Origin of the sequence: Pseudovibrio sp. FO-BEG1 (genome assembly GCF_000236645.1) — a bacterium.
In the GTDB taxonomy this organism is placed as follows: domain Bacteria; phylum Pseudomonadota; class Alphaproteobacteria; order Rhizobiales; family Stappiaceae; genus Pseudovibrio.
Genome location: NC_016642.1, coordinates 3,914,835 through 4,029,928, shown reverse-complemented (window position 1 = coordinate 4,029,928; position 115,094 = coordinate 3,914,835). Strand labels below are relative to the sequence as shown.

Below are 115,094 nucleotides of genomic sequence, written 5' to 3'. Positions count from 1 at the left end.
CTTCAGAACACGGTTAAAACTATAATTAAGACAGCTAATAGGCGAGTCAAGTCTGACTGTCATCATCTAACTTATATTTTAATGGATATTGTTCGTATCCCTCGGGATTGTGATTTTAAGTGCGAAAAAGTCACGATTTCCCTCCGTAATGTGAACAAGTGTGAGTCATTATATGATTGAAGCTGGTGTATACCTGCACGCAGTAGTCGTAGTATTTAAAGTGAACTCAATTCACCTATTAGATAGTCGACCGTTTGTTCTAGTTTTGCAGGGCTAAGTTGTCCTGCTTCGTAAAGGACTGCTAGGTGTAACGTTCCATCTTTTGATTTTCCCGCATGCAGGTTGGTTCCGATTTCAGGCCTGAAGCCAGCTTTGGTCAAAAGCGCTTCATTTGCTGAATTTTGATCACCTGTCATAGCGCGGCCGAGGCTCACAACGATGCTGTTGCCGTTCTCGACAGGAGTAAACGTCAGCTCTCCAGATTGTGATAGGAGGTAACTCAGGCTCCCATCCGCTTGAGGAGAAAAAGGGATTTTCATATTGTTTGCGAACGCTTCCAGACTTGACTGGATAGCACTTGAAAACTGCATTCAAATCTCTCCTTTGCTTTTTCTGAACGTCGTTTGTGTTGCTGTTATTTTGCTGGCAATGAAGGCTCAATGAACACTGGTGGATCCAGTAGTGATCAGGTTGGCGTTCTTGAACGTTACGGTGTCGGATGCTGTCTGATACTGCTCTTCTTCCAGTATCGTCAGCTGCTCAGACAGAACCAGTAGCGTTTCGAGTTGTTGATTGCGGATGTTCTCATTGGTGAGAATTGTGTCCGGAACCTCGCGGTGTAGTGCTAGCAGATTGTTGGTGTAGTTCAGGGATGCGCTCACACCTGCCGGAGCCAGTGGAGCAACGAGGCCTTGCGCATCCGCTGGTGAGGTTACTGCCTTACCCAGATAGTGGAAAAGGGAGCTGGCGAGTGAGTCTGTGCCCAGCTCATCGACCACGCGGTTGAACTCAGCGAAGTTGCGGCCTGTCAGCTTAGTCGCGACATGGACACCTTCATAAACGGTCCGCAGGCTTTTTAGTTTGCCGAGTTCGGTCAGCACAGCTTCCAGGTGAGCTGGCTCGTCCTGAGTATCTGCAATCTCTAGTCCCTGGCTCGCTGCTGTAGTGAACAGCTCTACGACATCGTCAAATGAGGTGAGGGGTGAGCCTTTGTTTCCGTTGACGTCCTGGTGCAAGGCGTGATGTCGGGCGATCAGATCATTGAACTTGTCGAAGATGATGCCGAAGTTTGCCTCACTGCGCAGCATGTCACGGTAATGTTCGCGGATGACGGCTGGGTCTGTTCCAAGATCCTCGGCCTTGTCATGGGCCAGTTCGGCCACCGCGAAGCCAGCGCGTACATCTCTGCCGGTCTCTCCGCTTTCCATGTACTCGCGTGCATTGAGCAGAGCACCCAGTAACGCATCATTTGCGCCGGTGTTCTCGAAATGCTCAATGGCAATTTGCAGGGCAGCGTATTGGTGTGTGACATCGCCATCAAACTGCTGCAGGAATGCGAAGACATCCTGAGGTGTCAATTGACTGGAGCCGCCACCAGAACTGTAGTTGTTCTGATAGTCTTGCAGCAACTGAACCAAACCTTGCAGTTTTTCCTGCGAAGGCATGTCTGGCAGTTTGTCGTAGTAGTCGGCGATCCGTGTGATCGCTTCGATGTTTGCACCCTGACCCTGACGGATTGAGCGGCTCTCCAGTGATCTCTTATCCAAGCGGGAGGAGACGGCCTGTCCCAGCTCTTCTGCGGCATCCGTCAGCTTGGATGGATTGTTAAGCTGCATAACGCGTTCAGCGCGGCGTTGACCGGTTGCTTCTGCTACCAGCGGCGCGCCGACAGGCGACTCAGCATTGTGAGTAGCAATGGTTGATCTTAAGACCTCTAAGCTCATGGCAAGTCCCCCGCTGATAATATGAATAGGTATATGTCTTTCTCATACTTCTTTTAGTGGAATTGCTTTGTGTCGGGCGGCACAAGCGGTGTCACCCATTTTGCTAATTCTGCCTTTCCTGTGGTTTCGATTTTTGGGTGTGTCGATCGGAACAGCAGGGTCTTCAGCCTCACAGCTATAGAGGGAAGATCGTGTTTTGATGGGAATGTTGTATGGCGAAGACCAGATCCAGCAAAGATGAGTTGCTTCCCCAGTTCACTGTCACTGGTGATGCGGGTGATTTGTGCTCCTATCTGGATGAGGCCTTAAGTGCTTGTAATGCTAGTAGGAACTGGCCTTCAGAAGGTGAATGGCAGGATGTCTCTTTTCAGATGGCCGCAAGCCTTCAGGAGCTGGTGGACCTGCCTGCAGTTCAAAAAGATCCAGCTGCGCAGCGTTTGATCGGTGGCTTGCTTTCCTCAAGAAGTTTTGAAGATTTTTTGCAAGGTTACGACGCGATTGCTGAGCATTTTACGAAACGCCTGAAAGATCATGAAAATGAGACTGGAGGTGTTCGCTCTCAAGCCATCAAGCCCCAACGAAATGCGGGGCGTACTCGTCTGATTTTGTGAAGTGAGGAGATGAAAATGATAAATAATGTAGGTTCAGGTTCCTCTACACCTGTCGATCCGAATACTCTTGTCACTCCTAAAGATGATGATGCATCCAAGGCTGCTTCTGGTGGTGCAGGTGATGGTGCGCAGGAAAAAGCTGCTGCTCAGTCCGGCACATTGCAGGCTGCGGAGACGCAGACGAGTGTTTGGGATAGTTTTCTTTCCAATTTGCCTGAGAATGATCCGGATTATGAGAATCCGTTATTGTCGATTCCGGGGACGACTGCCCATGCGACCGATCCAAGTAAATACAACGCATATGTCGATAGTGTTCTGGTAGATCCTGCTGATACCGTTGCAGATGAAGATCTGCCTGCGAACTATAACAATCCGACCCCGCAGCAGTTCTTGTCCTGGCACCCGGCTGTTCAGTTGCGTTATCTGCGCGACAACTTTTCTGAAGCTGATATTCAGGCCGGTCGTACTGTTATTGGTACTGGTGACAATCAGGTGGGTGTCATTCGTTCTGACGACAAGCGCAGCATCACTGTTGTGAATGAACTGACCAAATCCCGGATTTTCCAGCACACCAAGACTGAGCAGGAGAGATTGGCAAATAATCCAATCTTTCTGACAAAGATCGCTCCATTGCTGGATTTGCTGCCAAAATCGGGTACGGATCTGGCTGCAAGTCGTACTGTCATTACGCAACAGATTGACAGGCAAATTAATGAGGTCAAGAACAAGTCTCTGACCAATAAAACTTCAAGTTCAGATCAGAATAAGTTTAATACTGACAAGCAGGCTTACATCAAGCAGTTGGAAATGCTGCGAGAAAATGTACCCAATAGCGGTATTTACGCGCCTTCTGATCTGGCTGCTGAGATGCAAGAGATCGTTAAGCGGTTTGAGCGGGCGCACGCTTACTTCGATGTGAAGACACCGCATCTGGCTAATCCGGCGCGCGATTCACGTAACGTTCTGACGCCAGACAGCAATGCATCAATCAACCGAGGGTATGCTGTCTTCATCGAGCAGGAGCAGCGCATTCTGGCTATCAAGCAAGCTGAGCAGCAGATGTTGTCGGCTGGTGGTATTACCAATGCAGATGGTACGGTTTCGCGGCTGGATTTGCCTACACTGGTGGCGCTCATTCAGAATCAGGCCAGCTTGAAGCAGCAGGCGGTTATCACAATGAGGACGGAGCAGCTGACACAGTTGAACCAGTTGTCGCAAGCCTATGCAGAAATGCAGCGTATTGTGAATGAGACGCTAAAGAAGTTTGTTGATACCGGAAAGGATGCGGACAAAGAAAAGCACACCATTTCTGTATCTTTCGATAATCCTAGTCAGTTCAGCACTGCTGTTGCTTACATGTTTGAAGACTATGCTTCGGCCCAGCCGCATCCAGTCGAAAAAGAGTTCAATATTACGCGCCCAACGCATGACATGATCAGCAATAGTAGCGGAAGTAAGAACTCCTTTAAGCGCACGCAGTGGGAACGGTTCTCGACGCAGTTGAGTGATGCGGTGACTTTGTTGAACCCGCAGCTGCTGACCAACGATATCAACCAGGATAATCGTGAACAGAACCGTTCTTATGAGCAGGCGACAGGTACAGTGCGTCGTAGCTTTGATCTGAACATTCAGATCGCACGCGGCTTCTCCTAGGATACATTTATAGAGTTGGCGGTTCTGGCTTTTGTAGTCAGGGCTGCCTTTTGCTTTAACTGAGTACGGAATTCGGAATGCGGGTTGCATCAATTACAATTGGGGTGAATGAGGTCTCCAACTGGAAGGTTGAAGATCAGGTTCAGTTGCCTGAAGGCAAGAAGCTTGCTCCCGTATTCTTACCTGAAGTCCGGCCTCTGCATGAAGTGCTTCATCGGCCAACTTTGGATGAGCGGTTGCCGGCCCTGTTGTTGCCGGATCTGTCAGAGACAGACATTCTTCTTCCGACTGAGCTGAGTGAAATGCGCAAGGAGCTTCAACGCTTGTTTGCAGCAGCTGCTCTGCGGGAGCAGGGGGAAAGAAAGCGCATCCTTAAAAGTGTCGCTGATCTGCTGATGGGTGATGTCCTGCTTGATGAAGACCTGCAAGCTGCGCTTGCCATGTTGTTGCAGGGGTAAAGGTTATGGCAGCTCTTAACAGTCGGCAGCGGGATTTTCTGCTCTTGAGCGTCTACATCATGACGCAGAACTGCAAGTATGCAGAGGCTTTGACCATGGTGCAGGGCATGATGGTGATGGAGGACGACTCCAAAGAGGTTTTACTCGCTCGCACCATCCTTCTCTTCTTGCTCAATCGGTTTGATCTGGCGCTTGAGAGTTTGCGTGAGCTGGACCTGTTAGATCCGCTTGAGCAGTTTGGAAAGTACACCCGCTCGGATGAGCAGTCTATGCGCCACTATATTCGGGCGCGCTGTCTTTATACGCTCCACGATGCTGACAAAGCCAAGGATGCAATTGACATCTATCTGGGCAATCGACGGCAAAAACTCTCTCAATAAAATTGGATTGAGATCAGAGAGAGGGCAGGGTTCCTCTCTTTTTGATTGAAATGCGCTGTTGCGAACTGTGGTTCGGCAGTGTGTTGTCTTCGCTCACATATTCGTGACGCATAAAAAATCACTGCACAATGTGTATTGCCTATTCTTGTGTTCTGTTTGGCACAGAACACCTTCTGATTGCGCTCTATTGTTTTCTTAAATGCTGAATTAGTCAGAGATAAAGAAAGAGCGCCATGTCACTTCTGGATATGCCTAAACAATCACCGGAACTCTTTGTCGAAACGATTAAAGAGATCGCTGAGCCGCTCATCGAGCATGTTGATTCACTGGGCTTCAAAGATGAGCAATTTTACCAGTTGCTGAAGCAGGGTGTTTCCATCTCTGAGATGCTTGATCTCTCCAAGGAGGAGCTGGGTGCTGTTTATGAAATGGCGCGCCGCAATATCTCTGTTGGTCAGGTTGAGAAGGCGAAGTCACTGTTCATCATGCTGGTGCAGATCGCGCCGATGGAAGAGCAGTACACCTATGGCCTTGCAATGACCTATCAGATTCAGGGCGATGTGCGCATGGCTGTGAAGCTCTATCTGCACTTCATCAGCATGGATGCGACGAACCCTCAGGGTTACCTGCGCCTCGGTGAGTGCCTGATGGCTGCGAAAGAGTATCAGGAAGCTGGTGATGCTTTTGAGGCTGCGCTGCGTATGTTTGATGATCTTGTCAAAAATTACGATGACAAGAAGTATGCGCAAACCATGATGAAGAGCGCGCGCCAGAAGCTGGTCTGACATTAGCTTTTATCCCAATAATTTAAGTATGGAGAATAGATATGGAGCTTCCTAAAGGTCTGGGCCTGGGTCTGAACAGCAACAGTCTGGGCGATATTTTTGATACGACCTCTGAGATGACCGGCAAGGCTGGTGATGTGAAAGGTGCGGGTAAAGTTGGTCCAGGTGCACTGGCGTCTGTTGGTGGTACGCCGATGATCGCGACCATTGCGTTTGCGCAGCACATTACGCGTCTTTCTAACAGCCTCACTCAGGTTGGTTCTGATACACCTCTGACGACTTCCAGCTTCCAGGATATTGAAGTGCTTGTTGCGTCCGTTCTGGACAAGATGCAGGGCACTCAGGAAGCGGTTGAGAAGAACAAGGTGAACCTCACTCAGGCGAAGCAGAAAGGTGCTTTGCAGGATAAGGCGATCAAGCTCGAAGAATCCATTCGTAAGCAGGAAGAAGCTGAGAAAAAGCAGAAGGGTCTCAGTATCTGGCAGAAGATCTCTCTGGCGTTCCAGTGGATTGCTGCGGCGATCTCCATTGTGGCTGGTAGTATTCTGGCGGTTATTCCAGGGCTTCAGGTTGTCGGGGCGTTTATGATTGCTGCCGGGGTGGTGCAGCTTGCCATGGCCATTGATGCCACGGTGCAAGCGGCCACGGGACGAAGTATCGCCGGGCACATAGCTGCCGCCGCCGGAGCTGATGAAGATACCATCATGAAGGTGGACATTGCGATGAAGGTGGTTGGTGCCGTTGTTGGTATCGTTATGGCCGCTGCGTCCTTCTTCATTCCTGGTGCTCAGGCAGGCAGTGTTGGTGCGATGATCCAGGCGATCTCGTCCATCACGTCCGCGATCATTCAGATCGGTAGTAGTGCAGGTTCCATCGCAGCTGGTGCGGTTTCTTACACCGCAAGTCAGGATGCTGCGCAGGCGAAAGAACTGCAGGCAGATGCCGCGGATCTTGATGCATTCATCCAGTTGCTCAGTCAGATCATTGACCAGTTGCTGGCAATTCTGACGAAGGCTGGTGAGCAGTTTGCAGATGCGCTGGATGGAACAGTGAGCTCCATGAATGAGCGTGCTGACACGTTGAGCAGAACAAAGTTTGCAGGTTAAGAGGAGGTATTTATGAACGCAACTGTAGGTACTAATTACAATCGTGACTATCTGCCGCCTAGTTTCTTTCAGGACGGCAAACTTGCTGTTTCTGAAGAGCGTGCAACAAAGTTTCAGCAGAGCGTAGAAGCGCGTCTGGCAACTTTGCCACCAGAGCATCACGGTACTTTCCTGTCTCTGGTCTCCTTGCCGCAGTTCGCGGCAAGTGCAGATTTTGATCAGGCGACCACTGATGAAGTTCTGGGGCGTCTGGAAGCTGCAACTGTTGCGATCGGCTCTTTGGATAAGATTGATAGCACTGGTAACCTGTCCCGTCTGATTGCTCAGGCGCTGTTCAAGTCAGCCATCAACCAACGTAACAATGAGCTGGAATCACGTCTGATTGCGCGTGAAACCGTGAAGACGCAGATGCACGCACAGGCTGGCAAGAGCCGTGACGCAGCTGAAGAGACCCGTACGGGTGCGATCATCAGTCTTGTTGTGACTGTTGTTTCTTCCGCTGTTTCCATCGTGATGTCTGCTGTTGCGATTGGTAGTGCTGCTAAAGGTCTGGGTGCTGCAAAGAACTCAGCCAATGCGAACTCGCAGGCAGCGAAGATGGATGCCAAAGCTGCGGATGTTGCGCCTGGTAAAGGCGGCAAGCTGGGTGACTTCTACTCTCAGCGTGCAGGTGACTTCCGCTCTCAGGCAAAAGGCTTTGATGCTGTTGCAAGTGCATCTGGTTCCCGTGCTCAGTCCATCGCCACAATCGGTGGTGTAGCGAACACTCTGGGTAACACGACTTCGCAGGCTGCGAGTGCGTTTACTCAGGCGAATGCAAAAGAAGATGAAGCGATTTCTCAAGAACTGGCTGCTGCGGCAGAAGAGGTTCGTAAGGAGAATGATCAGGCTGAATCCATCCAGAAGGCTCTGGATGACATCATCCGCGCGATCATTCAGTTCCTGAAAGAATCCCGGGAAATCGAAAACGAACGGGCGGCTGCGATTACTCGCGGTTAAGCCGAAAAAGCAGGTGTGCGTTTATTACCCTCAACGCACACCTGTTTTTCTGCGTTTGCTGGTTGGCTGCTGATCTTGCGCATCTCAGAGAGGATTGCTCGTGTTCGCCATAAACTACTCAGGGTGCTTGGATAAGCTCTGGCGAAAGCTGGGGTTGGGTGCTCCGATATTCTCCGAGCAGAACACCGCTTCAATGAATGTTGACGGGGTTCAACTTGTGTTTTCAGACGCGCTTGATGGTGGGGGCATAGATGTCACCACTGTGATTGGTGTGCTGAGTGAAACGGTTGGAACGCGAAACCGGCAGATTGTAGAGATCCTGCATCTTAATCTGGCTTGTCTCTCTCAATTCCGATGTCTGGCAAACCTTCGTAAGACGAGCGAAGGCGCAGAGGAACTGGTGCTTTCTGTGAGCTGCCGTGGTTACACGGATTTAGACAAGCTGACGGTGCTGGTGGAAGAGCTGCTGTCGGTTGTGAGTCTTTATCAGCCGTTGGTTTCAGCAGATGCAGGTGGGTATGCCAGCAATCCATTGTTGGGCGCGGGGCAGACGACGCTCTCTGATGAGCTGGATGGCGCTATGGTGTTTCACCTTTAAGCTCGCCGATATCCTTCAAAACAAACTAATTTTAGAGCCGCAAAGAGGCACGTTATGACTGAGCTTGTTCCAGAACTGGGCAAATCTCCAGAAGAAGACATTAAGGCAATCGCAAAGGGCGCGATTGGCCGGAGTTTGGGGCTGACAAAAGATGATATCAATCCGGGGCTGGTGATGGCCAAGGGGTTGATGGATACTGGCCGCACAGAGAAGGCTCTTGAGATCTACACTGGTCTGGTGTTGCTTGAGCCGATCAATGTTGATGTTCAGCTTGGACTGGCAAACTGCGCAGTGCAGCTGCAGCAGTATACGCTTGCAGTTCAGGCAGCCTCTGCTGCAATGGTGCTCGATCCTACCAATCCGCGTCCTTACTACTTCTCTGGCGTTGCTTGTCTTGCTCTCGGCCATATCACTGAGGCGAAAGAAGATCTGGAAGATACGCTGAAGTACGCTTTGGAACGTAAGGATGCTGAGATCCATCAGGCGGCCCAAAAGCTGCTGTCTGGTTTGAACAACGCCTAGCGTTTTTGCGCTGATACTTTCAAAAAAATCTGAGGCCGGGGACAAACGATGTCACAAGCACCTGCTACACAAAATGCTCCGGCTTCTGACGAGCTGCCATCCGATGTTGAGGTTGATCTTGATGCTGTCTTTCAGGGGCTTGGCGGCGGCGATGTGAGCGCACGTGCTGTGCTCGATGCGCTACGTTCAGGGCAGGGGCTTTCGGCAGCTCTCAATGCTGATGGTAAGCTGGAGAAAGTGCTTTATCAGTTTGCGTATCAAGCCTTGCATTTGCAGCAGAAGGCTTCTGCTGAAGAGCAGTTCAAAGTACTTTGTTTGCTCAATCCTAAAAATGCTGAGTATTGGCTGGGATTGGCTTTGAGTCATTCGAATTGGCCGCTGGGTGGTGATGAGGTTGAGACCTCGCTTCGTCAGGCAAAGCTGGTTGATGAGGCTAATCCCGCTGTTGCGCTTCGGTTGGCCGAGCATTGGTTGTGGTCCCGCAAGCTGGATGAGGCGACCTCCGAGCTGGTGCGCTTCTACAAGTTGATGAAGACGCGACCAGTGCCTAGCCTGATCGACTATTCCAAGCGTCTTACCTATGCGCTGGAGGCGCAGAAGAAAGCTGCGGTGCGCGACAGCGATGCGTCATGATCGCAACCTCCGGATATCTGCATCTGCCCTATGAGTTGGGTGAGGATGAGAACGGGATTGTTGAACTGACAGCTCCTACGCAGGCAGAGAAGTATTCCAAGATTTCCGGCGATATCGGGATCCTGTATCGGGATCTGTCACTTACTGCAGGCTTGCTGAAATCTGCGCGCAGGATTGAGGCTGTGAAGCCGCGCGGTTCGGGCAGTATGTCGGTCGAGCGGCAGTTGGCGCTGCAATATGGCACTGAGCTGGCGCGCACCAGAGTGCTGCCCAAAGATCATAGTTTTGAGTATTCACAGCGCGCCGTCCAGACGGTCAATCGATTGCGGGATGCTGAACAACTTTATCTGAAATACAGCGCGCAGTTTGATTTATCCCGTTGGTTTGCCTACGAAAAACCGAGCCTGACATTTTCAGATGAGACGCGAGTTGGCTTGGAGATGTTTTCGGTCGAGTCTTCCTCTCCGACTGATCTTCATGAACTGATTGCCAAGATTGAAAACCGGTATCATCTGCTGCAAAGGCTATACACGCAGTTGCCAAGGTTGAGTGAGCACAAGCGGCGACCTGGGTATGCCTATGCTTTCATGCTGCTCACGGATGGTGTTTTGTCAGCTCTAAGAGCAGCGCTTGCGAAGCAGGATGCGACCACTGGAGATGATGGGCCGGCTTGACCTGATGTTCAAAGGTGAATCTGCTGTTCTGATTTCTGGCCGATCTTATTCTTTGTTTTGCATCAGTCGGATGCTGCAGGTGTTGTACGTTCGGCACACACATGACAGTAACGATTATTTCACTCCGTAATTACCCCAATAATGTCCATTAGAGGGCGGGCTCTGTGTTTTAAGGCACAACATGACCGCTGGGTTATCTGCGACATATAGGTGGAGATAATTCAAGGAGTCTGACATGACTGCAGTATCATCGATTGGTTCTACACCTGCATCCAACGCAATAGATGGCAATATCCAGCTTGATCGTCCGGTGGCGGCCAAGAGTGTTGAAGCTATTCCGTCTGCCAGTCAGCTCCTTTCAGTTGGCGTTTCAGCAGCGTTTGGTTTGCAGCCACCGCCAGACACAGCAAACCTTGAGGTGCTTGTAGGGCAGGTCGTTGCGCGCTTTGAAGAAATTCAGACTTCTTTGAAAGAGCAAAACCTGATTGGGCAATCTGAAAAGGTTCGCTCTGCACGCACTGAACTGCTGCAATCGCTGGCGCTGCAGGAAGATATTGCTGCTGACATTGAGGCGCTGGATCTGCAACAGCAGGAACAGGAAGGCCAGTTGTCTGATCTGCAAACCAGCCTTGCCTCCAAGCAGGACGAATTGGCGAACCTGCCAGCGACTGTGCCGAGCGACCCTGATGATCCGGATAGCGAGCTTATTAAGGATCCGAAAGAGGTTGCGCGTCTGAATGGTGAGATTGCGCAGATCAACACATCCATCGGTGAAGTGGAAACAGCGATTGCTGACACCGTTGCGCAGCTTGACGTGAAGCTGGAAGATCTCAGCGAGAGTGATGCCATGCAGTCCTTGCTGCGCACTGCGCTTGAAGAGATGGCCGGTGCACCAAAGACTGGCGAGATGGATGAGAGCGGTCAATCTACTCTGGAAGGCGTTTTGACGGATGCGGCGACCAAGCTCAATGCAGCCAAGCCTGAGTTTGATCAGCGCCACACCATCATTGAAGAGCTGCGCAAAGAAGTGCGTGAGCTGGCTGATGAGCGCGTGAAAGACGAGAAGGCGCTCATGACGCTTCTTGAAGCTGAGTACGCGCTGCGTCTGGTCGGCTTTGTATCCAACTCCATCTCCAAGTCACTTTCTGTGGCAGAGCAGTCGGTAGGTGGGCAGGACACAACAGATACCACCGGAAGAGTTCAGCTGCTGTTGGATAACGGCCGCGTCTAACTTAATCGAAAAAAGTTCGGGCAGCACATGTGCGATTGCCCCGGGTTCGTTTAGCCCCGGGGTTCGTGTTGGGCGCTTGTGCTGAACGCATAGGTTTGAAATGATTGGTGCTAAACTAAGTTCAATGCTGCGCAAGACAGCAGGCGTATTTTCAATTTCCGTGATCCTGTTGGGCTGTACAACAACTCAGCCAGCTGATCAGGAATGGGAAGACACAGCTCCGCCAGCGGGGCTTACAGAACAGCTGCAATATTTCTTCTCAGAAGAGAACCAGCGTGATGTTCATCTTGCCCTTTCAGGCCAACCGCGGCTGGCATCCCACTCACGCGGCACTCTGGGTCGTTCGATCAACACCCGATGGGTGAACAGTGAAAATGCGGCGCAGGGCAGACCGGGAACGGCGTTCTTCTTCAACGATGAAGAAGCCAAGGTTCTACTGGCTGATGCTCGTCTTAACAGTACCAACCGTCAAGAGATCCGTGTTGCTCAGGCCAGTGATGCCAAGGCAACCTCTGATGTGGTGCGCCTGAACTTCCGTGGTGAAACGCTGGAGTATTTCATTCAGCAGACACTGGGTGGCATTCTTCAGGTCAACTATGTGATTGATGAGCCTCTGGAAGGCACGGTTACTTTCCAAACAGAAAATCCTATCGCCAAAGACCAGATGCTGTCTTTGGTGCGTGTTCTGCTTGGGCGTAATGGTTACATCCTGAAGCTGATTGATCAGATCTTCCACATTGGTCGTCCTGAGACCATTCAGGCGATTGAGCAGTTTTCCGGTGTTGGTTCTGCTGGTGATCTGAAGCTGCGCATTCTGCCAGTCCGTTCTGCATCCTCTGATGATGCGGCGAAGGTTCTGCAGGCTATTCTGCCGGCAGGTGCCTCTGCTGTTGCAGTGGAAGGTTCCAACAAGATTGCTATTCGCGCTCGTCCGGAAGATATCGGAGCGGCTGAGGAGCTGGTGAACAGCCTTTATAACCGCGATAATGATAAGACGATTGTTTCTGTGTTGCGTCTGCAGCAGAGCTCTGCGAGCCAAGTCGCGAAACAGATTACCACTCTGTTCCAGCAGCTTTATCCTAATCAGCTGACCTCACCGCTGACGATCATTCCGCTGGAAACGCAGCAGTCATTGTTAGTCGCGGTGCAGAGCCGTGAGATGTTGCAGCGTGTGCGCCGGATTACGAAGGAAGTTGACTACAACCTGCTGGATACTCCGAAGGTTCGTATCATCACCCTGAAGTACTTGCCTGCAAATGAGATTGCGACACAGCTGACGCAGATCCTTGAAGGTGAGAGCGGTAGTGGTGTTGCTGCGCAGCCAGTTGAGCAGCGTCAGCAGGCTTCTCGTGGGAATGGTTCTTCTGCCCGCAAGTTCCCGGTTTCTGCAAATGGCGAGTCTGTCGGGCCAGCAGAGGATTCCATCAGCAACCGTTTCAGCAATGCAAATAAGCTGTTTGATGGTTTGACTGATGCTCCTAGCAATCGCGTTGCAGTGGGTGGCAAGGTTAGCATCGTGGCGGACAGCCGTAATAATGCTTTGCTGGTGAACTCTACCTACAAAGAATTCAAGCATATCCGGGATGTGGTGCAGGCGCTTGATCTGCCGCTGTCTCAGGTGGTGATTGAAGCGACCATCGCGGAAGTAAACATCAATGATAACCTGTCCTACGGTGTGCAGTGGTATCTGGCCAAAGGCAACTTTGCAGGTGGCATTGGTGCCGTGGCCGATGGTGCGTCTCGTCCGACAAAGGCGGCTGGTGGGGCACTTTCTTTGAATACTGTTGGTGTTGATGTGGTGTTGAAGGCACTGCAGAACATTACGAAAGTTAAGGTGATCTCTTCTCCTTACCTGACCGTTCTGGATGGTCGTAAGGCGCGCCTTGTGATTGGTGATCAGGTGCCGTTTGCGTCCCGCAGTCAGTCTTCCAGCAATGATGGCAATGTGACTGTGACCAACGAAGTGGACGTGAAAGACACTGGTATTGTTTTGCAGGTTGAGCCGAATATTCGTTCTAACAACTCCGTTCTGCTGCAGATCCAGCAGGAGGTGAGTAACGTGGTTCAGAACAAGACTGAAGAAGGTTCGCTGACGCCAACGATTGCAACACGTACCATCAACTCGGACATCGTGGTTGAATCTGGCCGTACCATTTTGCTGGGTGGCCTCATTCAGGAACGTAAAGAGAATGGTGAGTCTGGTGTGCCGATCCTGCGCAAGATCCCTGTGTTTGGTGAGTTGTTCAAAGAGAACACCACAAACGACACACGGCGGACGGAGCTGCTGGTGATGATCACACCGCGTGTTGTTCGCAAGCAGTCTGAGCTGCAGAACATTACGCAGAAACTGCGCCGCGAGCTTTCAGCTTTCTAAGGTTAGCGACAGCTGCAACACCTATCCCCCGGAGTGCTTCTGCGTTCTGGGGGATTTCTTTTTTAAGTTGCAGACAGGTGAGGGAAATTCATTTTCGCGCGCCTTGTAAGTGCCTCCATAAGCGGCGGAAAAATAAATGCTAATTGCGATTGTATCTTATTCAAACTGTATCGTTTGACACTTTAGGTTGCTTCGCTTTCTGGCAATGTCATGGCTAAGAAAGTAAGGAAGCGGAGTCCCATCATGCTCGAGAAGCTGCTCAGTGATGCATGTCAGATATTAGGTGTTGAGCCAAAAGAAGATGAACAGGATCAATCTATTCGTATTGTTGATCTGGATGCTTTTTCTCTGAAATTCAAACTCGTACCGGACAGTGATCGCATCTGCGTTTCCGCCTGTCTGTGCGAGCTGACACCGGTTCAACGAGACCGTATTCTTGAGCTTGTTCTCGTCTACAATACTCAAAGCTTCCAGTCCGGCGGAATGCGTCTGGTTCTCATCGAAAATGATGCACTTGTGATGCACAATGATCTGCGTGCTGTGGCCTGGGATGCTGAAAAGCTGGCCAAGTTTGTGCTGGCGTTTGCTGATGTTTCCGCTGGTTGGCTGAAGATCGTGCGTGAAATGGGTGCTCAGGCTGAAGCCTCATCCGATGATCTGTCTCAGGACACATTTGAACCAGCAACGCTGATCAGCCTTTAAACGTGTCGGCCCATCCCCATCGGGCCGCAATTTCCTTTTCAAAACATAAGGCAACGCCATTCATCTGATACCGAGGAGGGTCAGAGGCGATTGCCTGTACCGGGCGGGCCACCATGACAGAAATTCTCTTTTCTCAAAATGATCGTTACACCAACGTTATTGCGCGTCTTGAAGCTGCGATTTCCGGCAAATCAGTTCAGGATGCACGGGTGAGCCTGACCAAGAGCGCCAGCAAGAATGGTGAGGTGCTTTACAAGGCGACTGTGTCTCAGGACAATAAAGATGGCTTGAGCGAAAAGGTGCTTGGCCTTTGCCGTGCCGTGACGCGGCACACTCGCTTTTTGCAGAACAAAGCTGAAAGGCCTGAGCAAAAGGTCTCCAACTGGAATGTGTTCTATCAGCTGCTCCGGAATGAAGCGGCGCAGAGCCTTTACGAGCATGCGCGCGAGCAGCGGCAGGATCGTTTTGAAGAGGCAATCAGCTATATTTCTCAGTTTGTCTACGAGGAAGAAAAGAGCGATCCAAGAGGTCTGAAGTTTTCTTCTTTGAGGAACCTGAGTTCTTATCTCAAAGGCCAGAGCTCTGTGGTTTCTATGCCGCCTTCAATCAAGGAGGAGCCGAAGGCAACCGTTGGTGTTTCCAGCGCGTTGCTGATGTCATCTCTGGGTTTTCAGCTCGCCGGGGACCAGATGCGGTATGTCAGCGATGACAATTTCCGCTTTGCGTATGCCGGCGTGGGCAAGCGGGATCTGGATGATTATCTGGATACACGTCCTTCGCTGGACGACACTGTGCAACCAACTGGCGATCAGGGCCATGGTGAAGAGGTTCATCCGATGGATGGAACTCAACCTGAAATACCGCATGAAGAGCAGCCGGCTTATGAGGCTGTCTTTAACAGCATGAATGAAGCTGCTGCATCTGAACTCTCCCTTCAGCAATCCCGTGACCTTCTTGATGAGAAGGGTGAGGTCGAGACGGGTGGTTCTGATGAGGATGAGGCGGTGCGGGACAAAGCCTACAGCCGCGACAAGTTGAAAACCAAAGCTGTCAAGATCACTCCGCTTGGAGAGGAGAGTGATCCTGCAAGCGAAGGCGGCATGGAAGTGCAGGTTGAGGATCCATTTGCTGGTGCTGAAGAGGATGCTCTGGAGCGTCAGAGCGAGGAAGAAAAACGTGCTGAGCGCCGGGTGAAAGTGCATGCTTTTGACCGGGCATATCAAAGCAAAAATGCGCTTGCGGTTCGCACTGTGAGCAGCTCACAAACCGCACCTACTCAATAACAAAAAACAACTGGAATGATGCTTTATGATTGACCTTGTTCTTCCATCAAGGCCAACACTGGACGACCTGCTGAGTGGACTTCTCAGCAGTGAGTTGAATCTGAAAATCAAGAAGTCCGATCTGCTTATCCCACCGCTGAAGAAGGCACGTGCCCGTAGTGAGGATGAGCTGGTCTTTCAAACCAAGCTGGTGAAGCCACGTGCTTTCAGCTGGTTTACTCCGCTTTGGAAGCTTGGGCTTAAAGGCTCATTTGTGACCCGCAAAATTGAAGCGCTTGAACAGCAAAAGCTTGATCTTGAAGATGCAGGCAGCTGGTTCGATTTTGTGGTGTTGATTGAAAACCAGATCAAGGCGCATGACTGTGATGTTGTGGAGTACAGGGAGCTGATCCTCAAAGAGCTGTTTGGTGAAGGAGATCCATCAGATGTGCCTTTGAGTTTTGGTGAACTGACGCGCATCAATGACATCGTCAAAGATGTGCTGCCACCGGCACCGGTCTTTTCCATTGCCACGAAGATGTTTGATGTTGCGGAAGAGACGATCGAGCTGGGGCTCATTTATCTGGCCCGGACCAGTGGCTGTGTTCAGGACGAGACAGCAGAAGAGGTTTTGGCAGAGATCATGCTCAAAGCGTTCGGGTCGGCAGATCGGGGGAGTATCTCGGCATCCAATGATCAGATGCGAAGCTTCAAAGAACAGATGAAGGCCTGGGATGAGCTGGAGATGAGGGCGATTGCTCGTCAGATGGCGGTTGCTTAGATCTTGAGCGGAAATCATGCTGTGTCACAAGGCCGGTTCTGAAAAGACCGGCCTTTGTGCTGCTTGGCACCTGACCTTAAGTCATTGAGATCACGAAGAATAACCAATTCGTGTTTTGTCGCTTTTTTTGAAAGAATTTCCTCTGCCTGTAACCAACGGCACTCACCTCATCGCCTTAAGCGTGCATTCTAAACTCAAGAGATATCAAATCACTAGCCGTTTGAGGCTAAAAGGAATGCGAGGCAATCATGACCGGAGTTAGCTTTTCCAGCACAGATCACTTGTCAGCTGTTCTGGATCGTATCGATCATCCAGCCAACAAAGACTTTGTCAAAGATAATGCGCAGGTTCGTATCGGAGGTCAAAGAACCGACGGTGCCGAAACGATTTATCAGGCAGATACGAAAGATGGAAACAGCAAGGTTTCCAAAGCGTCTGTTGCAAAGCTGACAGGCGGTAAGCTGTTTGGCAATGCGTTGCAAACTCACGATAAGAAGCTGAACAACTGGCCTGTGTTTACCCAGCTGGCGAAGAATGAAATTTCGGCGGGCTTACAACAGGGTGGCGTTCAAAACCATCAGGCAAAGACTGATGAGGTTCTTAGTGCTGCGTTTGAGCGTATTCAGAAAAATCCGACATTTCATGACAATGACGTGCGTTTTGGTGCGCTGAAGGAGCTTGGCACCACAATCAATGAGCTGGTGAATGAAGCTTTGTCTGACGCTGCCTACGAAGAGGTGTCTATCAACCCAACAGGTGGCCGCTTCATTGATAGGGACGGTGCAGTGGTTCTGCCGAACTCTATTTACGGCTCGGCATACTCAGAACTGCCGGCTGGCAAAGAAGGAGCGACTGTTCGTTCTGAAGGTGAACAGAGCACGCCAGAACTTGGTGAGCAACTGTACGCAGAAGTTAACAAGGGCGGTGGTGATACAGAAGGTGCTCCGATCCTTCGGCATTACACGCCAAATCAGCAACGTGCTGCAGAAGCAAATGAGCGTAAGGAAGCTGCACGGGTGCTGGCTGATATTGATCGCCAGGTTGCTGAGAATGAGAACCCTTACAGCAGATTGAACCATGACAATGGGCAGTTGTCTGAGCCGGGGAGCTTCCTGCTTGATCCAACCTACGCGAGGTTGGAGACCGGTGGCACTGTGAACAATGAACCTCTCTACGCAAATTCAGAGGCAGAGAGTGCTGTAGAGAACAGCGGCGATTATCCTGATGTGCTTCTTGGTGATGATCAGGCGATTTACGGAAACCTAACGGAAAAAGGTAAGCCGGCTTTAATGCCAAAGCCAGCACTTGGTGACATTCCACCAGTTCCGCCGAAGCGAGATGCCTCTCTTCGGTAATCGTTAGGTTCGAGTGGGGAGACCTGCTTGATCGACTGAGAACAAGAATTCGTATGCGGCTTGCTTAATGATTGGAGCAAGTCGCATGCAGGCTTTGGAATGAGGGTGGAATGAACGCAGAAGATTTTGATAGTGAAACCGTCAAGATGCTGGCAGAGCTGGGCTTTATCGCTGTCTCCTATGGTCTTGCCGAGCACGCTGACTCCATCTTCAAGGCGTTTCAGGTGATGCGCCCTGATCAGGAGGCTGGTCCCTTGGGGCGTAGTCTTGCTGCGATGACGCGTGGCAATGTTGATGAGGCGCTTGCCTGCCTTGAAAATGCGCCGCCAACTGACACGATCCAGACCTATCGCGGTCTTGCGCTGTTGCGGAAGGGCGAGATTGATACGGCCTGCGAAATCCTGAGTGAAGTTTGCGAGATGGCTGCAGGCACGCCGTGTGCGGAGATCGCGGCTCAGGCGCTTTCCTCCAGGGATGAGCTTGCCAATCCTGTCAGCGCGATGATGGTCCGCTAGTCAGCGTTGACCTCAGGCGAAACGAATTTCAGCAAACAGTGAGGAGCATTCATGACAACATTTTTGGACAGTTCACTCACCTCTCAGCTGCAGCAGGCGCTGCAGGGTGGAGCAGGATCGACTGGTGCCGCAGCGACGGGCGACGTGACGGGTCTTGAAGATCAGTTTCAGACAGCGCTGAGTGCTGCTGGTGGTGTGCAAGCGCCGGTTTCCGGCCAGATCGTCAATGGCAACGTGGTGATTGGTGGTGTGGATCAGGTGAGTGCTGCGCAAAACGTGGCTGCGGTTCAGGCGCCTACTCAGGTTGCTTCCGTCAATCCAACGGACAGCAACTTCCTCATTGATGGCCTTGCCAAGGTGAGGGGTGTTTTTGCTGAGACCAGTGACAGCATCAATGCGATTTCTGAAGGTGGGCAGCTCAGCCAGTTCGATAAGCTGATCAACATGCAGATTGAAGTGGCGAACTATTCTTTGCTGGTTGATGTGAGCTCGAAGATTGCGGGCAAAACCACGCAAGGTATGGACGCTTTGATGCGTTGATTAAGACTGCGCATTCAATAGGTATAGTGAAAGTCTAAATGAATATTCGGCGTTTTATTACAATTGTAGGCATGGTGATTGGTTTGGCCGCCTGCAACACGGATCTATACACCAACCTGTCCGAACAGGAAGCAAACACCATGCTGAGCCTGCTTTTGGAAAATGGTGTGTCTGCTCAGAAAGTTGGTCTGGGTGACGGGCTCGTGACCCTGCAGGTGGATGACGACGATATTCAGCGTGCGGTCACAATTCTGAATGCAAACGGGCTGCCGAAGCGTGCGCGTGATACGCTGGGTCAGGTCTTCCAGAAGTCTGGCATTATTTCCTCCCCATTTGAGGAGCGCATTCGCTTTATCTATGCGCTGAGTGAGGAAGTTTCCGAGACTATCACCGAGATCGACGGTATCGTTTCTGCGCGCGTTCACATCGTTTTGCCGGAAAAGGCAGATCTGGGTGAAGAGGTGAAGCCATCTTCTGCTGCGATATTCATCAAGCATCGTCCTGAATTTGATATCGAATTTCTGATCCCGCAGATCAAGCGTCTGGTCAGCAACGCGATTGAGGGCGTTGAGTACGCCAGTGTCTCGGTTGCGCTTGTACCAGCTCGTGAGTTGAAGCCTGTTTCTCAGCGTACTGCACAAGAATACGAAGCTGTGCTTCCTGGATTGCGCATCGCCCGTGATGATGCCGGTGTCTTCTGGCAGATCCTTGGCGGCGTTGGTGTTGTGTTGCTGCTGTTGATTGGTGGCGTTGGCTTCCTGCTGTTCAAACAGTTCAGCTCTGGCAGTAAAAAAGCCAAGGGTGGAGAAGACGACGAGCTTCTGCCTGAAGAACTTGCTTAGTGCAGGGTAGGGCATGATGACGGGCACTCCACATCACTCTGCAGTCTGGCCTTTACAGGCCAGACTTGCTGCATCTTTGCTGAACCCTCTCGCCTTTGCGCATGATGACCATCTGGCTGCAACCGGATTGGAGCTTGGCGTGTTGCGTGGCCTCTCTGGGCATGATGATTTCCGCCGCCCCTTAAACACACATGTATCACGCTTGCTTGAGCTCAATAGTCTTTCCGTAGACATCGCTGCAACTGACAAACTTACTGGTTCTGATCAGGCGAGACTGGCGTTGATGCTGTGCAGCCTAGGTGCTGAGGACTTTGGTGGTGTTTTGCGCATCATCGCGATTGCACGCGTTCATGACATGATTGGGCGCCTTGTGCTCAAGAGCCATTGCCAACGGATGGAAGTACTGTTCGGCGAGGATGTGTTTGATATCGCCATCCGTGATGTAGCGTTTTTCTTCGGCACTCTTGGATATTCGGCTGAAGAAGATGATGCATTTGATCAGCTGTGCAGCGGTCGTGATGAAGAGGCTTTGCAGGCTCTCACTTTGATTGGTGCTGAAGGTATTCTGGCTTTTGTCAGTGCGGTTGATGAGAAGCTTGAACCGTTGGTGCGCCTACGTTTTTCCAATGAACTAAACGAGAAACTCAGCGCTCGCTTGCAGGTGATGCGAGCAGAACAGCAAGAGCATTTTGTCCAGTATTTGCGTCGGAGATTGCCACAATGGCGAGCATTTATAGACTGAAAGAGCTGGGCGCTCAGCTGACGCCAGGCACTCACATTATCAAGGAAGCTGAGTTCGCTTCTGTTGAAACGGCTGACCAGATCATCGCAACAGCGCAGCGCAGGGCAGAGGAAATTCTGCAGGATGCGACGCGTGTTTATGAAGAGCAGAAAAAGCAGGGATATGAAGACGGCGTTCGCAAAGCGCAGTCGGAGGCGTGTGAACGTATTATAGCGGAGCAAGCTTTGCTGGATACGCGCCTGCGTGAGGTGGAGCATGATGTTGTCACCGTCACCATTACTCTGCTGCGTCGGTTGCTGGATGAGTTTGATGATGCGGAGCGCGTACGCTTGATGGCGCGCAGCATGCTGAAGTCCTTGCGTGCTGAAAAGCGTGTTCGCTTGCATGTGGCACCGGAGATGTACGCCAAGGCAACGGCGATGACCCGTGCGATCACCGATGGTTTCAAGCAGATTGAGTTTCTTGAGATCGTTGAGGATGGCGAGCTGCAAGGTGCGCATATTGTGCTGGATGCACCTGTTGGCCGTGTAGATGGCAACCTGCAGGTTCGACTGGAAGAGATTGAAGAGATCCTGCGCAGAACGTCGTCTGGTCAAGCCTCTTCCAATAAGCTTGCGGAGGGATAATGGCCTCCATCATTGAACCTGCAGAGCATGTTGAAGAGCGCAGCAAGCAGATCGGAACCCGGTTGCCGGGGCTCGGTCGTGCATTGGTCAAAGCCTCAACAGATGTGGAGCCCTATCCGCTAACAGGCCGGGTGCGCAAAGTGGTGGGTACGCTCATCCATGCAGTCGTGCCCAAGGTGGAAATTGGCGAGATTGCAGAGCTTTACACCCGCTCTACCGGTCGCAGGCTTATGGCCGAAGTGGTTGGGTTTCATGATGATGAAGCACTGCTGTCTCCAATTGGTGAGCTTTATGGTGTCGGGCCTGATACCGAGGTACGTCCAACCGGGCACGTGCAAACCGTTGCTGTAGGTGAGGGTCTGCTGGGCCGCGTGCTGGACGGCATGGGCAACTTCATTGATGGGGTTGATCAGGAGTTCGTGCCTGAAACCCACTATCCGGTTAATCAGGATCCGCCTGATCCAATGCAGCGTCAGATCATCGACAAACCTTTGCCAATGGGTGTGCGTGCCATCGACGGTATGCTCACCACTGGTGAAGGTCAGCGTATGGGCATCTTTGCGTCGGCTGGTGGCGGTAAGTCCACGCTGATGGCGATGCTGGTGAAAGGCGCAGCAGTCGATGTGACCGTGCTGGCGTTGATTGGTGAGCGTGGCCGTGAGGTGCGCGAGTTCATTGAGCATGATCTTGGACCTGAGGGCATGAAGAAGTCTGTTGTTGTGGTTGCGACGTCAGACAAGAGTTCTTTGGAGCGGTCTAAAGCTGCGTTTGTTGCGACTTCGATTGCGGAGTACTTCCGTGATCAGGGCAAGCGTGTGCTGCTGCTTATGGATTCTGTGACCCGTTTTGCCCGTGCTCAACGTGAGATCGGTCTTGCTGTTGGCGAGCCGCCAACCCGTCGCGGTTTCCCGCCCTCTGTGTTTGCCACGCTGCCGCGCCTGATGGAGCGGGCTGGCATGAATGATAAGGGTTCAATCACCGCGTTCTATACGGTGCTCATGGAAGGTGATGATATGAATGAGCCGGTTTCTGATGAAACGCGGTCCATTCTGGATGGGCACATCGTGCTGTCGCGCAAGCTGGCTGCTGCCAACCATTATCCGGCCATTGATATTCTGAACTCCAAAAGCCGTGTGATGACGGCAGTAACTTCCCCTGAACATCGTGAGATGTCCGGCAAAGTGAACTCCTTGCTGGCAAAGTATGAGGAAGTTGAGCTGCTGGTGCAGATTGGTGAGTATCAGAAGGGGGCAGATTCAGAGGCTGATCTGGCGATTGCCAAGAACAAACCGATCAAGGAGTTCTTGCAGCAGCGCACGGATGAGTTTGACGGGTTTGATGTTGCCCTTGGCAAGCTGAAGAGCACAGTTGCGTGATCAACCAGATAAAAAAGCTGCATCTGGTCAAGACACTTAAGGAGCAAAAGGCTCAGCGTGAACTGAATGCTGAGCTGGAGAAGGTCCGGCGCGCCAAAGAGCAGCTGGAACAGAAGCGCAAGACGGCTGCGGATGAACGCGCCACTCTGCCTGCCAAGCAAGACGCGCTTTATGAGGAAATCATCAAGAAGGTCATCTCAACCGATGATCTCGATAAAGTGAAAGAGCAGGCGCAGATTCTTGAAAACGCGGTGAAAAAGCTGGAGGACGCAGCGGAACGCGCGGCCTATGTTTATGATCGCGCACTTAAAAATGCGGATGCCGCCCGCCTTGAGTATCAAAAAGCACTTCGCATCAAAGATAAGTATGGAAAGGTTGCGGATGATCTTCGGAGTGAAGCCAATGCCTTAATGGAGGCTGCGGAGGAGCAGGAGATCGAGGAGCAGTTTTCCGGGCGAAGGCAAGTGGAAGTATGAAGGTTTCTCAGGGTTCGCAGCCTCTTGAGCAGCAGCAAAATCTTGAAAGTATCCGTGGCAAGCAGCAGCGAGAACACGGCAAAATGGCCGGTAAGCAGCAGGGTAACAGGTTCTCTGACGGGCTTAACCGCCATGATGTCAGCCTGTTTCAGGAACAGCTGCGCACTGCTGAGGGTAAGTCCGTTCCGGTTCTTGCCAAAGACACTATGCAGGACGAAGGTGAAGGATCGCAGCAAGGGCAGACTGATCCGCTGGACCTGAGCCATGCGCGATTGTTGGCTGCTTCTGATCCGGCTGAAGCCCGCACAATTTCCGTCTCCAATCCTTCCGAGCTGTTCAGCTCCGTGCGTCAGACCTCGACGGAAGCGCGCGTTGATAAGGCGATGACGGCGATTGCCAATCAGATTGAGCAGGCTATGCGGGCGGAAGCCATCGCGGATAAGAGCGATGGCCGCGTTTTGAGCCTTTCTCTTGATGCTAATCGCTTTGGTCTTGCTGGTTTGAAGGTGGTGTCTACGCAAGGTGGACTTGCTGTTGTGTTGGAACGTGTCACCGGTGACCGGATTGCTGGTGAGGTTCAGGCCGCCGCGCAAGGGCTTATGAGCACGTTGCAGCAGCGTTTTCCTGATCGGAAAATCCGTATTCTTGATCGATTGGAACAGCAGGAGATTGAGAGCGTTGATGCCGGTTCTTCTTCCATGATGGGGCTTTCCTCAATCTTTGCAGGGAATCGCACCACGTCATGAATGCATTGAATTATCAAACTAAAACAGATCCGCTTGACTATTGGAACGCTGCGCTCAGCTATGCGGAGCAGGACATCACGATTGAGAGCACGCACACGCTGAACTTTCAGGTGAGCGAGGCGCCTTCGTCCTTCGCGCAAGGCTGCATGCTGCGTGGGGATACCGGCGCGACTGCAGTGTTGGTGCTGGACGATTTTCCGTTTGAAGCTCAGCTGAGTGTGCCGCTGGCTTATACGGATGTTCTGGAGCTGGATGCCGGGCTGCGTGATGCGCTGATTGAGGGCATTGTTTCCAACCTGCGCAATGAGCTGCCTGCGGACTTCACCAAGGTTCAGACTGAGCTGCCGTTCCAGTCCGTTTCTGCACTGCTTTCCGTTGGAGAGTTGGAGCAGCTGAGTTGGTTCTCAGTTCGGTATGGCGAGATTGGCGGGCCTGCGGTTCTGGCGAAAGTTGGTGTGAGGCCGGATGCGCTTTCCAGTTTGCTGGGTGGTTTGCCGCTGACAGCTCAGCCTGCGTGGCGTGCTGTTCGTGAGCAACTGAACACCTCCATCAGCCTGACCCTTTGCGAGGCGGCTTTGCCGAGTGCGGATGTTGCCAATCTGCGCCGCGGAGATCTTGTCGTTCTGGATGCGCCCGCGCTGGGGCAACGCATCACTGTGGACGGGCCGCTCAGCCGCCATCACTTGGTGCTGGTGGAGCAGGGATGGGGCTGCGAACGAATTGAAAGTGTAAATGGTATGAGTGAGTTAGCCGAACAGGTGAATGCCGAGCAAACTGCTGAAGCAGGCGCGGAAGAGATTGGGTCCATTGATCTTTCCCAGATGAGTGTGCCGGTGCGTTTTGAGGTGGATGAGCGTGAGATCTCCATTGCTGAGCTTGAAAGCTGGGCGGCTGGAACGCTGGTGAACATTGATGTGCCTGCACTCAATGAGGAGACACCTGTTTACGTGCGTGCTGCGGGCAAGCGGATTGCCAAGGGGCATCTGGTGCAGATTGATGAGCGCGTTGCGCTGCGTATTTCCAAAACTGATCGGGGCGCAGGCCTTTAAGCTGCTTTAGGTCACGCCAAAGCCAACGAAAACCAGAGGCGCCTTGAAGGTGCCCAACCAGAGATTTGCTGATGACGTCTGATCCATTCACGCTCATATTGGCACTTGTGGTCGTGGCCCTTGTCCCGTTTCTGGCCATTGTTGCCACGTCCTTTATCAAGCTTTCAGTGGTGTTGCTGCTGGTGCGTAACGCGCTGGGTGTGCAGCAGATTCCGCCGAACATGGCGTTGAATGCTCTGGCGATCATTCTGTCCGGCTACATCATGTTGCCAGTCTTCCTCCAGACCTTCGAGATTTTGGAGAAGGGGAATTACTCCATCGCCACGGTGGAGGATATGAAGACAACCTTCGTTGCCGCCAAAGGGCCGCTGGAAGAGTTTTTGGCCAAGCATGCAGACAGCAAGGAAAAGGCGTTCTTTCTGGAAGCTTCCCGTCAGCTGTGGCCTGCGGAAGTTGCTGACAGCATGAGTGCTGACAGCATTGCGATCCTGCTGCCGGCTTACACGGTCTCTCAGCTTCGGGAGGCCTTTGAGATTGGCTTCCTGCTTTATCTGCCGTTCCTGGCGATTGACCTTGTGGTCTCCAACATCCTGCTCGCCATGGGCATGATGATGGTATCGCCGCTGACCATTTCGCTGCCGTTCAAGCTGTTCCTGTTTGTGGCGGTTGATGGGTGGTCGCGTCTGATCCTTGGTCTCATCAAGACCTACGTTTAACCGGAAATGTGAGAGGAGTAGCTTATGTCACCAGAAGACGCCGTCTACCGCATTTCCGAGGCCATGATCCTTGTGATGATGCTTTCTTTACCGCCGATCATCGTGGCTTCGCTGGTTGGTCTTGCGGTGTCCTTGCTGCAGGCTCTGACGCAGATGCAGGAGCAGACGATCCAGTTTGGTGTGAAGCTGATTGCCGTGGCGCTGACGCTGTTCATGATGTCCAGCTTCCTTGGATCGGAGACCATCGGTTTCACGCAGGCGTTGTTTGACGATTTCCCGACACTGGTCAGGTAACGCCGATGAACCTGATTGCGGAGATCACCTCACTCCATCGTGACGCCTTTCTGGTGTTGTTGCTGACGTTTCCGCGCATTTTTGCGGTGTTTGCGACATCCCAGCTGTTTAATGCCACGCTCATGTCGCGCATGGCGCGCAACGTGGTTGTCATGGTGATTGCGATCCCGCTCTATCCTTATAATCTGCAGTATGTGGACGGTTTTTCGCCAACAGGATCGATGTTTATCGTCTACTTCTTCAAGGAGTATGCCATCGGATTTCTGATTGGCTACACGATCTCCTGTCTGCTGTGGGCGGTGCAGTCTGCCGGTACATTGATCGACAACCAGCGCGGTGCGGCCGTTGCGTCCAGTATTGATCCGATGCTGGGCAATGAAAGCTCGCCGATCGGGGATTTGTTCTCCCGTGCGTTTATTCTCTACCTCTTCCTGACACCGGGCTTCTTCTTCATTCTGACGCTGGTCTACAACTCCTACATGATCTTTCCGGTCACCGAGTTTGTGCCTGTGCTGCCGGAAGAATTTCCTGAGTTGATCCTGTCCATCTTCGATAATGCCATGCGTCTGATGTTCATCATGGCGGCGCCGCTGGTTATTCTGATGTTCCTCTCAGAGTTTGCGCTGGCGATTATCAGTCGGTTTGATCCGCAAATTCAGGTGTTCATTTTGGCGATGCCGATCAAGAGTGGCGTGGCTGTCATTCTGCTTACCTTCTATCTCTCCTTCCTGCTGCCGGAAGCGGCGGAGCATCAGATTGAGCTGAAGTTGTTTACGGATGAGATGTTCGGGATCTTTGAGAAGGGGCAGGAGATCTATCAGGATCAGAAGCTGGAGGTCGGTCCATGAGTGGGCAGAGTTCTGGCGAAAAGACCGAACTCCCCACCCCCAAACGAGAACGTGAATCTCGTGAAAAAGGGCAGGTGGCGAAGAGTACCGAAGTAACGACGACGATCTCGTTGTTTTCGGTGATTGCTTATCTCTGGTTCTCCTGGGATCTGAACTTTTCCAAGCTTGTCGGGTTGATGGATGACCTTGCTGATCTGGCAACACGGCGTGACTTTTCCTCTTCAGCCGGAGAGGGCGTATTTGGTGTCTTCTCCACTTTTATGGATATCGTCCTGCCGTTGATCGGTGTTGCGATTGCTGCTGGTATCTTCGGCAACTTTGTGCAGTTTGGCTTCCTGTGGGCGGTCGACAGCATCATGCCCAAGCTGAGTAAGATCAGTCCGGCAGAGGGCTTCAAGCGTATCTTCTCGCTTAAACAAGTTGTGCAGGTTCTTAAATCGATCCTGAAAATCGTTCTGCTCAGCACCATGCTGTACTTCACCGTGAAGTATGCCATTGGCGCTTACATCAACTCTCTCTCCTGCGGCATACCCTGCATCACGAACATCAGTGGTGCGATCATGAAACTGATCCTCGGGATTTCGTTTCTGGCATTTGTGGGCGTGGCGATCCTGGACTTCATGTTCCAGAAGCATACGCACATCAAGAGCCTGAAGATGACCAAGGAAGAGGTGAAACGGGAGCATAAAGAGTCTGAGGGTAGTCCTGAGATTAAAGGTCAGCGGAAGCGGATTTCTCAGGAAATCCTGATGAGTGATAATCTTGAGAATACGCGCAAAGCCAGTGCAGTGGTTGTGAATCCGACCCACTATGCGGTTGCGATCTCCTATCGCCCGGATGAAGTTGCTGTGCCGCTGGTTGTTGCCAAGGGACTTGATCTGACCGCGCTTAAAATGCGTGCGGAAGCAGAGGCCGCTGGTGTGCCTATCTTTGCCAATGTGAAACTTGCCCGCATGCTGCATGCAGAAGTGCAGATTGAAGAGCTTATTCCGCAGGATATGTTTGCTGCGGTTGCAGAGATCCTTGTCTGGATCGATCAGAACAAAGATATCCTTTACAACGGACCGCTTGAACGCGGTGTGATCGATCTTGAACATGAGAAAAAGACTGGCGAAGACAAGCCGAACTAAGCTCCTGTTATCTTTCCGAAAAGGCTGAAGCCTTTGCATGCGAGCTGTGCTCCACATTTTGTCTCCTTCATAATCTGAGTTTTGAAACTTGCAGATGTGTGAGAATCGTGCTTCATTTGAATTCGTATTGTAATGCAAATGTGATTCAAATGAGGGCAAAATGTTTTATGAGCTCTGTAAACGTGATTCCTTCTTGGGCTCCGTTACCAGTTTCGTTGTTTTGTTGTTCCTGTTTTCTGCGCAAGTTTCTCTTGCGCAATCATTTTATCCAACTGTGGGGCGCATCAGTGAGCCGCTTGGTGAACTGAACATGCATGTCTGGCGTGTGCCAGTTGAGTTGGAAGACGGCAGTGGGACAATCACTCTTGAGGCAACCGTTTTCAAGCCGGATGGGGAAGGGCCATTTCCTCTGACTGTCATTACTCATGGTGCAGCTCGGAACGCACCTCATGACGGTCCCTATGATTTCCGTCCAGATGCTGCGATCAGGTGGTTTTTAGCACGTGGATATGCTGTCGCGGTGGTCATTCGCCGTGGATATGGACGCTCGGAGGGCAAGCGTTCTGTGGTGCCGGATGGGGATGCTGCTGGCTTGATAAAGGTCCTTGAAGAACGCGTTCATGATATCAATAGTTCAGTGCGTTACTTTCAGGATCAACCGTTTGTGGTTGCTGATCATGTTGTCCTCCTCGGATTTTCTGCGGGTGGAAACAGCGTACTAGCTGCGTCTCGGAGGGCTCCAAAAGGTGTTCGCGGTGTCATTGCTTTCGCACCGGGGGCAGTGGCGATCGATGATTATAGCGCGCGTGATTTGGAACAGGGTGAGCGCTGGTTCAGAATGTTCGGAGCTGGGACAACACTGCCAACACTCTGGGTTTATGCGGAGAACGAGGAGTTTTATAGCCCAATGTTGGCCAGGTCATTTTTCAAGGCCTACACCTCGGAAAGTGATGCAGAGCAAGAGCTTGCCATATTACCGCTTGAGGGTGAGAACGGTCATGATCTCTTCCTGAGGGATGAGGGCCCTAAAATCTGGGGGCCCGTTGTGGCGTCGTTTCTTGAGCGGGTGGCGCCTTAGGCTACCTTGATCGACACAAAACTTATTCCCCTCAGGTCCGCCAGCCCCATACTTAACTCATGTTCACGTAAACGGGCAGCTGGCGGACCGACCGTCAGTGCGGCGTGGGCTGGGCGGGGCTACCGGGTGAAGTAACGCATCATCTGGCGGGTCCGTTGAAACACCCCTTGAAAGTCTTTAGTGCAGGGACCAAGCGGAAGCTGGTCACCCGATGGGCGTCTACACTGGCAGCTGCAGCTGTCATGGACAGGGCAAACTGTTCCAGATAGCAACTGCTCAGAGGGGGAGGTTCTGATCAAAGCCTTGTGCTTTGTGAGGGCTGATCCTGATGGGTAGGCACCTGCTCCCAATGCCTTTCGGTGGAGATCTTGTTTCATACAAAAACGCCCGGGCGAGGCGAGCAGCCAATGCCGAAGAAACTAACCTACTTACAATGCGCAGGCACTGCCTGCTCGCCTTGCTCACCCCGTTCTTCGGGATCTTAGCTTCCCCACTGCATGACAGGTCATGCGGTGCTTTTGGTGCTTGTTGCTGGGCTGTTGAAGAGAAAGTTACTTGAGGAAGGTGGCGTCAGAACAGGACGACATTTTCCCGACATGTGAAGATTTCTGAGGAATAGGTGGAACCCGATTACCCGAAGTTGGGGCTTCTGATTTTGGTTATTCGGGTTCCACCTTCACTGCCCGGGCAAAGGGCAGGTTTTACGCGGTATTCGGGGATCAGGCTGGTAGGGTGCCAACCTTGCCGCGTAAACTGATTTTCTCTAGTGGTTGGATGTTCGCGTTTGGTGCCAGCTCCTGGAAGGAGAGCACAGCCAGATCCGCGTAATCTCGCTCAATCACTTTGCGGAAGAAACGGCGGATATCCATTGGTACCAAGATCACTGGAGCAATGCCGTTGTGTGCCAGATTATCGCCAATGGCACTGCGCATGACGGTGATGAGCTGGCGGTGGGTGTCCGGTGACAAAGCAAGATAGGATGCGCCGCTGGTCTGTCTGATCGCACCGCGCACTTCGTCCTCGATGTCTTTGTCGATGAGGTACGCCGGGATGATGTGCTGGCCTGCAGAGTACTTATGCGTGATGTAGCGGCTCAATGCCATGCGGATGTGTTCCGTCAGCATAAGCGGGTCTTTTTCCTTCTGGCCCCATTCCACGATGGCCTGAAGGATGGTGCGCATGTCACGGATGGAGATGTCTTCACGGACCAATCGTTTGAGAACATCAGCGAGTGAGATGAGCGGGACGGCGCGGTTTACTTCGCGTACCAGCTCGTCAAAATCGCTTTCCATGTGCTTGAGCAGGAACATGCATTCCTGAATGCCGAGGAATTCTGCTGCGTGCTGCTTGAGGACATGAGCCAGATGCAGGCTGAGCATGCCGGTCAGAGTCAGGGTTTGAATGCCTGCGCGGGTTGCCTGCTCAAAGTGCCTGTTGCTCACCCAGAAGGATGGAGTGTTCGGCAAGAAGCTGTCACCTTCCTCGTAAGGGATGTTGAACATGGCAAGGTTTGGCGGTGTTTCGCGGGCAATGAAGTAACCAGAACGGGCTGCACCACGGGCAACCGGCACCTCGTTGACGAGGATGCGATACTCGCCTTCAGGCAGGCTCTCGTTCAGGCGCAGCTTGATGCCTGGGAAGGGGACGCCGAGATCGAAGTAAAGTGCCTTGCGGACCTTTGCGACTTCTCTGTCCAGCTTCTTCGGGTTGAGGGTGGAGCGTACGGATGATGAGATATCGACGATCAAAGGAACCGTGATGGTAATCGCCAGATCCTGTGCAGCTTCTACCTCGGTTGCCATGTCCTCATCTGGCATCATCTGCGCTTCACCTTCCGGCGCTATGGCCGGGGCAAAGGCTGAGAGTTGCTGAGAGTCTTTCTTCGCAGACTGGGTCTTGGTCCGGCGCATTGCAAAGTAAGCGATGGAGCCAAAGATAGCTGCCAGCAGCAGGAAGATAACAGAAGGGAAGCCCGGGATCAGCGCGAAGCCAACCATGATCGCGGCTGCGATCATCAGGGCTTTTGGTTCACCGTTCAACTGTTTGGCGATGTCAGAGCCAAGATCGCTGGAGTCATCGGTGCTTACGCGGGTAACCATGAAGCCAGCGGTGATGGAGATGAACAGAGCCGGGATCTGAGCAACCAGACCATCACCAATGGTAAGAATGGTGTAGCGATCCAGCGCATCAACAGCGCTCATGCCGTGCTGAGAGGTGCCAATGATGACGCCGCCGATGATGTTAACGGCGGTGATGATCAGGCCCGCGATGGCATCGCCCTTCACGAACTTCATAGCGCCGTCCATGGAGCCATAAAGCTGGCTTTCTTTTTCCAGCTTGGACCGGCGGCGCTTTGCTTCGTCCAGCTCGATCTGGCCGGCCCGCATGTCAGAGTCGATAGACATCTGCTTGCCCGGCATCGCATCAAGGGAGAAGCGAGCGGAAACCTCTGCCACGCGTTCGGAGCCCTTGGTGATCACAAGGAAGTTCACGATGGTGAGGATCAGGAAGATAACAATACCGACGACCAGATTGCCTTGCACCACGAAGTTGCCGAAGGTGTCGATGATTTCACCGGCATCGGCTTTCAGCAGGATCAGACGGGTCGTTGTGATGGACAGCGACAAGCGGAAGAGGGTTGTCAGAAGCAAGATGGACGGGAACGCCGAGAGGGCGACAACATCCTTCAGGTAGAGCGCGGCCATGAGCAGGATTGCTGCAAGGCTGAGGTTGATGGCAATCAGCGTATCCACGAGAACCGTCGGCAACGGAAGGATCATCATGAATACGATTGCGATCAACAGAAATGCCAAGAGAACGTCATTTCTCTGCGACATCGTTTGAAAGATTTTTTGCACGTCCTGCTCCTGATTTCAGCCTGCTCTTGCTTTCAGGCCAACTCACCTTTCGCTTCTAACAATTGGAAAAAGCCACAGGTGTGCCGCAGCAAACACTTGAGTAAAAATTTAAGAGATGACTTCGGGTTTTCCCTGCACGGAAATGCCAATTACGCAGGTAAGATGATCTCGCCGGTGTTTTCAGTCAGTGCGATTTGGGGTGTGGCGCTTGTTTCGATCATGTCGTTGAGCTTTGATGCTTCGCTGACGAAGTTTCTGAGCGTGGTGTAGAGTTTGTTTTTGTCGAGGTTGTTGGTGTACTCGGTCTTGATCAGCGCAAGATCACCATCTTTCTCAACAAGACCAACGCGATAGTTGTCTTCTGCCTGTTGCTTGTCGGAGTAGTAGAGGACTTTTCGATAGGTCTCCTGCCGCGCTTCCGGTGTTGGGGCTGCGAGGATCGTGGAGATGTGCAGGATACCGTTGTCCTCATCACTCTCCAGAATGAGCAGGAAATCTTCCAGAAGAATGGTCCAGGTTTTTGCTTCGGCGTACTCTGATATTTCCAAGGCTTCCAGAAGCGGCCCGACTTCAACCATCAAGTCGTGAATGATTTTGAAGTTGTCCATTCGACAGTCCCTAACTCTACTGATTTATCTGGGTTATTCTGTAGGGGGCGTCTCAATCAAGTGTTGTGCCGTTTGATACAAAACACTGGCGTTTGAAGAAGAAATTTGCAGGCCGCATACAATACTGCTGCAGCGTTACTTGTGGTGAAGACTTTCTACAGCTGAATCACATGTGAAATGGATATGGAGCTGGCTTAAGTCACTATGCAGAATTGAGTTTTACTTATTGCTTGACAATAGAACGTGTTGCCGATCTCATTACCTTAATAAAATTATAAAGAAAAATCATTTTAGGGGAGGGGTTGTTTTGTCTAAAGGTGTTTTCTGGAAAACTAGTCTAACTGCACTTCTGCTTTCGTGGGGAGTTCTCTCTGCGGAAGCTGAGACAATCAAGATTGGCTATATTGATCCGCTGTCTGGTCCGTTTGGGAGTACGGGTGATGCGGGGTTAAAGCACTTCCGGTATGCGGCGGATGAGATTAATGCTGCCGGTGGCATGGGCGGCATGCAGGTAGAAGTGGTTGCTTTTGATAATAAAATCAATCCAAAGGAGAGCCTTGTACAGCTGCAGAAGGCGATTGATCAGGGTGTTCGCTTTATCGCGCAGGGGAATGGGTCGAGTGTTGCCAATGCTTTGACGGATGCGATTGCCAAGCACAACAAGCGTAATCCGGGAGAAGAAGTACTTTTCCTAAACTATGCAGCTGTTGACCCGGCACTCACCAACAAGAAATGCAATTACTGGCACTTCCGGTTTGATGCGCATGTGGACATGAAAATGGCGGGTCTGACGGACTGGCTGCGGGATCAGAAAGACATTAAGTCCGCTTACATTCTGGCGCAGGATTATTCTTATGGCCGGGCATTCACGGCTGCTGCGAAGTCCATGATTGAGGAGAAGCGTCCTGACATCAAGATTGTTGGTGCAGAGCTTCATCCTATTGGCAAGGTTAAGGATTTCACGCCGTACGTTCAAAAGATGATGAGCGCGAAGGCTGATGTTGTGTTCACCGGCAACTGGGGGACAGATATGACCTTGCTGGTGAAGGCGGCCAATGCGTCTGGTCATACTGTGCCGTATCTGACGTTCTATGGCGGCGGCCTTGGGGCTCCAACGGCAATGGGGCAAAGTGCTGTTGGATTGGTGAAACAGATCACCGAGTTCCATGAAAATATTGAAGCTTCTGAGAAGCAGATGGCGCGGGTGGATGATTTTGAGAAAACCAACAGTCTTGATTACTATTATGAGCGTGTTTTTACGCTGATGAATATGCTGGACAAAGCGGTTGATGGTGTGGGTTCGGTGGACGTTCCCAAGATTGCGGCGGCGCTGGAAGGCATGACTTATGAGACGCCTTATGGTGAGGTGACTATGCGGGCGGATGACCATCAGCTGATGCAACCGCTTTATATCTCTACGTTTTCTGAGGGTGTTGCCCGTGATGTCGAGAACACCGGTTACGGGTTTAAGACTGATATCACCATCCCAGCAGCGGCGACAGAAACACCGACTACGTGCAAGATGCGGCGTCCTTCCTAACATTCTCGTCTGATCAATGGCGTGCTCGGGCAATCGGGTCTGAGCACGCCCAGTTTTCTAGGGGATGTTATGGAGACGGTTGTTTTTGCTCTGCTCAACGGGCTGATCTATGGCCTGTTGCTCTTCATGCTGTCCAGCGGATTGACGTTGATTTTCAGTATGATGGGCGTTCTTAATATGGCCCATGCCAGCTTTTACATGCTGGGTGCTTACTTTGCTTTTACCCTTGGTCAGCACACCGGATTTTGGTTTGCGTTATTTCTTGCGCCGATTTGCGTTGGAGCCGCTGGAGCATGCGTTGAAAAGTGGGGCTTACGCAAAGTGCATGCCAGCGGGCATGTGGCCGAGCTGCTTTTCACTTTCGGGCTGGCTTATGTGATTGAAGAGCTGGTGAAGATCATCTGGGGCAAGTTTGCTGTTGCCTATGAGATTCCGTCGGAGCTGAATTTTTCTCTCTTTGAACTTTTCGGCTCCCAATATCCGGTCTACCGGATTTTCATGCTGGCTGTGTCCATCGGGATGCTGGCGGGACTGTGGTACCTGCTGAAGCGTACTCGGATCGGGCTGATCATTCAGGCTTCGCTGACCCATCCGCATATGGTGTCTCATCTGGGACATAACGTGCCACGGATCTTCATGCTGGTGTTTGCGGCAGGATGTGCACTGGCGGGGCTCGCTGGCGTAATCGGCGGCAACTACCTGGTGACTGAGCCGTCCATGGCGTTTTCCATTGGACCGATTGTCTTCGTGGTGGTCGTGGTTGGTGGCATGGGTAGTCTGGAAGGGGCGTTCATTGCCAGCTTGCTGATTGGCTTCTTGCAGACCTTCGCCATTTCCATTGATGCCAGCTTTGCCGAGATCTTCTCTTTTGCAGGATTGAGTGCGGATGGAGACATCGGGCGCATCACGATTGCGTCTCTGGCGCCCATGTTGCCGTTCATTCTTCTGGTTCTAATGTTGATGCTGCGTCCGCGCGGCCTGATGGGGGAGCGTGAGTTTTGACCGACTACAGTCTTGACCGGTTGCCTGATCTGGCTCCGAGTGCACGCTACAAGTTTGCAACACGGGTACTGCCGTTGCTACTGCTTGCGTTGATCCTTTTGAGTATTCCGCTGTTTGAGCCTTCCAGAACATGGCTGTCGCTGTTCAACGCCATTGGCATCAACATGGTTTTTGCGCTCTCCTACAATATGTTGCTGGGGCAGGCGGGCATGCTTTCGTTTGGCCATGCGGTTTACTTTGGCCTTGGTGGCTATGCGGCCATGCACGGGATGAATGCCATTGAGAACGCTAGCTATGATGGCGGCGTCTGGGCGGCGTTCCCTATGTTTGCCTTGCCATTGGTGGGCTTTGCTGGCGGAGCACTGGCGGGAGCTGTCATCGGCTGGCCGTCTTGCCGGCGCGCTGGTGTGCCGTTTGCCATGATCTCGCTTGGCATTGCCGAGCTTGTGGCTGCTGCCGGGTTCATGTTCATCAGCGTGTTTGGCGGAGAAGAGGGGATCACAGGCGACCGGATGAATGGCATTGAGCTGTTTGGCTTGTCGCTTGGCCCTTTGGGTGAGGTCTACTGGTTCATCGCATTCTGGACGTTTCTTGGCACAGCGCTGATGTATGCCTTTACGCGAACGCCGCTTGGCAAGTTGGCGCAAGCGGTGCGGGACAATCCGGAACGGGTGCAGTTTGTTGGCTATAACCCCAACCGGGTTCGCTATCTGGTGTTCATTGCCGCTGGCGGATTTGCTGGTTTGGCAGGCGGTATGTCTGCGGTGAACTATGAGATCTTTACGCCGGAGAGCCTGAGTGTAGTGCCATCCGGTCTTGTGCTGTTGATGGCTTACATTGGCGGGGCGCGCTATTTCGTAGGTCCGATCCTTGGGGCTGTTGTGCTGACTTATATGCAGTCCAACCTCTCTGATTACTCAGAGGCCTGGCTGCTTTACCTGGGCCTGTTGTTTATCGGGATGATCCTGTTTGCACCGGGCGGTCTTGCTGGTTTGCTGCTGAGTGGGGCGAATGCTTTCAAGAGCTCCTTTGGTGTGAAGGAGTTCCTCCGGCTTGGGGCTTATCTCGTCTCTGCGCTGCTTGCCTCAGCTGGTGTTGTTGTACTGGTGGAACTGGCTGTTCGCCATTCTAATGGTTTTGGCGAAGCGTTTGAGCCGTTTGGCTGGCATCTGGCGCCGGATCAGGTGATGCCATGGGGTGTTGGCCTTGTGCTGGCGTGTGTTGGCATGGGTTTGCTCAGAGTGCTTTCCAGACAGGGAGGGACTGGCTCATGACAGCTCCTGCTTTACAGCTGACAGATGTACGCAAAAGCTTTGGTCCTGCAAAGATTATTGAAGGGGTCTCTCTAGAGATCGTTCAAGGGGAACGCCACGCGATCATTGGACCTAATGGGGCTGGCAAGTCTACGTTGTTCAACCTGATCTCTGGATCGTTTCCGCCAAGTTCCGGCACAATCAGTCTGGGGGGACGGCAGATCTCCGGCCTGAAGCCCTATGAGATCAACCGGCTTGGGCTGTCGCGGAGTTTTCAGGTCTCAAACATCTTCGCCAACATGTCCGTGCGGGAGAATGTGCGCTGCGGGGTGCTGTGGTCACTTGGCTATGGGCACAGCTTCTGGCGCAACATCGGCAACTTGAGAGAAGTGCAACGCAAGACAGCAGAAGTGCTGGAGAAGGTAGGACTGACAGAGAAGGCTGATGTGCCTGCCGTGCTTTTGACCTACGCGGATCAGCGTACTTTGGAGATTGCTATCACCATTGCTGGTGGGGCTGATGTGATCTTGCTGGATGAACCGACAGCGGGCATGAGTCACTCTGAAACCGACCGGGCTATTGAGCTGATTGAGATGGCAACGGAAGGCAAAACCCTGCTGATTGTGGAACATGATATGGGCGTTGTCTTTGGGCTATCCGATCGGATTTCTGTGCTTGTTTATGGCGAGATCATCGCAACAGGAACACCAGAGGAAATCCGTGGAAATGAGCGGGTTCGGGAGGCGTATCTGGGAGATGAGGCAGATTTCGCGGAGGTGACGGCATGAGCACTCATGTTTCAAATGAAATGCTGAAAGTCCGCGACCTGCATGCGTTTTATGGCAAGAGCCATGTGCTGCGCGGGGTGAGCATGGATGTACCCAAAGGCAGTGTGACAGCATTGTTGGGGCGCAATGGTGTTGGGCGTTCTACCACCGCCAAAGCGATTATGGGTGAGGTGGCGCCAAAGGGAGACATCTGGTTCAAGGGCGAGAATATCTCCGGCCAGCCAAGTCATAGCATTGCGCGCAAAGGCCTTGGCTACGTGCCAGAAAACCGCGATATCTTTCCCATGATGAGTGTGCGGGACAATCTGCTGCTGGGCATCAAAGATATGCGCAGACCGGGTAACTGGAGCATTGAACAGATGCTCGATATGTTTCCCAACCTCAAATCACGGGCAGATACGGCAGCGGGGGTGCTCTCTGGTGGTGAAAAGCAGATGCTGACCATTTGCCGGACGCTGATGGGGGATCCTGATCTGATTATCATTGATGAGCCGACAGAGGGGCTTGCGCCGAAGATCGTAACGCAGGTGGGAGAGCTTATCGCCGAGATTGCGCGGGCGGGTGTTTCTATCCTGCTGGTGGAACAGAAGCTTTCCATTGCGTTGAAGATTGCGCAGCAGGTCTATGTGATGGGGCATGGGGAGATTGTTTATCACGGCACGCCTGATGAGTTCCGGGCTAGGGATGATATCCGGCGAGAATGGCTGGAGGTGTGATCCTCCTTTTTCTTGGAGAAGTGCGGCTGCACGCTTTGCGGGTGTTCTTTGAGGACTGTGATCTATGCTAGGCAAATGGCTGTGACTGATAGGGACGGGGTTTGAGTGTTGACGGGACATGAAGAAAAAGACCGGCGGTTTGCAACAACGCTGGCGCGGGGATTGCAGGTTTTGCGTGCGTTCCGGGCTTCTGACGATGGCCTTGGAAACCAGGAGATTTCTCAACGCACCGGAATCCCTAAGTCTACAGTTTCCCGTTTGACCTTCACTCTGCAACAGCTTGGCTACCTGAGCCATGCACGCCGTCATGATCGCTACCGCTTTGGTCCGGCCGCTCTTGCGCTGGGCAACATTGCCAGTGCCTCTGTGTCCTTCATTGAAGCGGCTAACCCGATAATGCAGCAACTGGCGGATGAAACGGGTACGCTTGCGCTGCTTGCGGTGCTTGATGAAAATAAGATGCTGCTGACCAAGACATGGCGACCGAAGGGTGTGCCCGCAATCTGGCTGGAAGTGGGGCACCGTATTCCGATCACTGGCTCATCTTCAGGTCACGCTTATCTGGCCAGTGTTTCCGATCATGAGTTCAAGCAGGTTTGCGAGCGTGTGCACGGGCGGGAAGAGAGCATTTCCATTGAAGCCCTTGAGGCTGCACGGGCTGCAGGGTTCTCTCAGCTTTTGGCGCAAGGCTTTGTGATTGTTGATGAAGACAAGCGTTATGCTGAGAACATCAATGCGGTTTCAACCGGATTCCGATCCTACGACTTTGGCGAGCCGGTTGCGATCAGCTGCGGCGCGACGCCGGATATGCTGAGCTATGAGCGGATGCAGGACGAGGTTGGGCCGAAGCTGCGTGACAGGGTGAAAGAGCTGGAGCGCGCTCTTGGCTTGCCTTCGGTTCTGGTGAACCGCGGCTGAGTACTCTTCCCGTTTCTTCTGTCTGTTATTGGCGTGCAGACCGCTATGGGTATTCTTTAAATTCTGCATAATGGAATTATAAATTACATATTGAAATAATCTGGGTGCGCGATACTCTGACTTCATGATGGGGTGAGGTGGTGTGTTTGTACCGGTCTTTCCCGAAAGTTATGTCCAGTGAAGCGGGGAGGGCGGCATATGGACTTGAACTATTCAGCTGATGAGCTGGCGTTTCGTGATGAGGTTCGTGTTTTTTTGAAGGAGAACCTGTCGCCGACACTTTCGGAAAAAGTCCGGCTGGGCAAGCGTCTTTCCAAGACAGATCATGAAGAGTGGCATGCGACGCTGAACAAGCGGGGCTGGCTGGCGATCAACTGGCCTGTTGAGCATGGCGGTACAGGCTGGAATGCAGTCTATCGGCATATCTTTGAGGAGGAGCTTTGTCTTGCTCATGCGCCGCGGACGATCCCTTTTGGGCTCTCCATGCTGGCGCCCGTGCTGATGAAGTTTGGCAGCAAGGCTCAGCAGGATCATTTTCTTCCCCGCATTCTGGATGGCACGGATTGGTGGTGTCAGGGCTACTCGGAACCACAGGCTGGTTCTGATCTGGCCTCTCTGAAGACCCGTGCTGTTCGGGATGGTGACCACTATGTTGTCAACGGTCAGAAAACCTGGACTACACTGGGACAGCATGCAGATTGGATCTTCTGCCTTGTGCGCACGGATACTGAGGTAAAAGCGCAGGAAGGCATCTCGTTTCTGCTGATTGATATGAAGACGCCAGGTGTCACTGTTCGGCCCATCACTCTGATAGATGGCGGGCAGGAAGTGAATGAAGTGTTTTTTGAGGACGTGCGGGTGCCGGCGGTCAACCTTGTTGGAGAGGAGAACAAGGGCTGGACCTACGCTAAATATCTGCTCACCCACGAGCGTACCAATATTGCCGGTGTTGGCTTTTCGACTGCAGGACTGGCTCATCTGAAGGAGATCTGCACCAAGCAGATGTCAGGCGGAAAACCTTTGTTGGAGAACCCGTATTTTGCAGGGCGGATTGCGCAGATTGAGATTGATCTGATGGCAATGGCGACCACCAACCTGCGCATGATTGCCAAAGCGGCAGCTGGGCAAGCGCCGGGGGCGGAGAGTTCTATGCTGAAGATTAAGGGCACGGAAATCCGGCAGGCGATTAACGATCTGACACGGCGGGCGGTTGGGCGTTATGCCATGCCGTTTGTCTCTGAAGCGCTGGATAGCGGTGCGAATGCGCGAGGGGTTGGGCCGGATTATGCTTCCTCTGCAAGCCCGGGCTACTTCAACAACCGCAAGCTCTCCATCTTCGGTGGATCCAATGAGATCCAGCGCAACATCATCAGCAAAGCCATTCTCGGTCTCTAGGAGTGTTCCATGGATTTCAATCATAGCGAAGAACGGCGGATGCTTCAGGAGACGTTGCATCGCTATCTCTCTGATAATTATGGCAGTGAGCAGCGCTCTGCTTCCATTTCTCATGGTCAAGGTTGCTCGGGGAAGGTTTGGAGTGATTTTGCTGAGCTTGGGGTGATCGGTGTGTTGTTTGCCGAGGAATATGGAGGCTTTGGCGGTGGCGGCTTTGACATTGCCGTTGTGTTTGAGGAGCTGGGCCGTGCTGCCAGTGTGGAGCCGTTGATGACTTCTGGCGTTATGGCCGGTCACTTGCTCAGCGCGCTTGGTTCTGATGCGCAGAAGGCGATGATTAGGGAGGTGATCGCTGGTGATCTGAAGATTGTGTCCGCACTGGAAGAACCTCAGTCGCGCTATGATCTTGATGTGGTGGAGACGAAGGCTGAGCGGATTGATGATGGGTATCGATTGAATGGCACCAAGAGCGTGGTGATTGGCGGGCCGAGTGCGGATAAGCTGATTGTGAGTGCGCGCGGTGATGAAGGCTTGCTGCTGTTTGTGGTGGATGCTGATGCTGCGGGTGTGGAGCGGCACTCTTATCCCAATCTGGATGGTTATCACGCTAGTGACATTGCGCTGGTGAATGTGGAGGTTCCGGTTTCCGCGTGTCTGGGGGCTTCGCAAGCTGTTCTTCCTGCTCTGGAAGCTGCGCGTGCAGCTGGTGTTGTTGCCCTGTGCGCTGAGGCGGTTGGTGCTATGGAAGCGGCAAAGGATCTGACGGTTGAGTACTTGCGGGTGCGAACGCAGTTTGGCCGTGCGCTGGGCAAGTTTCAGGCGCTTCAGCACCGGATGTCGACTGTTCTTATCGAGATTGAGCAGGCCCGCTCTGCACTGATCAATGTGGCCGGACACCTGTCTGCCGAGCTATCCTTACGGGACAAACATGTGAGTGCAGCGAAGAACCTGATTGGCCGGGTTGCTCAGTTGGTTTGCGAAGAAACCATCCAGCTGCATGGCGGGATCGGGATGACTGAGGAGTACGCTCTGGGCCACTATGCGAAACGCCTGATGATGATCGACCATCAGCTGGGTGATGTGGATTATCATCTGGAGCGCTTTGTTGGTGTTATGCAGGCGGAAGCTGTGCGGGAGATCTCATGATGAAACGGGCTTCTCTTGTCAGCGTTGAGCGGAAATCTGATCGACTCATCGTCATGAACTGCAACTCCTCCCGCCGCAATGCGCTTTCGCCAGAGTATTATGAAGGGCTTTCGCAGGCGCTGGATTTGGCCAATGAGGAGCCCGAGATCCGCTCCGTTATCCTGATGGGGGAAGGCGGTTACTTCTGTGCGGGTGGAGATCTGAACACGCTGGTCAAGCGCCGCGAGATGACGATTTCTGAGCGAAAAAATAATATTGAAAAGCTCCATAATCTGCTGAGGAAAGTGAGAAGCTGCGCGAAGCCGGTGATTGCGGCGGTCGATGGTGGAGCAGCAGGGGCTGGTGTGTCTCTGGCTTTGGCTTGTGACTTCGTGGTGGCGGATCGGCAGGCGGAGTTTACGCTGGCCTATGTGAAGGTGGGACTGGTGCCGGATGGTGGGGCGACGGCCTCGCTTTCTCGCCTGATCCCCCGGCAGCTGCTCACTGAAATGTGTCTGTTAGGGCAGCCTGTTTCAGCAGAGCGGCTTCATCAGCTGGGTGTTGTCAATGTACTCAGTGACAAGCCTGCACTGGTTGAGGCGAATTTGCTGGCAGATCGCATTGCGCAAGGTCCGGCTGGGGCTCAGGCTTCAATCAAACGGTTGGTTGATGCATCTGACAGCAACAGTTTTGACGCTCAGATGGATCTGGAGCGGGACACCATGGCGGAGGCACTTGGTGGTGATGAAGCTCAGGAAGGGATCAATGCCTTTCTGGAGCGGCGCTTGCCTGAGTTTGATTAGGTGAGACCTAAAGAAAAGAAAAAGCCCTGAAGCAGGTGATCCGCTTCAAGGCCAGTTGAGCCCGTTTTATCGCGTGATTTGAGGTAACCACGTTGCCAGCTCAGGGAAAATGGCAAGCACGACAATCAGGGCGAGTGTACAGAGAATGTAAGGCAAAGCGGCCCATGCCACGTTGCCGATGGTGGTTCCTTTTGGGCTGACACCCACCATCACAAACAACAGCAAGCCGAATGGCGGTGTTGCGAGGCTCAGCTCCAGCGCCAGCAGCATGACAACGCCGAACCAGACTTGATCAAACCCGTAGAGGCTGACCAGCGGCATGAAGACCGGCAGGGTCAGCATCATGATGGAAAGTTGATCCATGAACATGCCGAGGAACACGAGTGTCAGGAACAGGATAGCCAACATAGTGTAGGCGTTGAGATCAAAGCCGGATGACCACATGATCAGGCCCGAAGAGGCACCGGAAAATGCCAGGATCTGCGAGAAGGTGGTGGAACCGATGATGATCGTCAGCATGAGCGTTGACACGATCAGTGCACCGCGCAGCGACTTGGTGATCGCTTCAATCGTCAGCTTTTTGTAAAGTGCGGCGAGAAAAGCCACCGCTAGCACACCGAATGCAGCAGATTCTGACGGCGTTGCCCAGCCCAGCAAGATTAGACCCACCACCGCGAAGATCACCAATCCCATGGGCAGCACGTCGAAGGTGACGGCTTTGATCATTTCCGGCACAGAGGCTTTTACATCCGGGTGGCCGGGAGCTGAAGCCGGATCTAGTGAGATCTGGGTGCGGATGACGAGGATGAACATGAGCGCCAGTAAGAGGCCGGGGATCATGCCTGCGATCAGCAGTGCGCCCACATCGATGCGCCCGATGGAGCCCAGCAGAACGGCCAGAGATGAGGGCGGGATGATCATGGCAAGGCCGCCGGTGGCAACGATTGGGCCCATGATCATGTGTGGCTTGTATCCGCGCTTGACCATATCCGGCATCAAGGTTGACCCAAGCATGGCGGTGTTGGCCATGGAGGAGCCGGACAGCGTTGCGAAGACTGTTCCGCCAACCACAGTCATATAGGAGAGGCGTCCTTTGATACCGCCGAAACATTTGTCGAGCGCATCAAACACACGCATGGCAAGACCGGTGTGAAACAGCAGCTCTCCCATCACCAAAAACAAAGGTACAGGTACCAACGAGAAGTTGGTGATGGAGGTGGTGGAGTTTGCGATGAGCTGATCAATGCCGCTCAGGCCACCCATAAAATAGAGCGTGCCCAACAGATTGATCGTCAGAAAGGCGACAGCAACGGGCATGCCGATGGCCATCAAAGCCAGAATGGTGGTGAACATTGCGACCAGAGAAAGGTGCCAGTCCATAGGTGTGGTCCTTTTCTGTGGTGTTAGTGCTGTGCGCTTTCGCCGGAGTAGATATCTCCGCGAAGCAGCAGCCTGAAGAACTCAAGTGCCATTAATCCGAAGCCCGCTGCGAGAAAGGCGTAAAGGATCCACGAGGGAATGGCGATTGATCTGATGTCATAGGTACCGCGTTCCCACATCTGCGCTGTCAGCAAGGTCGCCCGCCAGCTGAGCACGGCAAGAATGCTTGCGGATGCAAGCAATACGGCTCGGCCGAGAGCTGTTTTCATGGCCGGAGGCAGGAAGCTGGTGAACGAGGTGATTGCGATGTGCCCGCCCTGACGGACCAGCCAAGGCGCACCGGCCATGGTAGCGAACAGCAAGGAGTATTCGATCAGAGCTGTGGTCGCCTGTATGGGCTGTTGCCCGGTGTTGCGCAGGATCACGTTGACCACGATGGCAAAGGTCATGAACACGAAGGAAAGGGCGCCAATCACCGCAAGGCCGGTGATGAGACCGGAGTAGATTTTGGGAAGAGACATGGGTTCTCTCTGCAAGGAGAAAGGGGCTGGTGCCCCTTCCATGTTTAACGCTGGTAGTAGGCTTTCTTCAGCTCATCATAGAGCGGAGAGTTGCTGGCTTTCATGCGGTTCCAGACAGCGTCATAGGCTTTGTCCAGATAGTCGTCCGCCGCTTTGCCTTCCAGGCGAACAATGGTCATGCCATCTTCGTGCACCTTGGTGTCTGTGGCAGCGATGATGGTCTGGAACTGATCGTAGGACTTCTGCTCGTACTCAATGGCTGCATCCTGCAGGATCTTCTGAGCTTCCGGGCTCAGGCTGTCCCATTTGGCCGGGCTCATTACGATGGAAAGGTCTGTTTGCAGGAAGCCCGGATCAACGCGGTATTTCAGGAACTTGTCCCATGAAAGGTCTTGAATGGCGACGATTGGCCAGCCTGCGCCGTCAAACACGTTGCGTTCCAGTCCGGTGTAAATGTCCGGCACAGGGGCTGAGACGGGAATGGCGTCCAGTGCTTCAAAGAAGCTTTTGTAAACAGGTGAGGTGCGCAGGCGTTTGCCTGTCAGGTCCACACTGCCATCTGCGCGTTTTTGCGGTTCACCGATGGTGTAGATGTGAAACTTGATGCCAGAATCGATGTGGGCCATCAGCTTGACGCCGAGACGATCTTTGAAGGCTTTTTCCATCAGCGCAAAGCCGCCGTTTTTGCGTCCTTCAGCGGCTGTGATGGTGGAGCCGAGCCACGCGTCGGCTTCCGGCATAGAGCCGAGGTGATATCCGGCAGGGCCGTAGTGAATGTCTACGATACCACGCTCAACTGCTGCCACCTGCTGGTTGGAAGGGAAGACTTCCGGGCCGCCGATATGCTGGATTTGCACGACGCCTTTGCCGCGTTCGTTGACTAGATCTACATAGCCCAGAAAAGACTGGGTGAAAGCAAGCGGTTTTGGAAATGCTGAAACTGCTTTGAGAATTTCTTCTGCCTGCGCGGAGCCGGCAAACAACATGGATGGAAGTGCTGCACCCATTACAACAGATGCAAATGCACGTTTTAAAGAATTGAATTTCATAGATCCCTCCCAGATTGCGCCGGTGTTCCGTCCGTTTGGCGCAATTGTCTGCGGGCTCTCGTCAATGCTGGATCCAAATGCTCTGGTGAGCTCAGTCTAACGCTGATTTTTCCTGATGAATCTGAGTTGGTTTGTCAGTTTGCAAAATCGCTCTTAACACGTCTTTTTATATGAAATGCGCTCTGTAACCTATTGCTTAAGCCCTAAGAATAGATGGAGGGTACATACAAATACATATATGTTCAAGCTTAAAATAATTAAACTATAGCGTTTTATCTATGCATTTGCAGATATATTGCGTGCCTGCTGTGACAGTGCGCTATGGATGCCAGCCGTGGCGAAGTCCACCAGCAAGGTCTTCAGCTCAGCAATGCCTGAAGTGTGATCTTTCCCGGCCATCGCGTCCACACGCCAGGCAGAGGTGCACAGGGCGATTTGGGAGGAGATGGAAAAGACAAAGGTTGCGGAGACTTTTCTCAGGTCTGTTTCTGGGTAGAGCTTTGCGATCTCTGTGAGAAACACTTTCGCGGTGGGATCGAAGCAAGCTCTGGAGATTGTGCTCCAGCGTTCTTCCGCTGAGACCATGGCCACCAGCCGGGCATAGGCGAGCCAGCCGGGACCACTGTTTTCGGCTTTTTCCAGATAAGGGTAGAAAAAGGCCTCCAGAATACCTCTGAGGGTGATCGCTTCTCCGGATGCTTTCAGCAGCTCCAGTGCATCCAGACGAAGGCGGGCCAACTCCTCAGCGCGGCGCTCGACTGTTTTGAAAAACAGGTCTTCTTTGGTGCCGAAGTGGTGGTTCACGAGACCTAGCTTCACGTCCGCTCTTTGAGCGATATCTCTGATGGATGCCGCGTCATAACTGCGAAAGGCAAACAGGTGTTCAGCCGCGTCGAGAATCTTCTGGCGCGTCTCCAAAGAGCTTTTTGAGGGCGCTCTTTGTCTTTGTTTTTCCTGCGAAATCTTCTTAATCATAAAAAGAGCTTGCCTTACTTTGTACGACTGTTCAATCTAATTGTAGTTCTGAGGGGGGACGAACAGTGAATATTTCAAAGGAGAGCTATGCCTTAATCGGGGCAGGGCCGATGGGGCTTGCCACGGCGAAGACACTTATTGAGCAGGGAATAGATTTTCAGGGTTTTGAGCTGCACAGCGATGTGGGTGGGCTTTGGGATATTGATGGTCCCAAATCGACCATGTACGAGTCCGCGCATCTGATTTCATCTAAGAAGATGACCGAGTTTACGGATTTTCCGATGGGTGATCATATCGCCGAGTATCCCGGTCATCGTGAGCTGAAAACTTACTTTCAGGATTTTGCCGAACAGTTTGATTTGAAGCGGCGCTATCACTTTGGGGCGGAAGTGACCCGTATTATGCCGCTGGGTGGTGATGGTGAGGGGTGGACCGTCAGCTGGAGAGATCAGGGCGGAGATCATTCAGCTGAGTTTGCCGGTGTGCTGATTGCGAATGGGACGCTGTCAGAACCGAACATGCCAGCGTTTGAGGGCGAGTTTGCCGGAGATCTGATCCATTCCTGCAAATACAAGAGTGCGCAGCAGTTTGCGGGCAAGCGGGTGCTGATTGTCGGGGCGGGCAACTCAGGCTGCGATATTGCCGTTGACGCGATCCATCATGGCGTTCACTGCGATATCTCCATGCGGCGTGGCTATTACTTTGTTCCCAAATATGTTTTCGGTAAACCAGCGGACACCATGGGCGGTGCGGTGAAACTACCGTTGTGGCTGAAGCGGCGTGTGGATCAGACGCTGCTGAAATGGTTCGTGGGCGATCCGCAGGCCTATGGTTTCCCAAAGCCGGATTACGCGCTTTATGAGAGCCATCCGGTGGTGAACTCGCTCATTCTCTACCATGCCGGCCACGGTGATATTGGCATTCGCGCTGATATCAAAGAGCTGGATGGAAACACGGTGCGGTTCCGTGATGGTGAAGAAGCGGAATATGATCTGATTGTTGCGGCCACCGGCTACAAGCTGCATTACCCCTTCATCGATAAAGAGCTGTTGAACTGGCAGGGGGATGCGCCGCATCTGTTCCTGAACTGCATGCATCCGGAACGGAATGATCTGTTTGTAATGGGCATGATTGAAGCGACCGGTCTGGGCTGGCAGGGGCGGCATGATCAGGCGGAGCTGGTTGCGCGGTATCTGCGCGGGCTTAAGGATGGCAGCGCTGCGGCAGAAGCGATCAAAGCAGAGAAGGCCAAGGGGTTTGCGCGTGAAACCGGAGGGATGAACTACCTGAAACTGGCACGCATGGCCTACTACGTGGATAAGCAAAGCTATCGCTCCGCGCTCAACAAACGAACGCAGGCGTTGAAGAGGGAGATGGCATGAGTGACATTGACCTCGTTGTTCTTAACTTCAACTCCGGCTCTCTAACGCTGCTCAATGGCATTTTGGCGATTGTGATGTTCTCCATCGCGATTGATCTTTGCCCCTCTGACTTCAAGCGTTTGACGCTGGCACCCAAGCCAGTGGTGATTGGCCTGTGCTCGCAGTTTCTGGTGTTGCCGAGCCTGACGTTTTTACTAGTGCTGCTGGTGCAGCCGAGGCCCTCCATCGCGCTGGGGCTTATTCTGGTGGCGGCGTGTCCGGGTGGAAATATCTCCAACTTCATCACGCATCGGGCGGGCGGCAATGCGGCGCTTTCTGTTTCCATGACGGCCTTTGCAACAGTAGGGGCGATCGTCGCGACGCCGTTTAACATTGCGTTCTGGGGTAGTCTCTATGGGCCGACGCGGGCGATCCTGCAGGAGACGCATATCGACAAGCTCTCAGTCGCGATTACGGTTTGCTTTATGCTGGTGCTGCCGCTGTTTCTTGGCATTCTGCTAAACCGGGTGAAGCCACGCCTTGCTGCGAAAATTCGGCAACCTTTGCGGCTGGCATCCATGGGGATCTTTATCGGCTTCATTTTCATCGCGCTGGTGGCCAACTGGAACTTCTTTCTGGCTTATGTTGGGGCTGTAGCGGCTTTGGTGATCTTCCATAACGGACTGGCATTGGCTGCTGGCTATACGCTGGCGACGGTTGCGGGTGTGTCGGCTTATGACCGGCGGGCAATCACCATTGAGACAGGCATTCAGAATTCTGGTCTTGGGCTGGTGCTGATCTTCAGCTTCTTTGGCGGGTTGGGCGGTATGTCTGTTGTGGCGGCAGCCTGGGGGATCTGGCATGCGATCAGCGGTCTGGCGCTGGCCAGCTTCATGGCGCGTAAGGCAGTGAAGGTTCCAGCGGAGGCAACGCTATGACCAAACTGCTGATAACAGGCGCTGCAGGTGGTGTTGGACAGGCGTTTCTAAAAGAGCTGGGGCAGACGGATCTGGAGGTCGTTGCAACCGATATCCGCGAGCCAGCAGATCTGCCTGAGACTGCCCGATATCGGATGTTGGACGTAACCACGGATAGGGTTGGTGCGGTGATCGAGCAGGAGCGGCCGGATGTGATTGTACATCTGGCCTCCATCGTGACGCCATCGGCCACCTCCACGCGGGAGATTGAGTATCTGGTTGATGTGGAAGGTACGCAGGCCGTGATTGACGGGGCGATCCAATCTGGCGTGAAGCGGTTGGTGGTGACCTCTTCCGGTGCTGCTTATGGCTACCATGCTGACAACCCGGTTCCATTGCGCGAAGAGGATGGCATTCGTGGGAACGAAGAGTTTGCGTATTCCTATCACAAGCGTCTGGTGGAAACAGCGCTTGCCAAAGCACGAGACGAGGCGCCTGAGCTGGAGCAGGTAGTGCTGCGGGTTGGGACGGTGCTTGGAACTGGTATGGACAACCAGATCACCTCACTCTTCCATAAACCTCGGCTGCTTGGCATTGCCGGATCAGACAGTGCGTTCGTCTTTATCTGGACGCAGGATCTTGCCCGCATCCTGCTGCGTGCGGCGACTGAGGCACCAGCTGGGATTTACAACGTTGCCGGGGATGGCGCGTTGTCTTTGCAGCAGCTTGGCGAAGTGCTGAAAAAACCGGTTCTGAAGTTGCCGTCATGGTTGATCAAGCTTGTTCTAGGTGTTGCAAAGCCGTTGCGGTTGTCACGTTACGGGCCGGAGCAGGTTCGGTTTTTGCAATACCGCCCGGTGCTGGCCAATGAGCGGCTGAAGTCCGAGTTCGGTTATACGCCGGAGAAGACAAGTGCAGAGGTGTTTGAACACTGGCGCGTATCTGTGGGGCTTTGATGAAGACAGCAATTATTACAGGTGGTGCCGGTGGACTGGGGCAGGCGCTTGCGGCCCGGTTGCAGCGGGAGAACTGGCATACGGTTCTGCTGGATTTGCCGGGGCCGGGTCTGGAGGCTCTTGGCAGCCATGAGAAGCAGAGCATCTACGCGTGTGATTTAACCGATGGTGGTGCGGTTGAGCAGGTGGCAGAACAGGTTCTTGCGGAGCGTCCAAGCATCGATCTGGTGGTTTACAATGCAGGCATTACGCATATCGGACTGTTTGCGGATATGGATTTAAGTGCACATCGCAAGGTGTTGGATGTGAACTACTTTGGGGCAGTGCATACGGCGCGGGCGTTTTTGAAAGCAGTGCGGGCTTCCAAAGGGTGTCATCTGGCGATCTCGTCTGTTGCGGGTTTTTCGCCCCTTGTCAAGCGGACCGCTTATGCGGCCAGCAAGCATGCGTTGGAAGGGTTCTTCAGTTCGTTGCGATCAGAGGAAAAATCTTACGGAGTACACACGCTGATTGCTGCGCCGTCGTTTGTGGCGACCAATGTGGGGCGCGCTGAGAAGCAAGAGAACGGGCTGGTACGTCCGGGGTCTTCAACAGATGGTGTTGATTACATGAGTGCGGAGCGGGCGGCGGAGATCATCTACAAAGCCTATGAACGCAAGACCCGTATGAAACCGGTTGGACGTGTCGCCAGTCTGGCGTGGTGGTTGAACCGGGTGTCTCCACGCGCCTATCAAAAGCTGATGGAACGGAACATCAAGGAGCCGAGTTAAGCTCTGCGATTTGAGGCTGGTCCCCGGCTATACTTTAGCTTCCAACACAGAGACCATGCCTTTGATGATGTGTCAGACCTTCCTGGCGTAGGTCTGACACTCAAACCCTGTGATTGTTGTTGCAAACACCTCGTATTCCGCCGTTCTGCTGGTGCCGTACATGCGGTGGAACTCTTCCGTGCTCATCTGTTCCGCAGCCTTGCTTTGCAACCATGTCTGGATGGCGACCTCCCAGTTTCCTGTGAGGTGGTCATACTGGGTCAGGTCTGCTTCCAGAGTGATGGGCATGCCGGGGTCGCTTTGGTTCTCAAGGCCGAGATGAATGCCTTCCAAAATGGCGGCAACAACCAGATAGGGGTTTGCATCTGCGCCAGCCACGCGGTGTTCCAGTCGTGCGCCTTTGCCGTGGGTTGCGGGCACGCGAATGGCAGCGGCGCGGTGATCATAGCCCCAGCAGCACGTGATTGGAGCATAAGAACCAGGCTGAAGACGGCGGTAGGAGTTGGCGTGTGGGGCAAACAGGATTTGCATGTCCAGCATGGTTTCCAGCAGGCCGCCAATGGCATTGCGGAGCGCGGGATTGGCTTCTTCCGCTGTGCCGCTAAAGATGTTGGTGCCATGTGCATCCAGCAGACTGGTGTGAACGTGGAAGCCGCTGCCGGTTTCTTCGCGGTATGGCTTGGACATGAACGTGACATCCATGCCGTGTTTGCGGGCGATGTGACGAACAACGCGTTTGAACATCAGGCAATGATCAGCTGCTTCCACTGCGCTTGGCACGTGCAAGAGGTTGATCTCGAACTGGCCGTGGCCGAACTCAGAAATAGTGGTGTCTGCCGGGATATCCTGAATCTTGCAGGCCTGATTGATCTCCATGAGGAGAGGTTCAAACTGGGCCATGATGTCCAGATCATAAATCTGCGAAGCTTCTAGGCGTTGATTGGTGCCGGGAATGCAAGGTGACAGTGGCAGGCCGGTTGGGCCGGGCTCAATATCGATGAAGTAAAACTCCAGCTCCGTGGCGACAACGGGTGTCAGACCTTTGTTCTGGAACTTCTTCTCCACCGTTTCCAGCACGTAGCGCGGGTCCAGCGGAGTTGGTTTTTGATCATCAATCTCAAAGAGTGTCACCAGCACCTGTGCGGTTGGCACTTTGGCCCATGGTACGAGCTTCAAAGTTCCGGGAACGGGAATGCATACACCGTCCGGATCACCACGCTCAATGGCAAGGCCCGTTGCTGGAACATCGACGCCCCATATGTCCAATGCCACTGTTGAGAGAGGCAGGCGCACGCCGCCTTCTGTCAGCTTTTGCAGCATTTCAGCGGGCAGCCATTTGCCTCTGAGCGGGCCACAGAAACCTGCATAGAGGATCTCGATCTTTTCCAGATCCGGGTATTGTTTCAGGAAGGCATCGGCTTCTAGGCGAAACTGATCCAATTGCGGCTTTACAGCAGTCAGGGTAGGCATGCGAACTCTTCTGGTCGTGATCTGGTCTGTTGTTTTATCTGGTGGTCTGGCTGGCGTAGATGCATAGCAAGTCCAGCGCTAATGTGGCTCCGGCAAGGGCCGTGATTTCAGCATGGTCGTAGGCAGGGGCCACTTCCACAAGGTCCATGCCTTTCAGGTTTATTCCAGCAAGGCCGCGCAGGATCTCGCGAGTTTCCCCGGTGTTCATGCCGCCAACGACTGGTGTGCCTGTGCCCGGGGCGAAGGCTGGGTCGAGGCAGTCTATGTCGAAACTGATGTAGCAGGCGCTTTGTCCTATGACTGTAAGAATGCGATCAATGGTGGCCTGCGCCCCGTTATTACGCACCCAGTCCGCCGTAATTGTGGTGAGGCCCTGCGTGTCTTCATTGTTGGTTCTGATACCAACCTGTATCGATGTTTCCGGATTGATCAGGCCGTCTTTCACAGCCCTGTAGAACATGGTGCCGTGATCGATGCGGGTGGAGTTGTCCGTCCATGTATCGCTGTGGGCATCAAACTGGATGAGAGACAAAGGCCCGTGCTTTTGGGCATGTGTCTTGAGCATGGGGTACGTGCTGAAATGGTCTCCGCCTAGCATGAGCGTGGCGACATTTGCTTGCAGAACTTTGGCGGCCTGACGTTCCAGATCCTCCGGTACGCTCATTGGATAGCCGGGGTCGAAGATGAAATCGCCGTAATCGACAACGGCAAGGCGGTCGAACGGGTCGAATGACCAGCCCCATGCATGATCCCATGCCAGAATGGAGGAGGCTTGCCTGATGGCGCGTGGACCAAACCGGCAGCCCGGTCTGTTGCTGACAGAGGTGTCGAACGGAATGCCCAGAACGGCGACATCAACGCCAGTCAGGTCTTTCGTGAACTTGCGGCGCATGAAGCTGAGCGCACCGGCATAGCTGGATTCAGCTATTGTGCCGTAGGGCGTGGAGCGGGTGTAGGCCAGATCTCCATGCGAGTATTCATCTAGCGAGGATGGGTGTTTTACATCAGACACGTTTCGTTCCTCGATCAGGTTGAGCTTATGGCCAGCTGTTCTTCCTTCATGCGCTTGACCTGTGCCTGTTTTGTGACCAGCGAGGCGGTGATCACGCCGACAGCAACGACAGCGATGAGAATGGAAGACAAGGCATTGATTTCAGGTGAAACGCCTATGCGCACCTGAGAATAGATTTTCATGGGCAGTGTTGTGGCGCCGGGGCCGGAGGCGAAGGAGGCGATGACTAGATCATCCAGCGACAGCGTGAAAGCCAGCAGCCATGCGGCCAAAATTGCCGGAAAGATGATGGGTAGTGTCACCTGCATAAAGGCTGAAAAGCGGGTGCAGCCCAGATCCAGCGCGGCTTCCTCAAGGCTGCGTTCAAAGGTCACCAGACGGGCGGAGACGACAACGGCAGCATAGCACATGGAGAAGGTGATGTGGGCCAGTGTGACTGTCCAGAAGCCGCGGGTGAAGTCCAGCGAGACGAAGAGTAGGAGTAGTGACAGGCCGGTGATGACCTCTGGCATGACCATGGGCGCGTAGATCATACCTGTGAACAGGGTTTTGCCATGAAACGGTCCAGCGCGGTTGAGCACGAGTGCAGCCATGGTGCCGAGTACGGTGGCGATGCTCGCGGAGATGAAACCGACGCGCAATGTAACCCAGGCGGCGTTGATGAAATTCTTGTTGAAGAAGACGGACTGATACCATTTGGTGGAGAAACCTGCCCAAACGGTGACCAGTCTGGATTCATTGAAGGAGTAGATCATCAGCAGAATGATCGGCAGATAAAGGAAGGCAAAGCCGAGTGTGAGCGTTGTGGTGTTGAACCAGTTGAAGCGGGTCATTGGCTGGCCTCCGCTTGTTTCTCCTGCTGTTTCTGGAACAGGATGATGGGCAGGATCAACATGAGTAGCAACAGAATTGCCACCGCTGAGGCTACTGGCCAGTCTCTATTGGAGAAGAATTCCACCCAGAGCGTTTTGCCGATCATGATGGTGCTGGAGCCGCCCAGAATGTCCGGAATGACAAACTCACCGACCGCAGGAATGAAGACGAGGAAGCAGCCAGCCCATACTCCGGGCAGGGAGAGTGGAAGCGTGATCACCCAGAAGGCTTTCATGGGAGAGCAGCCGAGATCAGTTGCCGCTTCCAGCAATGATCCATCCAGTTTTTCCAGCACGGCATAGAGCGGCAGCACCATGAAAGGCAGATAGGAATAGACGATGCCGATGTAGATGGCGGTGTCTGTGTTCAGGATCGTCAACGGCTCATCAATGATGCCTGTCCAGAGTAAGAAGTAATTGAGGAAGCCTTCTTTTTTCAGAATGCCGATCCATGCGTAAACGCGGATGAGGAAGCTGGTCCAGAAAGGCAGGATCACCAACATCAACAGAGTTGCCCGCCACTCCTTGGGGGCTTTGGCCATGGAGTAGGCGATCGGGTAGCCGATTAGAAGTGTGAGGAAGGTTGAGATAGCAGCGATCTTGAGGCTGCTGAGATAGGAGTTCAGATAAAGCGAGTCTTCGGTCAGCCAGACATAGTTCTCCAGATCAAACGCCTGCAACATGGCCCAGAAGCCTTGCCAGCCTTCAGCAAAGTCGAAGGTTGGGAAGTAGGGTGGGCGTGCAAGGATGACATCTGACAGGGAGATTTTGAGAACGATCACGAATGGTGCGAGGAAGAAGATCAGGAGCCAGATGTATGGGACAGCAATAAGCATTTTGCGGCCCCAGCCTGTGTCCAGATTGGTGGTGTCCTGCGTTTCTTCCGTGGGTGAGGTGATGTCTGCAACGGTCATGGCTTACCTCACGTTTCCAGAAAGACGCCAGCGCCTTTTTCCCAGTAGACGTAGACTGTGTCTTCCCACGTGATCGGGCGGTCGGCGAGGTGTTCGCGGTTGGACACCTGCGCTTTTAGGATCGTGCCGTTGGAAGCTTTGACGTGGTAGGTGGAGATGTTGCCGGTGTATCCGATATCCCAGACTTCACCTTTCACGCAGTTGTCTGTGTTCTCTGGTTTATCCTTGGAGATACGTAGCTTTTCCGGACGTACAGCAAGCCATGCTGTGGTGCCTGTTCGTGGGCGGAGTTTGGTTGAGACGGCTAGTGGCGTCTCGCCTTCCGCCCAGTAGAGGCTGGCTGTTTCGCCTGTGGTGATGTCGACGCGGCCTTCGATGATGTTGACGTCGCCAAGGAAGTCTGCGGAGTAGCGGGAGTTCGGGTACTCGTAGATTTCAGCGGGTGTGGCGACCTGCACGATCTTGCCGTGGTCCATCACGGCGATGCGGCTGGCCACCGTCATGGCTTCTTCCTGATCATGCGTGACGATGACAAAGGTGAGGCCGAGCTGCTCCTGAATGTTCATCAGCTCAAACTGGGTCTGCTCGCGCAGCTTGCGATCCAGCGCGCCAAGAGGTTCATCCAGCAAAAGGAGTTTGGGTTTCTTGGCAAGAGAGCGGGCAAGTGCGACGCGCTGCTTCTGGCCGCCTGAGAGTTGGTGTGGCTTGCGTTTGGCGAAGGGTTCCAGCTGCACCAGCGACAGCATTTCTTCTACCCGTCGCCTGATTTCGGGTTTGGGCGTTTTTTCCTGCTTCAGCCCGAAGCCGATGTTCTGTTCCACCGTCATGTGCGGGAAGAGGGCGTAGGACTGGAACATCATATTGACGGGTCGCTTGTGCGGTGGGGCTTTTTGCAGATTGCTCTGGCCGAGCATGATGTTGCCTGCGGTTGGATATTCAAAGCCAGCCAACATGCGCATCATGGTGGTTTTGCCGCAGCCGGATGGGCCGAGAAGGGCAAAGAACTCGCGCTCGTAGATGTTGAGCGTCAGGTCCTCGATGGCAGTGAAGTCGCCGAATTTCTTCGTGACATTTTCAAAACGCACCAAGGGTTCCTGGGTGGGATCTTCCCAAGGTGCGAACTTGCAGACTGGTTGCGTATTGACCAGAGTTTCCATAGTGGCCCGCTCCACTCTCTGTTTTCATTGCGCTTCCGAGGAAACATGGGAGGCGCGCGGGCAATGAAGATTGCCCGCAGCAGCCAGGAGTTACTGACCGGACTTCACAGCGGTCCAGGCACGGGTCACAACGCGCTGAATTTTTGGCGGGTAAGGGGTTGTGACGTATAGGTTTTCCATGGTTGCTTCATCTGGATACACCGCTGTATCTTCCAGCACTTCCTGATCCAGATACTCATGGGAGGCTTTGTTGCCGTTGGCGTAGACCACGTAGTTGGAAGCCTTGGCGATTACATCTGGGCGCATGATGTAATCCAGGAACATATGCGCTTCCTTGGAATTGGCTGCATCTGTCGGGATTGCCATCTGGTCAAACCACATCAAGGCGCCTTCCTTCGGGATGATGTAGTTCACGGTTACACCATTGTCCGCTTCAGCAGCACGGTCACGCGCCTGAAACACGTCGCCGGACCAGCCGATTGCGAGGCAGATGTCGCCGTTGGCAAGGGCGTTGATGTACTCGGAGCTGTGGAACTTCTGTACGTACGGACGGATGGTTTTGAGCAGCTCAGCAGCTTTCTCGATTTCCGCTTTGTCATGGCTGTCCGGGTTCAGGCCGAGGTGATTGAGGGCTGCTGGAATGAGCTCTGTGGGAGCATCCAGCATATGAATGCCGCAGTCCTGAAACTTGGCGAGGATTTCTGGATTGAAGATGATTTCCCAGCTGTCGACCGGCTTGCCATCCAGACGCTTGGCGGCTGCTTCAACATTGTAGCCGATGCCGGTGGTGCCCCACATGTAGTTGATGGAATAAGCATTGTCTGGATCGTAGATGGAAGTTCTGTCAGAGACGACGGACCACATGTTCTTCAGATTGGGAAGGGTATCTTTGTCCAGCTTCTGGAAGACGCCTGCCTGAATCTGACGGGACAAGAAGCTGCCGGTTGGAACTACGATGTCGTAGCCAGTGGTGCCTGCGAGCAGTTTGGTTTCCAGAACCTCGTTTGAATCGAAGACGTCGTAATTGACTTTGATGCCGGTTTCAGCCTCGAAGTCCTTCAGCACGCTCTCGTCGATATAGTCTGACCAGTTGTAGACATTGACGATGCCCTCTGCCTGTGCTGCGCTGGCTGCGAGTGCAACCATCATCGCGGTTGCTACAGTTCCCGTCAGTCTGGACTTGAAGTTTGAGCTCATTTCATCTTCCCCCTCAAATTGCTGCGCAGCATTGGTGCTGGCCTGTCTGGATCCGGCAGTCTCCGTTGTTCTTTTTTGTGTGCCTGTTTTGAAAGATGACCACAGAATTCTCAGCTAGGCAATAGTTTGTGATCAAATTATCTTTGCAGCTGGTTCGTGGGCTTCTATAGTTCTTTCATGAGTAATATGACTTTTCAAAGTGCTGTTGCAGCTGATGCGGGTATACCGGTGCACGAGCAGGTTTATCGGCAGTTGCGAGAGCGGATTTTGTTTGGTGGGTTTCTTCCTGGCAAGGCCGTGACCCTGCGTGGTCTGGCGGACGAGCTGGGAGTGAGCGCCATGCCGGTGCGCGAGGCCGTGCGGCGCCTGATTGCAGAAAATGCGCTGGAGTTACACGGCAATAGACGCGTTTCCATTCCCGATGTTTCCCAAGAGATTGTTGATGAAATCTGGTCCGCTCGCCGCCTGCTGGAAGTGGAGCTGGCATCCAAGGCTCTGCTCCATTTGGGCGATGATGATATAAAGGCGCTGCAAGACATTGATGATCAGATAGATCTTGCCTTGGAGACAGGCGATGTCGAAGGTTATATGCGCGGAAACTACGAGTTTCATTTTTATCTGTACTCTAAAAGTCAGTCTGAAGTTCTTATCAAGCTCGTCAAAAACCTATGGGTTCAGTTCGGTCCATTCATGCGTCTTGTTTATGGACGGTCTGGTACTGCGAATCTGGAAGACCAGCACAAACAGGCTTTGGAGGCGCTGAAAGCACGAGATCAGAAGGCATTGCAAACTGCTTTGGAAGAGGACATCGCGCAAGGGATGGGGTTCATCCGCGAGTCCCTCAGCCTTCCTGAAAAAGCTTGATGGTCTGTTGCTTCTCGCAGTGTTTCTATGGTGCGAGAGCCAACTGGTATGACGGCGATGGTGGTCAGGTTTGAGACATAGAGATTGACTCTCTCTCGTTTGTGATCACAAAATAATGGGGAGTTTGCTTCTCTAGCCCGGATTGCACGGCAAGTACGTTTCGGAAGGAAAGACCCCTATGGACTACATCGCTAATCTTCCGCCAACCCATGTTCTTCAGGAAAAGGATGCGGCCCACCATCTGCATCCGTTTACAGATACCAAGTCTCTCAATGCCAAGGGTACACGTGTGATCACGCGGGCTGAGGGTGTTTATCTCTGGGATTCTGAGGGACACAAGATCCTTGATGGTATGGCCGGTCTATGGTGCGTGAATGTGGGGTATGGCCGTACGGAGATCATTGAGGCGGTTCATCGGCAGATGCAGCAGCTGCCGTACTACAATACGTTTTTCCAGACTTCACATCCGCCAGCCATCGCGCTTGCAGAGAAGATCGCCCAACTGGCACCGGACCATCTGGATCATGTTTTCTTTGCAGGTTCCGGTTCTGAGGCTAATGACACCGTAGTGCGTATGGTGCGGCATTATTGGGCGAGCGAAGGCAAGCCGACCAAGAAGACCATCATCTCCCGCCATAACGCTTATCATGGGTCCACCATGGCTGGGGCCAGTCTGGGCGGTATGAGTGCGATGCATGCGCAGGGTGGGCTGCCTATTCCCGATATCACCCACATCAACCAGCCTTACTGGTATGGCGAAGGTGGAGACATGGATCCTGCCGAGTTTGGTTTGATGCGGGCGCGTGAGCTGGAAGCGGAGATAGATCGCCTTGGCGAGGACAACGTGGCCGCGTTTATTGGTGAACCTATTCAGGGCGCGGGCGGTGTTGTTATTCCGCCGAAGACATATTGGCCCGAAATCCAGCGTATCTGCCGGGAACGGAACATCCTGCTGATTGCAGATGAGGTGATTTGTGGGTTTGGGCGGACTGGTAACTGGTTCGGCTCGCAGACATTCAACTTCAAACCAGACCTGATGCCGATCGCCAAGGGGCTATCCTCCGGCTATCTGCCGATTGGGGCTGTTGTAGTGAGTGAGAAGGTTGCCAAGGGCTTTATTGAGCATGGCGGCGAGTTCTATCACGGCTTTACATACTCAGCGCATCCGGCGGCATGTGCGGCAGCATTGGCGAATCTTGAGATCATTGAGAATGAGCGTCTGCCTGAACGAGTGGCGAATGATACAGGGCCGTATCTGGCAGAGAAGTGGAAGGTGCTAGGAGAGCATCCTCTAGTTGGAGAGGCGCGGATTTGCGGACTGGTTGGGGCTCTGGAGCTTTCGCCGGACAAAGCGCACCGTACTTCGTTTGAAGCTGAAAGAGGCACTGTGGGCACCATCTGCCGTGATCATTGCTTTGAGAGCGGGCTGGTGATGCGCCATGTTGGTGACAGTATGATCATCTCGCCGCCGCTAGTCATCACACGCAGTGAGGTGGATGAGCTGATTGAAAAGGCGCATCGTGCGTTGGATATGACGGCTGCTGATGTTACTGCTCAAGGCATCAAGTAGCTTTTGAGGAGGCACAGGCTCGGTTGAGTTTGCAGCGCATATTTCAGGCTGATGCTTATGGTCAGCAACCGGTGGCACAGAACTTCTGGCATCGTGCATTTGAACCGGAAGTTCTGGGTGAGCCCTTGCAGGAGGAGCGCTCTTGTGAGGTTGCGATTGTTGGTGGCGGCTACACAGGCCTGTCTGCTGCGCTGAAGCTTGCTCAGCAAGGCGTTGATGTTGCTGTGCTGGATGCCCGGCATATTGGCTGGGGCGCTTCAGGTCGCAATGGCGGGTTTTGTTGTCTGGGTGGCGCCATTGCGGAGGATGATGAACTGATCCGTCGCTATGGCGAGGTTGAGGCGCGGCGGTATTTTTATGCCGAACGAGCTGCTATTGATCTTGTTGCGGAGCTGCTGGATCAGTATGAGATCGACGCAGATGTGGCCTCAAAAGGGGAAACGGTCTTAGCGCATAAACCGCGGCGTGTTGATCAGCTGAAAGATACGGCTGCTGACATTCAAAAACGCTACGGGATCAGCTGTCATTTCCATGACAAGGATGAGCTGACAGAACTCGGCATGAATGCGTCCGGGCTCTCCGCTGGTCTGACCATTCCTGTTGGATTTGCCTTGCATCCTTACAAGTACGTGCGCGGTCTTGCTGCTGCTGTGAAAGCTCAAGGTGCACGGTTTTACGAGCAAACAGAGGTGCTTGGCATTGTGCCTGCTGATGATGGGCAGTATGTTCTTAAAGCGCGCAAGGGGCATTTGCGTGCGCAAAAGGTGTTGCTGGCTACCAACGGATATTCTTCTGAAAATATGCCAGAGTGGCTGGCAGGGAAGTATCTTCCGGTGCAGTCCAATATCCTGATGACACGCCCGCTTTCTGAGGAAGAGCTCAAGCGTCAGGGCTGGTTCTCCAATCAGATGGCATATGACACGCGGACATTGCTGCATTACTTCCGCCTGCTGCCGGACAATCGGATGATGTTTGGCATGCGCGGCAGTGTGAGCGCGGCGCCTCAGGCGCGGGAGCGAATGAAGCAAGCGGCGCGGCGAGACTTTGAGCGAATGTTCCCGGAATGGGCGCAGGTGGAGACACCGGACTTCTGGTCAGGTCTGGCGTGTCTTACAAACAACCTGGTGCCATTTGTTGGAGCTGTGCCCAATACGTTCGGTCTTTATGCAGCCTTTGGGTATCACGGAAATGGGGTGGCCATGGCGACTTATGCCGGGCGTTTGATCGCTCATGAGATGTTGGGTGAGGCGACCAATTTAGCATATCCTGCTTTCCTGAAAGCGGCGCCGACGCAGTTTCCGTTTGGATCTATGCGGCGCCATCTTCTTGCTCTCAGTTACACGTGGTTTTCGTTGAAAGACCGGATGTTCTAGGCCTTAGCTTTTCTGCAGTGTGCCTTGCAGCTGATTTGCGACCATGGCGTAGAGCTTGCCACTCTGTTTGATGGTGCGCTTTTGTGTTTCGAAGTCCACGTGGATCAGACCAAAGCGTGGCAGGTAGCCTTCTGCCCATTCGAAATTGTCCATGAGGGTCCAGCAGAAGTAGCCCTTGAGCGGGATACCATCCTCAATAGCTCTGGCGGCTTGTTCCAGATGGGTGAGCACATAGGTGCTGCGGTCCCAATCCTGAATGCTGCCATCTGCCTCCACCGTATCTGGAAATGCTGCGCCGTTCTCCGTGATGTAGAGTTGTTTCGGTGCGTAGGTGGTGTTGACGTACTGGAGGATGTCATAGAGGCACTGCGGATACACTTCCCAACCCATCTGGGTGTACTGACCTTCTGGTAAGTGTCGCTTGAAGTTGACTGGTGTGAACTCTGTTCCATCCTCAATGATGGACCTGCGGTAGATGTTGATGCCGAGGTAATCGAGTGGCTGCGTGATCTCGTTGAGATCTCCGGGTTCTATGGCTGGTAGGACGTCTTTGTAGGTCTCCAGCATGTCAGCGGGATATTGCCCTTTGAAGATAGCATCCAGATACCAGCGGTTCTGACAGCCTTCAAAGCGCCGTGCAGCGTCAATATCTGCAGTGGCATTGCTGGCTGGTGTGACCGAGTTCAGGTCCAGGACGATGCCGATCTGTGCGTCTGGCACGTTCTTGCGGATGATAGATACCGCTTTGCCATGGGCGAGGAGGGCGTGGTGACTTGCTGCCAGTGCTGCCTTTGCGCCTCCGCCGAGGCCGGGTGCATCTTCCTTCAGACCGTAGCCCCACCAAGTGAAGGTGAAGAGCTCGTTGAATGTAGTCCAATGTTTAATCTTTGCGCCCAGTCGCTTTGTTGTGATGTCGACGTAGTGAACGTAATCGTCCACGAGGCTTCTACGCAGCCAGCCGTTACCTTCTTCCTGTAAGGGGAGTGGCAAATCCCAGTGATACAGCGTTGCGTAGGGGGTGATGCCTGCCTCCAGCAGCAGGTCTGTCAGGCGTTCGTAGAAGGCAAGGCCTTCTTCGTTGATTGGACCTCTGCCATTCGGCAGGATGCGTGACCAGCAAATGGAGAAGCGGTAGGCAGTGAGGCCAAGCTCTTTCATCAGGGCGACGTCTTCTTCCAACCGGTGGTAATGATCGCAGGCGATGTCGCCGTTGGTGCTATCTGCGATGTTGCCGGGGATGTGGGTGAAGTGATCCCAGACGGTTGGGCCGCGGCCACCTTCGTTGACGGCGCCCTCGATCTGATAAGAGGCGGTTGTCGCGCCGAGCACCATGTCTTTCGGGAAGCTGATGGAGTTTGCCAGCTGTTGGAGGCGTTCCAGTTTATTAGTGTGATTTGCGCTCATAACGTCTCTCGATTGATTTGATTATGCTGGCTGCGCCCAGTGTGAGGACCACATAAAGAATTGCAGCGGAGTTGAACGGGGCGAAGGGTAAGAAGCTGCTCGCCTGAAACTCTCTCATACGCTGTGTGACGTCGCGAACAGAGAGAATGGACAGCAAGGATGTGTCCTTGAGCATGGCGATGAACTCGTTGCCCAGTGGCGGTATGACGATGGACAGGGCCTGAGGTAGCACTACAAAACGTGCGACTTGCCAACGGCTTAGACCAAGGCTTCTGGCCGCTTCGATCTGTCCTTTGGGGACGGCCAGAATGCCAGCGCGGAAGATCTCTGCCATGTAGGCGGAATAGCCGATGGAGATAGCGACGATGCCGCGGGTCATGTTGGAAAGGTTGATTGCTCCGTCAGACGCGCTCTTGATGGCGCCGCTGAGGGGTAAGCCAACGTAAAGGATGATCACCAGCATGGGGATGCCGCGGACGGTGTCGATGAAGAACTCAGCAGCAATGGCGAGTGGGTGTTCGGCTCGGTAGATCGAACAGATCACTAGTAGCATCGTGAAGAAGCCGAGTACACCAAATGTGATGGCTGGGTACTTGCTCTCATCAGGTAGAAACGATGTTTGCCAGATCAGGTTTGCATCGGCTGGAACGGCCTTAGTCGGAATGAAGGCTGCTGATACACGTTTGTTCTTTTCAACGGTGAGCAGTGCGTGGCTCGGATCCTTCACGCTTCGGATGTCGATGCTGGTGTGGTCAGCGCCGTCATACTCTCCGAAACGGATCTGGTCGGTGACTGGTTGTGGTGTGCCCTTGATGATGGCGACGCGGCCTTCCAGAGAGCCGATCAGGCTGTAGGACTGCTGCGGCTGCATGGCGAAGAAGGCGCAGAGGCCGAAGAAGATGAGTGCTGCGATGGAATAGAAGAGGTTGGTGTGTTTCTTCTTCTCCAGGCTTTGCAGGCCAGCCCAGATCAGTCCGAGGATCATGGAGGCAAAGTAAGCGAAGAATGCTGCGCGCAATGTTACCATCAGGCCTGCTGCGAACTCAGCATGGGCCACGAACAGGATGTAGAACGCTCCCAGTGCATTGGTTAGGAGCAGCAGGATCAGTCCGTATCTACTTAAAGAAACAAGGGCTTGTCTTGACTTGCTGAGAAAATGAATCAGTAGCAGGCCAAGTGAGGCAATCAGGTAGGCGAAGGTTGCTTTGGAGAAAATGCTGAGCACCAGTACCTGGGCTTCAGGTGTAAGTTGGCGTGGTCTGACGGCCTTTTGAATGAGATTGGATGTGTAAGGATCAACGCTGTTGGCGACGATGGAGTCTATGAAGATGGACAGGTCTACGGCATTGGTGGCAATCAGTGCCAGAAGCGCAACGTAGATTATGAGAGCTGCATTCTTGCCGAGTTGGCTGGCTTTGCTCTTTTCTGGATTTTTCAGTAAGGAGTAGGCCAGCCAGCAGCCTGCGCAAAAGACTGCGAGTGCGCAGAGGAAGCTTGCGAACAGCGTGCTGGCGTTCTCTCCGATGCCGACAATGGCGTAGATCGAGCGCTTGTAATTATTGGTCGAGACAAACAAGTAGATGATGAAGGGCATTGCAGCAATGAGGATGACATTGCTGGGCCGCAGTGTTCTTAAGACATTCACGGGAATCCTCCACTCACATCAATGGGTTGATGCGTTTCGTGGATCGCTTCGATACATTGGGAGAGCGGGCTGCTCGCAGGGAACAGACCCGCTCCGGAGGTTTGGGCGAGGTGCCTAAAGAGATTAGTTCTCAACGCCCCAGTACTTGGCGACGAGGGCATCCCATGTGCCGTCTGCTTTGATCTGTTCGAGGCCTTCGTTGAAGGCGTCAACCATTGGCGAGCCTTTCTGGAACACGATGCCTAGTGGGTCGGATTCCAGGCCTTTGATTGCAGCTGTCAGCTCGCCAGCAAATTCCTGCTCGTAGGCGTGGGCGGAGGTTCCGTCGATGATGACGCCGTCTACATCAGCGTTTTGCAGGGCCAGGATGGCGGCTGCGAAGGTGTCGTAGAGGCGGGTGTTGTCGCGTGTAACGAGTTTTTCAGCCAGTTGGGCGTTGGTGGTGCCGGTTTGGGCTGCGAGTGTTTTGCTGCCGCTCTGGAAGGCGTCCAGTGAGGTGCCTTCATCTTCGACGCGCAGCAGGATTGCCTGACTGACAACGAGGTATGGATCAGAGAAGTCCATGGTTTTCTTGCGCTCGTCCGTGATAGATACACCAGACATGACCACGTCGAACTCGCCCTGAACCAGTGCCGCAAAAATGCCGTCCCATGCGGTGGTTACAAACTCTGCCTTACAATTAATTTTTGCGCAAATGGCGCCCATGATATCTACGTCAAAGCCAACGATTTCGCCGGTTTTCTCATCAACGGTTTCCATTGGCGGGTAGGTGGTGTCGGAGCCGACTTTGAGGACTTGTCCTCCCAGATCTGCAGCCTGTGCGCCTGCGATCATCATGGTTCCAAATACTGTCGCGGCAATAAATTCACGTAACATATTATGCTCTCCTCATAATTTTGTTTGGCCTAGCCAGAGCGCTGGGCCGCGTGTGCCTGAAGCCTAAGGTTTCAGGCGGTCGTCCTGCCGTTCGATCAGTTGTGGCATGACCATTCTTTGGAGGTCTTGTGCCGGCTCTCCCTCTATGCGGCGAATGATGAACTCGCCGAGAGCCTTGCTAGTTTCTTCAATGGGCAGGTAATATGTCGTGATCGGTGGGGTGAAATATGCACTGACGTTGATGTCGTCGGTGGCGTTGACGATCGCATCCTTGCCGAACTCTATGCCCAGTTCGTGAAAGGCGGACAGCACGCCGAGTGCGCTCGCTTCGTTGGCGCAAATATAGGCTGTTGGCTTATTATTGTGATTATACAATGCTTTAACAGTCGCCTTGCCGAACTCCGGTGTGAGTGGTCCGGTGGCGATGAAATCTGCTGTTGTTTTTATCCCCGCGTCCTCGAGCGCTCGCAGGTATCCGCGTTGGCGCTGTTTTGAGTACATAAGTTCGTCTGGCGGGTTGATAGTGACGATGTTGGTGTGGCCGAGGCGGAGGAGGCGGGCGGTGGCCTCGTAGGACATTTGCTGGGAGTTTGCGTCCACATAGGAGTAGGGCGTGAAGTGCTCGCTCATACCGTAGGTGACGAATGGAAAGTCTTTTTCCAGCATATAGCTGATGCGAGCGTCATCAGGGCGGGTGCCTGAGATGATGATGCCATCGGCCAGACGCTGCTCGACGATATTGCGAATTTCCTGAAAGCTGCTGTCAAAATCATCGACCGGATAGATCGCAGCGCGGTACATGGTGCCGCGTAGGGCGCCCATTATACCATTGAGAATATTGGTATATTCAACGCCTTCCCACTCATGGCTGCCGGTGGTTGGGGTGGTCATGACTACGGCGACGGAGTAGGTGCGGCCTGTACGCAAACGCAGGCCGTCGAGGTTGCGGACGTAGCCAATTTCCTCAGCGATTTGGCGCACGCGTTCCTTGGTCTTGTCCTTGACTGAGGAGCAATCCTTCAAAGCTCTGGAGACGGTGCCGACGGAAAGGTCAGCTTTTTGAGCGATGGTTTTGATTGTTGCGCGAGCCACTTTATGAAATCCGACAGTATGCGCTCTTCCGGAACCGAAAAAGCAATAATTGAAACGTTTGTATTTTAGGAATCAAAATTTTGATCTGTCAAGAATGGCTGAAAATATAGGATTTTTGGTCTTGTTGACGATTCCCTAAGAAATCAGAAAATACGTTTTAATTTTTGCGTTGCAATGTGCGTTGTTTTGTAAAAATTGCGTTGAAGAGGCAAAAGGGTGCGTTCATCGGTACTGCAGTGATGCGCGCACATGTGCTGCGGCTGCAAGCGATGCTGAGGATTGGGAGATGCGGGGATAGAAGGGGGATAAGGGCCACGGTGATCGTGACCCTTCTTGTTTGATTAAGGTGCGCCGCCGACGCGCATGACAGCTGCTGCGCCGCACTTATTCCCGTCGTGCAGGCAGGTCTCAATATCTGCACCGCGTAGCCATGAGCTTAAGAACCCGGCATTGAAGGCATCGCCTGCGCCAGTGGTGTCGATCACGGGTACCGGATCTGCTGCAACGGTGATCTCGCCATCCGGCGTTATGGCAGTTGCGCCTGCCTTGCCTTTCTTGACCACTGTGAGGGTCGGGCAGTTGGCCGGATCTTTCAGATAGCCCAGATGCTCGGCTTCCATTTCGTTGGGCAGGAACAGGTCCACCTGTGCGATGAGGTCCTGAACGTCTCCGTTGAGAAGGCAGTTCTGATCCCAGGAGCAATCCAGCGAGACGGTCATGCCAGCGGCTTTAGCAATCTCCAGAAGTTCTGGAAGCTCCTGTAGGGTTGCCAGTTCGCCGATGTGCAGGTGTCTGGCCTTAGAGGCGCTGAAGGCGTCCAGCATGTCTCTTGGAACGGCGGTGCCATTGCGCTTGGTCAGGAAGGCGCGGTCTTCCAGGCAGCCGATCACGGCTGTGACCTGCGCGCCATTGGCCTGATCGTACGGCGACAGGCTCAGGTCGACACCGCTGCGCTGCATCTTTTCAAGGATCGCAGAGCCGAACGGGCCGCCGGGCATGGACGCCAGCAACGTGGTTTTGTGGCCCAACGCGGAAAGGTTAGCAGCGGTGATGAAACCGCCGCCTCCGGGTTCAACTGCCAGATCCTTGGCGTAGGTTTCTTCGCCTAGCCGTGGCAGTTCGGTGAGCCCTGTAAAGATGAGGTCGCAATAAACCCGTCCCGCACAGACGATTGCCCCATCGGTTTCTTTTGAGGTCACCGGATAGCCTCCCCGGTGTCTGCATCAAACAAGTGAATGGCTTCAGGTGCTGCATGCAGGTTGACTGTGTCGCCTACGGCTGGTGGTGTTCTGCCGGAGGCTTTTGCAATGACTTCCTCATCGCCCACCTTCACATAGGCGAGGGTATCGGTGCCCAGAGGCTCAATCACGGAGACTTCGCCGGAGAACAGGCCTTCACCTTCCTGAACGAGCAGGGCATCCGGGCGAAGGCCAACGGCGACCTTCTGGTCTTCGTTGAGCTTGGTGGTTGGCAGCTGAATGGCTGTGCCGTTCTCCAGCGCGATGGCGTCGCCCTTCACGATGCCTTTGAGCATGTTCATGGAGGGAGCGCCGATGAATTGAGCCACGAAGATGTTGGCTGGCTCGTAGAAGACCTCAAACGGCGTGCCGACCTGCTGGATATGACCGTCTTTCATGATCACGATGCGGTCTGCCATGGTCATGGCTTCCACCTGATCGTGGGTTACGAAAATGATCGTGTTGCCAACGCGTTGGTGGAGCTTCTTGATCTCCAGCCGCATCTGAGTGCGCAACTGCGCGTCCAGGTTAGACAGTGGCTCGTCGAACAGGAAGGCGGCTGGGTCACGCACCATGGCGCGGCCAATGGCAACGCGCTGACGCTGACCACCGGAAAGCTGGTTTGGCTTTCTATCGAGCAGATCAGTGAGTTCCAGAATGCCTGCCACTTCATCGATGCGGGCATCCTTCTCTTCCTTGAAGAGTTTGGAGGTGCGCAGTCCGAAGCCAATGTTTTTGCGCACGGACATGTGCGGGTAGATCGCATAGTTCTGGAACACCATGGCGATGTTGCGCTCTTTGGGCTCCATGTCGTTGACCACATCACCGCCAATGCGGATGTCGCCAGCGGAGACTTCCTCCAGGCCTGCGATCATGCGCAGGGTGGTGGACTTGCCGCAGCCGGACGGGCCAACCAGAACAACGAACTCGCCGGACTGGATGTCCAGATTGATGCCATGCAGGACCTGCGTGTTCCCGTAGGACTTAACGAGATTGTTTAGAGATACGGTGGTCAATCGATCACTCCTGCACTAGTTTTGCAAAAGCAGCGCTGCGCACCTTGGTGGCCTGCGCGCTTTGATCTACAAATGATTTGTTATTGGCTCTCAACGCCTTGGCGGACTGCTTGTAGGCTTCTAAAGCAGCGTCTAATGCACTTGGAGCTGGCCCGCCGGGACGGGTGCGAATGGCAACGAAATTTTCTGCACTGACAGCATGCATGAACTGATCTTCGCTCATGCGGGAGACCCTTTGTGCATGGGCCTCAAAGGCCTTGCCAAACGGGTCGAACCCATCACGCAGCGGCTTTTGCTCTGCAATCACAGCCTTGGCTGTTTCCGCTGCAATCTCATGGGCCTGACGGAAGGAGAGACCTTCCTCACGCACCAGTGTGTCTGCCAGCTCTGTGATGGTGATGCAGGAGGCGTCCGTGTTTTTCGCAACACGCTCTTCATTGATGGAGCTTGCCGCAATGAGCGCTGCAAACAGGTCCAGCACTCGGCTGCCGCTTTCAAAGGCGGCGTAGCCCGCTTGCTGCACTTCACCCTCACTATCGTTCATGTCTGTGAACGGGGTGTTGTGCATAGTGCCGACGATTGCATCGCAGCGACCAACGGTGACGGAGGCCAGATGGCGCAGGTGCTCAATCGGCACCGGATTGCGCTTTTGCGGCATGATGGACGAGATCTGCACCAGACTGTTTGGCACGTAGAGCTGGCCGACCTCGAACGCGCTCCAGAACTGCATATCCTGAATGACGCGGCCCAGATGCAGGAACATGAGCTTCATGGCCGAGTAGAGGCCTGTGACATAGTCAACAGAGGCAATGCAGCCATAGGAGTTGAGCAGAGGCTCACTGAAGCCCAGAAGCTCTGCCATGCGTTCCCGATTGATCGGGAAGCCGGAGGTAGTGATGGCTGCCGCGCCCATTGGGCAATGGTCAATGCCAGCTCTTGCCAGTTTCAGGCGCTCCAGATCGCGCAGCAGCACTTCCAGAGCGGCGGACAGGTAGTGGCCGAAGGTGGAGGGCTGTGCCGGTTGCCCGTGGGTGTAGGCAACAATCAGCGTTTCCTTCTCGATCTCGGCTTTTCTGATCAGCACATCACACAGATGCAGCGCCTGCTGGGTGAGGGCGTCACAGCGTTTGGCCAGTGCCAGCTTGAAGACCGTGTGGTCCATGTCATTGCGTGAGCGGGCTGTGTGCAGCATGCCGGCAATGTCTGGTCCCAGACGTTTCTTCAGCTCAGCTTCCACGAGGAAGAAGTAGTCTTCGTACTCGCCGGTGTATTCCGGATCGGCATCGGCCAGATCTTTCTCGATCTCGACCAGCGCCTTGGCGATCTGCTTGCCGGTTTCCAGTGGCACGATGCCAGTCTCGCACAGCATCACCAGATGGGCCTGATTGATCTGTGTGATCGAGGTGGTGTGGTGTGCTTTGACCCCTTCAAAGAGCGGTGCGAGCACGGTGTCCTTGTAGACCGGATGCGGGAACTTGGAACTGTCGATCATCCTTTAAGCCCTGCCATTACTACGCCGCGAATGATGTAGCGCTGGAACACCAGGAATACGATCAGGGTCGGGATGGTTGAGATTGCTGCACCGGTCATGATCAGCTCCCACTCCACCTGCGCTTCTACGGAGAAGGTGGTGAGGCCAACGGGCAGGGTGTACATTTCCTGACTGTTGGTGACGATGAGTGGCCAGATGAAGGCGGTCCAGTTGCCGAGGAACACGAAGATTGCCAGAGCTGCCAGAGCAGGGCGCACCAGTGGCATGGCCACGGTCCACCAGATCTGCAGCTCATTGAGGCCATCGATGCGCGCGGCTTCAAGGAAGTCGTCCGGCACAGTTTCAAAGAACTGCTTCATGAGGAAGGTGCCGAAGGCTGTCATGAGGCCCGGGAACATGATGCCCCAGTAGGTGTCGAGCCAACCGAATGTGGAGCTCATCAGGTACCACGGAATAACCAGCATTTCAGTTGGGATCATCAAGGTCGACAGGATGGCGATGAAGATGATGTAACGGCCCGGGAAGGTGTACTTACACAGGACGTAACCGACGAGGCTGTCGAACAGCACATTACAGATGGTTGTAATGGTGGCGATGAGTAGCGAGTTGGTGAACCAGCCGAAGAAGCGGCCATCTTCCAGAACGTAGGTGTAGTTCTCGATGGTTGGTTCTTCCGGGATGAGATTCAGGTTGTAGACCTCAAACGGGTATTTGAAGGACGTGGACAGCATGAACACGATTGGCATGATCATGGCGATGCCGCCTGCAAAAAGCAGGAGCCAGCGGATGAACTGTGCCTGACTGCGTTTTCTGCGGGCTGAGCTGCGCAGGGATGCAGCGCTCTTGCCTGTGTCCAGTGTTTCTGAAAAAGCCATATTACTTATCCCTCATGACGCGCAGTTGCAGCAGGCTGACGACGAGCAGAACGGTGAACAGGACAACCGTTTGTGCTGCCGCATACCCCATGTCAAAAGAGTTGAAGGCCGTGTCGTAGATCATCAGAACCAACGGCTTGGTGGAGTTCAGCGGGCCGCCGGGATCGTTCGTGGTCATGTTGAAGACCTGATCGAAGATGCGCAGGAAGCCGATTGAGGAGAAGACAACCAAAAAGACGATGGTTGGCTTGAGCAGCGGGATGGTGATCTCTGTCAGGGTTTCCCATGCGGAGATGCCATCAATGCGGGCTGCCTCATAATAGGTTTGCGGAATGGCGCGCAGGCCTGCCATGAAGATGATGACCTGGAAGCCGAGACCTGCCCAGATGGCTGGTGCCAGAATGGATGGCAGTGCGTAGGTGGTGGAGTTCAGGAATGGGATCTGCGGAATGCCGAAGGTTGCCAGAGCGTTGTTGAAGACGCCGATTGGAACCGGCTGGTAGAACCAGCGCCAGACCCATGCCATAGCCACAGCGCTGGTCATGAATGGCAGGAAGTACAGTGCGCGGATGGTGCCGTGCATGAAGCGCAGCTTATCCAGATGGAACGCGATCACGAATGCCAGAAGCAGGGAAGTTGGTGTTCCCAGTATCAGATAGAGGAAGGTGTTGGCGAACACTTTCCAGAAGGTTGGATCGCTGAATAGCTTTACGTAGTTGTCGAACCCGGCCCAGCTGCGGGAGCCAAGCAGGTTCCATTCCTGAAAAGAGAGCAGAATGGCGTTCGCTGTTGGATAGAAGCGCACAACCACATAAAAAACGATCGGGATGGCGAGTAGCCCCCATGCCCAGACGATCTGCTTTTGCGAGATCGAGAGCCTTTTATAAATCCCCAAAACCGCCCCCTGATTATAGCCGGAATTGCAGCAGTTGGCTCATAATATGATTCATGAGACTGCTCTAACTCTTTGTTTTAAGGTGTTTTGTGGCTCTGCTGAAAGAGCCTTTGCCCTATATGCTGACCTTGAGATGTGAGGGCAAAGGGATCGCCCTCACATGCTTTTGTTTTGCGTCGCGCCTCTTCCGAAGAACGGGTTCCAATCAGCGGAGATGCAGCGGTTTTAGACGCTTAGTTGTAGTAGTCGTCGAGGATCTTCTGCTCTTCGCCTGCTGCCTGAGCAAGGGAATCTTCTGCAGACTGACTTTCAAGACGCATACGGCCAACCATGTCCATCAGAGCCTGACGCTGACCACTTTCGTTGGCAAAGATGGTTGTCTTTGCGTAGCCGAGGCCTTTGATGAACGGGCCGTAGACTTCGTGGTTTGCGTTTGCATCGGTCATCGCAGCAGATGGCTTTGCTGGAAGTTCGCCAACGGTGTCGAGCCAGACCTGCATGGCCTCATCGGAGGTCACGTATTTCATGAACTTGACGGCTGCGTCGTATTTCTCGCCGGTTGCCTTGGAAGTGATGCCGTTGACCCAGTATGAGGAGTAGTTGGACTGGGTTCCGTCAGCAGCTGCTGGCAGTTCTGCCACGCCCCACTTGAGGCCGCGTACCTTGTTGAGTGCGCCGATGCGGAAGGAGCCATCGATGTGCATGCCTGCGCGGCCTGCCTTAAAGGCTGCCTGCGGCTCATCCATGAAGCCAGCTGCGGTCACTTTGTGGGTGAACTCAAGATCGGAGTAGTACTTCAGAGCGGCTTTACCGGCCTCTGTGTTGTAGTTCACCTTCTTGTAGTTATCCATGTACGGATCGCCGCCGAACTGGCGTACGAGCACTTCGCGGAACCAATGGTGGTCCTGCGCGTTCATGCCGGTGGTGATGCCAACGGTGGACAGGTTGCCTGCGCCGTCTGTCTGGGTGAGTTTCTTGGCGGTTTCAACCAGCTCGTCCAGTGTTTTTGGCGGGCCGTCGATGCCTGCCTTGTCGAAGAGACGTTTGTTGTAGAACAGAGCCAGCGAGCGCACTGCGGTTGGCAGAGCCATGTACTGATCGCCGCGCTTCATGGCCTGAACCATTGGGAAGAACTCAGCTTCGATTTCAGCTGGTGGGAATACGTCGTTTGGTAGCGGCTGGATGAGCTGCGCGTTTACGTAGTCGTTCAGCCAGCCATAGAACAGCTGCACCACATCCGGGCCCTGACCTGCAGGGATCGCTGCTGCCACTTTCGTGCGGTAATCCGCATACGGGAAGTGGGTCATCTTGACGGTGATGTCCGGATTTGCCTTCTCGAAGTTCTCGATCAGGGTTTCCATTGCTTTGACGCGTGGCTCAAAGAAATACTGCCAGTACTCAATTTCTACTGCCTGTGCGCTGCCTGCCGCATACATTGCGCAAGCTGCGGTGGTTGCCCCCAGCATCCACTTTTTCAATTGCTTCATTGACCCTCTCCTAAGTCCTAAAGTCGGAGCTGCCCTCTATTCCTCGCCCCAGCTTCTTTTGATAAATTGCGAAAAGAAATGTTCTTCTCTTAATATTTCACAATGCTGAACAGATTTAATTCAATTAAGTTGAATATTCAAGTGTTTTGAATTAATGGATAGATATGCATCGAAAAGCACCACTTAAAATCATTGGCTCAAACGCTGAAAGAACTCGACTTCACAATAGGAAAGTCGTTCTCGGACACTTACGTTCCCATGGTAAACTGGGGCGTGCAGAACTTGCCCGCCTTACCGGTTTGTCCACACAAGCGATGAGTAACATCATAGCGGAGTTGGAAGGTGAGGCGCTGATTCTTGCTGGTGAACGCCAGACAAAAGGACGCGGACTGCCTGCGGTGCAATATACGCTGAACCCGGCAGGCGCTGTGGCGCTGGGGGTGGAGGTTCGCCCCAACGCGATTTTATGCGCGCTGGTGAACTTTCTCGGCGACACGCTTTATACCAAACGCATACACATCGAGAGCAGTGAACCGGCTGTTGTTCTGCCTGCGGTGAAGGCGGCCTGTGATGAGGCGCTTTCATCCATTGGCAAGAACGCGCCACCTGTTCTGGGTGCGGGAATCGTTATGCCCGGCCCGTTTGGACGCGTGGGATTAACCGGTGCTGGTAAAGCGGAGCTGGTTGGCTGGGACGATAAAGACCCGCAGGCGCTGTTTGAAGACGTGCTGCAGGTGCCGGTGCGGGTGGAAAATGATGCGACGGCAGCAGCGATTGCGGAGCAGACCACCGGCTCGGCGACGGAGCTGCAATCCTTCTGTTTTGTTTATTTCGGGACTGGCCTTGGCCTTGGCGTGATCTCTAACGGTGAGATCCTGCGCGGTGCGTTTGGCAACGCGGGTGAGCTGGGGCACGTGGTTGTGGAGCGGGGCGGACGGCTTTGCTCCTGTGGCAATCGCGGGTGCCTTGAAACCTACACCAGCCGCATGGCAGCCAGTGAGTTTTTGCAAAAGCGCGGCAAGTCAGCGGAAAACCAGAAGGATCTTTCTGATCTGCTGGCTGCCAATGATCCTGATCTGGAAGAGTGGATCAGTGAAGCGGCTGATCCGCTGGCGCAGGCCATCGGCACGCTGGAAAACCTGTTTGATCCGGAGGCCGTTATTCTGGGCGGTGCTATGCCGCCGGAGTTGTTGGAACGGCTGATTGAAAAGCTGGATCTGATTGATGCGACGGTTTCCGTTCGCGCTGACCGGACTTTGCCGCGCGTGGTGCGTGGTGCTTCCGGTTGGATGACGGCTGCTCTTGGCGCAGCGGCCCTGATTATTCACGACACGTATATTCCAAGTATTTCGAAGGTAGCCTGAGGGGACGAGATGCCACTTTCAGATCAAGAACGTATTGCTGCGCATAAGCAACATGTGCGGATGGTGGAGCTTTGGCGCGCTTTACAGCCGCTCAAGTCAACTGTCTCCTTCATGAATACGGGTGCTCATCCAGATGATGAGATTTCTGAGATGCTGGCAGCGATCGGTCTTCGTGACGGGATTGCGTTGTCCTATGCCTGCGCCAACCGCGGTGAGGGCGGGCAGAATGACATTGGCACGGAGGCTACTGAGAACCTCGGCGTTCTGCGCACGGCTGAGATGGAGAAGGCCTGTGATGTGCTGAATATGCGCATGTACTGGCTCTCTGAAAATGCCGAGGACGATATCTTCGACTTCGGGTTCTCCAAGAGCGGAGTGGAGACGCTCGGCAAATGGGGGCATCAGCGCACGCTGAAGCGGTTTGTTGAGATCATCCGGCAGGAACGTCCGGACATCATTAGCCCGACCTTTCTGAACATTCCCGGCCAGCATGGTCACCACCGCGCCATGACACAGGCTGCGTTTGAGGTGATGAAAGCGGCTGCTGATCCTGATTTTCCTGATGTTGATCTGCCTTGCTGGACGGTGAAGAAGCTTTATCTGCCAGCCTGGTCTGGTGCCGGTGGGGCGTATGATGATGAGGTGCCGCCACCGCCAGCAACGCTTGAGTTTGATGGCAATGGTGAGGAAGAAGTCACCGGCTGGAGCTGGGCACAGATTGGCGAGCAATCGCGTGCATTTCACAAAACGCAAGGCATGGGACGCTGGCGGGATTACAGCACCAACAACGTCTGGCCGTTGCATCTGGCAGAAAGCACCGTTGGCACTGAGGAGCAGTCTCTTTCTGACAATCTGCCGCGTAACCTTTCGGAGCTTTCCTCCTTTGCTGGTGCGCCTGCCTTGGCGACTCTGCTGGATAAGGCACATGACCACTGCCTGGATGCGATTGAGGCGTTTCCAAACCGTGCCATGATTGGAGCGGCAGCGGCGCAGGCTTTGAAGCTGGTTCGCAAAGCTCAGGATGAGTGTCCGGAAGCGGCGCGTGATGAGGTTCTGCACCGCTTGCAGCGCAAAGAGCTGCAACTGGCGAAAGTGCTGGAGCTCTCCGAAGGCATTGTTGCCTCTCTTCGTCTCTCTCAGGATCAGCTGAAGCGTGGGGATACCGCAGAGATCACGTTTGAGTGCAGCCGCGGTGCCGTGCGCTATGAGCTGGATCTGCCTGACGGGTGGAGCGTGCAAGAGGGCCGTGTGCAAGTGAGCGCAGACGCTGCAACCAGCGATCCGTATCCTGCGATCTACCGACCAGATGTTCTTCAGGCACCATGTGCAAAGCTTCAGTTTACATCCCACGGGGTGGAGGTTGAAACGCGGCTTGCGTTTGAGGTGGAGCCTGTTGTTTTGCCAAGTCATGTGGTGGAGCAGGATGAAACCAGCTTCGTGCTTAATAGCGCACTGGCGGATCGTTCTCTCAGTTTTGCTGTGAGTGGTAACGCGTCCGGCTTGTCACTTGATGTGCCGGATGGCTGGCAAGTGCACTCAAACGGTGGTGATTTCCAGCTGACACTACCGGACGATGTGGCTGATGGGCTTTATGAGCTGCCAATCCTGCAAGATGGAGAGCCTGCTCACACGGTGCATGTGGTTTCCTATCCGCATGTGAGCCAGCGGGTGCGGGTCACACCAGCGACAATCCGTGTTTGCGTGGTTGAGGCCCGTCTTGCAGCGCAGCGTGTTGGTTACGTTGGCAGCGGCAATGACCGGGTTGGCAAATGGCTTGGTGACATTGGTGTCGATGTGGTTGAGCTGTCCGTTGGCGAGTTGAGTGCGCAACGTCTGCAAGAGCTGGATACTCTGGTGATTGGTATCTTCGCGTTCCGCAACAGGCAGGATCTGCATGACGGGATTGAAGATATCCATGATTGGGTGAAGGCTGGTGGCCGCCTGATTACGCTTTATCATCGCCCATGGGATCGCTGGGATGCGGACAAGCTTCCGCTGAAACGGCTTGAGATTGGCTCGCCAAGCCTGCGCTGGCGAGTGACGGATGAAAACGCAGAAGTGCGCTATCTGAACCCGCAGCATGACTTACTCAACCAGCCGAACGCCATTGGTGAGAATGATTGGGCGAACTGGCACAAAGAGCGTGGGCTGTACTTTGCCAAGAGCTGGGATGAAGCCTATGAGCCGCTGCTGGAGATGGCTGACCCGGATGAAGCGCCTCACCAGGGCATTCTGCTTTCTGGTGCGTTTGGGCAAGGCCAGCACATTCACACCTCGCTTATTCTGCATCACCAGATGGAGAAGCTGGTGCCGGGTGCCTTCCGCCTGATGGCAAACCTTGTCTCAAATGGTTCAGGAGAGGGGGAGACCTCTCAAAATGCTGAGGCTTTGGAAGCGAGCTGATGAACAACAAAAAAGGCGCTGGAGTTCAGCGCCTCTTTAGTTTCTTGTCTTAGTCCAGTGTGCGTTTGAACCTCTTGAGTGCCAGCATGAGGAGTACGGCAACGAAGAGGAAGAGCGTGTAGACGCTGACGGAGATTTCGTTCCATTCTGCTCCTTTGAGCAGGATCGCGCGGACAACTCTGAGGAAATGGGTGAGCGGGAAGATCTCGCCCAGTGTCTGCGCCCAGCCCGGCATGCCTGCATAGGGGAACATGAAGCCGGAGAGCAGCAGTGATGGCAGGAAGAAAAAGAACGTCATCTGCATGGCCTGCATCTGAGTGCGAGCGATGGTTGAAATGAAGTATCCCAGCAGCACCAGTGAGAGCACGAAGACCAGAATAGCGCCAATGAGCAGCATCAGGTCGCCTTCAAACGGGATGCTGAACAGGATGCGGCCAGCGACCAGCACTACAGCGACCTGAACTGCACCCACGACCAGATAGGGCAGGACCTTGCCGCACATGATCTCAAAAGGAGAGGCGGGCATGGCCAGGAGGTTTTCCATGGTGCCGCGTTCGGTCTCGCGAGTGAGGGCGATGCTTGTCATCATCACCAGTGTCAGCTGCAGGATAACGCCAAGCAGGCCGGGGACGATGTTGTACTGGGTGATGCCTTCCGGATTGTATTTGCGATGAATGATCGTGCTGGACTTCAAAAGATCCTGTTTCAGGCTCGGGTTCTTTTGTTTCACAGAGGCTACAGCTCTTTCAATGATGGAGGGGGCTGATGCTACAGCTGCGCCGGAAGCTGCCGGGTCAGTTGCATCTGCCTCAATGAGAGCGTTGGGCGTTCCGGCTTCTGCCTGTTTGGCAAAGTCGCTTGGGATCGTCACCACAAAGGTGACTTCGCCTTTTCTAAGCAGAGTGCGGGCCTGCGAAGGAGAGAGGTTTCTCTCCGTGAACTTGAAGTACTGGGAGTTCTCCAGTGCGGTGACAGCGGCGCGGGAGTAGGGATCGTTTGCCAGAGAGACCAGTGCTGTTGGCAGGCCGCGTGGGTCGTTGTTGATGGCGTAGCCGAACAGCACAAGCTGGACCAGCGGTATGCCGAGCATCATGGCGAAGGTGACGCGGTCACGGCGCATCTGGATGAACTCTTTGATGAGCATGGCGAAGAGCCGCTGTAGGGAGAAGATGCTGCTCATTGCATATTGTCCGTGCTGTCGCTCATGAACTTGATGAAGACATCCTCCAGATTGGTTTCTGATTGTTCGATCTGGATGTCTTCGTGCTGCTCAAGTGGTTTGAGCGCGCGTTTCAGGGCCTGAAGGTCTGTACCTGTGACGTGCAGAGAATTTCCGAATGGCGCAACCTGCTGCACGCCTTTGTTGTTTTGAAGCTCAGGAATGAACCGTTCAAGGTTGGGGCCAGTGAGTGAGTATGTGTGCAGTCCGGCATCTGCGATGACATCGTGCAGGGAGCCATCGGCCAGAAGTTCGCCATAAGAGATATAGGTGATGCGATGGCAGCGTTCTGCTTCATCCATGTAGTGGGTGGAGACCAGCACCGTCATGCCATCGGTAGCGAGGCGATGGATTTCCTCCCAGAAGTCACGGCGGGCTTTGGGGTCCACGCCTGCTGTTGGTTCGTCCAGCAGCAGCAGTTTGGGCTTGTGCATGGTGCAGGCTGCCAGGGCGAGGCGCTGCTTCCACCCCCCTGACAGCTCACCGGCCAGCTGATTGCGACGGGAAAGCAGGCCGAGTTTTTCCAGCGTTTCGGTGGTGTGTTTCTTGACGGGCTTTAGATTATAAAGCCGCGCCACAAAGCTCAGGTTCTCCTCGATGGTCAGGTCTTCGTAGAAGGAGAACTTCTGCGTCATGTAGCCAACCTGGCTTTTAATTAGCAGGCGGTCTTTGATCAGATCGTAGCCCAACACCTGACCGTGGCCTTCATCTGGCCGCAGCAGACCGCACATCATACGGATGCTGGTGGTTTTGCCTGAACCGTTGGGGCCAAGGAAGCCAACAATTTCACCTGATTTGACTTTAAGCGAGACATTGTTGACGACCAGTTTGTCGCCAAAGCGTTTTGTCAGGCCGGTGACTTCGATTGCGTTCATTGCAAGCTGTCCAGATCAACGTCAAAAATCTGACCGGGTCTCAACTGGGAATGCGTGGTGATGGGCTTGGCCTGTATTTCGTAGACCAGCTTTTCTCGTGTCTCCAAGGAATAGATGACAGGCGGCGTAAATTCCGGGCCTTCTGCAATATGGGTAATCTGCAGGGCTTGCAGCGTGGTGCAACCGGAGCATCTGGCATTGAACTTGGTGCCAAGCTTCAGCTGGCCGTAGCGCTGTTCCGGCACATAAAAGTGCAGCTTGATGGAGTTGACGGGCAACAGGCTGGCAACAGGCGCGGTTGGGCCTGCCATTTCACCAGAGTGCAGGAACACGTCTGTGACCTTGGCATCTTCGGGGGCGTAGATCTTGCGCTTCTCCAGCAGCCATTCTGCCAGATCCACCTTTGCCTTGGCCATTTCATATTGGCTTTCAGCTGCGGCGATCTGATCTTCCCTTGCGGGCAGTTTGGCGACGGAAAGCTGAGCCTTCAGTTCGGTGATGCGGGCCTGTGCCACGAGGAGGGCGGTTTCCACCTCATCAAACTGCGCTTGCGAGATGACTTTGCGGGTGAGGAGGCCCTGATATCTGTCGTAGACGTTCTGGGAATGTTTGGCCTGCGCCTGTGCTGAGCGCAGAGTGGCGTTCAGCACGTCAATCTCTTCCGGGCGTTTGCCAAGCTTGAGGTCGTTCAGCGAGGCGAGTGTCTGCTGCAGCTGTGCTTTTGCTTCAGCCAGCTTCATGGTGGCATCTGAGGCTTCCAGAACGGCGATGAGTTGGCCCTTCTTGACCAGTTCTCCTTCTTCCACCTTCACATCGGCAATCTCGGAGAGTTCCACGGGCGCAAGCTTGAGGTACTCTCCTTCGACATAGCCAGCGGTCAGGTTGGGCTCTGGCGCACAAAATGCGACCCACCCAGCTACAATGGGAAGTGCGCAGACATTAAGCATGGTCCGGGCCTTTCGACAGATCATCGAGGAGGGCATTGATGGAACGTGTCAGGATTGCCTTGATCTGCGCCAGCTCATCCGGGCCAACGGCCTGCCATCCCATGCGCTTGAGCACCAGTGGGCGGGCCAGACGGATGTAAAGCAACTGGCCGATCATGGCGAAGATGGCGAGCTTCAGCTCATCTGACGTGACGGGCTGTCCGGTGGCGCGGCTGAAGAGGGCGGTGACGCGGTCCATCAGTGGCTCAAAGAGCATGTGATAGAGCGTGTCGATCTCATCAGGTGAGTGGAGCACTTCCTTCAGCATAAAGCCAATCACCAGCTCCGCGCGCTTGTTGGTCTGGGTGAAGGTGATCATGCGGTCGATCATCTCCAGAATTTTGGCGCGTGCTTCTTCTGGCGATAGATGCTCAATGTCCGTGAGCTTTCTGTTCAGGATGACCGAGAGTACATCTCCAATGGCCATGGCGACAAAGTTGATGCAGGCCCGCTTCAATCCGGCCTTGCCATCAAAGTGGTAGGCGATTGAGGCGATGTTTGTTTTTGCGGTTTGCGCGATGGAGCGGGTTGAGGTGCCGGCGTACCCTTCGTGGCCGAAGTGGTAGAGGGCAGATTCAATCAGATCCCGTTTTGTCTTTGCGGAGGGCGTGTCAGATGCCAGCGCTTCGCGCAGTTCGTCAGGGGTAGGGGTGTTTGACATAATGGCACCTTCTTATTCAATCAATCGATTGATTGAAAATTACGCCTGTTTTGTCTTCTTGTAAAGAGGGTGCCCAAAATTTCTTGCTGAGGAGAAATCGGGGAGGTCTGCGATGTTTTGCAGTTTCTACACAGGGTATTTTCTGTTTCCACAGCTACAGTTGCTACTTGCTCTTGAATTTCAGATGGTTCGTGGGTATCTACCCGGGCATGGACACGTGGCCGAGTGGTCGAAGGCGCTCCCCTGCTAAGGGAGTAGGCCCGGAAGGGTCTCGAGGGTTCGAATCCCTCCGTGTCCGCCATCTTCCCTTTACATTGTTGAGTGAAAATGCAGGCGAGCCAGCCTGTTATGGCTTGTGCGTTTGTTCGTTCCTGCACTGCGTTTGTAGAGAGGAGCAGGGCGGGGCCCTGCCACTTTGTTACGGAAGCCACTGTTGCGTATGGCGCCTCATCAGAAACAGATGCATTAAATGGTGGTTGCGTCTTCTGTTTCCAGCGTCTCGGTGAACTGGCTCACCAAGATCTCATCTGCAATGTTTGAGAGGATTGCTTTTCCGGCCCGCAAGGCAAGAGTTGCCTTGTCTGTGTCAGATATAGCGGCGCTTTTGATCTGGCTGGTCAGTTTGTTAATGCCCGGCTGCAGGTCATCGCGTGTATCTCGGGCTGTGTTGTCCTGATCTAAAGGTTCATCCTGCTCACTTTCAACAATAGACAGATCTGATGCAGCTGCGACCGCTTGCTGAGGTTGCCCTTCTGCATCGATGTACAGGACGACCACAGCACTCAGGGCTGCATCGCGTTGCACAATGCCAATGTTGCATTCTCCTAAGTCTTCGGGGTAGCTGCCTTTGAAACGGACAATTGAACCTGCTGGAAGACGAGATAGTTTTCTTCGATGTTCACGAAGAAGCTTAATTACTTCAAAGTCAGTCATGATGTTTAAACTCACACATTTAGTGTTAAAAAAATTGCTCTCGCAGACGCTACCCCAATGCGTAACGTATCAATTTTGCACATGCTGTCCTGTGTCGTGAATCTGGACAAAAGACAGAGTATGTTGATTGTTAGATTTAGGGGGTAAATTCACTAGGTTTAGTGTGGATATCTGATTCTGTTTGCTCTTTGAGTCTTTGGAGGTACCGACATGGTGGTGGCACGTTTAGTGCTCTATCAGGCAGCGGCTAAGCTGATTTCTGAGTTTGAAAAAAATGGTTTTGAGATTTTGCAGGGAGATTCATTTGCAGACGCGGCCAAGGCTTTGCCGAAGGTCAAGGGAGGGCTTACGCCGCATTTTGCTCCCTCTCTCAATGGGCAGAGTAAAGAGAATGCAGCCTGGATAGGGCTCAGGCTTCCTGGTGAAAAGAAGTTCTGCGGTTTTGCGGCAATCCGGCTGGAGCCGCTGCATGGGATGGTGCTCTCTGACTTTTGGGCATCTTATTGGCGATTGCGATATGACGATGTGGATGGCAACCCTGTGCAGATGACAGATGCTCAGCCGGAGATTGCGAAACGTATATCAGGGCAAGTTGGGTATCTGGGGGATCTTTGGATCAGGCCGGACTTGAGAAAACTGGGATATGCGCGAAGATTGATGGAGCTTGCGCAGCTTCTTGCTTTTGATCTTTGGCGTCTTGACTGGATCTATTGCTGGATGCGGCCTGCTGATTTCCTGAATGGGAACGGAGCGCGTTGGGGATGGATGGTCGGCCAACCCGATGGTATTCGCTTTGAAGTTCCAGCGCGGGATTTTCCTGAGGGGTTGGCGTTGTGTGCAAACCCTTCCTATGCGCTTACTCAGTTGATTGAGGATATAGCGCGCGATGCTTGATTGGGTAATTCCTGCGTGAATACAACAAGCTGAGATACTCCTGCTCGTGAATGTACGGGCAGGATCAATCTGCAATATTCACGATAGCTCTCATCGGAGAGGTTTGCGCCAATCAAATCAAAGATAGGCTTGTTGGTTTGATAGGCGTACCAGTAACTGCTCGCCACCAGTTGTCGATAGGTTTGCGGCATCGCTTTGCGGGCTCTGGTTGGGTGTTGCGCCCATTTTGAACCGAACACATGACGTGCAAAGCTCTCGGTTCCGATCATTAGAATGTCAGGGCTGTCACCGGGTGTTGCGGGAGGCGCCATGAGCAATACTTTGCGGGCATAATCAATGAACTCGGGTGAGAGGTGGCCATTGGACTGGTTCCAGATGTGCAAAAGTTGTGCGCCCGTTGTGCTCAACTCTTCGAGTATAAGTGCTGTTGCTGGTCGCCTCTCGGTGTATTCAAGCAACTTCTTGCTCCTGTCTCTGCTGCGTATAGGCGAGAACCAGCGCAGGGCGGAAGGCGTTGATCACTTCCTTTTGTTGCTTTTCGCTCAGTAAATCTATGTAGGGGCAATCATAAAGATTAATGCACATCATCTTAAGTGCTGTGATCAGGTCAAACTTCTCGGCAGTCTTAATAAGGTCCAGTACCTCTTCTTTATGGGAGAGGGTTGGGCGATGCCAGATGAGTGATAGTGCGCTTTCGTTTTCCATATGTGTCTCTCTTTAGGTACTTACGATAAGAGCGCCTGATCAAACTATAAGGCAGTATCCGTTAGTTAAAAAATATCATTTATTAGTATTCTTCGTCTTCGCTGCGTTGTATATATTTTCAACTATAATAGATAAATCTCTTATGCTGCCCCTTCCTTCAAGAATCTGTTCTTCGAGTCTTATTCCTTCTTCAAAAGACTGTAAGAATAACTCCAAGTCAAGTTTATCTGTTTGAGGCCTGTTGGGATCGTTTGCAATTTCTCCCAGAAGGCTGTGTGTCAGGTTCTCAGCGTTTGGTTTTGTGTCCGTGAGTATGTGGTCTTCTCCGAACAACAGGAACTGAGGAGATGTTTTGAAGCGGCGCGCATAATGGGTCGCTTCTTCCTGGCCAAAGGACCTGGAGCCGTTCTCGTGACTTGAGTAGGTGCTCACATTGACACCAAGAGATCTGGCGGCAGCCGAAGCTGTTTTAAATCCCGCATTGAAGCGGGCTGTTCTAAGACGTTCGTTCGGTTTCATGGCTTCATAGTATTAATTTTATGCAATATGTATTGATATTATGCCGTGTGTCAGGCGGCAACGCAATGTCCAGTTGCTGTGTGGGTGATAGGCTGAAAGCAAGAAGCTGACTTTTCTTAATTCATATCTTCGATTCTTCTTCTAACTCTGCATATTTCGCAGGTGCGCCTGCACACTGATGCATTTCCTCTCTCTGTCACAAAAACGTAATGCACTGCTTGTTTTGCCAGCTAGGTGGGGAAGGTGGGGTGTGACGGTTTTTTGACGGGGTGGGTTTGAGGAGAGGCGTCATTTGTCTGTAACAATCGCGTGTGCCTAGTACGTGAAATTTTAACAGGCACCGGGGTTGAACTCTTGATCCAGTTTGAAGGCGTTAGAAAAGAATTTGGGGCGCATGTTGCTGTAAAAGGCGCAAGCTTTATTGTCGAGAAGCCCCAGATGATCGGCATCATTGGTCGCTCTGGTGCAGGCAAGTCCACCTTGCTGCGGATGATCAACCGGCTGACCCCAGCCACAGATGGGCGGGTTCTTGTTGATGGCGTTGATGTGCTGGCTCTGCAAGGGGCGCATAAGCGCAGATGGCAGCGTGACTGTGCCATGATCTTTCAGCAGTTCAACCTTGTGCCGAGGCTTGATGTTCTCACCAATGTGATGCTTGGCCGGCTCAATGCACATGGCACTGTTTCCAGCATGCTCAAGCTGTTCACTCGGGAAGAACGGGTGCAGGCTCTTTTGAAGCTTGAGCGTTTGGGTATTGCTGAAACGGCTTTGAAGCGGGCCGAAAATCTCTCTGGTGGTCAGCAGCAGCGCGTGGCGATTGCCCGGGCTTTGATGCAGGAGCCGAAGATGCTGCTGGCGGATGAGCCGATTGCGTCGCTTGACCCGATGAATGCGCAGGTGGTGATGGATGCGCTGAAGGCGATCAACACCGAAGATGGCCTGACAGTTATTTGTAATCTCCATACTCTTGATACAGCTCGCAACTACTGCGACCGCGTAATTGGCATGCGTGACGGTGAGATTGTGTTTGATGGGAAGCCGGATGAGCTTTCCGCCAGCGTTGCCCGTGAGATTTACGGTGCAGATGAGAGTTTTGAGGAGGGGATGACCTCTACGTCTCTTGGCAGCGAAGGTGCAAAGATCGCTGCCCTGGAACTGGCGACACGTGAGGTTTCACCTGTCGTCTCTGCTGCTGAGTAGCAGCGGGTTTTAGATTTTTATTCTGATATTGGAGTGCTCTGATGAAAGTCGTCGCTAAAGTTGCTGCAGCTCTTGCTGTCAGCACAACCCTTCTTGCTGCGCCTGTGGCTCTGGCTGAAAAGAAAATCACCGAGTTCCGCATTGGTATTCTTGGTGGTGAAAACGAAGCGGATCGTCTTCGTTCCAACCAGTGTCTGGTTGATCGTTTTGAAAAGCTTCTTGGTGTTCCGGTCAAGCTTTTCCCGGCAGCGGACTATGCTGGCACCATTGAGGGCCTGAAAGGCGGAAACCTGGATTATGCTGAGCTTGGTGCTTCTGGCTATTCCGCAGTTTATCTTTCTGCTCCGGATGCGGTTGAGCCTGTGCTGACCACCAAGCAGACTGATGGCGCGACTGGCTACTACTCTGTGATGGTTGCGCGTGCGGATTCCGGCATTGAAACTCTGGAAGACATGAAGGGTAAGCGCATGGGCTTTGCTGACCCAAACTCGACTTCTGGCTATCTGGTGCCTTCCGTTGCTTTTGATGAAATGGGTTTGAAGCTGGATGAGTACTTCGCGTCTACTCAGTTCTCCGGTGGTCATGAGCAGAATGTTCTGGCTGTTTTGAATGGCGATGTTGATGGTGGTGTGACCTGGGCATCCGGCGTTGGTGAGTGGGAAGAGGGCTACACCTCTGGCAACCTGCGCAAGATGGTTGATAAGGGCATGGTTGATATGTCTGATCTGGTTCAGATTTGGAAGTCACCTTTGATCCCAAACGGTCCGCTTGTTGTGCGCAAGTCTTTGCCAGCTGATGTTAAAGGTAAGGTTGTTGCATCTCTGAAGTCCATGGTGACAGACGAGACCGAGTGTTTTTACTCCGCACAAGGCGGCGAATATGCGGATTATGTGGACGTGAACCACGACTTCTACAAGACCATTGTTGAAGCGCGTCGCCGTAAGATCGAAGCGAAAAAAGCTAACTAACTCTCATTGATTATTGAAGGGTGCGGATCTCACCGCGCCCTTTCTTTATGAGGGTCGTGAGGGCTCTCAGTTTTTTCCTGTTTGGAGGATGTTGAAGTGGCCGCTCATCTGGCGCTTGCCGAAGCTTCCCGTCTGGCCGAGATCTCTCAGGCCTATGAGCGAGTTGCCCGGCGCCGTACTCTTTATACAATAACACTGCTCGGGCTTTGTGCTTTGAGCATTTTCGGCGGCTTGTACATTGCCGACGAGGCGAACTCCGGTGGTTTTTGGGCCGGGCTGGGTAAGTTCTTTGATTATCCGGTAGAGCTTTTCGTTGGGGCCTATGAAAAGGGATTGGTTGGTCTCTTCGGGCTTGTGCTTCAATACCTCCCTTATCTTCTGGAGACGGTGAACATTGCACTGGTCTCCACGCTTCTTGCTTTCTTTCTTGGTGGAGCGTTGAGTTTCGTTGCTAGCCGCAATCTGGTGAGCAACCGATTTGTTGTTGGTGCCATGCGCCGCGTGATGGATATCTTCCGTGCGTTTCCTGAGATCGTAATTGCGCTTTTGCTGGTGCTGATTTTTGGCCCGAGCCCGGTTGCTGCTGTGATTGCAGTGACCACACATACGATTGGGGCTTTGGCCAAACAGTTTTCTGAGGTGAATGAGAACTGTGACCTGAAGGCTGTTGAGGGGATCCGCAGTGTGGGCGGTAATTGGCTGGAGCAAATCCGCTTTGGCGTACTGCCTCAGGTGCTGCCGAACTTTTTGTCTTATGGGCTGCTTCGTCTGGAGGTTAATGTGCGCGCCTCTGCGATCCTTGGTTTTGTGGGGGCCGGTGGCCTTGGAGCGGAACTGAAGATGGTGGTGGACTGGAACTACGGTGCCGACATTCTCGTCATTATCTTCATGCTGGTCATTTCTATCACATCCATTGACTACCTGAGCGGGTGGATGCGGCAGAAGCTGATTGGCCAGACAGGTCAGGTTTGAGGGAGCGCGCTATGACAGATGTTCGTTTATCAGGTGCTGCGCTTTCCGATGATGTGCAGCGGTTGGATACTCTCTATCCGGGTATCATTGAGCAGGGATGGAAAAAGCGACTGCTGGTGCCGGGGCTTTCTCTGCTCGCTGTTGTCTATCTCGTGATTTGCTTTTTTGCTTTCGGCGTTCCGGGCGTGATTGAAAAGGCACGCGGGGACATGGCGCAGTTGTTTGCGCTGGATGCTTATGCTCACAAAGTGCACGCGAAGTATCAGTTCAAGAAAGCGGATCAGGGCTTTGTTGTGAGTCTGGAAGGCAACCAACGCTCTATATATAAAGAGCAGCCAAACTGGATTACGCAGTCTGGCGGTCAAACCACCATTGATCTTGGCGGAGATGGGGTGCTGCGGTTTGGTAATGGGTTGGTGACCTATACCCATCCTTCTTATGGGCAGGACTTTGTGTTCAAGGTTGGAGATGGTGTGCCGCAGTTTGTTTCTGGTACGGAGGCTGACTGGCTTAAGGTTTCTAAGACGCAGGTGAATGCGCGCCCCTCTTTATATACCCGTATCTGGCTGACGAAGAGCAAAGTCGAGGTGCATCGCTATTTTGTGGGCTGGGAGAACTTCTGGTTCGACTTTGACAGCAAGCTGAATGGACTGAGCTCAGGGGAGCTGCTTTCGCTGGCATTCTCTTCCGACAGGCTCGATCCGGACGTTTCCAACCTGCGCTTTATGTTCAATGAGTTTTGGACAAATAGTGAGTGGCAACATGGTGAAGTCTATTTTGCTTTGCTGCAGACTTTGATCATGGCTGTGGTTGGGACACTGATTGCCGGCATTCTGGCTTTGCCTCTGGCGTTTGCTGCTGCAGCGAATGTGAACCCGGTTCGACTGGCGCGGACAGGCGTACGGCGGTTCTTCGATTTTCTACGCGGAGTCGACATGCTGATCTGGTCACTGATCTTTATCCGGGCGTTTGGGTTGGGGCCTCTTTCCGGTATCTTCGCGATCTTCTTCACGGATACGGGGACATTCGGTAAGCTGTTCTCTGAAGCGATCGAGAATGCGGATAAGAAGCAGGCCGAAGGTGTTCAGGCAACCGGCGCTTCTCCGGTTCAGAAATATCGGTTCGGACTGTTTCCGCAAATTCTGCCACTCTTCATTTCTCAGATGCTTTACTATCTGGAGAGTAATACACGCAGCGCGACTGTGATTGGGGCTCTGGGAGCAGGGGGCATCGGCCTCAAGCTGATTGAGACAATGCGTACGCGGCAGGATTGGGAGAACACGCTCTACCTTATCTTCCTTATTATTATTGTCGTGATGTTGATGGATCAGCTCTCGGGATGGTTGCGCAGGAAGCTGATTGAGGGACAAGCCTAAGTCTCAAACACGGTTTTGATTGAAGAGGGCAGTCACATAAGTGGCCGCCCTTTTGCGTTGAGTGCTGTTTTGAGGTGGGTTTTATCGGAAGAAACGGGTTGTGGGCAGGCTTGTCCACATTGCGCACGGCACTTGTCAAAAAATGCATTTAGGCTTTGGATGTTTGAATTTGGAGTGAATTTATTCTTTAAGTATTTGATATTGTTGAATTTTATCGACTCAATGTATTTGGTGCAATGTTATTCATCAATAATATTTATATAATTGCTTTGTGATGTAGTCGTGATGTGTTCGATCTCAGATTTCGTGTTTAGGTATGTATTTCTAAGTTTGGCTCACTGAATATTACCGCAGAAAATATAGAGTTGTAGGGTGGATGTACTCGGGTTGTAGCCAGTATGACTTGGGTTGATAAGTGAATTCTTAATATCACAAAATATGATGTATATTTACGCGCAAATTGCTTCAGTTTCTCTTTGAGAACGCTCTGAGGTGAAGCTGAATCACAATATATTCCTTCATTTCTGGTGTGTTAATTGTGTCACATCGCTATTTCGCAAAATTCAAACTCCATTTGAATGATTGATTAAAATCGAAATATCACAAATATTGATGCTGTGAACAGCGCGGGGCACACATGACGGTGCCCGCTGAGAGAATCATTGTTTTAAACATTGATTTGATCGGCAAGCGCAAGTGGGGAGCCAGAGTGGTCAGGGATCGACATAGGGTCGAGCTGCTCTGGTTTTAAAGAAAGTTAGAATTATGAACTTTAAGGCTATCGCAATCGCAGCCGCTGCTGCAGCTGCTGCAACTTCCGCTCAGGCTGCTGATCTTCCAGCTGACATCGCACCAGTAGACTACGTACGCATCAACGACGCATACGGCGCAGGCTTCTTCGTACTGCCAGGTACTGAGACTGCAATCAAAATCGGCGGTCGTATCCGTGTTGAAGCAAAAATCAACAACCTGACCGAAGACGAAGATTACGGTAACGACAAGAACAACCAGAACTTCCGTGCTCGTGCAAACCTTCGCGTTGACACCCGCACTCAGTCTGAGCTGGGCCTGATCCGCACTTACGCAGACTTCCAGTTCACTTCTGACACCGACAAGCGTGGTAATGAAGGCGTTAAGCTGGATAAAGGTTACGTTCAGATCGGTGGTTTCACTTTCGGTCGCGCAACTTCCGCATTTGACCTCTGGACTGGCAACCTGTCTTCTAACGTGTTTGATCGCCACATGTCTGATGACACCGTTTGGCAGGCATCTTACACCCACGCACTCGCTAATGGTCTGACACTTGCTGCTTCTATCGAAGACAACTCTGACCGTCAGCACGACATCATTGGTGGTGATAAGGCAGGTAACACTGTTCCTTCCTTCGTTGCTAAAGCTCAGATCAATCAAGGCTGGGGCTGGGCAGGCCTGTCTGGTGCTGTAACTAAAGTTGACTCTCCAGATGCCGATTCCTCTGAAGTTGGCTACGGCATCGCAGCAGGCTTCGGTGTGAATCTCGACATGGTTGGTCCAGGTGATGTGTTCAACTTCCAGGCTGCATATGCAGACGGTGCGATGGCTTATGTTGGTGCAGATGACACTGGGGATGCTGTTGTTGTAGGCAATGAACTTGAAACCAACAAAGCATGGGCAATTGCTGCAGGTTACAAGCACAACTGGACATCTGAGTTCTCTTCCGGTCTTGAAGGTTCTTACCTCGATGTTGAAGCTGGCGAAGAAACCGCAACCTTCAAAGACTTCAATGAAGTTGTTGTAGCGGGTACTCTTGAATACCGTCCGGTTTCCGGCCTCCTGTTCTCTGCTGGCGCAGGCTGGAAGCAGAAAGACGAAGATGGTTCTTCAAAGGAAGATGCTGCTACTTTGAACTTCCGCGTAGAGCGCTCTTTCTAAGGTTGACTTAAGCCTTAGACCTTCATTGGACCTTCAATAATCCTGATTTTCCAATGACTCTCATTCCCGGTGGTGTCCAAAACCACCGGGTTCCTCCGTTTGAGGACGCGTGTGAGTGTATAGACTTGCCTATTTCTCTTTTGGATTTGCTCGTTAAATTTTAGTCAGCATTTTAATCCCCAGAGTGCAATTTTTCCCAGGGGCTCATCCAAACTGCATTTATTTGATGGTGAACACTATTAGGTGTTACCATTTTTAATGAAAAATAATCTCATAAATTCAATTAGTTATATGTTGTTGGAATAACTATGACTTAAGTCGCATGACTTGTGTGGGGTGCTCCCTCCATGAAGCTGTTGTGTCAAAAAAAACACACTACTTTCACGTGGTGATGTTTCTCCCCTTTCAAACTACTAGGTTGATGTTGCGATCTTCCATCTCGTCGGGCATCAATATGTCCATCGATGCGGTCGAGCCGATTGATTGCTTTGCCAGATTTTGGGCGAGCCTCTCAGGTTCTCGTGTCGCTGGGAAAAGAGGAAATGTGAGCTGCTCCAAACAGGTCACGCCAATTTCTTCTTTCTATTGAGAGACATTGGAAGGTCAGGATTATGAACGTTAAGACTCTTGCACTCGCTGCAGCAGCTGCTGCAGCTGCAACTTCTGCACAGGCTGCAGATCTGCCACTCGCTGCTGAGCCAGTAAACTACGTAAAAGCATGTGACGCATTCGGCGCTGGTTACTTCCAGCTGCCAGGCAAAGACACCTGCATCAAACTCGGCGGTCGTATCCGCGCGCAGTACGTTTCCCACAACCTGCAGGACGGTCTGGAAGACGTAACTAACCAGGACGACATCGACGCTGGTAAAACAACTGAGAAAAAGACCAACGACTATAGTTCTTATGTTCGTGGTTACCTGTACTTCACTTCTATGACTGCTACCGACATCGGTACTATCAAAACTTACACTGAGTTCCAGGGTGAGTGGAATGCTTCCGAAACTCAGTCCACCAAAGTGAACGATGCTTGGGTGCAGATCGGTGCAGACTATGGTTCCTTCCTCTTTGGTCGTGAGAGCTCCCAGTTCGATGCATTCACTGGCTACACTTGGATTGTTCCAGGCGGCATCTCCCTCTCTGACGTTTCCCTGCTGCAGGCATCCTTCACTGCTGACCTCGGTAACGGCTTCACTGCGGTTGCTTCTGTAGAAGATTCTTCTTACCGCGGTGGTGATGAAAACGCTGTTGATATCGTTGGTGCGCTGAAAGTATCTCAGGGTTGGGGTTCCTTCCAGCTTTCCGGTGCTGCGCACAACAAAGCTGATGGCGATGGTTACGGCTACGCAGCTGGTGCAACTGCAACCTTCAACCTTGACATGGTTCGTGAAGGTACAGAAATTACCTTCCAGGCTCAGTATGCTGATGAAGCTGGTGCTTACATCACTTCTGATGGAGATGATGCAGCAAAAACAGGTTACTCCCTGTCTGGTGGTCTTGAGACAGCTCTGACTGACAAAGTTTCTGCTCAGCTTGATCTTTCCCACGTTGCATTTGACAATGATAGCGATGATTACACAAAGACTTCTGTAAACGGTTCTATCGTTTACTCACCAGTTGCAGGTCTCGGTCTGGCTCTGGCTGCTGGCTGGAACACCCAGGACGACGATACTTCCAAAGACTACGAAGACGAAACCAAAGTTGGTGCTCGTGTTCAGTACACCTTCTAATCTGGTGTAAAAAGTTTGATAGCTTAATCGCTATTTGATTTTTAAGAGCCTCGGTAGTTGTAAGCTACCGGGGCTTTTTTTGTTCGTGCTTCAAGTGGGACTTTCCCAACAAGAGCAAAATCTATTTGATGTGCAGTAAGGGTTATGTCGTCGAGGTAGCTTTACCTCGTATCAACATCACAGTTGCTGGTAGCGTCATGCGCGTCTGTTTTGAAAAGATGCACTGTTCACGTTCGTTATTCTATCTATTAGCTGGATTCAGGTCTTATGCGCGGCAGAGGAGCCTAGAGCTTGCGTACTGCTATAATTGATAGTCGTGCGGACATGTGCCTGTTAATGGATATAAGAGTTCGATAGATTTCTCCTCAGGCACTCTTTACCTTCATTTGTTTGTCAGATCCTTGTCTATTTCTATGAGATAGGCAGGGTCTTCAACTTTATCTTGATAATAAAGTTTGAAGGGCAATCTAGATCGAGCTCGGACGTGGTTGCCTATTTCTCTAGCTGTTTTATTCACACTACGCTGTGAGAGGGCTGCTGATGTGCCTATAAACGTTTACATCGTATGCGGGACGTTGCTACCATTTTGTCTTGGTCTCTGTTATTAGTGTTAAGCTATTGAATCTAATAAGTAATAATTACTGAAATATTTCTCTTAAGTTGTATCTCCATATTGTCATGGAGACAAAGTGATAACTTTTGCTTTTCATAAACTGATTTGATTTGCCTATTTGTCGTGTTGTAAAAAAATCACATGTAAAATTTGACAAATAGAAATAGGCAATATGCCGACCTGAATAGGCTTGCCTAATAATCTGAACATTGTAATTTCTCCCCACGAACCTTCAGGGGGCTTTCTCTTCAAGTAGGCGCTTGAATTGAGGCGGAAGGTTCACGGGGACAGTTCAGACACGTTTGATGACGGTGTGCGCACCTGAATTGCGGTTTGATGATCTGTTTTAAATAAAGTTTAAAATCCTAATTATGGGAAGCTTGTGATGAACTTCAAGAAAATCGCTATCGCAGCTGCTGCAGCAGCAGCAGCAACTCCAGCAATGGCTGCTGACCTTCCAGTAGTTGCTGAGCCAGTAAACTACGTACAGGCTTGTGATGCATTCGGCGCTGGCTACTTCCAGCTGCCAGGTCAGGACACCTGCATCCGTGTACACGGCCGTATTCGCACCAACTACACTTCTCATGATCTGACTAAAGATTATTCTGCAGCTAACAATGCATATTCTGCATATGCTCGTGGTTACATCTACCTCGAGTCCATGACTGACACTGAGTTTGCTTCCATCAAAACCTACACTGAGTTGACAGGTACTTGGAATGACGACAACACCAGCGAAGTTGGTACAGGTAGCGCATACGTCCAGCTCGGCTTCGACAACGTTTCTGTTCTGATCGGTCGTACCGGTGGTGTATTTGACCCATTTGGTGGTTACTCCGAAATCGGGACTGTTGGTCCAGTTGCTGGTGGCGAAGATGCACTTCAGATCTCTGCAACAGCTGACCTTGGTAACGGTTTGACTGCTTCTTTCGGCATCTTGGACTCCAACGCATATGGCGGCGCATCCAAAGATGCTAACTTTGAAGCTGGCCTGTCCTACACACAGGGCATGTTCTCCGCATCCGCATTTGCTGCAGCGCACGCTTACAGCAACGATGACTACGGCTTTGCTGTTGCTGGTCAGGTTGAAGCAGACGTAACAGATAGTGTAAAAGTTGGCTTCGGCGCAGCTTACGCTGACTCCGCTCTGTCTTACATCGGTGGTAACCGTGAGTTTGCTCAGTTCACAGATGCACTTGGTGCAACTGGCTACAACCTCGTAGCTGGCGCAGAGTTTGGTCTGTCTGATAAAGTAACTGCAGCTCTTGATGCATCTTACACTTCAATTGACGTATCTGGCTTCGACGCTAGCGTAACTACTGTAAACGCTTCTGTTGTTTATGCTCCAGTTGCTGGCCTGAAGTTCGTTGTTGATGGTGGTCTTGCACGTGACTCTGAAGACGGTGAGCTGGCGAAAATCTCCACTCGCGTTCAGTACTCCTTCTAAGATCTCTTAGATTGAGGGTCTCGGCGGCGGTGTCGCCGGGACCGTTTTCATAAAGCCTTGATGTGATACCTGCCACAGACTTACATGTGCAGGGGGTATAGGAAGGTACTACTTCAAGATTTTATGAGTTTTGGTTTTGGTCAAAACCTTCTAATCTATATCTGGTTGAAGTTCTTATATCCTGATCTTTCAATCAGTCTCTCAGGCCCGGCGGTTCCAACCCGTCGGGCTTTCCCATTTGTGCGTGGTACTTAAGTTCTCAATGAGTAATCCAATTGGGTGATCTCTTAATCCGCACTATTTTGCTCAGTTAAATCCTTTGCTCGTTTCGATTGGGTGAGAAAATCCTGCCCAATCTATAGTAATTGCGAAAATTGAACCTTGGCGTAATTGTCTAGTTGCACAGGGGTAGTCATTGCAGCCGATTAAAAGCGGCGCATTTGTGGGTGTTCGACTACTCCGAGTGACGGATGGAGGTTCGATACCATGACGAAGAAGCTAATATTCCTGCCGGTCTTGCTGTCATTCGGAGTAGCAGCACAGGCGACTGACTTGCCTAAACCTGTTTTTGAAGCTGAGCCTGAGCCGCTCAATCTGGTAGAGCCGCTGGACTATGTTCAGGTTTGTGATGCTTACGGGGAGGGCTTTTTCTTTATTCCAGGAACACAAACATGCCTGCGATTGAGTGGGCGGGTACGCACAGATGCGCAGTATCGTCGGTTCCCGAAAAAGCCCAATAACTGGGGTGGGGTGGTTGATGATGGTCCTAAGGGGCGTGATCTGAACTCTATGCGCTTCCGGGCTCGGTCTTACATCCGTATGGATGCGCGATCCGAGACCGAGTTTGGCTTTGTTCGTACGTTTTCTGAGCTTCGTGCCACCGTGGACTCCGATACTGAACGGTATGGAGAGTCTCCGGAAATGGATTTGAACAAGGCGTACATTCAGTTTGGTGGTTTCACGATTGGGCGGACGGGCTCTCTGTTTGACTTCTTCACTGGAGCAACGTTTGGTGCGGTGCATCGGGACTGGTCTGATACCAACTCATGGGCTGCGGCTTATACCGAAGTGTTTGATGGCGGTGTGTCTGTGACCGTTTCCATCGAAGACCCGGTTTATCGTGCGCATGGTGTGTTTACGGGTGTTGCGAGTGAGAATGGTAAGGCTGGTAACAAGGCGCCGGATGCGATTGCGGCGTTCCGGATGGATGGTGATTGGGGCAGTGCCAAGCTTGCAGCTGCTGTAACGAATATACGTCCAGAAGCTGCATATGTTCCCGGTGATATCGGTTGGGCCATGGGGGCAGGGGCTATTATTAACCTGCCGCAACTGGGTGGTCAGGATGCTATGGCTTTGCAGTTCCAATATGCAAATGGTGCCGTATCTTACGTAGGAATTGATGACGATGAAGTTTTTGACGCCTATTACATCAATGGAGATACGCGGAAGGCTGAGGCGCTGTCCTTCTCAGGTGGGTTTACGCACTATGTGACGCCGGAAGTGAGAACTGATTTTGATGCAAGCTATGCGGTAGTTGATACGCCGACGGGTGCGGCGCTTCCGGACTTTGATCGGTTTGCGTTAGATTGGGATCTGGTCTGGTCACCGGTTGCCGGCATGGAGATGGGTGTGGACCTCGGGTACTCCAGAACGTCTCCTGATGATGAGAAGGATTTTGATGAGGCGAGTGCGCTCTTCAGGGTCCAAACGACTTTCTAAAATACAGAGTTTCTTGAAGAACTTGGGAGTTGGATTGAATGATCCAACTCCTCTTTTTTGTGTGCTTAGGCGTGTTTGAGAATGAAGCTCAGGATGCGATCCTGACTGAGGTTGTCCCACAGCAGTGGTGCATGACCTTGGTTGGGCACTGTCAAAAGCTCCATGTTTTCATGGTGTTGCTGCATCATCTCTACGGTGTTTGTTGAAAGAAGACGTGAGTTTTCGCCGTGGAGCAGAAGGTGTGGAATGGGCTTCATAGCGTTGAAGGAAGGCCAGAGGTCTTCTTCCGGGGCGGCCTTGTGTTCTCCGCGGATTGTATCGCCCAAGCGTTTGTCGTAGCGAAGAGTTACGCCCTCTGAAAAAGGGGTATATAATTGATTGGCAAAGGTTATCCAATCTTCGTCAGACATGGCGGTGAAGGTTGCACCGTGAATGGCTGCCAGGCGCTCTGCTGCGATTTTCATACTTGGCTGTGACATGATTGTGCCGACAGCGGTGACAATATCATCAAGCGCAGGTGGCTCGATGATTGGACCTATGTCGTTGATAATGACTGATAAAAGGCGCTCTGGATGGCGTTGTGCCATCGAGAAGGAATGAAGGCCACCGCGGGAGGTTCCGACCAGGGTAAACTGGGTGAGGCCGAGCGCTTCGATGCCGCGGTCGATGTCATCCGCTTCCTGTTCAAGGCTGTAGCTTTCGTAGTCTTCAGAGTAATCCGAATGACCGCGGCCGCGGTAATCCATGGCGATAACGCGTAGGCCGTTTTCTTTCAAGAAGTTTGCCAAGTGGAAGAAATCTCTGGTGTTTCTCGTGAGGCCGGGTAGGCAGAGGACGGTTGGGTCGCGGGGATTGTCTGGTTCCCAGATGTTTGCGGAGAGCGTGAGGCCGTCGCTGGCTTTCCAGGTGAAGCGGGTTGTGCCTGTCAGGTTCTGAAGATCAACATTAATGTAATCAGAGGCTTGAAGCATAAAATCCTCCCGAAATGCTTCTGCGTTTCCAGCGAAAGCAGAGCGGTCCGGTTTGTTCCCCGGCTTCTGACTGTTGCTCAAAAGTGTTGTTCAGGCGCTTGTCGTGACTACGCTTTGTAACAGGTGCCTGATGACTCGCTGGGTGATTATCCTCACCATAGGGCAGGTTTGTTCGCCTGTCTTGTCAAAGTTGAGGGGGAGATGGGCATTCGCTTGGTAAAGGTTGATGTTCGGTTTCAGATGCAAAAAAGCCCGACATAATTGCCGGGCTTCTTTGAAAAATTAGTGCTTAAGAAAGCGATTAGTACCCGCGTGTGAGGTCCTGCGTGATGGTCAATGGCTTGTTTTCAAGCTTGTAGCGATAGACCTGCAGGTTTTCTGTAATACGCTGGACATAATTTCGTGTTTCGCCATAAGGGATTGATTCAACCCAATCAATTGGGTCGACTTTTGGGTCGCGAGGATCACCGAAGCGTTCAATCCACTCCTTCACCTTGTTTTTGCCTGCGTTGTAAGCAGCGAAGGTGAGGATGTAGGAACCGCCAAACTCTTCCACGAGTTCACCCAGGAATGCAGCGCCGAGTGTGGCGTTGTAGGCTGGATCAGAGGTCAGGCGTGACTTCTTGTAGGAGACGCCGAGATTGCGTGCGGTGTCACGTGCTGTCCCCGGCATGAGCTGAAGTAATCCCAATGCGCCTGCACTGCTGCGCGCTTTTGGGTTAAATGAGCTCTCTTGTCGAGCGATCGCGTAAACGACTGGTTTTTCTACACCTTTTGTGATGCGTGTTTTGCGCGGAATTGCGTTGGTTGGGTAAGCCAGCGGTGCAGCTTCCACGCGTTCAGCCTGTGCCAGACGGCCAACCATGGTGGCCCACTGATAGACGCCCCGGGACTCCGCAAGCTCTGTAAGGAGCCGGATTTGACCGTTGGTCGGAAGTGTGCGCGCCAAGTGTGTATAAAACAACAGTGTATCATTGTGCAGTCCGGCTTCATCCAGTCGTTTGATCGCCTGGACGAGCTCGTTGCTGTTGAATGCGCTCTGGTCTGCTGCTGTCACTTCCGGCAGGGATGCCAGTGGCATCTGGTTGATGCCGAGCTTGGCGAGGGCCAGCTGTCCGTAATAGGAGGTCTGGAAAGCACCGGCCTGCTGGTAATAGGAGATAGCGCCTTCAGTGTCCTTCAATGCTTCGCGGGTACGACCCAGCCAGTAATAGGCACGGGAAAGCGTCTGGGAGGTTTTGCCTAGCTTCGCGATGCGTTTGAAGTGAGGTTCAGCAAGACGTGGATCGCCCACATAGCGCAGTGCGAACCAACCGGCGTGGAACTCGGCCTCAACAATCATGTCCGGAGATTCCGCAGCGTGATTGGCGGCGATGTTATAGGCGCGGCGTGGTTGTCTTGCTTCGATCATCTCTCGGGAAATGTCGCGGCGTTGTTTCCACCAGCTGTCGCCCTTCAGCAGCACCTTTGGGTCGGTTGGAGCTGCTTCCATCAGCTTGGCCGCGGTGTTGTAGTCACCTTGCAAGCGGTAGTGCTGGATCAACGCAAACTGGTAGTTGCTGTCCGATTTCATAGAGCGCGGAACGCTCTTTAACTTGCTGAGTGCATTGCCGTTTTTGCGGATGCTGGCGATGCGTGCCTTTATATATGTCTGTTCATCGCGTGAGAGTTCAGAAAGCAGGCGTTCAGCGCCTTTTGCTCTGTCACGATATAGAAGCATTTCTGCTCTTAGGCGGTGATCTTTCTGACGAAGCAGGCTGCCAAATGCCCTGCGGATGGCAGCTTCGTCTTCTGTTTCAAATGCTGTGGTTTGCCAAAGCGGGCGAATGAGCTTGGCGGCTTCATTGCGATTGCCTTTGGCCAGATGCGCTTTTGCCAGCGCCAGTTTGCCGTCATTGGTTTCGGGCACAGTAGAGCCGAATGCCGCGATGATCTGATCCGGTGTCAGAGTGGATGCGGCGAGGGCGGCTTCACCGCGCGCGCGCACGACTTTGGCTGTTGGCCAATGCGGGGCGTCTGCTGCGAACTGAGCGATGTGAGTGACGGGGGTTTGCGGGCCACCGCGCAGCATGATGAACCAATCTGCCAGACGGCGGTCAAGATTGTTCGGCAATGCATTGCGGGCGCGCAGTGCTTCATTCAGACGTCCGGCTTTGACGTGCTGGAGCACTGTTTTGAGTGGTTCAACGGACCCTGTTGCTTGAGCTGTGCTCAATCCCTGTGGATAAGAACTTGTCAGCGCGGCGGTCGCTTCCAGCGCATTTTGCGGGCTGGATGGGCGGCCTGAAACCTGTGCCGGGTCATTGGCAGCAGGTGCTGCCGGGGCATAACTGGACAGTTGAGTGTTGTTCGTTCCGCCTGCATAGCCCTTGCCGATCACGGGTGGCTTGGAGCGCGGTGTGGCAGCACGTGATCCGCTCTGCACAGCAGCATGCTGCGTGCTCAGGCCGGCAGTGCGCACAACCTTTGCAGGGTTCGGAGCTGGAATTGCGCTGTGATTCAAAGAGGATACAGCAGAAAATGCCGATGCGGAAAATGTCGTGGCAATGGCAATCGCACTAACACGTGTCGATACTAAAAGAAACTCACGGATACGCATACTACTCGTCGGCCCGTCTCACCTGAGTGCTGTTAATCCGGCAAAAACGCACCGGACGGTTTAATTCCCAAAAAGTCCCTCATTCTGCTTGCCACAAACAGGGTAAATATCTGTTTAATGTTTTGCCGAAGGGCCCGTAATACTCACCTGTGAAACTGGCCTAAATATGAGCACAAAAAAATTCCCGAATCTTATAAGAGAAACTCTTGGTGATGTTGCCGAGATAGGCTAGATCACATTATTGTATGCCACCCCTTTGAGGGCACTGGCAAATTTTGCTCTGTATATATGTAATCCAACGAGGAACCTGAGATGTTTAGAGGATCAATTCCAGCACTTGTCACACCTTTCAAGGATGGCAAAGTGGATGAGAAGGCCTTCCGGGAATTCGTGGATTGGCAGATAAAACAGGGCACCCACGGGTTGGTGCCCGTGGGAACAACCGGTGAAAGCCCAACACTTTCTTTTGATGAGCACAAGCGTGTCATCCAGATGGCAGTTGAGGTTTCTGCAGGCCGCGTTCCTGTTATGGCAGGCGCTGGTTCCAACAACCCGGTTGAGGCAATTGAATTTGCGCAGCACGCTCAAGAAGTGGGCGCGGATGCGATTTTGTCTGTTACGCCATACTACAACAAGCCAAATCAGGCTGGTTTGAAAGCGCATTTCAAAGCGATTGCTGCGTCTGTTGATCTGCCGATCTTCATTTACAACATTCCAGGTCGTTCCATTATTGATATGGAAAGCCAGACCATGGCTGAGTTGTTCCATGAAGTGGACAATATTGTTGGCGTGAAAGATGCGACAGCGAACCTTGCGCGCGCCTCCGAGCAGCGCCATCTGTGTGGTAAGGACTTCATCCAGCTTTCTGGTGAAGACATCACGGCGCTTGGCTTTAACGCTCATGGTGGTAATGGCTGCATCTCTGTGACTGCGAACATTGCGCCTGCATTGTGCTCTCAGTTCCAGGAAGCTTGCCTGGCGGGTGATTACGCGACTGCGCTGTCTATTCAGGATCGTCTTGCACCGCTGCATCAGGCTCTCTTCATTGAGCCGAACCCAGCTGGTCCAAAGTATGCTCTGTCTCTGCTTGGTAAAATGGAGAACGAGCTGCGCTTGCCACTGGTTCAGGTAACTGAAGAAACTCAGGATAGCATTCGCAAGGCTATGGTTCATGCAGGCCTGATCAACTAAGCTATTGCTCCGCGCACCTTATAGGAGTGTGCGCGGAGGCTTTTATTGAATGAAATAAGGAAAAGAAATGGCTGCCAAAAAAGGTGGCGTTCCCGGGCGCAAGGTTGTTGCGGATAACCGGAAGGCCCGTTTTAACTACGAAATTGAAGATGTGTTTGAGGCTGGCATTGAGCTGAAGGGGACTGAAGTTAAGTCTCTTCGCCAAGGCAAAAGCAACATCGCCGAAAGCTATGCCGCTGAATATCAGGGTGAGATGATGGTCTATAACATCTACATCCCTGAATACACGCAGGGTAACCGGTTTAACCACGAGCCTCGCCGTCCACGTAAACTGCTGATGCATCGCCGGGAACTGAACAAGCTGTTTGCTGCTGTTCAGAAGGAAGGCAAGACCATCGTACCGTTGAAGATCTACTTCAATGAAGATGGACGGGCGAAAATGGAAGTTGCGCTGGCGCGGGGTAAAAAAGCCCACGATAAACGCCAGACTGAAAAGACGCGGGACTGGAACCGCGAAAAGCAACGTCTGATGAAAAACGGCTAGAGCATCTCAAGTTTTGCTGGTGATGCTCCAGCTCCTTTCCCTACACCTGCTCGATTAAGACTGCTGCGAAAACTTGCCGGAAAGTTGCATTCCTTTTAAGAAGGGGCAACTGAACTTGGAGGTGGAGCGGATGTCTAGTGAAACGAAGTTGTTGTTGCCCGATCTGGCGCGGCAAATTGCGGAAGTTGCAACACTCGAAGGTGAGTTTGTACTTCGTTCCGGGCAGGTTTCTGATCGTTACTTCGATAAATACAGCTTCGAAGGACTTCCCCATATTTTGCGACCACTCGCACAAGCCATGAGCGCGTTGCTTCCGTCAGATACGGAAATCATCGCTGGCCTTGAGCTTGGAGGCGTCCCGCTTGTTACTGCGCTGTCTCTGGAAACTGGTCTTCCTGCAGCGTTTGTTCGAAAAGAGCCTAAATCTTACGGTACATGCCGTGCGATCGAAGGGCAGGATCTGACCGGGCGAAAGGTGGTCTTCGTTGAAGATGTTATCTCTACTGGTGGGGCTGTTGCTGATGCTTTGCAGTTAGCTAAGCAAGAAGGGGCAGATGTTCGGGCCGTTATTTGTGCAATCTGGCGCGGTGAAGTGGCTCCGGCAATCCATGCTGCGCCTGAGCTGCCTGTCTATCCTGTTTTCACTCGAAGCGACCTTGAGGCGCCGTTTGGAGATCAGGCGAGGTGAATGGAGCGTCAGTGAGATAGGTCAGGTGTGATTTTGCCCTTGCATGTGCGTGTGTTGAGGTCTGTTTCTGGTTGCCCAAAGTGTAGGCAGAGAACTCTGATTGTTCTGGAGTGTTTTAATGAAAGTTGTTGTTGCCTCTCAAAATCCGGTCAAGGTGAATGCGACGCTTGAGGCGTTCAGGGCTCAGTTCCCTGCAGATGAGATTGATCTGGTTTCTGCCAGTGTGCCATCTGGCGTTGCTGACCAGCCGATGAGTGATGAGGAGACGCGTCAGGGTGCTGTTCAGCGTGCGGAAAATGCGCTGGAGGCAGAAGCCGATGCGGACTTTGGTGTGGGGCTGGAAGGCGGCATTTGTGAGCTGCACGGCATTGCCTACACCTTTGCTTGGATGGTTGTGATCTCCCGTGAAGGGCAGGTCTCAGCAAGTCGCTCCATGCTGCTTCCGCTGCCAGATAAAGTGATGCAGCTGGTACGCTCTGGTGTGGAGCTGGGGCATGCGATTGATGAGATTTTTGGTACGGAGAACATCAAGCACAAAGGCGGTGCTTTTGGTTTGCTGACGCGAGATCGGTTGACCCGGCAGTCCGTTTATGTCGATACACTGTTTTGCGCGCTGCTGCCGTTCAGATCTCCTGCGTTTAGAGTCACTTAGCCGGTGTTGCTGAGACTATGATTCACCTGAAACGAAAAACAGAGCCATTTAGGCTCTGTTTTTGTAGGTGGTTGCAAAACTACGAAGAGTTTGATTCCGAATTTTGCGTTAACTTGTTGAACTTCCATCGAATTTGTTGGTTCTTGGGAAGCCATTTGGTGGCAGGCGTCCGGCTTGGCCGCGGTCTCCGCGCCAGTCCTGCATTTCTTCCAGGGTGCGCTTGAAGATGCGACCGGATGCATCTGTCCATGTCAGGCCTTCTTCGGAATCGAAGGTCTTGATGTCGGAAATGCCACCGTCTCTGTAGCGCTGCAGGCGCACACCGCGACCACGCGTCATGACTGCGATCTGGGCAAGCGGGAAGGTGAGGAGTTTTCTGTTGTGGCCGATGACAGCAACATAGTCTCCAATAGCCGGTACGCATAGAACAGCTTTTGCAGGAGCTGTTACGTTGAGGACCTGCTTCCCTTTGCGGGTGTTGGCAATCACATCCTTTTCCTGAACCACAAAGCCATATGCTCCGTCAGTGCACATGAGGAGCTTGCGTTCTGGGTCATGTACGAAGGCGCTGACGATTTCCTGCGTCTCGTCCATATCCAGCATCAGGCGGATCGGTTCACCATGGCCGCGACCACCTGGCAGCTTATCTGCGCCAAGGGTGTAGAACTTGCCGCCACTGGTGAAGATCAGGATCTTGCTGGTCGTCTCTGCATGGAAGGACAGGAGCAGCTGGTCGCCTTGCTTGAAGGCAAGGTTGGTCACGTCCTGTACATGGCCCTTCAGCGTTCTGATCCAGCCTTTTTCGGAGATAACAACCGTGATTGGTTCTTTCTCGATCATGGCCTGATTGATCTCTTCCAGATCACGATCATCAGCTGTGCCGAAGTCTGTGCGACGGGCGCCGATTTCGGTTTCAGGGCCGTAAGCCTTGCCGATCTCGCCGACCTGTTTGGAAACGCGGTTCCACTGCTTCTTGTCGGAAGCGAGGAGAGCTTCCAGACCAGCTTTCTCTTTGGAGAGCTTGTCGTGTTCTTTCTTGATCTCGAACTCTTCAAGCTTGCGCAAGGAGCGCAGGCGCATGTTCAGGATCGCTTCGGCCTGAACTTCTGTCAGGTCGAAGGCTTTGATCAGCGAGGCCTTGGCATCATCTTCTTCACGGATGATGCGGATCACTTCGTCGATGTTCAGGTAAGCAACCAGATAGCCTTCCAGAACCTCAAGACGGTGGTTGATCTGGTCCAGTCTGTGGTTTGAACGGCGAACCAGAACTTCTTTCTGGTGCTCAAGCCACTCCTGCAGAACGTCCTTGAGGCTCATGACCTTTGGCACGACGCCTTTGGACAGGACGTTCATGTTCAGCGAGAACCGGTTTTCCAGGTCCGTCAGCTTGAACAGGGAGGCCATGAGCAGTTCAGGGTCTACGTTCTTATTACGCGGAACCAGAACCACGCGCACGTCTTCAGCAGATTCATCGCGAATGTCATCCAACAGCGGCAGTTTGCGCGCCATGAGGAGTTCAGCGATTTTCTCGATCAGGCGGGACTTCTGAACGAGATAAGGAATTTCGGTGACAACAATGTTGTAGGTGCCGCGGGCGCCTTCTTCCTTGTGCCATTTGGCGCGGGTGCGGAAACTGCCGCGGCCAGTTTTGTAAGCCTCCAGAATGGAGCCTTGGTCGTTGACGATGGTGCCGCCAGTCGGGAAGTCCGGGCCTTTGATGAACTCCAGCAACTCTTCCACTTCAGCATCCGGCTTTGAAATCAGATGCTGACAGGCGTTGCACAGCTCGTGCACGTTGTGTGGCGGGATGGAGGTTGCCATACCTACCGCGATGCCTGTGGAACCGTTGGCGAGCAGGTTCGGGAAGCTGCCCGGCAGAACAACCGGTTCAGAGTCCAGACCGTCATAGGTTTCGCGGAAGTCGACAGCGTTCTCGTTGAGGCCATCCAGAATGCGGGTGGCCACATCGGTCATGCGTGCTTCGGTGTAACGCATCGCAGCGGCGCTATCGCCGTCGATGTTGCCGAAGTTGCCCTGACCGTCCACCATCGGATAGCGCACGGAGAAATCCTGCGCGAGGCGGACAAGAGCGTCGTAAATGGCGGCATCACCATGCGGGTGGTATTTACCCATGACGTCACCGACAACACGCGCACACTTCTTGAAACCCTGATTAGGATCGAGCTTCAAAAGGCGCATGCCGTAAAGAATACGACGGTGCACTGGCTTCAGGCCATCGCGTACATCTGGCAGTGCGCGATGCATGATGGTTGTCAGAGCGTAGCTGAGGTAGCGCTCTTCCAGTGCATCTTTAAGATTGATTGTTTCCGGGCCATCCTGGCCAATCACTTCCTGTCCCATGACACTTGGTTATCGTTCTTGGCTTGTTCTGTCCATGCTAACGCACCGTTCTGCCTATGAAATCCTCAGAAAACAGCGCTTTTTCAAGGTTTAGTCCTGTGTAATGGGCATGTGTTTTGCGACTCAGTGTGATGAATACGTAGCCCTCCCTAATCAACCGCAAATAGCAGCGGTAACAACTGGTTTCGACCAATGCTCGAATTTGCAGCGCCGGTTTAAGTCTGCCTGATATTTGCTCGGCTACCCTAAACCTAGGAAATGGCAGGATATTGTTATTGGCAGGGAGATAAGGTGTTGAATTATAAGAAAATACTTTCCGTGTTCGCCACTGTGGCATTTGCGGGCAGCCTTTTGGTTGTACCTGAGGTTTTGGCTGGTTCCGGCAAGTCTTCTCCGCAGATCAAGTTGGAGTTCCCAAAGTCTGACAAAAAGACTGATGCGGACAAGTCGAAGGCCACCACGAAGACCACCAAGGCAGATCCAAAAACTGCTGCGACTGATCCGAAGAAGGATCCAAAGCAGACAGCCAAGAAGCAAGAGCCTGCTCAGTCTGAAATCCGTATTCCGCTGGGTGGTAAGAGCAACAGCCCCACTCTTGTGATCCCTGAAGGTAAAACCAAGAAGAAGTAGGGAGGAGAGCCGATGCAGTTTATGCAGGCACTTACAGTCAAGGGATTTGTGATGGCGTTTGGGGTGGTTGCTGTTTCTGCTTGCAGTCATGCCGCAGATAGTGAGCAATCCGTCCCTCAAGGTTCGGCGCAGCAGAGTGCCCAAACAGAATGGGCAGAGCAGAACTCCGTTGTTGAAGCGCCGGGTGTTCTTCGCAGCTGGTTTCAGCCTCCACCAGAAGATCAGCACCCTTATGTTCCGCCGCCTCAAAAGCGTTATGTTCCGCTGGGAGGGGATAGCACTGGGCCGGTAATTGTTCTGCCGGGTGGAAATGGACCGCAGTCAGACTGAGGCAGTGGTTTCTCAGCTCATGTCTGAGAGCTCGGCGAAGTCTTTCTTGAGTGCTGTCACGTAGCTGTCGCGTGCTGGTGGCCAGGGGATGCTGCGTGGCTCGTAGATGTATTTGAAGAGGAAGTATCCGGTGAGTGAGAAGCCGGCTTCCATATCGCCTTTTGAGATCTGGATGTTTTGTGAAAGGCGTGCCTGTGGAGCCTTCAGGAACTCTGGCAGGGTCAGAAGCTTGTTGGCGTAAGGTTGGCCAGCGGTTTTGCAGACGGCTCTGCCGGATTTGGGAGAGACCCAGATCAGTTCGTCAGTTGCGCCGGTGGCCGCGCATTCTGTCAGGTCCAGACCGAAGCCAAGTTTATTAAGCAACTCGAGCTCAAAACGAAGCACAAGTGCTGCGCCGATTTGCGGATCTTCCAGATGGTCGAGGATGACATCCAGCGCATGGAAAAGGTTGGGATGCGGATCACGCTCTGGCAACAGACGGATTTGTGCGCACAGGCTTTGCAGACCGTGAATGGCGCGGGCTGTTTGCATAAGGTGGGCCGCGCGGAGCTGTAAGGGCTCAACGGTGAAGAAGCCCAGATGCTCATCCAGTCTGGCGCGCCATGTGAGATTGAGGTGGTTGCCCAGTTGAAGGGCAGGTTGCTGGCGGCGTGATCTGCCGCCGCGCACCAAACCAAGGCAGCGGCCTCTGTCAGGCGTCAGGACTTCAAGCAGGATGTTGTTTTCACCCTGCTTGCGCGTTCCAATGACGATGCCTTCTGCTTGCCACTGCATCTTGAACTTGCCTGTGAAAAGTTAAAGCAGTTCGTATTTTCGTTGAAGCACACGAACTGCTTTAGCCTTTGTTTTTGCGTATCTTTGTCTGAAAACCGGTTCCCACTTTTCAGCGATACACTTTAGTGTGGGAAGTCCAGTCCCATGTTGCGGTAACGCTCTGGGTCGTCTGACCAGTTCTCGCGCACTTTCACAAACACAAAGAGGTGGACCTTGGTCTCGAAAGCTTCTGTGAGCTCTTCGCGAGCTGCTTTGGAGATTGCCTTGATGGTCTGACCGTTCTTACCCAGCACGATGGACTTCTGACTGTCGCGCTCAACAAAGATGGTCTGCTCGATGCGGATGGAGCCATCCTTCTTGTCTTCCCACTTGTCGGTCTCGACGGTGGAGATGTACGGCAGTTCCTCATGAAGGCGCAGGTAGAGCTTTTCACGGGTGATCTCAGCTGCCAGCATCCGCAGAGGAATGTCGGAGGCCTGATCTTCCGGGTAGAGCCATGGACCCTTTGGCATCTGCTCTGAGAAGTACTTCAGAATGTCCTTGGTGCCGGAGCCATTGATCGCGGAGACCATGAAAGTCTGATCGAACTTGGTGTATTCGTTGGCTTTTGCTGCCAGCTCCAGCAGTTGTTCGCGCTTGGTGATGTCGATCTTGTTGAGGATCAGAACTTTTGGAAGCTTGATGTGCTCCAGTTCATTCAGGATGCGCTCAACTGCTTCATTGATGCCTTTCTTGGCATCGATGAGTACGGCCACTACGTCAGCGTCTTTTGCGCCGCCCCAAGCTGTGTCAACCATTGCGCGGTCGAGACGGCGTTTCGGACGGAAGATGCCTGGGGTGTCAACGAAGATAACCTGGCTGTCATCCTCAATAGCAACGCCGCGTACGATTGCGCGGGTTGTCTGCACCTTGTGGGTGACGATTGAGACTTTTGTGCCAACCAACTGGTTCAGCAGCGTAGACTTGCCCGCGTTTGGCGCGCCAATCAACGCGACAAAGCCAGCGCGTGAGTTTTCGTTGACCGGCGCCAGGCCGAAGTTGAAGCCTTCCGGCAGGTCGTCGTTGTTGTTGTTTTCGTCGTTCATTTAAGACCTATTCGCTCCATACGCCTTCGCGGCGCAGGATGTTCTCGGCAGCGGACTGTTCAGCGATGCGCTTTGAGCTTCCGACTGCTTCGCCCGGGTCCACACCTTCCACGTTGACGCGGATCTTGAAGATCGGGGCGTGGTCGGGACCACTGCGAGAGATTGTTTCGTATTGCGGGGTAGGGCGTCCTTTGGACTGCGCCCACTCCTGAAGCGTTGTTTTGGCGTCTCGCAACGGGCCTGTGTAAGATACCATTCTTTCAGCAAAATAGCGCTTGATGAAGTTCTCTGCTTCGTCAAATCCGCTATCAAGGTAAATTGCTGCAATCAGGCTCTCGCACATGTCTGCAAGAATTGCCGTTTTGGTTCTGCCGCCAGTGTGCGCCTCAGCTTCGCCCACGCGCATGTGCTGGCCAATGCCAATGACCTTTGAGACCTCAGCACATGTTTCGCGCTTCACAAGCTGGTTCAGGCGACGAGCAAGTTCCCCTTCATCTGCTTTAGGGAAATTTTCTTCCAGCATTGTCGCAATCGCAAGGCCAAGCACGCGGTCGCCAAGAAACTCAAGGCGCTGGTAGCTTTGCAAAGAAGCCTTGGCAACCGGAAGGGCACTGGCGTGAGTCAGCGCACGAACAAGGAGTTCCTTGTTCGTGAACTTGTAGCCAATGCGCTCTTCCAGCGCTGCGTCAGATACCGGTCTTTTTCTTCTGCTCATATTCCGGCTAATTCCTTCAAAGCCTGCGCTGCAGGCTTGTTAGAGTACGTCACCAAGTCGATCCCAGCGAACGGTCCAAGGCCATTTCCAGAACATCCATGCTGGCTGGTCGTCTTCAACGGAGAAGAAGATGATCTCAGCGCGGCCGATAAAGTTCTCGAACGGGACGTAGCCCACTTCAGAAAGAACGCGGCTGTCCTGCGAATTGTCCCTGTTGTCGCCCATCATGAAATAGCGATCTGCTGGTACGTGATAAACGGGTGTGTTGTCCAGCGAGCCATTGGTTGTGATATCAAGTGTCTGATAGCTCACGCCATTCGGTAATGTCTCAATGTAGCGCGGGATTTTGTGGATGTTGCCGTAGGCATCTTTTTCGATGTAATCGTCGATACGCTTGCGCTCAACAGCTTCGCCGTTGATGTGCAGTACACCGTTGATCATCTGAATTTCGTCGCCCGGCAGGCCAATCACACGTTTGATGTAATCTGTAGAATTGTCTTTCGGCAGTTTGAAGACAGCAATTTCACCACGCTCTGGCGGTGAGCTCCAGATGCGGCCTTCGAACGGTGCCAGTCCAAACGGGAAGGAGTACTTTGAATAGCCGTAGCTATACTTGGAGACAAACAGGTAGTCGCCAATGAGCAAAGTGTCTTTCATGGAGCCCGAAGGAATAAAAAATGGCTGAAAAAGAAATGTTCTAACAACCAGAGCGAGCAGCAGTGCTTGGGCGATGACCTTAATGGTCTCATATACGCCGCCTTCCTGCTCCTTTTCTTTGGATTGGCTCATGTTCATCCTTCGTGGTAAGAGAATACTCGCTTGGCCCGGTGCCCATCACTTTGTTAAGGCGAGTCAGTCCCCAGACAATAAAATTCACATAGGTGGATCTCTTAGCGGTTCAAGACCACTTCTGCAATCCAGTTCATTTACGTTTTCACGGCTCTAGGCCAGGCCAGTCCTCCGGCCAGGCCGAAATGACCACAAATGCCTGAGCCAGCGGGTAATCATCCGTAATTGTAAGGTCAATTCGTGGCACAAAGCCTTTTGGCACAAGTTTATCCAGTCTTTCTTTCGCGCCGCCGGTCAGGTGCAGAGTTGGCTTGCCGCTTGGCAGGTTGACCACGCCCATCTCTTTCCAGGCAACACCCATGGACAGGCCGGTGCCCAAAGCCTTGGAGCAGGCTTCTTTGGCTGCAAAGCGCTTTGCATAGGTCGCTGCCTTGTTGGCGCGCCCTTCTGCTTTTGCGCGCTCAACGTCTGTGAAGACGCGTTTTGTGAAGCGATCAGGAAAACGGGAGAGCGTTTTCTCTATTCTGCGGATGTCGCTCAGATCGCTGCCAATGCCAATAATCATCTGTGCCTCGTTGATTGACGGATATATTGGGGCGTGAGCGGAAAACCCACAAGCCTTCAGAGTAAGTTGTTCAGGTGCAATGCTTTTTCAAGGAGTGTCTGGGCTCCTTGTTCATCTGATCAGGGTTGAGGCGCTTTGCCAGCTGCCTGCTTTTACTTGTCCTGATCCGCTTTTTTGCTTCTTGCTGCCAGTTTTCTTTTCAGGCGGAAGCGATGTTCACGGGCTTTCTGGTAGGTGGACACTGAACCCAGAACAACGAAATAGAAGAAAACGCCAGCGACAAGACCCAGTGGGATTGAGCCAATCAGCATGGGTTTGAGGATTGGCCAGATGGTGTCCAGCGACTGGGATAGCATGGAGTGATCCAGCTTGTCGCCAAAATGCGGTAGCGGGCGATCGCCTTCAGCCATGATGTAAAGGCCAACTTTATAGGTGCTGGCCCAGATAAACGGGAAGGTGAGCGGGTTGCCAACTGCTGTGCCCAATGCGGCAGCTAAGAGGTTGCCGCGCAGGATGTAGGCCAGAACGAAGCTGAGAATGAAGTGAAAGCCGATGAACGGTGTGAATGAGGCGGCGGCACCGGCTGCGAACCCTGCAGCCACTTTTTGAGGGCTTGCTGAGAGGCGCAGAACGCGCTTTGTAAAGTACCTGAATGAGCGAGACCAACTGTGACGCGGCCAGACAGCCACGCGGATACGTTCTATTCTTGTTGGTTTATCCCGCCGTTTAAAAATCATTTCGGTTCAAGTACTTTGCTTATTCTCAATCGTGCCAGGTGAATGGCTCGACAGGGGTTGTTTCTATGGCCGGTATCTCAGCGAGTTCCTTTGGTACATTCTCGGCTGCATACACCGGCAGTTTTAATGGAGCAAGAGATATTAGCGGTACTCCCAAGTCTGTATCCTCAAGACTCCTGTCGATAAAACAACCAACACCTACGGTGTTAAGAGACAGTGACTGCAAGGCCTCAATTGTGGATAGGCATAGATGACCTGTTCCTACAACATCCTGAACTATAAATACATTTGACTTTGGAGGGATGGTCGCCGGGCCTGTGGTCAGCGCGCCGCCTTCACGACGTAACCATAGGGCACTTTTCTGCATGATTCTTGCAGTTTGCAGGCCAACGATGAGCCCACCTAAGCTGGGGGCAACGAAATGGGAGAAGTTCAGGAGTTGATGAGCGGCGATTTTTTTGACCAGCTCGGAGGCGAGTATCTCGACTTTGTCGGGATACTCAAGCAGCTTTTGTCGTTGAAGGTAGGCTGAGCCGTGCCAGCCTGAAGGAAGAATGAAGTGGCCTTCCTTCAGGGCGTCTGTTTCTCTGAAAACGTCCAGGACTGCATTTGGGCCCATGGGTTTTCCTTTTTATTATCAGCGGCTAGCCATTCACCCTTTGCGCTTCGGAGACATTGGGTTTGGCACGCAGCTGGTTCAGGATCAGATTCAGGTGCTTCAAATCCCATACCTCAAGATCAATTAGCATCTCGTGAAAATCAGAGGCTTTGCGGATCATTTTGATATTATCAATGTTGCCGCGATGGTCGCCAATCACTTTGGTGATAGCCGCCAGTGATCCTGGTTCGTTGACTGCGAACACGCTGATTTGCGCTGGGAAGCGCTCTGGTGCGTTCGGGTCAATGTCCCAGCGAACGTCGAGCCAGCGTTCTGGCTGATCGTCGAATTCCTTCAGGTCCGGAGACTGGATCGGGTAGATGGTGATGCCAACGCCCGGTGTCAGAATGCCAACGATGCGGTCGCCCGGTACTGCACCGCCGCTTGGGGCGAAGCGTACTGGAAGGGAGCCGGAAACACTTGTGCGGATCGGCAGAGAGCCGTTCTTTGCGCCATCCTCTGAGCCCTCAGGGATCTTAAATTTAACCGAGCTGCCTTTATCCAGATCGAACCAGCCTTCAGAGGCTGAGCCTGCTGGAGGGGTACTTGTATTGCGGTCGGTGCCTTGCGCTGGTGCGTAGTCAGGATACGCGACTTCGAGAACTGCGCCTGCCTGAATATCACCGCGGCCTACTGCGACCAGCAGGTCGAGCGTGGATTCCAGGTTGAACTTCTTGATGTGTGCTTCCAGAGCGGCTTCATCAAAGTCCTTGCCCGCATGAGAGAACGCGCGTTCTAGGATGTGCTTGCCGAGGCCGCCGTATTGCTGGCGGGCGGAGGCTTTGGTCGCCTTGCGGATGGCAGAGCGTGCCTTACCAGTGACGGCGATGTTTTCCCATGCCGGAGGAGGGGTCTGCGCTTGTGAACGGACGATGTCGACCTCATCACCGTTGGTCAGCTCAGTGACCAGCGAGGAGATGCGACCGTTGATCTTGCAGCCGACACAAGTGTTGCCAATGTCCGTATGGACTGCGTAGGCGAAGTCGATCGGTGTCGCGCCGCGTGGCAGTGCGATCAGGCGGCCTTTTGGTGTGAAGCAGAAGACCTGATCGTGGAAGAGTTCAAGCTTGGTGTGTTCGAGGAACTCTTCCGGAGATTCACCTTGTGCCAGCAGATCAATGGTGCCACGTAGCCAGCCATAGGCGCGGGATTCTGCGGTCATGGACTGAATGTTGCGACCACCGGTTACGCCGTCTTTGTAAAGCGCATGGGCCGCGATGCCGTTTTCCGCGATGCGGTGCATGGCTTGAGTGCGGATCTGCAGCTCAACACGCTGACGCTTGGGGCCCACTACTGTGGTGTGGATCGAGCGGTAGTCGTTCTGCTTCGGCGTGGAGATGTAATCCTTGAAGCGGCCCGGTACACATGGCCAAGCTGTATGGATGACGCCCAGCACGCGGTAGCAATCTTCCAGTGCAGGAACGATCGCGCGGAAGCCGTAGATATCTGAGAGCTGCTCGAAGCCGAGGGACTTTTCTTCCATCTTGCGAAAGATTGAGTAAGCGCGCTTTTCGCGTCCGCTGATCTTGGCGGTGATGCCTTGTTCGGCGAGGCGCTGTGTGAGGTCTTCCTCAATGTCCGTGATCAGGCCTTCGTTCTTGCTATGCAGGATCGCAAGGCGCTCGCGGATGGTGTTGCGGGCATCCGGATAGAGGGTCTCGAAGGAGATGTCTTCCAGCTCATCGCGGATGTCCTGCATACCCATGCGGCCAGCGAGCGGCGCATAGATCTCCATGGTCTCTTCGGCAATGCGGATGCGCTTGTCTTCCCGCATGTGGTGCAGGGTGCGCATGTTGTGTAGGCGATCGGCCAGTTTTACGAGGAGAACGCGGACGTCATCTGCGATGGCAAGCAGTAGCTTGCGGAAGTTTTCAGCCTGTTTGGCTTTACGGGATACCAGATCCAGTCGCTGGATCTTGGTCAGGCCCTCTACGAGCTTGCCGATTTCCTCACCAAACATGCGATCAATTTCAGCACGAGTGGCATCGGTGTCTTCAATGGTGTCATGAAGCAGAGCAACGGCAATGGTCGCATCATCCAACTTCATGTCAGTGAGGATGGCTGCAACTTCGAGAGGGTGGGAAATATAAGGATCCCCAGAGGCGCGGGTCTGGGTGCCATGCTTTTGCATGGCATAAACATATGCCTTGTTGAGCAGCGCTTCATCCGTATCAGGATTGTAGCTGGTTACTCTCTCAACAAGTTCGTATTGACGCATCATTTTCGGGCGGCCGCTTCACTATGCAAATAAGCTAGGGCCGGACCTGAAAATGCGAGGCGCCGGCCCGGCCGACGCCGACATCTTGCGTGAGGGCGATTAGTAGTCGTCGGAACGTTCCGGCGGTACCAGGCCTTCAAGCCCCTTCAGCAGGTCTTCTTCAGTAATGCTGTCAAATTCGACTTCTGAATCGTCAACTGCATTGATCTGAAGTTGTTGTGGGTCGCTAGGAACCATTGGTGCTGTTTCTGCTTCCGGCTCGTCCACTTCCACGAACTTCTGAAGAGAGTGAATGAGGTCTTCTTTCAAGTCCTCTGGGCTCACTGTTTCTTCAGCGATTTCGCGAAGCGCAACAACCGGGTTCTTATCGTTGTCGCGGTCGATTGTCAGCGGCGAGCCACTGGAAATCATCCGGGCGCGATGGCTGGCAAGCAGAACCAGCTCAAACCGGTTTTCGACCTTGTCGACGCAATCTTCGACGGTCACACGTGCCATTCGATCACTCCGTAATATCTGGGAATTCAGAGGCCACTCATAGAATGCTTCTTGTTTTAAGGCAAGAGCCGTTTCTGTATTTTTTGTGCAACTCCTTTACATCTTATTATAAAAGGGGAAATTTTCCAGCCTGGAGCTGCTTAAGATTAGGCCAGAGAAAAATTGGGGCTTTAGGTCTAACGCGCTTGATTTTAACTTCAATACTATTGTGAAGGACTGCTTTAGTGTGCAGTGCTAAGTCGGATTAGTTTTTTATTGTTAGTTTTTCTGGAGGAACGAATTTTCAAATCTTCAACTCCTGAGTGAGTTTCAAGATCTGTTTTGTACACTGGAATTGGAATAGATGAAAAAAAATAACAAATTAGAATTAACCGAAATTCTGGTCCAGATATTCTTGGAGTGCCCTAGATCCGAAAAAACAAGGAAACCTTGTTTCTATTGGAACCATTAGTATCTATATCCGGTGGTTTGTTTCTAAGCTAAACTGGAACTATAATATAAAGTGGGAATATTTGGTGGGTTCCTGTTAATTTATGCAAGATGACATCTGTAAATTTCATTCATCTTGTTTTAGTTTCTGGCCGGTGAATCGAACTGTATTGGTCCGATATTAACTAGACCAATGCAATATATACGCTGAGGGACAAGGTTTTATGTTTGTCCGTAACGAATGCGTATTCGATTTAACGTAGAGTGCAACCGGGTCAATTAGAACGGCATACATTCTAGACATGTCACGACAGCAAACAGGCATGTCCAGAAAGTGATTGCTTATAACAAGTTACTGACTTACGCGTCTGTGCAGCGGAAAGGCTAAAAATAATATGTTTGATCCCCGCGAAAAGATTGCTTTATTCATTGATGGAGCGAACCTTTATTCGACGGCGAAAGCAATTGGTTTCGACATCGATTACAAGCGTCTCTTGAAAGAATTCCAATCAAAGGGCTACCTGCTACGCGCTTACTATTATACTGCGCTGGTGGAAGAGCAGGAGTACTCCTCCATTCGTCCATTGATCGATTGGCTGGACTACAATGGCTACAAGGTCGTTACCAAACCTGTTAAGGAATTCGTGGATTCAGCAGGACGTCGCAAAATTAAAGGCAACATGGATATCGAGCTGGCTGTGGACGCCATGCAGTTGATTGATCATGTTGACCATATCGTTCTGTTCTCTGGTGATGGTGACTTCCGTTCTCTGGTTGAAGCGCTGCAGCGTCGTGGTCGCAAGGTTTCTGTTGTTTCTACACTTCAGACGCAGCCGCCAATGATTGCTGATGATCTGCGCCGTCAAGCGGACCACTTCATCGAACTTTCCACGTTGATGCAACGTGTTGGTCGTGACCCAAACGAGCGCCCACCACGTGTTGAAGACGAGGATGATGAGATCGGAGATGACGACTACTAAGGTCTGTCACGGTATCGAAAGTTTGCAGAAGCCGGGGAGAGAGTGTCCACTCTGTTCCCGGCTTGTTGCGTATAGGGCGGAGTTGCGCGAGCTTCATCCGGATTGGCACAATGCGCCTGTGCTGGACTTTGGTCCTGTTGACGCCTCTCTCATTGTTGTGGGGCTGGCTCCGGGACATAAAGGCGGCAACCGCACCGGTATTCCGTTCTTTGGTGATTTTTCTGGCGAAATGCTCAATGGCGCTCTGACGGCGAGTGGGTTTGCATCTTACAAAGATGTGGCAGCTCCAGAGCTTGGGATTGAACCGCTGGATGTGCGGATCACCAATGTGGTGAAGTGTATGCCGCCAAAGAATGCGCCAAAACCAGCGGAAATCAGGAGCTGTCGACCGTTCTTTCTGGATTCCATGCTGGTGAGTGATCAGACGCGGGCTGTTGTGGCTGTGGGGCGGACGGCGCATGAGGAGCTGTTGAAGGCTTTTGAGTTGAAGCTGAAGGACTATCCGTTTGGGCATAATCGTGAAACTCAGCTCACGCCTTTTCTCAGAATGTTTTCCAGCTTCCATTGTTCTCAGTACAACGTGAATACGCGGCGGATCACAGCCGAGCAGTTTACGGCTGTGTTTATGCGCGTGCGCGAGTACTTGAATTCTCTTTAGGAAATCAGCGAAAAGCTTAGGTTAATCCTGACGTTCCCAGCCCTGGGAGCCAAGGTGTTCCTGTGGCTTGAAGCGCTCTTTATACGCCATCTTCGGTGAGCCTT

At 52.9% G+C, this 115,094-nt stretch carries 111 protein-coding genes and 1 tRNA gene (1 of these 112 only partly in view); 67 read left to right on the top strand and 45 right to left on the bottom strand.

Translation table 11 applies throughout. The features are described 5' to 3' along the window. Positions 1–215: 215 nt before the first annotated feature. On the bottom strand, positions 216–590 hold the full coding sequence (locus PSE_RS18090; protein WP_014286173.1) for a CesT family type III secretion system chaperone: 375 nt from the start codon (positions 588–590) through the stop codon (positions 216–218). A 66-nt stretch (positions 591–656) separates the two neighbouring features. Further along, a complete protein-coding gene (locus tag PSE_RS18085; protein ID WP_014286172.1) occupies positions 657–1,943 on the bottom strand; it encodes an HrpJ domain-containing protein in 1,287 nt (428 codons plus the stop codon). Between the two features lie 212 nt (positions 1,944–2,155). Here PSE_RS18085 and PSE_RS18080 point away from each other — a divergent pair, with 212 nt between their 5' ends. The 31 genes from PSE_RS18080 to PSE_RS17930 all read left to right on the top strand — a co-directional run bounded on the left by PSE_RS18080 (position 2,156) and on the right by PSE_RS17930 (position 29,045). Then, positions 2,156–2,554 carry a hypothetical protein gene (locus tag PSE_RS18080; RefSeq protein ID WP_014286171.1) on the top strand — a complete coding sequence of 133 codons (399 nt, stop codon included), beginning with the start codon at positions 2,156–2,158 and terminating at the stop codon, positions 2,552–2,554. 15 nt (positions 2,555–2,569) lie between these two features. Continuing rightward, positions 2,570–4,207, top strand: a complete 1,638-nt coding sequence (locus PSE_RS18075) for a hypothetical protein (RefSeq protein WP_143111101.1) — start codon at positions 2,570–2,572, stop codon at positions 4,205–4,207. Between the two features lie 77 nt (positions 4,208–4,284). Further along, positions 4,285–4,665 carry a hypothetical protein gene (locus tag PSE_RS18070; RefSeq protein ID WP_008546577.1) on the top strand — a complete coding sequence of 127 codons (381 nt, stop codon included), beginning with the start codon at positions 4,285–4,287 and terminating at the stop codon, positions 4,663–4,665. A 5-nt stretch (positions 4,666–4,670) separates the two neighbouring features. Further along, on the top strand, positions 4,671–5,045 hold the full coding sequence (locus PSE_RS18065) for a hypothetical protein (RefSeq protein ID WP_014286168.1): 375 nt from the start codon (positions 4,671–4,673) through the stop codon (positions 5,043–5,045). A gap of 233 nt (positions 5,046–5,278) precedes the next feature. Then, positions 5,279–5,830, top strand: coding sequence for a hypothetical protein (locus tag PSE_RS18060; RefSeq protein WP_014286167.1), 552 nt, complete (start codon positions 5,279–5,281; stop codon positions 5,828–5,830). Positions 5,831–5,871: 41 nt separating this feature from the next. Next, positions 5,872–6,936, top strand: a complete 1,065-nt coding sequence (sctE, locus tag PSE_RS18055) for a type III secretion system translocon subunit SctE (RefSeq protein WP_008546475.1) — start codon at positions 5,872–5,874, stop codon at positions 6,934–6,936. Between the two features lie 12 nt (positions 6,937–6,948). Next, entirely contained in the window at positions 6,949–7,935 is a 987-nt protein-coding gene (locus tag PSE_RS18050; protein WP_008546173.1) for a hypothetical protein, read from the top strand. A gap of 193 nt (positions 7,936–8,128) precedes the next feature. Beyond that, positions 8,129–8,533: a hypothetical protein gene (locus tag PSE_RS18045; protein WP_208997983.1), complete on the top strand. Its 405-nt coding sequence runs from the start codon at positions 8,129–8,131 to the stop codon at positions 8,531–8,533. 54 nt (positions 8,534–8,587) lie between these two features. Beyond that, positions 8,588–9,055, top strand: coding sequence for a tetratricopeptide repeat protein (locus tag PSE_RS18040; protein WP_014286165.1), 468 nt, complete (start codon positions 8,588–8,590; stop codon positions 9,053–9,055). Between the two features lie 48 nt (positions 9,056–9,103). Then, positions 9,104–9,688 carry a hypothetical protein gene (locus PSE_RS18035; RefSeq protein WP_014286164.1) on the top strand — a complete coding sequence of 195 codons (585 nt, stop codon included), beginning with the start codon at positions 9,104–9,106 and terminating at the stop codon, positions 9,686–9,688. Continuing rightward, entirely contained in the window at positions 9,685–10,362 is a 678-nt protein-coding gene (locus PSE_RS18030; RefSeq protein WP_014286163.1) for a hypothetical protein, read from the top strand. The genes PSE_RS18035 and PSE_RS18030 overlap by 4 nt, the downstream gene beginning before the upstream one ends. Positions 10,363–10,597: 235 nt before the next feature. After that, on the top strand, positions 10,598–11,593 hold the full coding sequence (locus tag PSE_RS18025) for a hypothetical protein (protein ID WP_014286162.1): 996 nt from the start codon (positions 10,598–10,600) through the stop codon (positions 11,591–11,593). Positions 11,594–11,693: 100 nt separating this feature from the next. After that, positions 11,694–13,967 carry a type II secretion system secretin GspD gene (gene gspD, locus PSE_RS18020; RefSeq protein ID WP_208997982.1) on the top strand — a complete coding sequence of 758 codons (2,274 nt, stop codon included), beginning with the start codon at positions 11,694–11,696 and terminating at the stop codon, positions 13,965–13,967. Between the two features lie 243 nt (positions 13,968–14,210). After that, positions 14,211–14,669, top strand: coding sequence for a type III secretion system chaperone (locus PSE_RS18015; protein WP_014286160.1), 459 nt, complete (start codon positions 14,211–14,213; stop codon positions 14,667–14,669). A 113-nt stretch (positions 14,670–14,782) separates the two neighbouring features. Next, a complete protein-coding gene (locus PSE_RS18010) occupies positions 14,783–15,952 on the top strand; it encodes a hypothetical protein (protein ID WP_014286159.1) in 1,170 nt (389 codons plus the stop codon). Positions 15,953–15,977: 25 nt separating this feature from the next. Next, on the top strand, positions 15,978–16,712 hold the full coding sequence (locus PSE_RS18005; protein ID WP_014286158.1) for a hypothetical protein: 735 nt from the start codon (positions 15,978–15,980) through the stop codon (positions 16,710–16,712). Positions 16,713–16,960: 248 nt separating this feature from the next. Further along, positions 16,961–18,067: a hypothetical protein gene (locus tag PSE_RS18000; protein WP_014286157.1), complete on the top strand. Its 1,107-nt coding sequence runs from the start codon at positions 16,961–16,963 to the stop codon at positions 18,065–18,067. Between the two features lie 110 nt (positions 18,068–18,177). Continuing rightward, positions 18,178–18,582, top strand: a complete 405-nt coding sequence (locus tag PSE_RS17995; protein ID WP_008546421.1) for a hypothetical protein — start codon at positions 18,178–18,180, stop codon at positions 18,580–18,582. Positions 18,583–18,633: 51 nt separating this feature from the next. Beyond that, positions 18,634–19,122, top strand: coding sequence for a hypothetical protein (locus tag PSE_RS17990; protein ID WP_014286156.1), 489 nt, complete (start codon positions 18,634–18,636; stop codon positions 19,120–19,122). 38 nt (positions 19,123–19,160) lie between these two features. Next, positions 19,161–19,964, top strand: coding sequence for a type III secretion system inner membrane ring lipoprotein SctJ (gene sctJ, locus PSE_RS17985; protein WP_041768663.1), 804 nt, complete (start codon positions 19,161–19,163; stop codon positions 19,962–19,964). Between the two features lie 13 nt (positions 19,965–19,977). After that, complete coding sequence (locus tag PSE_RS17980) at positions 19,978–20,706, top strand: hypothetical protein (protein ID WP_014286154.1); 729 nt, start codon at positions 19,978–19,980, stop codon at positions 20,704–20,706. Further along, the gene (gene sctL, locus PSE_RS17975) at positions 20,685–21,332 is read left to right on the top strand and encodes a type III secretion system stator protein SctL (RefSeq protein ID WP_014286153.1); all 648 of its coding nucleotides are present in this window, start codon (positions 20,685–20,687) and stop codon (positions 21,330–21,332) included. The genes PSE_RS17980 and sctL overlap by 22 nt, the downstream gene beginning before the upstream one ends. After that, positions 21,332–22,708, top strand: coding sequence for a type III secretion system ATPase SctN (gene sctN / locus PSE_RS17970; protein WP_008546282.1), 1,377 nt, complete (start codon positions 21,332–21,334; stop codon positions 22,706–22,708). Before sctL ends, sctN begins: the two co-directional genes overlap by 1 nt. After that, positions 22,705–23,184, top strand: coding sequence for a YscO family type III secretion system apparatus protein (locus PSE_RS17965; protein WP_014286152.1), 480 nt, complete (start codon positions 22,705–22,707; stop codon positions 23,182–23,184). Before sctN ends, PSE_RS17965 begins: the two co-directional genes overlap by 4 nt. Beyond that, a complete protein-coding gene (locus tag PSE_RS17960) occupies positions 23,181–23,930 on the top strand; it encodes a hypothetical protein (protein WP_014286151.1) in 750 nt (249 codons plus the stop codon). The genes PSE_RS17965 and PSE_RS17960 overlap by 4 nt, the downstream gene beginning before the upstream one ends. After that, a complete protein-coding gene (locus PSE_RS17955) occupies positions 23,927–24,979 on the top strand; it encodes a FliM/FliN family flagellar motor switch protein (protein ID WP_014286150.1) in 1,053 nt (350 codons plus the stop codon). The genes PSE_RS17960 and PSE_RS17955 overlap by 4 nt, the downstream gene beginning before the upstream one ends. 71 nt (positions 24,980–25,050) lie before the next feature. Beyond that, positions 25,051–25,695 carry a type III secretion system export apparatus subunit SctR gene (gene sctR, locus PSE_RS17950; RefSeq protein ID WP_041768662.1) on the top strand — a complete coding sequence of 215 codons (645 nt, stop codon included), beginning with the start codon at positions 25,051–25,053 and terminating at the stop codon, positions 25,693–25,695. Positions 25,696–25,719: 24 nt separating this feature from the next. Next, positions 25,720–25,989 carry a type III secretion system export apparatus subunit SctS gene (sctS, locus tag PSE_RS17945; RefSeq protein WP_008546860.1) on the top strand — a complete coding sequence of 90 codons (270 nt, stop codon included), beginning with the start codon at positions 25,720–25,722 and terminating at the stop codon, positions 25,987–25,989. A gap of 5 nt (positions 25,990–25,994) precedes the next feature. Next, positions 25,995–26,837: a type III secretion system export apparatus subunit SctT gene (gene sctT / locus PSE_RS17940; RefSeq protein ID WP_008547110.1), complete on the top strand. Its 843-nt coding sequence runs from the start codon at positions 25,995–25,997 to the stop codon at positions 26,835–26,837. Further along, entirely contained in the window at positions 26,834–27,967 is a 1,134-nt protein-coding gene (sctU, locus tag PSE_RS17935; protein ID WP_008547285.1) for a type III secretion system export apparatus subunit SctU, read from the top strand. The genes sctT and sctU overlap by 4 nt, the downstream gene beginning before the upstream one ends. Before the next feature lie 160 nt (positions 27,968–28,127). Then, positions 28,128–29,045: a S9 family peptidase gene (locus tag PSE_RS17930; RefSeq protein ID WP_148266167.1), complete on the top strand. Its 918-nt coding sequence runs from the start codon at positions 28,128–28,130 to the stop codon at positions 29,043–29,045. Between the two features lie 719 nt (positions 29,046–29,764). Here PSE_RS17930 and sctV read toward each other — a convergent pair. Both sctV and PSE_RS17920 read right to left on the bottom strand, forming a co-directional pair. Then, a complete protein-coding gene (gene sctV, locus PSE_RS17925; protein WP_008546646.1) occupies positions 29,765–31,858 on the bottom strand; it encodes a type III secretion system export apparatus subunit SctV in 2,094 nt (697 codons plus the stop codon). 194 nt (positions 31,859–32,052) lie between these two features. Continuing rightward, the gene (locus tag PSE_RS17920) at positions 32,053–32,511 is read right to left on the bottom strand and encodes a type III secretion system chaperone (protein WP_014286145.1); all 459 of its coding nucleotides are present in this window, start codon (positions 32,509–32,511) and stop codon (positions 32,053–32,055) included. Between the two features lie 307 nt (positions 32,512–32,818). On the opposite strand from PSE_RS17920, the gene PSE_RS17915 reads away from it, so the two are divergent. The 9 genes from PSE_RS17915 to PSE_RS17875 all read left to right on the top strand — a co-directional run bounded on the left by PSE_RS17915 (position 32,819) and on the right by PSE_RS17875 (position 42,051). Further along, complete coding sequence (locus tag PSE_RS17915; RefSeq protein ID WP_014286144.1) at positions 32,819–34,051, top strand: branched-chain amino acid ABC transporter substrate-binding protein; 1,233 nt, start codon at positions 32,819–32,821, stop codon at positions 34,049–34,051. A 69-nt stretch (positions 34,052–34,120) separates the two neighbouring features. After that, positions 34,121–35,053, top strand: coding sequence for a branched-chain amino acid ABC transporter permease (locus tag PSE_RS17910; protein WP_014286143.1), 933 nt, complete (start codon positions 34,121–34,123; stop codon positions 35,051–35,053). Beyond that, positions 35,050–36,327: a branched-chain amino acid ABC transporter permease gene (locus tag PSE_RS17905; protein WP_014286142.1), complete on the top strand. Its 1,278-nt coding sequence runs from the start codon at positions 35,050–35,052 to the stop codon at positions 36,325–36,327. Before PSE_RS17910 ends, PSE_RS17905 begins: the two co-directional genes overlap by 4 nt. Next, positions 36,324–37,094: an ABC transporter ATP-binding protein gene (locus PSE_RS17900; RefSeq protein ID WP_014286141.1), complete on the top strand. Its 771-nt coding sequence runs from the start codon at positions 36,324–36,326 to the stop codon at positions 37,092–37,094. Before PSE_RS17905 ends, PSE_RS17900 begins: the two co-directional genes overlap by 4 nt. 20 nt (positions 37,095–37,114) lie before the next feature. Next, positions 37,115–37,810, top strand: a complete 696-nt coding sequence (locus PSE_RS17895; RefSeq protein ID WP_041769092.1) for an ABC transporter ATP-binding protein — start codon at positions 37,115–37,117, stop codon at positions 37,808–37,810. A 105-nt stretch (positions 37,811–37,915) separates the two neighbouring features. Further along, positions 37,916–38,728, top strand: a complete 813-nt coding sequence (locus PSE_RS17890) for an IclR family transcriptional regulator (protein ID WP_014286139.1) — start codon at positions 37,916–37,918, stop codon at positions 38,726–38,728. 198 nt (positions 38,729–38,926) lie between these two features. After that, complete coding sequence (locus tag PSE_RS17885; RefSeq protein WP_014286138.1) at positions 38,927–40,123, top strand: acyl-CoA dehydrogenase family protein; 1,197 nt, start codon at positions 38,927–38,929, stop codon at positions 40,121–40,123. Between the two features lie 9 nt (positions 40,124–40,132). Next, positions 40,133–41,269: an acyl-CoA dehydrogenase family protein gene (locus PSE_RS17880; protein WP_014286137.1), complete on the top strand. Its 1,137-nt coding sequence runs from the start codon at positions 40,133–40,135 to the stop codon at positions 41,267–41,269. Continuing rightward, positions 41,266–42,051 carry an oxepin-CoA hydrolase, alternative type gene (locus PSE_RS17875; protein WP_014286136.1) on the top strand — a complete coding sequence of 262 codons (786 nt, stop codon included), beginning with the start codon at positions 41,266–41,268 and terminating at the stop codon, positions 42,049–42,051. Before PSE_RS17880 ends, PSE_RS17875 begins: the two co-directional genes overlap by 4 nt. 66 nt (positions 42,052–42,117) lie before the next feature. Here the strand turns inward: PSE_RS17875 and PSE_RS17870 are convergent, their stop codons facing one another. The 4 genes from PSE_RS17870 to PSE_RS17855 all read right to left on the bottom strand — a co-directional run bounded on the left by PSE_RS17870 (position 42,118) and on the right by PSE_RS17855 (position 45,976). Next, on the bottom strand, positions 42,118–43,431 hold the full coding sequence (locus PSE_RS17870) for a TRAP transporter large permease (protein WP_008547157.1): 1,314 nt from the start codon (positions 43,429–43,431) through the stop codon (positions 42,118–42,120). A gap of 23 nt (positions 43,432–43,454) precedes the next feature. Next, positions 43,455–43,952: a TRAP transporter small permease gene (locus PSE_RS17865; RefSeq protein WP_041769089.1), complete on the bottom strand. Its 498-nt coding sequence runs from the start codon at positions 43,950–43,952 to the stop codon at positions 43,455–43,457. A gap of 44 nt (positions 43,953–43,996) precedes the next feature. Further along, positions 43,997–45,001, bottom strand: coding sequence for a TRAP transporter substrate-binding protein DctP (gene dctP, locus PSE_RS17860; RefSeq protein WP_014286134.1), 1,005 nt, complete (start codon positions 44,999–45,001; stop codon positions 43,997–43,999). Positions 45,002–45,277: 276 nt separating this feature from the next. Next, positions 45,278–45,976 (bottom strand): TetR/AcrR family transcriptional regulator, encoded by a 699-nt coding sequence (locus tag PSE_RS17855; protein ID WP_014286133.1) that lies wholly within the window; start codon positions 45,974–45,976, stop codon positions 45,278–45,280. A gap of 65 nt (positions 45,977–46,041) precedes the next feature. Between PSE_RS17855 and PSE_RS17850 the strand changes: the two genes are divergently transcribed. Genes PSE_RS17850 through PSE_RS17835 form a run of 4 tightly spaced genes read left to right on the top strand, consistent with a single transcriptional unit; the run spans position 46,042 to position 49,980 of the window. Next, a complete protein-coding gene (locus PSE_RS17850; protein ID WP_014286132.1) occupies positions 46,042–47,358 on the top strand; it encodes an NAD(P)/FAD-dependent oxidoreductase in 1,317 nt (438 codons plus the stop codon). Next, complete coding sequence (locus tag PSE_RS17845; protein WP_014286131.1) at positions 47,355–48,275, top strand: bile acid:sodium symporter family protein; 921 nt, start codon at positions 47,355–47,357, stop codon at positions 48,273–48,275. The genes PSE_RS17850 and PSE_RS17845 overlap by 4 nt, the downstream gene beginning before the upstream one ends. Then, entirely contained in the window at positions 48,272–49,210 is a 939-nt protein-coding gene (locus PSE_RS17840) for an SDR family oxidoreductase (RefSeq protein WP_014286130.1), read from the top strand. The genes PSE_RS17845 and PSE_RS17840 overlap by 4 nt, the downstream gene beginning before the upstream one ends. Continuing rightward, positions 49,210–49,980, top strand: coding sequence for an SDR family oxidoreductase (locus tag PSE_RS17835; protein ID WP_014286129.1), 771 nt, complete (start codon positions 49,210–49,212; stop codon positions 49,978–49,980). Before PSE_RS17840 ends, PSE_RS17835 begins: the two co-directional genes overlap by 1 nt. Before the next feature lie 72 nt (positions 49,981–50,052). Here PSE_RS17835 and PSE_RS17830 read toward each other — a convergent pair whose 3' ends face one another. The 6 genes from PSE_RS17830 to PSE_RS17805 form a co-directional block, all read right to left on the bottom strand. Further along, positions 50,053–51,450, bottom strand: a complete 1,398-nt coding sequence (locus PSE_RS17830; protein ID WP_014286128.1) for a glutamine synthetase family protein — start codon at positions 51,448–51,450, stop codon at positions 50,053–50,055. 34 nt (positions 51,451–51,484) lie between these two features. After that, complete coding sequence (gene speB, locus PSE_RS17825) at positions 51,485–52,462, bottom strand: agmatinase (RefSeq protein ID WP_014286127.1); 978 nt, start codon at positions 52,460–52,462, stop codon at positions 51,485–51,487. A 14-nt stretch (positions 52,463–52,476) separates the two neighbouring features. Further along, positions 52,477–53,295, bottom strand: coding sequence for an ABC transporter permease (locus PSE_RS17820; protein ID WP_014286126.1), 819 nt, complete (start codon positions 53,293–53,295; stop codon positions 52,477–52,479). After that, positions 53,292–54,248 carry an ABC transporter permease subunit gene (locus PSE_RS17815; RefSeq protein WP_014286125.1) on the bottom strand — a complete coding sequence of 319 codons (957 nt, stop codon included), beginning with the start codon at positions 54,246–54,248 and terminating at the stop codon, positions 53,292–53,294. Before PSE_RS17815 ends, PSE_RS17820 begins: the two co-directional genes overlap by 4 nt. 8 nt (positions 54,249–54,256) lie before the next feature. Beyond that, positions 54,257–55,405, bottom strand: coding sequence for an ABC transporter ATP-binding protein (locus PSE_RS17810; RefSeq protein ID WP_014286124.1), 1,149 nt, complete (start codon positions 55,403–55,405; stop codon positions 54,257–54,259). A gap of 90 nt (positions 55,406–55,495) precedes the next feature. Then, entirely contained in the window at positions 55,496–56,602 is a 1,107-nt protein-coding gene (locus tag PSE_RS17805; protein WP_014286123.1) for a polyamine ABC transporter substrate-binding protein, read from the bottom strand. A 186-nt stretch (positions 56,603–56,788) separates the two neighbouring features. On the opposite strand from PSE_RS17805, the gene PSE_RS17800 reads away from it, so the two are divergent. The 3 genes from PSE_RS17800 (at position 56,789) to PSE_RS17790 (ending at position 60,409) form a co-directional block, all read left to right on the top strand. Continuing rightward, on the top strand, positions 56,789–57,466 hold the full coding sequence (locus PSE_RS17800; protein WP_014286122.1) for a GntR family transcriptional regulator: 678 nt from the start codon (positions 56,789–56,791) through the stop codon (positions 57,464–57,466). Between the two features lie 178 nt (positions 57,467–57,644). Further along, the gene (locus PSE_RS17795) at positions 57,645–59,036 is read left to right on the top strand and encodes an aspartate aminotransferase family protein (protein ID WP_014286121.1); all 1,392 of its coding nucleotides are present in this window, start codon (positions 57,645–57,647) and stop codon (positions 59,034–59,036) included. Between the two features lie 23 nt (positions 59,037–59,059). Then, entirely contained in the window at positions 59,060–60,409 is a 1,350-nt protein-coding gene (locus PSE_RS17790; RefSeq protein WP_051125935.1) for an FAD-binding oxidoreductase, read from the top strand. Positions 60,410–60,412: 3 nt separating this feature from the next. Here the strand turns inward: PSE_RS17790 and PSE_RS17785 are convergent, their stop codons facing one another. The 10 genes from PSE_RS17785 to PSE_RS17740 form a co-directional block, all read right to left on the bottom strand. Beyond that, positions 60,413–61,813, bottom strand: a complete 1,401-nt coding sequence (locus tag PSE_RS17785; RefSeq protein WP_014286119.1) for a GH1 family beta-glucosidase — start codon at positions 61,811–61,813, stop codon at positions 60,413–60,415. Next, positions 61,794–63,458 carry an amino acid ABC transporter permease gene (locus tag PSE_RS17780; protein WP_014286118.1) on the bottom strand — a complete coding sequence of 555 codons (1,665 nt, stop codon included), beginning with the start codon at positions 63,456–63,458 and terminating at the stop codon, positions 61,794–61,796. The genes PSE_RS17785 and PSE_RS17780 overlap by 20 nt, the downstream gene beginning before the upstream one ends. Before the next feature lie 123 nt (positions 63,459–63,581). Next, positions 63,582–64,334: a basic amino acid ABC transporter substrate-binding protein gene (locus tag PSE_RS17775; RefSeq protein ID WP_041768660.1), complete on the bottom strand. Its 753-nt coding sequence runs from the start codon at positions 64,332–64,334 to the stop codon at positions 63,582–63,584. Positions 64,335–64,397: 63 nt separating this feature from the next. Beyond that, the gene (locus PSE_RS17770; RefSeq protein ID WP_014286116.1) at positions 64,398–65,426 is read right to left on the bottom strand and encodes a LacI family transcriptional regulator; all 1,029 of its coding nucleotides are present in this window, start codon (positions 65,424–65,426) and stop codon (positions 64,398–64,400) included. Positions 65,427–65,767: 341 nt separating this feature from the next. Further along, positions 65,768–66,625 carry a carbohydrate kinase family protein gene (locus PSE_RS17765; protein ID WP_014286115.1) on the bottom strand — a complete coding sequence of 286 codons (858 nt, stop codon included), beginning with the start codon at positions 66,623–66,625 and terminating at the stop codon, positions 65,768–65,770. Next, a complete protein-coding gene (locus PSE_RS17760; RefSeq protein WP_014286114.1) occupies positions 66,622–67,680 on the bottom strand; it encodes an ABC transporter ATP-binding protein in 1,059 nt (352 codons plus the stop codon). The genes PSE_RS17765 and PSE_RS17760 overlap by 4 nt, the downstream gene beginning before the upstream one ends. A gap of 4 nt (positions 67,681–67,684) precedes the next feature. Next, the gene (gene argH, locus PSE_RS17755; RefSeq protein WP_014286113.1) at positions 67,685–69,172 is read right to left on the bottom strand and encodes an argininosuccinate lyase; all 1,488 of its coding nucleotides are present in this window, start codon (positions 69,170–69,172) and stop codon (positions 67,685–67,687) included. Further along, positions 69,169–70,047: a carbohydrate ABC transporter permease gene (locus PSE_RS17750; RefSeq protein WP_014286112.1), complete on the bottom strand. Its 879-nt coding sequence runs from the start codon at positions 70,045–70,047 to the stop codon at positions 69,169–69,171. The genes argH and PSE_RS17750 overlap by 4 nt, the downstream gene beginning before the upstream one ends. A gap of 1 nt (position 70,048) precedes the next feature. Further along, complete coding sequence (locus PSE_RS17745; RefSeq protein ID WP_014286111.1) at positions 70,049–70,942, bottom strand: carbohydrate ABC transporter permease; 894 nt, start codon at positions 70,940–70,942, stop codon at positions 70,049–70,051. A gap of 233 nt (positions 70,943–71,175) precedes the next feature. Next, positions 71,176–72,429 (bottom strand): extracellular solute-binding protein, encoded by a 1,254-nt coding sequence (locus PSE_RS17740; RefSeq protein ID WP_014286110.1) that lies wholly within the window; start codon positions 72,427–72,429, stop codon positions 71,176–71,178. A gap of 314 nt (positions 72,430–72,743) precedes the next feature. Here PSE_RS17740 and PSE_RS17735 point away from each other — a divergent pair, with 314 nt between their 5' ends. Then, the gene (locus PSE_RS17735) at positions 72,744–73,793 is read left to right on the top strand and encodes an ROK family protein (protein WP_014286109.1); all 1,050 of its coding nucleotides are present in this window, start codon (positions 72,744–72,746) and stop codon (positions 73,791–73,793) included. A 9-nt stretch (positions 73,794–73,802) separates the two neighbouring features. Further along, complete coding sequence (locus tag PSE_RS17730; RefSeq protein ID WP_014286108.1) at positions 73,803–76,196, top strand: PIG-L family deacetylase; 2,394 nt, start codon at positions 73,803–73,805, stop codon at positions 76,194–76,196. A gap of 49 nt (positions 76,197–76,245) precedes the next feature. On the opposite strand, the gene PSE_RS17725 is transcribed toward PSE_RS17730, so the two are convergent. From PSE_RS17725 to PSE_RS17710, 4 genes are read right to left on the bottom strand one after another with little or no spacing between them, the layout of a single operon-like run. Further along, the gene (locus PSE_RS17725; RefSeq protein WP_014286107.1) at positions 76,246–77,376 is read right to left on the bottom strand and encodes an ABC transporter permease; all 1,131 of its coding nucleotides are present in this window, start codon (positions 77,374–77,376) and stop codon (positions 76,246–76,248) included. Next, the gene (locus PSE_RS17720; protein WP_014286106.1) at positions 77,373–78,290 is read right to left on the bottom strand and encodes an ABC transporter ATP-binding protein; all 918 of its coding nucleotides are present in this window, start codon (positions 78,288–78,290) and stop codon (positions 77,373–77,375) included. Before PSE_RS17720 ends, PSE_RS17725 begins: the two co-directional genes overlap by 4 nt. After that, positions 78,287–79,237 (bottom strand): HlyD family secretion protein, encoded by a 951-nt coding sequence (locus PSE_RS17715; protein ID WP_041768658.1) that lies wholly within the window; start codon positions 79,235–79,237, stop codon positions 78,287–78,289. The genes PSE_RS17720 and PSE_RS17715 overlap by 4 nt, the downstream gene beginning before the upstream one ends. Continuing rightward, positions 79,230–79,937, bottom strand: coding sequence for a CerR family C-terminal domain-containing protein (locus tag PSE_RS17710; RefSeq protein ID WP_014286104.1), 708 nt, complete (start codon positions 79,935–79,937; stop codon positions 79,230–79,232). Before PSE_RS17710 ends, PSE_RS17715 begins: the two co-directional genes overlap by 8 nt. 211 nt (positions 79,938–80,148) lie before the next feature. On the opposite strand from PSE_RS17710, the gene PSE_RS17705 reads away from it, so the two are divergent. Then, positions 80,149–80,238: transfer RNA gene (locus PSE_RS17705), tRNA-Ser, on the top strand. A gap of 164 nt (positions 80,239–80,402) precedes the next feature. Here the strand turns inward: PSE_RS17705 and PSE_RS17700 are convergent. Continuing rightward, on the bottom strand, positions 80,403–80,870 hold the full coding sequence (locus PSE_RS17700; RefSeq protein ID WP_014286103.1) for a hypothetical protein: 468 nt from the start codon (positions 80,868–80,870) through the stop codon (positions 80,403–80,405). Between the two features lie 210 nt (positions 80,871–81,080). Between PSE_RS17700 and PSE_RS17695 the strand changes: the two genes are divergently transcribed. Beyond that, complete coding sequence (locus tag PSE_RS17695; RefSeq protein WP_014286102.1) at positions 81,081–81,764, top strand: GNAT family N-acetyltransferase; 684 nt, start codon at positions 81,081–81,083, stop codon at positions 81,762–81,764. Here the strand turns inward: PSE_RS17695 and PSE_RS17690 are convergent. The 3 genes from PSE_RS17690 to PSE_RS17680 all read right to left on the bottom strand — a co-directional run bounded on the left by PSE_RS17690 (position 81,731) and on the right by PSE_RS17680 (position 82,988). Further along, positions 81,731–82,222, bottom strand: a complete 492-nt coding sequence (locus tag PSE_RS17690; protein ID WP_041768657.1) for a hypothetical protein — start codon at positions 82,220–82,222, stop codon at positions 81,731–81,733. The genes PSE_RS17695 and PSE_RS17690 overlap by 34 nt on opposite strands. Continuing rightward, positions 82,215–82,469 (bottom strand): hypothetical protein, encoded by a 255-nt coding sequence (locus PSE_RS17685; protein ID WP_008547279.1) that lies wholly within the window; start codon positions 82,467–82,469, stop codon positions 82,215–82,217. Before PSE_RS17685 ends, PSE_RS17690 begins: the two co-directional genes overlap by 8 nt. 75 nt (positions 82,470–82,544) lie before the next feature. After that, positions 82,545–82,988: a helix-turn-helix transcriptional regulator gene (locus PSE_RS17680; RefSeq protein WP_041768656.1), complete on the bottom strand. Its 444-nt coding sequence runs from the start codon at positions 82,986–82,988 to the stop codon at positions 82,545–82,547. Positions 82,989–83,342: 354 nt separating this feature from the next. Between PSE_RS17680 and phnC the strand changes: the two genes are divergently transcribed. The 8 genes from phnC to PSE_RS17640 all read left to right on the top strand — a co-directional run bounded on the left by phnC (position 83,343) and on the right by PSE_RS17640 (position 94,921). After that, complete coding sequence (phnC, locus tag PSE_RS17675; RefSeq protein WP_014286101.1) at positions 83,343–84,188, top strand: phosphonate ABC transporter ATP-binding protein; 846 nt, start codon at positions 83,343–83,345, stop codon at positions 84,186–84,188. A 41-nt stretch (positions 84,189–84,229) separates the two neighbouring features. Continuing rightward, positions 84,230–85,156, top strand: a complete 927-nt coding sequence (gene phnD, locus PSE_RS17670) for a phosphonate ABC transporter substrate-binding protein (RefSeq protein WP_014286100.1) — start codon at positions 84,230–84,232, stop codon at positions 85,154–85,156. A 96-nt stretch (positions 85,157–85,252) separates the two neighbouring features. After that, positions 85,253–86,128: a phosphonate ABC transporter, permease protein PhnE gene (gene phnE, locus PSE_RS17665; protein WP_051125995.1), complete on the top strand. Its 876-nt coding sequence runs from the start codon at positions 85,253–85,255 to the stop codon at positions 86,126–86,128. Between the two features lie 11 nt (positions 86,129–86,139). After that, the gene (phnE, locus tag PSE_RS17660) at positions 86,140–87,504 is read left to right on the top strand and encodes a phosphonate ABC transporter, permease protein PhnE (RefSeq protein WP_014286098.1); all 1,365 of its coding nucleotides are present in this window, start codon (positions 86,140–86,142) and stop codon (positions 87,502–87,504) included. Between the two features lie 765 nt (positions 87,505–88,269). Beyond that, positions 88,270–89,415, top strand: a complete 1,146-nt coding sequence (locus PSE_RS17655) for a porin (protein WP_014286097.1) — start codon at positions 88,270–88,272, stop codon at positions 89,413–89,415. A gap of 611 nt (positions 89,416–90,026) precedes the next feature. Then, complete coding sequence (locus tag PSE_RS17650; RefSeq protein ID WP_014286095.1) at positions 90,027–91,142, top strand: porin; 1,116 nt, start codon at positions 90,027–90,029, stop codon at positions 91,140–91,142. Positions 91,143–92,140: 998 nt separating this feature from the next. Beyond that, positions 92,141–93,202 (top strand): porin, encoded by a 1,062-nt coding sequence (locus PSE_RS17645; protein ID WP_014286094.1) that lies wholly within the window; start codon positions 92,141–92,143, stop codon positions 93,200–93,202. Between the two features lie 486 nt (positions 93,203–93,688). Continuing rightward, positions 93,689–94,921 (top strand): porin, encoded by a 1,233-nt coding sequence (locus PSE_RS17640; protein ID WP_014286093.1) that lies wholly within the window; start codon positions 93,689–93,691, stop codon positions 94,919–94,921. A 65-nt stretch (positions 94,922–94,986) separates the two neighbouring features. Here PSE_RS17640 and PSE_RS17635 read toward each other — a convergent pair whose 3' ends face one another. Both PSE_RS17635 and PSE_RS17630 read right to left on the bottom strand, forming a co-directional pair. After that, a complete protein-coding gene (locus PSE_RS17635) occupies positions 94,987–95,892 on the bottom strand; it encodes an alpha/beta fold hydrolase (RefSeq protein WP_051125994.1) in 906 nt (301 codons plus the stop codon). Positions 95,893–96,193: 301 nt separating this feature from the next. Beyond that, positions 96,194–98,491, bottom strand: coding sequence for a transglycosylase SLT domain-containing protein (locus PSE_RS17630; RefSeq protein WP_014286091.1), 2,298 nt, complete (start codon positions 98,489–98,491; stop codon positions 96,194–96,196). A 312-nt stretch (positions 98,492–98,803) separates the two neighbouring features. On the opposite strand from PSE_RS17630, the gene dapA reads away from it, so the two are divergent. From dapA to yjjX, 4 genes are all read left to right on the top strand, one after another. Then, a complete protein-coding gene (gene dapA / locus PSE_RS17625; protein ID WP_008546810.1) occupies positions 98,804–99,682 on the top strand; it encodes a 4-hydroxy-tetrahydrodipicolinate synthase in 879 nt (292 codons plus the stop codon). Positions 99,683–99,749: 67 nt separating this feature from the next. Further along, complete coding sequence (gene smpB / locus PSE_RS17620; RefSeq protein ID WP_014286090.1) at positions 99,750–100,226, top strand: SsrA-binding protein SmpB; 477 nt, start codon at positions 99,750–99,752, stop codon at positions 100,224–100,226. 130 nt (positions 100,227–100,356) lie between these two features. After that, the gene (pyrE, locus tag PSE_RS17615; RefSeq protein ID WP_041768655.1) at positions 100,357–100,914 is read left to right on the top strand and encodes an orotate phosphoribosyltransferase; all 558 of its coding nucleotides are present in this window, start codon (positions 100,357–100,359) and stop codon (positions 100,912–100,914) included. 118 nt (positions 100,915–101,032) lie between these two features. Continuing rightward, positions 101,033–101,566, top strand: a complete 534-nt coding sequence (yjjX, locus tag PSE_RS17610; protein ID WP_014286088.1) for an inosine/xanthosine triphosphatase — start codon at positions 101,033–101,035, stop codon at positions 101,564–101,566. Between the two features lie 108 nt (positions 101,567–101,674). Here yjjX and parC read toward each other — a convergent pair whose 3' ends face one another. Then, positions 101,675–103,927 (bottom strand): DNA topoisomerase IV subunit A, encoded by a 2,253-nt coding sequence (gene parC, locus PSE_RS17605; protein ID WP_014286087.1) that lies wholly within the window; start codon positions 103,925–103,927, stop codon positions 101,675–101,677. Positions 103,928–104,218: 291 nt separating this feature from the next. Between parC and PSE_RS17600 the strand changes: the two genes are divergently transcribed. Together PSE_RS17600 and PSE_RS17595 are read left to right on the top strand one after the other, a co-directional pair. After that, on the top strand, positions 104,219–104,557 hold the full coding sequence (locus PSE_RS17600; RefSeq protein ID WP_148266166.1) for a hypothetical protein: 339 nt from the start codon (positions 104,219–104,221) through the stop codon (positions 104,555–104,557). 12 nt (positions 104,558–104,569) lie between these two features. Then, positions 104,570–104,887, top strand: a complete 318-nt coding sequence (locus tag PSE_RS17595) for a hypothetical protein (RefSeq protein WP_014286085.1) — start codon at positions 104,570–104,572, stop codon at positions 104,885–104,887. A gap of 12 nt (positions 104,888–104,899) precedes the next feature. Here PSE_RS17595 and recO read toward each other — a convergent pair whose 3' ends face one another. The 9 genes from recO to rpoZ form a co-directional block, all read right to left on the bottom strand. Beyond that, positions 104,900–105,661: a DNA repair protein RecO gene (recO, locus tag PSE_RS17590; protein ID WP_014286084.1), complete on the bottom strand. Its 762-nt coding sequence runs from the start codon at positions 105,659–105,661 to the stop codon at positions 104,900–104,902. A 122-nt stretch (positions 105,662–105,783) separates the two neighbouring features. Continuing rightward, the gene (gene era, locus PSE_RS17585; RefSeq protein ID WP_008546420.1) at positions 105,784–106,746 is read right to left on the bottom strand and encodes a GTPase Era; all 963 of its coding nucleotides are present in this window, start codon (positions 106,744–106,746) and stop codon (positions 105,784–105,786) included. 7 nt (positions 106,747–106,753) lie between these two features. Further along, positions 106,754–107,461, bottom strand: a complete 708-nt coding sequence (rnc, locus tag PSE_RS17580) for a ribonuclease III (RefSeq protein ID WP_008546396.1) — start codon at positions 107,459–107,461, stop codon at positions 106,754–106,756. A gap of 39 nt (positions 107,462–107,500) precedes the next feature. After that, positions 107,501–108,250, bottom strand: coding sequence for a signal peptidase I (gene lepB, locus PSE_RS17575; RefSeq protein WP_008546781.1), 750 nt, complete (start codon positions 108,248–108,250; stop codon positions 107,501–107,503). A gap of 145 nt (positions 108,251–108,395) precedes the next feature. Beyond that, positions 108,396–108,815, bottom strand: a complete 420-nt coding sequence (gene acpS, locus PSE_RS17570) for a holo-ACP synthase (RefSeq protein ID WP_014286082.1) — start codon at positions 108,813–108,815, stop codon at positions 108,396–108,398. Between the two features lie 152 nt (positions 108,816–108,967). Next, on the bottom strand, positions 108,968–109,552 hold the full coding sequence (locus PSE_RS17565) for a DUF2062 domain-containing protein (protein WP_008546843.1): 585 nt from the start codon (positions 109,550–109,552) through the stop codon (positions 108,968–108,970). Between the two features lie 25 nt (positions 109,553–109,577). Further along, positions 109,578–110,171 (bottom strand): orotate phosphoribosyltransferase, encoded by a 594-nt coding sequence (locus tag PSE_RS17560; RefSeq protein ID WP_014286081.1) that lies wholly within the window; start codon positions 110,169–110,171, stop codon positions 109,578–109,580. A gap of 25 nt (positions 110,172–110,196) precedes the next feature. Continuing rightward, the gene (locus tag PSE_RS17555; protein WP_014286080.1) at positions 110,197–112,431 is read right to left on the bottom strand and encodes a bifunctional (p)ppGpp synthetase/guanosine-3',5'-bis(diphosphate) 3'-pyrophosphohydrolase; all 2,235 of its coding nucleotides are present in this window, start codon (positions 112,429–112,431) and stop codon (positions 110,197–110,199) included. A gap of 96 nt (positions 112,432–112,527) precedes the next feature. Beyond that, positions 112,528–112,923: a DNA-directed RNA polymerase subunit omega gene (gene rpoZ, locus PSE_RS17550; protein WP_008547174.1), complete on the bottom strand. Its 396-nt coding sequence runs from the start codon at positions 112,921–112,923 to the stop codon at positions 112,528–112,530. Between the two features lie 824 nt (positions 112,924–113,747). Here rpoZ and PSE_RS17545 point away from each other — a divergent pair. Both PSE_RS17545 and PSE_RS17540 read left to right on the top strand, forming a co-directional pair. Then, entirely contained in the window at positions 113,748–114,332 is a 585-nt protein-coding gene (locus PSE_RS17545; protein WP_008547287.1) for an NYN domain-containing protein, read from the top strand. Then, positions 114,319–114,990, top strand: coding sequence for a uracil-DNA glycosylase (locus tag PSE_RS17540; protein ID WP_208997980.1), 672 nt, complete (start codon positions 114,319–114,321; stop codon positions 114,988–114,990). The genes PSE_RS17545 and PSE_RS17540 overlap by 14 nt, the downstream gene beginning before the upstream one ends. Before the next feature lie 21 nt (positions 114,991–115,011). Here PSE_RS17540 and PSE_RS17535 read toward each other — a convergent pair whose 3' ends face one another. Beyond that, positions 115,012–115,094, bottom strand: the 3' end of a protein-coding gene (locus PSE_RS17535; RefSeq protein WP_014286078.1) for an arginyltransferase. 664 nt of this gene lie beyond the right edge of the window; only the last 83 of its 747 coding nucleotides appear in the window; its start codon lies off the right edge, out of view; the stop codon is at positions 115,012–115,014.

Bases quoted from the DNA above. Each gene is read 5' to 3' on its own strand.
- phnE (WP_014286098.1), top strand. From the start codon at position 86,140: ATGACAGATGTTCGTTTATCAGGTGCTGCGCTTTCCGATGATGTGCAG.
- PSE_RS17635 (WP_051125994.1), bottom strand. From the start codon at position 95,892: ATGCTTCAAGCCTCTGATTACATTAATGTTGATCTTCAGAACCTGACA.
- PSE_RS17640 (WP_014286093.1), top strand. From the start codon at position 93,689: ATGACGAAGAAGCTAATATTCCTGCCGGTCTTGCTGTCATTCGGAGTA.
- PSE_RS18060 (WP_014286167.1), top strand. From the start codon at position 5,279: ATGTCACTTCTGGATATGCCTAAACAATCACCGGAACTCTTTGTCGAA.
- sctT (WP_008547110.1), top strand. From the start codon at position 25,995: ATGAACCTGATTGCGGAGATCACCTCACTCCATCGTGACGCCTTTCTG.
- sctU (WP_008547285.1), top strand. From the start codon at position 26,834: ATGAGTGGGCAGAGTTCTGGCGAAAAGACCGAACTCCCCACCCCCAAA.
- PSE_RS17775 (WP_041768660.1), bottom strand. From the start codon at position 64,334: ATGTTACGTGAATTTATTGCCGCGACAGTATTTGGAACCATGATGATC.
- phnD (WP_014286100.1), top strand. From the start codon at position 84,230: ATGAAAGTCGTCGCTAAAGTTGCTGCAGCTCTTGCTGTCAGCACAACC.
- PSE_RS17835 (WP_014286129.1), top strand. From the start codon at position 49,210: ATGAAGACAGCAATTATTACAGGTGGTGCCGGTGGACTGGGGCAGGCG.
- PSE_RS17685 (WP_008547279.1), bottom strand. From the start codon at position 82,469: ATGGAAAACGAAAGCGCACTATCACTCATCTGGCATCGCCCAACCCTC.
- PSE_RS17995 (WP_008546421.1), top strand. From the start codon at position 18,178: ATGAACGCAGAAGATTTTGATAGTGAAACCGTCAAGATGCTGGCAGAG.
- PSE_RS17990 (WP_014286156.1), top strand. From the start codon at position 18,634: ATGACAACATTTTTGGACAGTTCACTCACCTCTCAGCTGCAGCAGGCG.
- PSE_RS17830 (WP_014286128.1), bottom strand. From the start codon at position 51,450: ATGCCTACCCTGACTGCTGTAAAGCCGCAATTGGATCAGTTTCGCCTA.
- PSE_RS18015 (WP_014286160.1), top strand. From the start codon at position 14,211: ATGCTCGAGAAGCTGCTCAGTGATGCATGTCAGATATTAGGTGTTGAG.
- PSE_RS17845 (WP_014286131.1), top strand. From the start codon at position 47,355: ATGAGTGACATTGACCTCGTTGTTCTTAACTTCAACTCCGGCTCTCTA.
- PSE_RS18080 (WP_014286171.1), top strand. From the start codon at position 2,156: ATGGCGAAGACCAGATCCAGCAAAGATGAGTTGCTTCCCCAGTTCACT.
- recO (WP_014286084.1), bottom strand. From the start codon at position 105,661: ATGCAGTGGCAAGCAGAAGGCATCGTCATTGGAACGCGCAAGCAGGGT.
- PSE_RS17875 (WP_014286136.1), top strand. From the start codon at position 41,266: ATGATGAAACGGGCTTCTCTTGTCAGCGTTGAGCGGAAATCTGATCGA.
- PSE_RS17750 (WP_014286112.1), bottom strand. From the start codon at position 70,047: ATGGCTTTTTCAGAAACACTGGACACAGGCAAGAGCGCTGCATCCCTG.
- PSE_RS18040 (WP_014286165.1), top strand. From the start codon at position 8,588: ATGACTGAGCTTGTTCCAGAACTGGGCAAATCTCCAGAAGAAGACATT.
- PSE_RS17805 (WP_014286123.1), bottom strand. From the start codon at position 56,602: ATGAGCTCAAACTTCAAGTCCAGACTGACGGGAACTGTAGCAACCGCG.
- PSE_RS17645 (WP_014286094.1), top strand. From the start codon at position 92,141: ATGAACTTCAAGAAAATCGCTATCGCAGCTGCTGCAGCAGCAGCAGCA.
- PSE_RS18010 (WP_014286159.1), top strand. From the start codon at position 14,783: ATGACAGAAATTCTCTTTTCTCAAAATGATCGTTACACCAACGTTATT.
- PSE_RS17735 (WP_014286109.1), top strand. From the start codon at position 72,744: ATGAGTAACATCATAGCGGAGTTGGAAGGTGAGGCGCTGATTCTTGCT.
- sctJ (WP_041768663.1), top strand. From the start codon at position 19,161: ATGAATATTCGGCGTTTTATTACAATTGTAGGCATGGTGATTGGTTTG.
- sctN (WP_008546282.1), top strand. From the start codon at position 21,332: ATGGCCTCCATCATTGAACCTGCAGAGCATGTTGAAGAGCGCAGCAAG.
- PSE_RS17800 (WP_014286122.1), top strand. From the start codon at position 56,789: ATGACTTTTCAAAGTGCTGTTGCAGCTGATGCGGGTATACCGGTGCAC.
- sctE (WP_008546475.1), top strand. From the start codon at position 5,872: ATGGAGCTTCCTAAAGGTCTGGGCCTGGGTCTGAACAGCAACAGTCTG.
- acpS (WP_014286082.1), bottom strand. From the start codon at position 108,815: ATGATTATTGGCATTGGCAGCGATCTGAGCGACATCCGCAGAATAGAG.
- yjjX (WP_014286088.1), top strand. From the start codon at position 101,033: ATGAAAGTTGTTGTTGCCTCTCAAAATCCGGTCAAGGTGAATGCGACG.
- PSE_RS17555 (WP_014286080.1), bottom strand. From the start codon at position 112,431: ATGATGCGTCAATACGAACTTGTTGAGAGAGTAACCAGCTACAATCCT.
- PSE_RS17560 (WP_014286081.1), bottom strand. From the start codon at position 110,171: ATGGGCCCAAATGCAGTCCTGGACGTTTTCAGAGAAACAGACGCCCTG.
- PSE_RS17680 (WP_041768656.1), bottom strand. From the start codon at position 82,988: ATGAAACCGAACGAACGTCTTAGAACAGCCCGCTTCAATGCGGGATTT.
- PSE_RS17865 (WP_041769089.1), bottom strand. From the start codon at position 43,952: ATGTCTCTTCCCAAAATCTACTCCGGTCTCATCACCGGCCTTGCGGTG.
- rnc (WP_008546396.1), bottom strand. From the start codon at position 107,461: ATGAGCAGAAGAAAAAGACCGGTATCTGACGCAGCGCTGGAAGAGCGC.
- gspD (WP_208997982.1), top strand. From the start codon at position 11,694: ATGATTGGTGCTAAACTAAGTTCAATGCTGCGCAAGACAGCAGGCGTA.
- PSE_RS17630 (WP_014286091.1), bottom strand. From the start codon at position 98,491: ATGCGTATCCGTGAGTTTCTTTTAGTATCGACACGTGTTAGTGCGATT.
- dapA (WP_008546810.1), top strand. From the start codon at position 98,804: ATGTTTAGAGGATCAATTCCAGCACTTGTCACACCTTTCAAGGATGGC.
- argH (WP_014286113.1), bottom strand. From the start codon at position 69,172: ATGATCGACAGTTCCAAGTTCCCGCATCCGGTCTACAAGGACACCGTG.
- PSE_RS17545 (WP_008547287.1), top strand. From the start codon at position 113,748: ATGTTTGATCCCCGCGAAAAGATTGCTTTATTCATTGATGGAGCGAAC.
- PSE_RS17880 (WP_014286137.1), top strand. From the start codon at position 40,133: ATGGATTTCAATCATAGCGAAGAACGGCGGATGCTTCAGGAGACGTTG.
- PSE_RS17920 (WP_014286145.1), bottom strand. From the start codon at position 32,511: ATGGACAACTTCAAAATCATTCACGACTTGATGGTTGAAGTCGGGCCG.
- PSE_RS17730 (WP_014286108.1), top strand. From the start codon at position 73,803: ATGCCACTTTCAGATCAAGAACGTATTGCTGCGCATAAGCAACATGTG.
- PSE_RS18000 (WP_014286157.1), top strand. From the start codon at position 16,961: ATGACCGGAGTTAGCTTTTCCAGCACAGATCACTTGTCAGCTGTTCTG.
- PSE_RS17870 (WP_008547157.1), bottom strand. From the start codon at position 43,431: ATGGACTGGCACCTTTCTCTGGTCGCAATGTTCACCACCATTCTGGCT.
- PSE_RS17855 (WP_014286133.1), bottom strand. From the start codon at position 45,976: ATGATTAAGAAGATTTCGCAGGAAAAACAAAGACAAAGAGCGCCCTCA.
- PSE_RS17785 (WP_014286119.1), bottom strand. From the start codon at position 61,813: ATGAGCGCAAATCACACTAATAAACTGGAACGCCTCCAACAGCTGGCA.
- dctP (WP_014286134.1), bottom strand. From the start codon at position 45,001: ATGAAATTCAATTCTTTAAAACGTGCATTTGCATCTGTTGTAATGGGT.
- PSE_RS18090 (WP_014286173.1), bottom strand. From the start codon at position 590: ATGCAGTTTTCAAGTGCTATCCAGTCAAGTCTGGAAGCGTTCGCAAAC.
- PSE_RS18045 (WP_208997983.1), top strand. From the start codon at position 8,129: ATGAATGTTGACGGGGTTCAACTTGTGTTTTCAGACGCGCTTGATGGT.
- PSE_RS18035 (WP_014286164.1), top strand. From the start codon at position 9,104: ATGTCACAAGCACCTGCTACACAAAATGCTCCGGCTTCTGACGAGCTG.
- PSE_RS17795 (WP_014286121.1), top strand. From the start codon at position 57,645: ATGGACTACATCGCTAATCTTCCGCCAACCCATGTTCTTCAGGAAAAG.
- PSE_RS18085 (WP_014286172.1), bottom strand. From the start codon at position 1,943: ATGAGCTTAGAGGTCTTAAGATCAACCATTGCTACTCACAATGCTGAG.
- PSE_RS18050 (WP_008546173.1), top strand. From the start codon at position 6,949: ATGAACGCAACTGTAGGTACTAATTACAATCGTGACTATCTGCCGCCT.
- lepB (WP_008546781.1), bottom strand. From the start codon at position 108,250: ATGAGCCAATCCAAAGAAAAGGAGCAGGAAGGCGGCGTATATGAGACC.
- PSE_RS17695 (WP_014286102.1), top strand. From the start codon at position 81,081: ATGGTGGTGGCACGTTTAGTGCTCTATCAGGCAGCGGCTAAGCTGATT.
- PSE_RS17725 (WP_014286107.1), bottom strand. From the start codon at position 77,376: ATGAGCAGCATCTTCTCCCTACAGCGGCTCTTCGCCATGCTCATCAAA.
- PSE_RS17595 (WP_014286085.1), top strand. From the start codon at position 104,570: ATGCAGTTTATGCAGGCACTTACAGTCAAGGGATTTGTGATGGCGTTT.
- smpB (WP_014286090.1), top strand. From the start codon at position 99,750: ATGGCTGCCAAAAAAGGTGGCGTTCCCGGGCGCAAGGTTGTTGCGGAT.
- PSE_RS17720 (WP_014286106.1), bottom strand. From the start codon at position 78,290: ATGAACGCAATCGAAGTCACCGGCCTGACAAAACGCTTTGGCGACAAA.
- rpoZ (WP_008547174.1), bottom strand. From the start codon at position 112,923: ATGGCACGTGTGACCGTCGAAGATTGCGTCGACAAGGTCGAAAACCGG.
- PSE_RS17565 (WP_008546843.1), bottom strand. From the start codon at position 109,552: ATGATTTTTAAACGGCGGGATAAACCAACAAGAATAGAACGTATCCGC.
- sctR (WP_041768662.1), top strand. From the start codon at position 25,051: ATGACGTCTGATCCATTCACGCTCATATTGGCACTTGTGGTCGTGGCC.
- PSE_RS17895 (WP_041769092.1), top strand. From the start codon at position 37,115: ATGCTGAAAGTCCGCGACCTGCATGCGTTTTATGGCAAGAGCCATGTG.
- PSE_RS18005 (WP_014286158.1), top strand. From the start codon at position 15,978: ATGATTGACCTTGTTCTTCCATCAAGGCCAACACTGGACGACCTGCTG.
- sctL (WP_014286153.1), top strand. From the start codon at position 20,685: ATGGCGAGCATTTATAGACTGAAAGAGCTGGGCGCTCAGCTGACGCCA.
- PSE_RS17885 (WP_014286138.1), top strand. From the start codon at position 38,927: ATGGACTTGAACTATTCAGCTGATGAGCTGGCGTTTCGTGATGAGGTT.
- parC (WP_014286087.1), bottom strand. From the start codon at position 103,927: ATGGGACAGGAAGTGATTGGCCAGGATGGCCCGGAAACAATCAATCTT.
- PSE_RS18030 (WP_014286163.1), top strand. From the start codon at position 9,685: ATGATCGCAACCTCCGGATATCTGCATCTGCCCTATGAGTTGGGTGAG.
- sctS (WP_008546860.1), top strand. From the start codon at position 25,720: ATGTCACCAGAAGACGCCGTCTACCGCATTTCCGAGGCCATGATCCTT.
- PSE_RS17810 (WP_014286124.1), bottom strand. From the start codon at position 55,405: ATGGAAACTCTGGTCAATACGCAACCAGTCTGCAAGTTCGCACCTTGG.
- PSE_RS17700 (WP_014286103.1), bottom strand. From the start codon at position 80,870: ATGACTGACTTTGAAGTAATTAAGCTTCTTCGTGAACATCGAAGAAAA.
- PSE_RS17820 (WP_014286126.1), bottom strand. From the start codon at position 53,295: ATGACCCGCTTCAACTGGTTCAACACCACAACGCTCACACTCGGCTTT.
- era (WP_008546420.1), bottom strand. From the start codon at position 106,746: ATGAACGACGAAAACAACAACAACGACGACCTGCCGGAAGGCTTCAAC.
- PSE_RS17650 (WP_014286095.1), top strand. From the start codon at position 90,027: ATGAACGTTAAGACTCTTGCACTCGCTGCAGCAGCTGCTGCAGCTGCA.
- PSE_RS18075 (WP_143111101.1), top strand. From the start codon at position 2,570: ATGATAAATAATGTAGGTTCAGGTTCCTCTACACCTGTCGATCCGAAT.
- PSE_RS18025 (WP_014286162.1), top strand. From the start codon at position 10,598: ATGACTGCAGTATCATCGATTGGTTCTACACCTGCATCCAACGCAATA.
- PSE_RS17930 (WP_148266167.1), top strand. From the start codon at position 28,128: ATGTTTTATGAGCTCTGTAAACGTGATTCCTTCTTGGGCTCCGTTACC.
- PSE_RS18070 (WP_008546577.1), top strand. From the start codon at position 4,285: ATGCGGGTTGCATCAATTACAATTGGGGTGAATGAGGTCTCCAACTGG.
- PSE_RS17715 (WP_041768658.1), bottom strand. From the start codon at position 79,237: ATGCTTAATGTCTGCGCACTTCCCATTGTAGCTGGGTGGGTCGCATTT.
- PSE_RS17955 (WP_014286150.1), top strand. From the start codon at position 23,927: ATGAATGCATTGAATTATCAAACTAAAACAGATCCGCTTGACTATTGG.
- PSE_RS17840 (WP_014286130.1), top strand. From the start codon at position 48,272: ATGACCAAACTGCTGATAACAGGCGCTGCAGGTGGTGTTGGACAGGCG.
- PSE_RS17815 (WP_014286125.1), bottom strand. From the start codon at position 54,248: ATGACCGTTGCAGACATCACCTCACCCACGGAAGAAACGCAGGACACC.
- PSE_RS17655 (WP_014286097.1), top strand. From the start codon at position 88,270: ATGAACTTTAAGGCTATCGCAATCGCAGCCGCTGCTGCAGCTGCTGCA.
- pyrE (WP_041768655.1), top strand. From the start codon at position 100,357: ATGTCTAGTGAAACGAAGTTGTTGTTGCCCGATCTGGCGCGGCAAATT.
- PSE_RS17960 (WP_014286151.1), top strand. From the start codon at position 23,181: ATGAAGGTTTCTCAGGGTTCGCAGCCTCTTGAGCAGCAGCAAAATCTT.
- PSE_RS17980 (WP_014286154.1), top strand. From the start codon at position 19,978: ATGATGACGGGCACTCCACATCACTCTGCAGTCTGGCCTTTACAGGCC.
- PSE_RS17740 (WP_014286110.1), bottom strand. From the start codon at position 72,429: ATGAAGCAATTGAAAAAGTGGATGCTGGGGGCAACCACCGCAGCTTGC.
- PSE_RS17540 (WP_208997980.1), top strand. From the start codon at position 114,319: ATGACGACTACTAAGGTCTGTCACGGTATCGAAAGTTTGCAGAAGCCG.
- PSE_RS18065 (WP_014286168.1), top strand. From the start codon at position 4,671: ATGGCAGCTCTTAACAGTCGGCAGCGGGATTTTCTGCTCTTGAGCGTC.
- PSE_RS17710 (WP_014286104.1), bottom strand. From the start codon at position 79,937: ATGTCAAACACCCCTACCCCTGACGAACTGCGCGAAGCGCTGGCATCT.
- PSE_RS17910 (WP_014286143.1), top strand. From the start codon at position 34,121: ATGGAGACGGTTGTTTTTGCTCTGCTCAACGGGCTGATCTATGGCCTG.
- PSE_RS17900 (WP_014286141.1), top strand. From the start codon at position 36,324: ATGACAGCTCCTGCTTTACAGCTGACAGATGTACGCAAAAGCTTTGGT.